This window comes from Streptomyces sp. PTL18 (genome assembly GCF_059510295.1).
Window position 1 is genome coordinate 1 of record NZ_JCAJZO010000010.1, and the last position, 106,519, is coordinate 106,519.

Sequence of the window (106,519 nt, forward strand, 5' to 3'; positions counted from 1 at the left end):
CGACCGGTGGGCGGGACTCGTCGCGCAGTGCGCGGGCGGCCGCGCGCAACAGGTCCCGCGGCGGCCCTTCCGGTACTCCTCCGGCCGCGCGCTCGTAGAGGTCGGCCCCCTCCTCCAGGACCAGGTTGACGTCGATGCGGGCCGGCACCTTGATCCGGGCATGCCGGCGCCAGGTGGTGACCGGATCGCTCCACGCCTCCACGGCGTAGGTCCAGCGGCCGACCGACGGCGGGGTCACTTCGGCGCCCCAGCGGTCCGTGCCGGGCTCCAGTTCACGCATCGGCGTCCACGGCCCGGGACGGCCGTCGGGATCGCGGAGGACGACATCGGCGCCGATCGCCCCCGGCCCCTCACCGAAGACCGTGGCGGTGACCTGGAAGGTCTCCCCCTCCACCGCCTTGGCCGGGCGTCGGCCGCCGTCGACGACCGGACGGACGTCCACGATCGGTATGCGTCCGATCAAAGCCCTCGCGCCCCCGGCGACACGGCTCGCCCCGTCCCGGTGCGCGGTCTGCGGTTCCATCGGTCCTCGCCTCCTCCGCCGTCGTCGAGCTCGGTGGGCGCCGGCTCTGCCGTCATGGGTCCAGGGCTGCGTGCGGCGTGCGGCTACCCGTCCGCCGACGAGGCCGGGAATGTGCGGGCGGTTTGCTCACGGTGCGGGCGGACATACAGCTCGGCGGCGTCGGCGGCCTCGCGCGCACAGCGCTTTCCCATGAGCGAGCACAGAGTGTGTCCGGTGCTCTCGAAGGTGCCGCGCACCTCCCGGTCGTCAGGGGACGCGAGCATCAGGCGCTCCCACTCCCGATACCGCTCGAGGTGTCTGGCGACCTCGGCTCTGGCGGGCAGCGGCATGGCACCGGTCACCTCCGCTCTCAGCGCTGAGTGTTCCACCCATGGTGCACGGCCCATCACTCAGCGTCCTGTTCGGGATTCAACCAGCCGGGGCCGGCGGCTCTCGTGTTGCACGAATGGAGTAGCGCTCGCACTCTGGGAGTGACTCGAGAGCGACGACTGCTCACGCTTCGTGATCGGGGCCCGGCCCAAAGGGGCGGGGAGAAGCGAGAGCTTCGCCGGTGAGGAGCCAAGGACGATGAAGACCGCAACCCCCTGCTACTACCACCTCGACGTGGAGGTCAGCCCCGAGCGGATCGGGCAGGTCGGGCGGATCCTGGCCGCCCACCTCCGTTACTGGGATCTGGAGATCCTCGCCGACCCCGTCTGCCAGTGCGCCGAAGCGCTGCTGCGGACGATCGACGCCCACGCCGCGGACAAGAACACCACCATCGAGATGTGGTGGAACGGTCAGCACCTGATCACCGCTGTCCAGGACAGCGAACGCGACATCCGACCGCACTACGCGCCGAGCGGCTGCCTGGCCCGGATCGCGGCGCTGAGCAACGGCTGGGGCTGCTGCGCCACCGGCACCGGCGGAAAGATCATCTGGTTCTCGCAACGGGCCCGGGCCGGCGACCCCGCTCCGCTCGTGCCGGTGGCCCCCGCGCCGAGTCTGCGCGAGACGCGCCCCCTCCCGCGTGCACTGCCGCTCACGGCGGCCGCCACGGGGCGGGAGCGGCAGACCGCGCGGGACGGAGAACGCGAGCCGGTCGCGGCACCCGCCTGAGCGGAGCACCGCGGCAGGCCGAACCCTGCCGGGCGGCGGGGGCGGGCGGCGGGGTCGTCGGCCGACCCCGCCGCACTCCGTGGGCACCTCACGTGGACAGGGCACCCCCGCGTGATCGACACTCGGCGAATGGCGAAGTACTTCGACGTTCATCCCGACAACCCGCAGCCGCGCACCATCGGCCAGGTCGCCGACAGCATCCGTGACGGTGCGCTCGTGGTGTATCCGACGGACTCCTGCTTCGCGCTGGGGTGCCGGCTGGGCAGCCGGGACGGCATGGAACGCATCCGGGCGATCCGTCAGCTCGACGAGCGCCACCACTTCACCCTGGTCTGCCGGGACTTCGCGCAGCTGGGACAGTTCGTGCACGTGGACAAGGACGTGTTCCGAGCGATCAAGGCGTCGACGCCCGGCAGTTACACCTTCATCCTGCCCGCGACCCGCGAGGTGCCGCGCAAGCTGCTGCACCCGAAGAAGAAGACGGTCGGGGTCCGCATCCCCGACCACGTGGTCGCGCAGGCGCTGCTGGCAGAACTCGGCGAGCCGCTGTTGTCGAGCACCCTGCTCCTGCCGGGCGAGGAGGAGCCGCTGACCCAGGGCTGGGAGATCAAGGAGCGGCTCGACCATGTCGTGGACGCCGTCGTCGACTCCGGGGACTGCGGTACGGAACCGACGACGGTCATCGACTTCTCCGGGGACGAGCCCGAGATCGTACGCAAGGGAGCGGGCGACACCTCGCGCTTCGAGTGACGTGGCGCTCCCCGAGGCGCACCGGGGGGAGGGCGTTCGGCCAACCCGGGGACTACCGGCGAGTGGCGTTAACGCCCCGTCTGCCCCGGGGAATCGATGTCCGGGCGTTTCAGGGCTGTCAGACACAGCCTTGGACATCGGACAGCCGTCCGCCTCACAGATCAGCCACGTCACAGGGAGACCGCCATGGCACACGGTGGCGACGTCATCGCCGAGCTCACCGCCGACCACCGGGAGGTGGAGGGCCTCTTTCAGCGGATCGAGTCGCTGCCCAGCGGCCACCAGGACCGCCGCAAGCTGGCCGACGAGATGACGATCGAACTCGTACGGCATTCCGTCGCGGAGGAGCAGTACCTGTACCCGGCGGTGCGACAGCACGTCGAGGGTGGCGGCGCGATCGCCGACAAGGAGATCGCCGACCACGCGCGGGTGGAGCGGGCCCTCAAGCATCTGGAGGGGTGCTCCGTGGGCCACCCGGAGTTCGACCAGGTGTTCATGATCGTGAAGAGCGAGGTGACCACGCACATCGAGGACGAGGAGAACAACCTCTTCCCCCAACTGCGACAGGTCTGCGGCCAGGACGTCCTCGACCAGCTCGGCGACAAGATCCGCACCGCCAAGAAGATGGCACCCACGCGCCCGCACCCGGCCGCTCCGGACACCCCGCCGCTCAACAAGCTGCTGGCGCCGGGGACGGGTCTGGTCGACCGGGTCCGCGACTTCGTGACCGGCCGCGGCCGGTCCTCCTGAAACCTCGACGCGCTCCTGGTCCACGGTCAGGTACTGGTCGACCCGCTCCGGCCGGCGGGCGCCCGGGCGAAGGGTGTGCGCGCCCCGGATGTCGGTGGCCCGGTCCGTCCCCGTCATGGAAGCGGCGAGTTGTCCGGCGCCCCGCGGCAAACCCGCCTCAGCCGACGACGGGGTCCCCGAGATGACCGCCCTCGTCCACGGGATCGCCGTGCAGTCGTTCGACGAGGGAGTCGCGGTGCAGGTCGGCGAGCGGCGCCAGGAGGTCGGGGTGGCGCAGCAGGGGCGCGGCCCGGTGGTCCTGCTCACCGGGGTCGGTGAGCCTGCGGAAGTCGAACACCAGACCACGGGTGTGCTCGCTGCGGTCGAGTGCGGTGACGGCGTCGCGGGCGAGGTACGGCGTGGTCAGCAGGCAGGCCGCCCAGCTGGCGACCACCTCGTCCACCCAGGTCCGCCAGCCGGCGTCGGCCTCGTCCACAGCCTCCGCCTCCGCTCCGGCCAGCCAGTCCAGGCGGTCGGAGCCGCCGGGCCCGACGAACACGACGAGGGCCGCGTCGGCCTCGGTGGGGTAGCGCAGCCAGGCGGCGACCATGACGGCCTGGGACGCCTGGGCCTCGGCGAGGGCGGTGTCCAGGGCTCCCCCGGTGCCGGGGTAGGAGCGCAGCAGCCACTGGGTGGTGGCGGCTATGACGGGGGACAGATCGGCTGACATCGGCGTCACGCTACCGGTCGGCCGGAAACGGAGAAATGGCGCCCATCACAGAAGGAGTCCGTCAAACGGTGCGATCCCCCACAGGACGCCGCCACCGCCGCGGTACGCCGCTGTGGACCGGGCCCGCCGACAGGCGCAGGCTGGAAGAAGCCGAAGAAGTCCGAAGGCCGAAGAAGTCCGAAGAAGAGGGACGGGCACCTCGTGGTGCGGGGAGTGATCCCGATGGAAGCCAAGCAGTGGACCGTGGACATCTACATCACCGAGGACGGCGACGACACCCATGCCCGCGCCGTGCTGAGGACGCGTGACACGTCGAGCGTCGCCGGCAGAGGCGTGGCCCGGCGCAACCCCGTCGACCGGCCGATCCCCGAGATCGGCGACGAACTCGCCGCCAGCCGGGCGCTGGAGGACCTCGCCATCCGGCTCCACGACGTCGCTTCCGAGGACATCGTGCAGCTGGCGGGCCCTGTCGAACGGTGACGGGCGCCCGAGGCAGACCCGGCGCCCCGGCCGGTCATGCGTGCGGTACGACGGCCACCGGGCACGGCGCATGGTGGATCGCGGCGTGGGCGACGGGACCGGTGTGCGGTCCCGCGGTCCGCTCGGGCAGGTGATGGCGGCCCACGACGAGCAGACCCGCCGAGGATGCGGCCCGCGCCAGGGCACCGGAGGCCCTTTCCGGCACGACCGACTCCACGACCCGGACGCCGGGGTACTTGTCCCGCCAGGGCTGCAGCACCGCCGTGAGGAAGCCCAGCCACTCCTCCGCACGCTCGGGGTCGGCCACCAGTCCGATGTCGCCGTTGCCGAGGCCCAGGGCGGAAGGCCGCTGCCAGGCGTGTACGGCCCTGAGCCGGGCGCCCCGGACCCGGGCGGCCTCGAAGGCGAAGGCGATGACCTCGTCACACGGGTCCCGGACGTCGACGCCCAGCACCACGTCCCGGTGTCCGGTGTGCGTCGAGCCGCTTCCGTCGGCGGCCGGGAGATGTTCGTCCTCGGCCCGCTCACCCGCCCGCACCAGGACGACGGGCCGCGTCGCCCGGGCCGACACACCGAGGGCGACCGAGCCCACCAGGAACCCGGTGAAGCCGCTCAGTCCGCGGGAGCCCAGCACCAGCAGTTCGGCCCGCTCGGCGGCTTTCACCAGGGCCGGGGTGGCCGGGCCCTCGACCTGCTCCTCCGACAGCAGGAGAGCGGGGAACGCCTCCCGCAGGTGTTCCGCCGCGTGACGCAGCACCCGTCGCGCCAGGTGCCGCTGGACCGCGCTCACCGGCTCCCCCCGGCCCTGTCCGGGGTGCCAGTTCCAGACGTGCACCAGCCGCAGCGGACGGTGGCGTCGTACGGCCTCGCGCGCCGCCCACGCGGCGGCGGACAGGCTCTCGGCGGATCCGTCGACTCCGGCAACGACGGGTGGAAGCATCGCGCCACCTCCAGCGGTGAGGTCGTGTCGTACCGGACCAGCGTGGCCCGGGCCGCCATCGTGCGGGATGGGCTGTCAAGGCCTCGCACGGGGCCGTCCGGCCCTGTGCGCCGGTCGCGGAGCGGCAGCCGGCAGGTCTCCCCGGGCCGGACGCACACCGGACGTCCGGCAACCGGACGGGCGAGCGGTCGCCGGGCACGGCGCCGTGCGCGCCCGCTGGACGGCGTGCGCGGAACCAGCTCCGGCGCCGGGCCGGCCGTCCAGGGCATGGGGCCGATCGGCCCTGGTGGTCGCCGCCCGTGCGTGGTCTGCTGAAGACGACGGGAAGGACCCGCTCAAGACGCGGGGAAGCGGTCGAACGGCCGTGCACCGCGCAATCAGGATCCGAGAGAACCGGATGGGTCCTTCCCGCCCCTTCATGCGTCATCCCGCCCCTCCGGGCGTCATGTGGAGTCCCGGCGCCCAGGGCGCCCCTGGCGCCCCTGCCTTCGCGGCGGCAGGAACGAAAGGACAGTGAAGCCATGGCCTCTGTCACCACCGTGGGCGCGGCCCTTCCGGCCGAGCACCGCGAGCGGCTGATGCGGAACGCCCGCGAGGTCTCCTTCGACGAGGGAACCCGCCTGTTCGAGGAAGGCCGTCGGGCCGACCGCTTCTGGATCGTGCGGACGGGGACCGTGGCCCTCGACGTGCACGTGCCGGGCCGCCGGCCCGCCGTCATCGAGTCGCTGGGCCACGGCGAACTGGTCGGCTGGTCCTGGCACTTCGAACCCTATGTCTGGCAGCTGGGCGCCGAGGCCATGACGCCCGTACGGGCCTACGAGTTCGACGCGGTGACCGTGCGGACGATGTGCGCCGATGACCCCGAGTTCGGCCGTGCGGTCGCGGTCTGGGTGGGACGGGTCCTCGCCCACCGGCTGAACGCGGCGCGCACCCGGCTGCTCGACCTCTACGGCCCCTACGGCAGTGGCACCCCCTGAGGGCCGGTGCCCGGCCGGCCGACGACCGCGTCCGACCCCGGGGAGGGCGACACCGTGACCGCCGGCCCGCGCGTCGTCAGCGACGTGATGACGCACACCGTCGTCGCCGTCGGGCGTGACGCCCCGTTGGGGGACGTCGTCAAGCTCATGGAGCAGTGGAGGGTCAGTGCCCTGCCCGTGCTCGAGGGCGAGGGCCGGGTGGTCGGTGTGGTCTCCGAGGCCGACCTGCTGCGCAAGGGGGAGTTCCGGGACGGCGAGGCGGACCCGTACACCCGGCCGCGGCGCCCGTCCGACCCGGCCAAGGCCGGGGCGGTGACCGCGGGCGAGCTGATGACGGCGCCGGCGGTCACCGTGCACGCCGGCTCGACCCTCGCCCGGGCCGCCCGCATCATGGCCCTGCGCAAGGTGAAGCGGCTCCCTGTGGTCGACGACGAGGGCCTGCTCGAGGGCGTGGTCAGCCGTGCCGACCTGCTCAAGGTGTTCCTGCGGGAGGACAACGACATCGCCGACGAGATACGCCGGGACATCGTCGACGTCCTGTTCCCGGCCCCGGTGGAGCCGATCCACGTCATGGTCGCCGAGGGTGTGGTCACCCTCACGGGCAAGGTCGGGGACACGACCGTGATCCCCATGGCCGCCCGGCTGGCGCGGGCCGTGGAGGGTGTGGTCGACGTGGACTGCCACCTCTCCGGGGAGGACGGGGCGGACTGACCGCGGCCGGCGGCCGACCGTGCACGCCGTCCACCCAGCGGGTCCCCTCTTACCGCCAGCGTGGTCCGACGCACTCCCACTCCCGGGCCCATTCCTCCATGCGCTGCCGTTCCAGGCGCCCGCGCACCAGCCACCCGCAGGCCAGCACCCCACCTGCGGCACCGCACCCGACGAGCGTGCCGACGAGCGACGTCTGCAGCCGTGTCTCGGCGCCGGTGGGCGGTTTGGACACCAGGTCCCCGGCAGGGTTCGTCCACACGGTGACGGAGGCTCCGGCCTTCAGTCCGGGTTCCACCTTGGCCAGCGCCGTATGCGGGCCGCCGGGGGCGCTCCAGCGCACCTTCGCCCATACGCCGCCCTCGCCGTATGCGGGCACGTCCTTCGGGCTCATCGCCACGTCCTGGGTCAGCACGGCCCGCACGGGGTGGGAGTGTGCGGCCCGCACGGCCAGACCGTGTTCCACGGCGCCCGCCGCCGCCCGCCCCGCGACCACCCCGGCCAGCAGGACCAGCACCCAGGTGACGAGGACGATCCAGGCCTCCAGGCGGTCGCTGCGCCGCAGCAGCGGATTGCGCCGCCACCGCCACAGCCACACCCTGGTCCCCGCCGTACGGCAGATGGTAGCCATCGGTCGTCACCCTCTCGGGGCATCACGTGATGCTGCCGGCTCTCCAGGGCCAGCGCGACACCTCGTCCTCCGGGAAGTCGGCCTCCAGGTCCGGAACGCGGGGCGGCCCCATGAGCGCGCAGTCCACGTCCACGACGCCCTCGACGCCCCGCACCAGCCGTGCGGTGACGGGCACGAGACCGGTGTCGCGGACACGGCCGGTGAGCCGTACGACGCCGTCCCGCACCTCCACGCGGACCGGCTCCCACGGGGTGGGGAACAGACGGGCGACGATCTCGCGGCGGATCTCCTCCGCGATGTCCTCGTCGTCGCGCAGGTAGACCTTGAGCAGGTCGGCGCGGCTGACGATGCCGAGCAGCGTGCCCTCGTCGCCGACCACCGGAAGGCGTTTCACCCCGGCCCGGGCCATGGTCCGGGCGGCCTGGGCGAGAGTCGCCTCCACGTGGACGGTGACGGCCGGTGCGGTCATCAGCTCCTCGGCGGTCACGGCGTCGGCCTTGGCCACCGCGGGCGCCGGGTCGGCCGCCCGATCCCGCGACGCGTACCGGCCGGGCGCGGCGTCGCGGATTTCCTGCTTGCGCAGCAGATCGGCCTCGGAGACGACACCGACGACCCGGTTCCCCTCCGTCAGCACGGGCACGGCGCTGACCTTCCACTGTTCCATGGCCTTGACGATGTCCTTGAACGTCGCCGCGTGGCGGACGGCGACGACCCTGCGGGTCATGACGTCGCCGACGACGTGGGGGGTGCCGCGCATGGTGTCCTCCGATGGGGTGCGACGGCCTGCCGGGCGAGGGTCTGCGGGCCCGGTCACACGGTGATGCGCCGTCCGGTGATTCTGCGGGGATCGATACGGATCCACAGGTCGCGTTCCCCGCCTGCCCACGGTGTGCTGTACGCCTGTTCCTCCAGCCGCCGGACCGAGTCGGGGTCCGTCACGGTGCGGGCGTGTCCGCACACCAGCACGCTCCAGCCCTGGCTGAACGATCCGTCGATGCGGTCGACCTCGAAGGCCACCCGGGAGCCCGCGGCCATGGAGGGCACCGCCTCCGGGGCGGTCCTGAAGACGATCGAGTCGCCGACGACGCCGTAGTTGACCGGGACGATCACCGGCCCCGACTCCGTGGGCACCGCGAGCCGCCCCACGCCGTGCGTGCACAGCAGGTCCCGGCACTCCCGGATGCTGAGTTCGGTGAATCTGGGGTGCCCTCCGGCCTGTCCGAGGCCGGGCGGCAGGTCGACGTCCCCGCCGGTGAGTTCGAGCACCGTGGTCTCCAGTGCGCCGGCCAGCCTCAGCAGGGTGCTCACGCCGGGGGCTGCGGTCGGCTGCTCCTCCAGGTACTGCAGATAGCTGGAGGCCATGCCGGCGCGGCAGGCCGCCTCCTTGCAGGACAGTCCGAGCTCCTCGCGCCGCAGGGCGATCCGGCGTCCGAGATTGCCGGCGGGGTGGTGGCCCTGACGGCCCTCCACCGCGTGAGGGGATGCGTGTGCGGACATGGCCCGTCACTTCCTTGCGTCAGGTCGCCCGGACGGCGACGACTTCGTGCTGCTCCCCGCCCAGGGCCACCTTGAGCGCGCCGGTGTCGGCGCCCCGGCCGAAGACGTCGTACGCCTCCTCCGTCTGGTCCAGTGGGAAGGTGTGCGTGACCAGCGACGAGGTGGGCAGCCGGCCGACGGCCGCCATCCGCAGCAGCGTGGGCGTGGAGTAGGTGTCGACCAGGCCGGTGGTGATGGTGACGTTCCTGCTCCACAGGTCCTCCAGGTGCAGGGTCACGGGCCGGCCGTGCACCCCCACGTTGGCGATGTGCCCGCCGGGCCGCACCACGCGTGTGCACAGCTCGAAGCTCTCCGGCGCGCCGACCGCCTCGATGACCACGTCGGCGCCCAGTCCGTCGGTGAGGTCGGCTATCAGCTCCTGGGCGTCGAGGGGATCGGCCAGGGCGTCGGCGCCGAGTCGCTTGGCCGCGTCCAGCCGCATCGCGGCCGGGTCCACGGCGACGATCCGCTCGGGGGCGAACAGCCGGGCGGTGGCGATCGACGCGAGCCCGATGGGGCCGGCTCCGACGACGACCACGCTGTCCCCGGGGCGGACGTGCCCGTTGAGCACACCCACCTCGTAGGCGGTGGGGAAGATGTCCGCGAGCAGCACCGCGTCCTTGCTGTCGACCGCGCCGGGCAGGGGGTGCACGGACAGGTCGGCGTGGGGCACCCGGACGTACTCGGCCTGCGTTCCGTCGATCACATGCCCGAGGATCCAGCCTCCGCCGCCGCGGCACTGGCCGTACCTCCGCTCCCAGCAGTAGCCGCACCGGCCGCAGGCGGTGATGCAGGAGACCAGGACGCGCTCCCCCGGCTGCACGGCGTGCAGGTCCCGTCCGGCCTCCACGATCTCGCCGACCGCCTCGTGCCCCAGCACCGTGCCGGGGCGCACCTCGGGCACGTCGCCCTTGAGGATGTGCAGATCCGTTCCGCAGATGGTGGTGGTCTCGACACGCACGATCGCGTCGGTGGATTCCTTGATGCCGGGGTCCGGGACCTCCTCCCAGGCGGACTTTCCGGGGGCGTGGAAGACGAAGCCCTTCATGACGATCCTTCCTCCCTCTCCCCGGACCGGGGCCCGAGGACCGTCCGGAAGCCGGTACGGCGGTCCACCCGGCGCCGGTGCCGGGATCACGGACACACCCATCACATCCAGATTGTCCCACTTTGCCGGGATCTGCTCGGGCCGGTCCGCCCCGATCATCCGGTCGGGAGCGAGCGGGTCCCGAAGGAGACGGACCGGCCTCCCGGGTACCCCTCTGCGGGCGCCAGCCGGTGTCAGGAATGCGGGACGACGGCGACCGGGCAGGCCACATGGTGGAGTACGGCGTGAGCGACGGAGCCGATGTGCGGGCCGAACAGGCCGTCCCGTGTCCGGCGCCCCACGACGACGAGACAGGCGCGGCTGGAGGCGTGCACCAGCTGCGGGGCGGGACGGCCCGTGGAGACGGTCTCCGACACCGGGACCCCGGGGAACTTCTCCCGCCAGGGGCGCAGCGTGGCGGTCACGAGGCGTTGCTGTTCGGCCAGCACCTCCGGTCCGTCGGCCGCGTGGGCATGGACGTCGCCGACGGCGTGGACCACGTGCAGCGCGGTACCGCGGCGCCGGGCGCAGTCGAAGCCGAACTCGATCGGCTCCTCGAGCGGGTGTCGCGGGTCCAGCCCGAGCACGACGTCGCGGTACGGGGTCTCGGGGATCTCCTCGGGCGAGACGCCGTCCAGGGCCGGCAGGTGCTCGTCGGCGGAGGTCTCCCCGGCACGTACGAGCACGAGGGGGCACGACGCCCTGGCGACGACGCGCTGGGACACCCAGCCGACCACGAACCCGGCCAGACGGCCCAGACCCCGGGATCCGAGCACCAGCATCTCCGACTCCCCGGCCGCCGCGAGCAACGCGGTCACCGGGGACTCGTCCCGCAGGAACGCCTCCACCTCCAGCCCCGGGTGCGCGGCGCGAACACTGCGGACGGCCCGCTGGAGGATCTGCTCCCCCATCTGGCACCGGTCGTCCTCGCACCCGCCGGACGGCGCCGGAAGCGGCTGCCGCCTCCAGGCGTGGACGATGTGGAGCGGCGCACCCCGGCGCAGCGCCTCCCGGGCTGCCCAGTGGGCGGCCGCGAGGCTCTCGCCGGACGCGTCGACTCCCGCGGTGAGGGGCCGGACCATGGCGCGCACCTCCTGCACGACTGACTCTGCTGCTCCTGCGTCGAGCCTGACGCGCGAACGGCGCCGTGCGCAGGGGCCGCAGGGACCCGTCACAGGGCCCAACGGCCCAGGGCCCCGCGTCCGGCCCGGCGCACGACCCGGTCGCCGGGGTCTCCGACGCGGTACCACACGTCCCGGCCCGGGGGCCGGACGGCCCATGGCCCGGGGAGGGACGCCGGGTCACGATCGGAGCGTCGGGCCCACGCCGTCCCTGGAGGCCGTCATGAACGCTCCCCCGACGACCAGTATCCTGCGTGCGCTGCCCACGGCGCACCGCGAGCGGCTGATGCGCACCGCCCGTGAGGTGTCCTTCCCACAGGGAACACGCCTGTGCGAGGAGGGCGGACACGCCGACCGGTTCTGGATCATCCGCTCCGGCACGGTCGACCTCGATCTGCATGTTCCCGGCCGCCGCGCCGCCGTCATCGAGACCCTCGGGCACGACCAACTCCTCGGCTGGTCCTGGCTGTTCGGCCCACACGCCTGGCACCTGGGCGCCGAGACGACGACGCCGGTGAGGGCGTACGAGTTCGACGCCGCCGCGGTGCGCTCGATGTGCCAGGACGATCCGGCACTCGGCTTCGAGGTCGCCCGGTGGATGGGCGGCATCCTGTCCCACCGGCTCGACTCGGAGCGCACCCGGCTGCTGGACCTGTACGGCCCCTGCGGCAGCGGCAGCTTCGGCTGACGGGGCCGAGGACAACGCGCGCGGACAGGAGCTGTCCACGTCGTCCGGACCGGAAGGGGCGCACGGACGACGGCGGGAGGGCCGATCGGCCCCTGGTGCGTAGGGGCGGAGCTCGTGACGACCATGGACAGTGGACGGCCCGCGTCCGTCCTTCGCAGAGGTTCTCAGCGCAACGAGGAGTCGTCATGGCCGAGGCGCGCACCTTCAGCGAGCAGGTGCCGATCCGGGTGTTCCTGCTGGACGACCACGAGGTCGTGCGACGTGGCCTGGCCGACCTGCTGGACGCGGAACCCGACATCTCGGTGGTCGGGGACGCCGACACCGTCGAACAGGCGCTCGCCCGCGGTTCAGCGGTGCGGCCGCATGTGGCCGTCCTGGACGTGCGCCTGCCGGACGGTGACGGCATCACCGTCTGCCGTGAGCTGCGCAGCCGCATGCCCGAGCTGGCCTGTCTGATGCTGACCTCGTTCGACGACGAGGACGCCCTGCTCGACGCCATCATGGCGGGCGCCTCGGGGTACGTACTGAAGCAGATCAGGGGCTCCGACCTGGTGTCCGCGGTGCGCACCGTCGCCTCCGGCCAGTCCATGCTCGACCCGGCGACCACCGCGCGGCTGATGCGGTCGCTGCGCGCCGACCCCGCCGAGCAGCCGGCCCCGGCACCCGAACCGGACGGCCTCTCACCGCGCGAGCGGGACATCCTGGCGCTGATCGGGGACGGGCTGACGAACCGGGAGATCGGCAGGCGGCTCTATCTGTCCGAGAAGACGGTCAAGAACCACGTCTCCCGGCTGCTGGCCAAGCTGGGCGTGCAGCGCCGCGTACAGGCGGCGGTCCTCGCCTCCCGTCTGGAACCGTCCGGCTGCCGCACCACCCGCTGAGCCGGGCCGTACGGCACTGCGGGACGCACCGTCACGGGCCCGCCGGAGGCACCGTCACTCGCCGCCGGGGCCGCACCGGATCAGTCATCCGCCGGCCGCACCGGAACACGCCACACCAGTCGTGTCCCGCCACCCTGCGGGCGTTCCCCCACACTGAGCGTGCCGCCGAGGGCGACGGCCCGTTCCTCGAGGTTCCGCAGGCCGCTGCGGACGGCGCCGTCCGACACGCCGCAGCCGTCGTCTGCCACCGTGAGCGTCAGCTCGCCCCCGCCGAGCCGCAGGCGGACGTCCACCGAGCGTGCCCCGGAGTGCCGGGCGGCGTTGCTCAGAGCCTCCCCGAGCACGGCGGTCACATCGTCGGCGACGTCGCCCGGGACGTCGGTGTCCACCAGGCCCTCGATGCGCAGAGCGGGAAGGAAACCCAGTGTTCCGGCCGACGCCGCCACCGCCTCCGACACCTGCCGGCGCAACCCGGACCCCTCCCGCCTCCGGTCGCCGTGCGCGCGCAGCCCGAAGATGGTGGACCGGATGATCTTGATGGTCTCGTCCAGGTCGTCGACGGTCCGCGACAGCCGTTCGGCGGCCTCCGGGTGGTCGACGAAGCGCTGGGTGCTCTGCAGGGTCATGCCGGCCGCGAAGAGCCGCTGGATGGCGAGGTCGTGCAGATCGCGGGCGATCCGGTCGTGGTCCTTCAGCAGCGCGATCTGCTCGGCGTCCCGGCGCCGCTCGGCCAGCTCCAGCGCCAGGGCCGCCTGCCCCGCGAAGCCGAGCAGGGGGCCGGTGTCGGTGTCCGTGAAGGCGTCGCGCCCCGCGGTGCGCCCCAGCACCAGGACGCCGATGGACTTGCCGCTCGCCACCAGCGGTACGCCGACCACGGGCCCGAGTCCGCGCCACAGGGCCGAGTCCGGGTCGGCCCGGGGGTCGTGCCGGACGTCGGGGCTGACCACCGGTTCTGCGGTGCTCAGCGCGGCCTCCACGAAGCCGTCCTGCCGGGACATCACAAGACCGCGGCGCCGCTCTGCGTCGAGGCCGACCGCGAGCAACGGACGCAGCACGTCCTCCCCGGGCACCCGTTCCGCGATCATGCCGGCGTCGGCGGAGGCGATCCGGCGCGCCTGCTCCACGATCAGCTCCAGCACGTCCGCGCTCGGGGCACCCGACAGCAGGGCGCTCGTGACCTGGGAGCTGGCCCTCACCCAGCGCTCGCGCAGCCGCGTCTCCCCGTACAGCCGGGCGTTCTCGATGGCGACGCCGGCCGCCACCGCCAGGGTGGAGAGGACGGCCTCGTCGTCGGCGTCGAACTCCTCGGCGTCGCGTTTCTCCGTCAGGTAGAGGTTCCCGAACACCTGGTCGCGGACCCGGATGGGCACGCCGAGGAAGGAGTGCATCGGCGGGTGGCGGGCCGGGAATCCGTAGGAGGCCGGGTGGTCGGAGATCTCGGACAGCCGCAGCGGCTCCGGACGGCGGATCAGTTCGCCGAGGATGCCGTGCCCGCTGGGCAGCGCCCCGATCCGGGCCCGCGCGTCCTCGCTGATGCCGACGGTGAGGAACTGGGAGAGCGTGCGGTCGTCGCCGATGACGCCCAGCGCGCCGTACTCGGCGTCGACGAGCACCACGGCCGCCTCGACGATGCTGCGCAGCACCTGCGCAAGATCGAGTTCGCGTCCGACCGACAGGACGGCCTGCAGCAGGCGGTGCACCCGGTCCTGGGTGCCGCGTGCCGCGTCGATGCGGGCCTGCAGTTCGTCCAGCAGTTCGTCCATGCGCAGCTTGGGCAGGTGCTGCTCAGGCCGCCCGCGCGCTTCCCCGCTCATCGCTTCCTCCGACCGGATCACACGGATCACGCAGACAGGGTGCGGGTCGACGGCGACTCTCCCGCCCTCACGATACTGAGTTTCGACCCGGACGGCGGCTCGTGCCCGCTCGGAGTGCCCCTCGGCGGTGCGCGCGAGGCGCGGTCATGGCCGACGGCCACGGTGGGGTACGTGCTGTGGCGCGCGGTGTGCGGCTGGTGCCTACTGACTTCAGGAGGTGACCGGCAGTCGGCGCGCGGGAGGTGTGGTGGCGGACGCGGGCGGGACGGGGCGGGGGCGGCGCAGGGCGGGGGCGGCGCGGGACAGCCGGACGTCCCGGCCGGTGCGCCTCCCTCCGCGCGTCCGGGCCGCCGCGGGGACGTCCGCCGCCGAACGTGTCGTTCCCTGGTTGCGCGTCGCCGCCGCCTACGCCTGGCGCCTGGTCGTCGTCGGTCTCGTCGTCTACGAGGTCTTCACCGTCCTCGGCCGCTTCCAGCTCATCGCCGTCGCGCTGTTCCTCGGACTCGTGATCACGTCGGTGCTGCGGCCCCTCGCCGACGTGCTCGGCCGCTGGCTGCCACGTCCCCTGACCGTCGCGGTCTCCCTCGTGGGGAGCCTGCTGCTCCTTTTCTCCCTGTTCGCCTTCGTGGGTGAGGCGGTGGCGGGCCAGTGGGGAAAACTGACCGGGGAGTTCCGCGGCGGCATCCACAGGATCGAACAATGGCTCGAACGCCCGCCGTTCCGGCTCAGCCACAAGAGCCTCTCGCACCTGCAGGACCAGATCGCCTCGTACATCTCGTCCCACCGCGCGGCCCTGTTCAGCAGCGCCGTCAGCGGACTGACCCGGTTCGTGGAACTGGTCACCGGGCTCGCCCTCGCGCTGTTCTTCTCCGTCTTCTTCATCCACTCGGGAGAACGCCTGTGGTCCTGGCTGCGCGACCAGCTGCTGCCCCGGGGCGCCCGGCCGGCATGGGACCGGGCGGGGTACGCGGCCTGGCGGACGTTCGCGGGGTACACGCGGGGCATCATCATCGTGGCCGCGACCAACGCCGCACTCGTCGGCATCGTCCTGCTCGTCCTCCGGGTGCCGCTCGCGCTGCCGCTCACCCTGCTGGAGTTCTTCGCCACGTTCGTCCCGCTGGTCGGCTCGCCGGTCGCGCTCGCCGTGGCCACCGTGGTCGCCCTGGCCGGACGCGGTCCGGTCACGGCTGCGGCCGTGGTGCTGCTCATCGTCGTCATCGGGGAGATCGAGGGGCACGTCCTCCATCCCCTCGTGATGAGCTGGGCCGTCCGGCTGCACCCGCTGGTCGTCGCCGTCTCCGTCATCGCGGGGAGCATCGTCGCAGGGGTGATCGGTGCCGTGGTGGCCGTGCCGTTCGTGTCGGTCTCCTGGGCGGTGCTGCAGGCGCTGCGCCCGGCCCCTCCCTGAGGCGCGCGCCCCTGCCCGCTGTGCCACGCTGACTCGCACAGGCAGGGGGCACTCGAACGCACGGGAGGCGATGTGGGCCCCGACCAGCGAGAGGTGTCGCGGCACCGGCCGGAGCACATACCGGAGCTGCGGCGCAGGACCTTTCTGGGAGTGTGCGCGGGCGTCGGGCTCCTCCCGGCGGCGGCCGCCTGCGACCCGTCCCCTTCCGCGCACGACCATCCCCGGTCGGCCGCCTCGCACCGTCCCGAGGCGGAACGGGACCGAGCCGGGACACCCGATTGGCGTATCCGCTCCCAGGGTCCCGCCACGGCTGTCACCGGATACGCCGACCGGGTGAGCGTGACCCCGGGCGAGGAGTGCGGGCTGTACGTGTCGACGACCGCGGCGTCCTTCCGTGTCTCGGCCTTCCGCGTCGGCTGGTACGGCGGGGCCGAGGCCCGGCTCGTCTGGTCCTCCGAACGCGTGCCGGGCCGCGTCCAACCGGAGCCGCGCCTTCAGTCCGGTACCCGCACCATCCGGACCGACTGGAAGCGCACGCTCGCCTTCGGCACGGACGGGTGGCCCGAGGGCGCGTATCTGCTGCGGCTGGACGCGGAGGGCGGTCACCAGCGGTACGTCCCGCTGATCGTGCGCTCCACGCAGGGCGCGGGCCGTACGGTCCTGATGCACGCCCCGGCGACCTGGCAGGCGTACAACCGGTGGGGCGGTTACAGCCTCTACGAGGGGTCCTCCGGGGCGTACGCCGCCCGGTCCCTCGCCGTCAGCTTCGACCGGCCCTACGACTCCAACGGCGCGGAGAAGTTCCTGGTGTACGAGCGGGCGGCGGTGGTGCTGGCCGAACGGCTCGGCATCCCCCTCGCCTACACCACCGGTACGGACGTGCACCGTGACCCGGGCGTGCTGCACGGTGCGCGGGCCGCCCTCTGCCTCGGGCACGACGAGTACTGGACCCCCGAGCAGCGCCGGCACGTCACCGAGGCCCGCGACGCGGGCACCAACGTGGCGTTCCTCGGCGCCAACACCTGCTTCCGCAGGGTCCGTCTGGAACGGGGCGAGGCACAGCCGGACCGTACGGTGGTCTGCTACAAGTCCTCCTTCCGAGCCGACCCCTACTACACCACCCACCCCGCACTGGTGACGACGGACTTCCGTCAGCCCCCGGCGGCCGACCCGGAGTCGTCGATGACGGGCGTGCTGTACGAGGGTTATCCGACGGACGCGCCCTACGTCGTGCACGCGGCGGACCACTGGCTGTACGAGGGCACAGGCGTGCGCCCCGGCGACGGCTTCGGCCATCTGGTCGGTGTGGAGTACGACCGGGTCACCCCGGGCGCATCCGTCCCGGAGCCCCTGGAGATCACGGCTCACTCCCCGTTGGTCTGCAACCGCAGGCGCAGCAACAGCGACTCGGCGTACTACACGGTCCCGAGCGGGGCGGGGGTCTTCGCGACCGGCACCATGCGCTGGGTGGAGGCCCTGATGGCCGGTACCCCGGACGGGGGCCGCGACCACGGCATGGACGCCCGCACCCGCGCCTTCGTCACCCGGACGACGGAGAACCTGCTGCACGCCTTCGCGCTGGGCCCGGCCGCCCGCCATCGCCCGATGCCGCGCCCGAACGTGAAGGAGGTCTACAAGGACTCGGCGTGAAAGGCGATGCCGGTCGCCATTCAGGCGGGCCGGTCGGTCCACTCAACCGTGCGGCGAGCGCGGCGAGCTGGGCCGCCAGGTTGCCGGGCGCCTGGGCGTCGGCGGGAATCGGCGTGGCCTGGGGTGTGGTCATCGGGCCGGCTCCTCCTCGGCGGCCGGGGCGGCGGTGAGCTCCCGGTAGGCGCGCATCGGGGCGGCGGTCTTCAGCAGCATCTCGTCGTACTCGGCGGCAGGGTCGGAGTCCAGGACGACCGCGCCGCCGGCGCCGAGGTGCAGCAGGCCGTCGGCGATGACGGCGGTGCGGATGACGATGCTCAGGTCGGCGCCGCCGCCGCAGCCGAAGTAGCCGAGGGCGCCGGAGTAGACACCGCGTGCCTCGGTCTCCAGGCCGTCGATGATCTCCATGGTGCGCGGTTTGGGCGCGCCGGTCATGGAGCCGCCGGGGAAGCAGGAACGGACGCAGTCCACGGCGTCCGCCCCCTCGCGCAGCCGTCCCTCGACGGTGGAGACCAGCTGGTGCACGGTGGCGTAGGTCTCGGTGGCCATCAGCCGGGTGACCCGTATGGACCCGGTCTCGCAGACCCGGCCGAGGTCGTTGCGGAGCAGGTCGACGATCACGAGGTTCTCGGCGCGGGTCTTGTCGTCCACGGCCAGCGAGTGCCGCAGCCGTGCGTCCTGCGCGGGGTTCTCCCCGCGGGGGGCGGTGCCCTTGACGGGTCTGGCCTCCGCGACGCCGTCCCGGGTGATCCGCAGGAACCGCTCGGGTGAGGAGCCGGCCACGTCCAGGTCGCCGAACCTCAGGAACGCCGCGTAGGGGGCGGGGTCGACCCGGCGCAGCGCACGGTAGAAGGCGTACGGGTCACGCGGTGCCGGTAACCGCACGGCGTCGGTCAGGCAGACCTCGTAGCTGGTGCCCGCCCGCAACGCGTCCTTGCAGGCCTCGATGTCCGCGAGGTAGGTGGCGCGGTCCCGGACCAGCCACGGCTCGGCGGCGGCGGGGTCGGGCGCGGGCTCGTCGTCCGGCGGCTCGGTCGCGGTGTCCCGACCCGAGACGAAGGTGAGCTGGGCCGTCGCGACGTCCAGCCAATCGGTCGCCTCCCGCGTGGCCTGTGGGGTGTCCTCGGCGACACAGACCGCGTAGGTGGCGCCCTCCTCGTGGTCCACGACGACGAGGCGGTCGGCGAACAGCCAGCAGGCGTCGGGGGTCCGGGCGCGGTGGCGGTTCGCAGAGCCGCAGTCGGCCTTCGTCTCGTAGCCGAAGTAGCCGACATAGCCGCCGGTGAAGTCGAAGGGCAGCCCGGCGGCATCGACGTGGCGGGTGGCGAGCTGCCGCTTGAGGTAGTCGAAGATGCTCGCGCGGACCTTGCGCGGGGGCCGGCCGGCCCGTTCGACCTCGCACACGCCGGCGTCGACGTCGTAGCGCACGAACTCGGCCAGGGGGCCGGTGCCGTCACCGAAGAACGAGAAGCGGGCCGGCCCCGGCTCGACGCGCGCGCTGTCCAGCCAGAAGGCGCGCGGGGCGTCCCGGCACATCCGGGTGAAGGCGGCCTCGGCGTCGACGGCGCCTGCCAGGCGGCGGTAGTGCAGCCGGTGGGCGGGCGGCGCGGTGCGGCGGGAGCGGGGAACGGCCGCGGATCGAGGAATGGCCGTGTTCTTGGTGCGGGGTCTGCGGGCGCGCTCGGCGGTGAGGTTGCGGAAGTTCACGAGCATGCGGTGGCCGTAATCGGTGAGCACGGACTCCGGGTGGAACTGCACGCCCCACAGCGGCCGGGTGCGGTGCCTGAGCCCCATCACCACCCCGTCCTCGGCCCAGGCGGTGGCCTCCAGGGTCTCCGGCAGCGGCTCGGCGACGGCCAGCGAGTGGTAGCGCACGGCCGTGAAGTCCTGCGGCAGGCCGTGGAACAGGTCCCGGCCGTCGTGCCGGACGGTGGACAGATGCCCGTGACGGGGCTGCGGTGCCGGCGCTATGCGGCCCCGCTCCCGCGCCGCGATGCCCTGGTGGCCGAGGCAGACGCCGAGCACGGGGATGCGGGCGTCGGCGACGATCCGGGCGGCTATGCCGAAGTCGCGGGGTTCCGCGGGGTGTCCCGGGCCCGGCGATATCACCACGTTGTCGAACTCCCCCAGGTCCGGCACGGCGTCGGCGGGGGTGTCGTTGAGGATCACCGTCGGCTGCTCGCCGTTGACCTCGGCGAGCAACTGGAACAGGTTGTACGTGTACGAGTCGTGATTGTCGATGAGGAGGGTCTTCACCCGCTCACCTCCCTTGCGTCGTTCCCGGGCCTCGAGCAGCGCGCCGTTCATGCCGTCCACGCAGCGCCCGAAGCGGCGGTTGCGGCAACTTCGTGAAAGGCGCTGAGTGGGAAATCGGCCGCGCGGCCCGCCACCACCTGATGTGCGACGGAGACGGCGACCGGATTCCTGGTCACACCATCGAGTACGGAGGGACGACGGGTCACGTTCAAACGTTCAATCGAGGTCTTCCCCAGTGTCCGGAACGCGACGGGACGCCGCCGGGTCGCAGGACCCGGCGGCGTCCTCGTCCACCGGCGTTCGGGTCCCTTCGGGCCCTCCGGGTCAGCAGATCCTGGGCAGTTGCTCCCCGAGCGGCATGTCCACCACCCGTGTGCCCCCCAGGCCGGTACGCGCGACCACCATGCCGGGGTGGTCCCGGACCACCTCGCCGATGATCGCGGCCTCGGCACCGCGCGGATGCGCCCGCATGGCGTCCACCACGGCGTCGGCGTGCTGGCGCGGCACGAACGCCACCAGCTTGCCCTCGTTGGCCACGTACATGGGGTCCAGGCCCAGCACGGCGCACGCGTTGGCGACGGCGGGCGGGACGGGGACCTTGCGCTCCTCGATGACGACCCCGGCGCCCGCGGCGGCGGCGATCTCGTTGAGGGCGGCCGCCAGCCCGCCCCGGGTGGGGTCCCGCAGCATGTGCAGGTCCCGGGTGACGGCGAGCATGTCGTCCACCAGTCCGCCGAGCGGCGCGCAGTCGCTCACGATCTCCACGCCGAACTCCAGCCCCTCCCGCACACTCATGATCGCCACACCGTGCACCCCGATCGCACCGCTGACGATCACCACGTCCCCGGGAACGACCCGCTGCGGCCGCAGGTCGACACCCGCCGGGATGAGCCCGATCCCGGCCGTGTTGATGTAGACGCCGTCGCCGTGGCCGGCTTCCACCACCTTGGTGTCGCCCGTCACCACTTCGACCCCGGCCGCCCGCGCGGCCGCGCCCAGCGCGTCGGCGACCCGGGTGACCGTGTCCAGTTCGACGCCCTCCTCCAGGATGAAACCGCAGGAGAGGTAGGCCGCCCGGGCCCCGCTGACGGCGAGGTCGTTGACCGTGCCGTTGACGGCCAGGTCGCCGATGCTGCCGCCGGGGAAGAACAACGGCCGCACCACGAAGGAGTCGGTGGAGAAGGCCAGGCGCAGGCCGCCCAGCGACAGCGCGGCGGCGTCGCCGAGCCGGTGCAGCACCTCACCCCCGAACGCGGGCGCGAACACGTCCTTGACCAGTTCCGCGGACAGGGCCCCGCCCCCGCCGTGGCCCATCACGATGCGGGACTGGTCGCGCAGCGGGGCCGGGCAGGTCCAGACCGCCGGGTCCGGCAGGGGCGCGGTCAGGTCGATGGCATCAGACAACGGAGGTCGCCTCCCGGGCCGCAGGGGTGGTGTCCAGGCGCCGGTAGAGGTAGTACGCGGCGCAGGCGCCCTCGCTGGAGACCATGGTGGCGCCGAGCGGGGTGCGCGGGGTGCACACGGTGCCGAACGCCTCGCACTCGTGCGGCTTGAGCAGGCCCTGCAGGACCTCGCCGCTGCGGCACGCGGCCGGCTCCTCGGTCCGGATGCCCTCGACCGAGAAGCGGTACTCGGCGTCGTGGTCGCGGTACTTGGCGGACAGCCGCCAGCCGCTGTCCGGGATCACCCCGATGCCGCGCCAGGAGCGGTCGGTCACCTCGAAGACGTCCTCCAGCATGGCCTTGGCGGCCGTGTTCCCCTCGGGGCGGACCGCGCGGGCGTAGGCGTTGTCGACGGTGTGCTCACCGCGCTCCAGCTGGGCCACAGTCCGGCGCACCCCCTCCAGGATGTCGAGGGGTTCGAACCCGGTCACCACGATCGGGACCCGGTGGCGCTCGGCCAGCTCCGGGTACTCGCCGATCCCCATCACGCTGCACACGTGCCCCGCGGCCAGGAAGCCCTGCACCCGGCACCGCGGGGACCGCATGATCGCCTCGATGGCGGGCGGCACGCGTACATGGGAGACCAGCATGCTGAAGTTCGGGATGCCGAGCCTGCGCGCCTGATGCACCGTCATCGCGTTGGGGGGCGCGGTGGTCTCGAAGCCGATGCCGAAGAACACCACCTCCCGGCCGGGGTTCTGCCGGGCGATCCTCAGGGCGTCGAGCGGGGAGTAGACGACCCGTACGTCGCCGCCCTCCCCTCGTACCTGGAACAGGTCCCGTCCGGTGCCCGGCACGCGGAGCATGTCGCCGAAGGAGCAGAAGATCACCTCGGGCCGGGAGGCGATCTCCAGCGCCTTGTCGATGACCTCCAACGGGGTCACGCACACGGGGCAGCCGGGCCCGTGGATCAGTTCGACCCGGTCGGGCAGCAGTTGGTCGATGCCGTGGCGGATGATGCCGTGCGTCTGCCCGCCGCAGACCTCCATCAGCGCCCACGGCCTGGTCACCGTGGCGTGGATCTCGTCGAGGAGCCGGCGTGCCAGATCCGGGTCCTGGAACTCGTCGATGTACTTCACTTCCGCGCCTCCTCGCGCGCGGGCGGCAGCGCCCCGCCCGCCTCCGCGGCCGTTTCCCAGGGGTCGCCGAACTCCTCCTGCAGCATCCCGAGTTCGGCGAACAGCTCCAGCGTCTGCTTCGCGGACTCCTCGTCCAGGCGCTGCAGGGCGAAGCCGACGTGGACGATGGCGTACTCGCCGACCTGGAGGTCGGGCAGGTACTCCAGGCACACCTCCTTGACCACACCGCCGAAGTCGACGGTGGCCATCCGGGTGCCGTCGCGTTCCTCGATGTCCAGCACTCTGCCGGGTACCGCCAGGCACATGGGTCTCTCCTCGCTGTGGATGGTGCGTCGCCCGGCGCTGCCGGGGCGGTCGGTCAGTCGGGGGCCGCCCCGGTGCGTGCGGCGACGACGAGCTGGCCGAGGGCCAGGCCGCCGTCACCGGGCGGGACCACGTGGTGGCGCAGCACCGTGAAGCGGTCCGCGCCCAGGGCCCCGGCGCAGGCCGAGGAGAGCGGGGAGTTGAGGAACACGCCGCCGGTCAGGGCGACGGTGTCCACTCCGAGCCGATCCCGCGCGAGCGCACAGACCCGGTGCACGAGATGGGCGACGGCCCGGTGGAAACGGGCCGCGATCAGCCCCGTTTTCGTGCCCGCGCGCAGATCCTCGACGATCGCGGCGAGGACGGGCGCCGGATCGGCCCGGAACGGGGCGCCGTCCGTCTCCGGCTCCCGTACGGCGAACGCGTAGGCGGAGGTGTCCCCGGGGGGTGCCCCGAGCGCGGCGGCCTCCAGCGCGACGGCGGCCTGGGCCTCGTGGTCCGCCCGGTGGCAGACGCCGGTGAGGGACGACACCGCGTCGAACAGCCGGCCCATGCTGGAGGTGGGCACGCAGTTCAGGTGGCGCTCCAACTGCCGTGCCAGCACGCGGCGTTCGGCGGGCGGGCAGGCGGCCACACAGGGCAGTTCCCCGGACCAGTCCAGGTCGGCGGCGCGCAGATGCGCGAGCGCCATGCGGTACGGCCGGTGCACCGCGGCGTCGCCGCCGGGCAGCGGCACATAGGCGAGGTGCCCGACGCGGGTGAATCCGTCGTAGTCCGCGAGCAGGAACTCCCCGCCCCATACGGCTCCGTCGTCGCCGTAGCCGGTGCCGTCGAAGGCCACGCCGAGCACCGGCCGGCTGCCGTCGAGTCCGTGTTCGGCCATGGCGGCGGCGATGTGGGCGTGGTGGTGCTGGACGCGGACGACAGGGCGGCCCGACGCGTTGCGGGCGGCCCACCGGGCGGAGCGGTATGCGGGATGCCGGTCGGCGGCCAGCACCCGGGGCCGCACCGGGGTGATCGCCTCCAGTTGGGCGGCGGCCCGTTCGAAGGCGTGCTGGGTGGCGAGGTCGTCCATGTCGCCGACGTGTGCGGACAGCCAGGCCCGGCGGCCCTCGCCGAGACAGCACACGTTCTTCAGGTCGCCGCCGACGGCGAGGGCCGGGCGCACGGACACCGGAAGGGTCAGCGGCAGGGGGGCGTAACCGCGGGCGCGGCGCACGATCAGCGGTCTGCCGTCGCACACGCGCACCACCGAGTCGTCGCACGGCACCTGGATGGGACGGTCGTGGGTGAGCCAGGCGTCGGCCAGGTGCGCCAGCCGTTCGAGCGCCTCCTCGTCGTCGGTGACGATCGGCTCACCGGAGACGTTGCCGCTCGTCATGACGAGCAGTCGCGACCCGTCGGGGTCGCCGGGCAGGCCGAGCAGCAGATGGTGCACGGGGGTGTACGGCAGCATGACGCCGAGGTCGGGGCTGCCGGGTGCGACGGCGTCGGCGGGCCGGGGCGCTCCACGCGCGGACGTCAGGCGGCGCAGCAGCACGACGGGGCGGACGGCGCCGGTGAGCAGGCTCCGCTCCTCGTCGGTGAGCCGCACCAGGTGCGTGATGTCGCCCGGGTCCCGGGCCATCAGGGCGAAGGGTTTGTCCCCGCGGGCCTTGCGCCGCCGCAACCGGGCCACGGCGGCGGGGTCGGTGGCGTCGCAGGCCAGGTGGTAGCCGCCCAGGCCCTTGACGGCGAGGATCGCGCCGGACGCCAGCAGCCGGCGCGCTCCGGTGACCGGGTCGGTGTCCGTGACCGGTCGCGGCGGGCCGTCGCCGTCCGGGGGGCGGACGAGCAGCCGCAGGCGGGGCCCGCAGGCGGGGCAGGCGACGGGCTGCGCGTGGAAGCGGCGGTCGCCGGGATCGGCGTACTCGCGGGCGCAGTCGGGGCACATCGGGAAGCGGGCCATGGTGGTCGCCGCCCGGTCGTAGGGCAGGCCGGTGACGATCGTGAACCGCGGGCCGCAGTGCGTGCAGGTGATGAAGGGGTGGCGGTGGCGCCGGTCGGCCGGGTCCGCGAGTTCGCGCAGGCAGGCGGCGCAGGTGGCGGTGTCGGGCGGGATCAGGGTGCCCGCGGGGCCGTCGGTGCGGGAGGCGAGGATGGTGAAGGCGGTGTCGCCGGTGGCGGGCATGTCCTCGTGGTCGACGTGCTCGACGCGGGCCAGCGGTGGCGCGTCCCGGGCGATGCGGTCGCAGAACCGGCCGACGGCCGCGGGTGCCCCCTCGACCTCCACGACGACGCCCTGCGGGGTGTTCGTCACATGCCCCGACAGGCCGAGGGAGGTGGCGAGGCCGTGGACGTACGGCCGGAAGCCGACGCCCTGCACCACGCCCCGTACGGTGACCCTGCGGCGCAGCGGCGCATGGACGGCGACGGCCGTCGGGGGCGGAGCGCTCACGAGCGGGACTGCGCCAGGGCGCCGGTGCGGTCCGTGTGGTCATGGGTGTGACCGTGGGCCGGCCGGGCCATGACGGGTGCGTGCAGGGGGGCGCCGTCCCCGGCGGCCAGCGCCCGGTCGAGCAGGGCGCCGAGCCCGAGGTCCCGGCGGGCCGAGGTGAGCAGCACCTCCACGCCGGGGTTGACCTGTTCGACGTTCGCGCGGAACGCCGCCAGGTCGAAGGCGACGGCCTCGGCGATGTCGGTCTTGGTGACCACCACCAGGTGGGCGAGGCCGAAGGCGGTGGGGTACTTCAGCGGCTTGTCCTCGCCCTCGGTCACGGAGGCGAGGACGACGCGCAACGTCTCCCCGAGGTCGTAGGAGGCCGGGCAGACGAGGTTGCCGACGTTCTCCACGAACAGCAGCCGGGTCCCCTCCGGCAGCCATCCCCGAAGGTGGCGGGCGAGCATGTCGGCCTCGAGATGGCACAGCCCGTCGGTGAGGACCTGTTTCACCGGGACACCCGAACGCGCCAGCCGTGTCGCGTCGTTCTCGGTGGCGAGGTCGGCGGTGAGCGCCGCGACCGGCACGGACCGCTCCCGAGCCAGCACGAGTTCGCGTTCCAGGAGGGCCGTCTTTCCGCTGCCCGCGCTGGAGAGCAGGTTGACGACGGTGGTGCCGCGGGCCGCGAGGTCCGCCCGCAGGGTGTGCGCGGCCTGGTCGTTCTTGGCGAGTACGGCCTGCTGCAGGTCGACCACTCGGCACATGGTTCAGCGCTCCTCGGGGATGGTTTCGCGGGTGGGTGCGTGCGCCCGGGTGTCCACCCAGTGCACGCTGACGATCTGCAGTTCGCGGCCCGACAGCAGGTCGATGGCGGCGCCGTCGCACCGCGGGCAGCTGAGCAGGGGCGGCATGCCGACGTCCCATTCGTGCGCGCACGGCGCGCAGCGGGCCCGTGCCGGCACCTCCTCGGTGACGAGTTCGGCGCCTTCCAGCCGGGTCCCGGTGCAGGCCAGTTCGAAGCAGAAGGACAGGGCGTCGGGTACGACACCGGCGAGTTCGCCCACCTGGAGCCGTACCGAACGCACCGCCGTGACGTCACCGGCCCGTTCGGCCGCCTCTTCCACCTGGCCGATCACCGCCAGCGCGATGGACATCTCGTGCATGGGTCTCCGTCCCGGCGAAGGCCGGGCCCCCGCCCTGTGCGGACGGGGACCGCGGGCGCGGCTCACCGCGAACCATTAGAGGTGAGGCACCCCGGGCCCGTGGACCGGCACGCCGTCACCGCCCGGCGGCGTCCGCCGTTCGCCGCACAGCAGCTCCTCGATCAGCCGGACGGCCTCGGGGACCGCGGCGGACACGGGCGGGCTGAGGCCGACGCGTTCCTCCACCGACGCCGGTTCGCAGCCGACCACGAGCGTCCGGCGTGGCGGTTCGCCTCCGGTTCCGGCACACAGGGTGCTCAGCAGGGCGAGTACGGCGTCGGGCGTCATCCGGTGGCCGTCGATCGCGGCCCCTTCGTGGTCGTCCGCGGCCGTGTCGTCGTGCTCGATGACGTACAGGGTGCCGGGGGCCTCGCCGCGCGCGGTGGCGTCCACCAGGATCAGGGTGTCGTAGCCGTCGAGGAGCTGGTAGGCGAGGTGCACTCCGCGCACTCCGATGTCCAGGACCTCGACGTGCGCGGGCAGCCGGCACCGGGTGAGCGCGCGGACGGTCTCCACGCCGAAGCCGTCGTCCCCGAGGAAGACGTTCCCGATGCCGGCGACGAGGACGGTCCCGCTCATGCGTGCCTCTCCAGCAGGGTGACCTCGTCGGGGCGGAAGTAGTGGAAGGTTCCCCGCTCGCGGCGGACGTCGGCGCCCGGGTCGTCGTCCACGGTCACCGCCAGGTGGACCGAACCGTCCACGTCGTGGCGCACGGCCTCGACGGTCGCGGGACGGCCGCGCAGGAACACGTCCTGGGCGTCGGCGCGCCGCAGCCCCGGGTTGAGCCGCACCCGGCTGCCGGGGCCCACCGGCCGCCCGTCCACCACGACCCGCTCGCCCTGCGGTTCGCCGCCGGGTTCGCCCGCCGGGTCCCACCACGGAGTGTCCGGGCGGGACATGTCCTCGGCGTCGGTCCTCGGGTGGTCCTCCAGGACGACCGGTGAGGACAGCATCACGTCCGCGTGGCCCGGTTCGCCGGCGAGGACGGGCCAGGTGTGCAGATTGCGGCAGGACGCGATCGCGGCCCGGGCCCACTCGGGAGGCCGGCTCATCGACAGGAAGGAGCCGGCGCTCAGCCCCATCAGCAGATGGGTGGAGACCAGGGAGTGCGGCAGCGCGGCTCCCCGGTCGGCGGCCTGCCCGGCCTCGGGCGCCCAGACGCCGGTGTTCTCGACCACGGCGGTCAGTCGCAGGAGCGGGCAGGGCCCCTCGAGCCGGTGTGCCGACAGACGCAGCAGGCCGCGGATCTCCTCACTCCGACGGATCGTACGGCCGACGACCCGGCCGCCGTCGTCGAGGATCTGCTCGCACTCCTCCCCCGCGGGGCGGCCGAAGGCGACGACGGCCCCGTCGCCGTCGGTGAGCTCGTCCACCGCGACCACCGCCTCGACGCGCTCCTCGGTGCCCTCGTCACGGGGCACGAGCACGCTCTCCCCCGTGCGCAGTGCGGGCACTGTCTCGAACTCGCCGTCGGGGCACCTCCGTTGGACCGTGCGCCGCCGGGCGCGCAGGAAGCGCAGTTCCACCGCCAGGGTGGCGCCCGGCCCGGGCTCCATCAGGCATTCGGTGTGCTGGAAGTCGTACTCCTCGCTGCCCGCGCCCCAGGCGGGCGGTACGAGTACGCCGCAGTGCCTGCGCAGCCGGGTGCGGGAGGCGGGGACGCGGTACGGGTGGAGCGGGCAGCCCTCGAAGAGGACGGCGTCCGCCACCTTCCGGGCGAGGGCGAAGCGTGCCTCGGTCTGCGCGGCGAACGCGGTCACACTCATGGGTGGTCCTTCCGGTGGTGCCGGCTTACGGGGTGTGCTCCTCGGCCGGGTCCGCGGCCCGGACGGGATCCACCGCCGTGCGGGGGCCGGTGGCGAGGAGGAGATGCGGGGGCGTGCACGACGGCTTCTCCTTGCGGACGAAGGCGCGTCTCAGGGCGTGGTAGGGGGCGTTCGGGTCGTGGAAGACGCGGTGCATCGCGGCCAGCTCCCGTTCCCGGAAGGCGGACAGGGGCTCGGTGCTCTCCTGGCGCTCCAGTGCCTCCTTCTTCGCCGCGATCCGTGCCCGCGTCCCCGGCAGCGACGCCAGCCGCGCCGCCAGCCCGGCGGTCTCCGTGGCGAAGTCCTGCGGCGCGCACTCGATCACCTGGTCGACGAGCCCGAGGCAGCGGGCGCTCGTGGCGCTCATCGGCAGCGCCTCGCGCACGATCCGGTCGGCCGCGGCGGCGCCCACCCGGCGGGGCAGCGTGTACGTCCAGTACTCCGAGCCGGTCAGGCCCATCAGCCGGTAGTGCGGGTTCAGCACGCAGCCGGAGCGGCACCACACCTCGTCCGCGGCCAGCGCGAGCATCACGCCGCCCGCCGCCGCGTTGCCCGCGAGCGCGGCGACCACCAACCGGTCCGTGGTCGTCAGGACCGCCTCGACCAGGTCGTCGATGGCGTTGATGTTGGCCCAGGACTCGGCCGCGGGGTCGTCGGCGGCCTCGATGACTGCGAGGTGGATCCCGTTGGAGAAGAAGTCCCGCTGTCCGCCGAGGACGAGCACCGAGGTGGGGCGCGCGCAGGCCTCCCGGTAGGCCGCCAGCAGGCGTCGGCACTGCGCGGTGCTCATCGCGCCGCCGGGGAAGGAGAACGAGAGGAGGCCGACACCGCCTTCCTCGCGGTAGCGGATGTCCGTCCAGGTGGGCCACCGCGCGCCCGGGGGCACGGGCAACTCGGGCAGCGGGGGCAGCCGGTCACCGAGGGCCCGCACGGCGGGCAGCTTGACCGGGCGCGGCTGCCCGGGGCGGCGCCGACGTCGCAGCTCGGGGATCCACACGGCGCCGTCGCTCGTCGCCCGGCAGATCGCCCCGGCCCGGGTGGCGAGCAGGTCGCCGGGGACGCCGCACAGGCCGTTCTCGGAGTGCCCGCCGTGCAGGTACCACTCCTCGCCGAGCAGCACGTCGAGCACGCCGGGCTGCGAGTCCGCGGCGCGCAGTTTGCGCAGGACGGTGTCGGTCGTGTCGGTGTCCCAGTCGATGCGCCGCACGCTCTGGTCGAGATACGGCCGGGTCCGCGCGACGTCCTGCCGCACGGGCGTGTGGGTCCCGGAGGCGAACCGCTCGACGGCGAGGAGGACGGCGGCGAGAGCGGCGTCGGCGATCTCGCCCCGGTACAGGTCGCTCTTGGCGAGCGGCGGAAGCGGGCAGGCCACGGACGCCCACACGTCACCGGCGTCCATCTCCTCCGTGGCCTGGAGAACCGTGACGCCCCAGCTCTCGGCGCCCTCCTGGACGGCCCAGTCGAGCGAGGACGGCCCCCGGTCGCCTACGGGACCCGGGTGGACGACGAAGCACGGGCAGGCCGCCCACACCTCCCGGGGGATCGCCGTCTTCAGCATCGGCGCGAGGACGAGTCGCGGGGCGTGCCGCCGTACGGCCTCGGCCAGCGAGCCGTCGGGCAGGGCGAGTTCCACCGCGACGGTGTGGCCGCGATCGCGCAGTTCGGCATGGACGCGCTGGGTGAGGCTGTTGAACGCGCTGGCCACGAGCAGAATGTGCACGGCGTACTCCCGGCGGACGACGGTACGGACAGATGTGCCCGGCCGTCTGCGATGGTCGGCCACGCCCGTGGGCCGCTCCCGCAGACAAGCGGCAGATTCACCCGAAAGGCGGTATCGGGGCCGCCACTCGGCGGCGGGCGCGTCGGGCGGATCGTCCCGGGAACACCACCCTGTGTAACGCCTCTCGCATCCCGGGGCGCGGGAGTGTAGACATGGCACATGGTCCGGCTTCCGGCTCGACCCGGTACCCGTTCGCCCCGTCGGCCAAGCGGTGTGCGTGCACCAGCGCACGACCGCGCTCCAGGAACGTCCGAGCAGGCTCCGGGGCGAGCGGCGCGCCGTGCGCTCGCCCGCCGCGAGCGGGAGGCGGGCCGGTCCCGGTCGCCGGGTCCGGACGCGGGGCTGCGCGCGGCGTTGCGCGGGCGCAGCGTCGCCGGGCAGGTCTTCGTCCTGCAGGTCGTCATCGTGCTGCTGCTGGTCCTCGCGGCGGTGGTGGCGCTGCTGCTGCAGGTGCGGCACGACAGCACGCAGGCGGCCCGAAACCGTTCCCTTGCCGTGGCCGAGGCGTTCGCCAACGCGCCGGGCACGGTCCAGGCGCTGAGCGCCCCCGACCCCACGGCCGTGCTCCAGCCGCGGGCCGAGGCCGCCCGCAAGGCGGCGAACGTGGACTTCGTCGTCGTCATGAACACCGACGGCATCCGCTACACGCACCCGAAACCGGACCGTATCGGCAAGAAGTTCGTGGGGAACATCCGGCCCGCGCTGGCCGGGGGCACCGAGATCGAGGAGATCAACGGGACCATCGGGCGGCTGGTGCAGGCGGTGGTGCCCGTCAAGGCGCCCGACGGCAAGGTCGTGGGCCTGGTGTCGGCCGGTGTCACGACGGAGCATGTGGGCGGCGCGGCGAACCGGCAGATGCCGCTCGTCCTGGCCGCCGCGGCCGTGGGCCTCGCCCTGGCCACGGCCGGCACGGCGCTGGTCAGCAGGCGGCTGCTGCGCCAGACCCACGGCCTGGGGCCGCGGGAGATGACGCGGATGTACGAGCACCACGACGCGGTGCTGCACTCGGTGAGGGAAGGCGTGCTGATCCTCGGCGGGAACGGCGACCTGCTGCTCGCCAACGACGAGGCGCACCGACTGCTCGGTCTGCCCCAGGACGCCGAGCGGCGGCACGTGTCCGAGCTCGGCCTTCCCCCGGAGACCGCCGCGCTCCTGGGGTCCGGGCGGGTCGCCACCGACGAGGTGCACCTGGTCGGAGACCGGCTGCTGGCGGTCAACCAGCGGCCCACCGACGTGGACGGCGGCCCGCCCGGCAGTGTGGCCACGCTCCGCGACTCGACGGAGCTGCGCGCCCTGTCCGGTCGGGCGGAGGTGGCGCGGGAACGCCTCAGCCTGCTCTACGACGCGGGTCTGGGCATCGGCACGAGCCTGGCCGTGAGGCGTACCGCCGAGGAGCTGACCGAGCTGGCCGTCCCCCGGTTCGCGGACTTCGCCAGCGTGGACCTGTTCGACGCGGTGCTGGACGGCGAGGAGCCCGAGGCGGGGAGCGGGCTGCGCCGTACGGCGTTCAGCGGCATCCGCAAGGACGCTCCCCTGGACCCGGTGGGCGAACGGATCCGGTGGGTGCGGTCGTCTCCGCAGGCCGAGGCCCTGCGTGCCGGCCGGGCCGTCCTGGAGCCCCGTCTCGGTGAGGCTCCGGACCGGCTGGCGCAGGACGCCGAGCGGGCCGCCGAGGTGGTGGAGTACGGGATCCACTCGCTGATCACGGTCCCGGTGCGGGCGGGGACGCTGGTCCTTGGCCTGGTCGACTTCTGGCGCCGGGAGAAGCCCGAGCCCTTCGACGCGGAGGACCTGGCGCTCGCCGAGGAACTGGTCGCCCGCGCCGCGGTCTCCATCGACAACGCGCGCCGTTTCACCCGCGAGCACAGCATGGCGGTGACGCTGCAGCGCAGTCTGCTGCCGCGGTCGCTGCCCGAGCAGGGCGCCCTGGACATCGCCTACCGGTACCTGCCGGCGCAGGCGGGGGTGGGCGGTGACTGGTTCGACGTACTGCCGTTGTCCGGTGCGCGGGTGGCGCTGGTGGTGGGCGACGTCGTGGGCCACGGGCTGCACGCCGCGGCCACGATGGGGCGGCTGCGCACCGCGGTCCACAACTTCTCCGCGCTCGACCCGCCGCCGGACGAACTCCTGGGGCTCCTCGACGAACTGGTCGGCCGCATCGACCAGGACGAGGCGGCCGATCCCGGCAGCTCCCCCGTCACGGGCGCGACCTGTCTGTACGCGATCTACGACCCGGTCTCCCGGCGCTGCACCGTCGCCCGGGCCGGCCATCCGCCGCCGGCCGTGGTCCGGCCCGACGGCAGCGTGGAGTTCCCCGACGTTCCGACCGGTCCCCCGCTCGGCGTCGGGGGGCTTCCCTTCGAGACGGCAGACCTGGAGCTGGCGGAGGGCAGCCGGCTGGTGCTGTACACGGACGGGCTGGTCGAGGACCGGGGCCGGGACATCGACGACGGCCTGGAACTGCTGCGCACCGCGCTGGCCGGAGCCGGGCCGTCCCCGGAGGACACCTGCCGGGCCGTGCTGGAGTCGGAGTTGCCGGACCGGCCGAGCGACGACATCGCCCTGATCGTGGCGCGCACCCGGGCCCTAACCGCCGACCGGGTGGCCGAGTGGCCGGTGCCGATGAAGGCGGCGGCGGTGGGCGAGGTGCGCGCGTCGGTGACCCGGCAGCTGGCGCGGTGGGGCCTGGACGAGCTGACGTTCACCACGGAGCTGATCCTCAGCGAGCTGGTCACCAACGCGATCCGGTACGGCAGCGCGCCCGTGCGGGTCCGGATGCTGTACGACCGCAGTCTGATCTGCGAGGTCTTCGACGGCAGCACCACCTCGCCCCATCTGCGGTACGCGGCCATGACCGACGAGGGCGGGCGCGGCCTGTTCCTGGTCGCCCAGCTCGCCGAACGCTGGGGCACCCGTTACACGCTGGGGGGCAAGGTCATCTGGGCGGAGCAGCCGCTGCCCTGAGGGGCATCTCCCCTTCCGGCTCCCGCTCTTTACCAGGACCTTGCCCGCCGCACCGGTGACCCCGCACCGCCCACCCTGATAGGAAACCTTCCTAACAGAGCACGGCCTAGTTCCCACCCCCCACCCTTCACCTGGAGTCCTTGTGGTGCATCACAACCACGACGCGGCAGACCCCGACGCAGCAGACCCCGCCGGCACCTCGCGCCGCGTCGTCCTCGCGCTCATGGGCGCCTCATTGGCGACCGTCCCGCTCCTCCGCGCCCCGCGCGCCGCGGCGGCCCCCCGGGCGGCGAAGGCCGTCGGCCTCGACGACCCCGCGAAGAAGGAGATCGCCATGGAGCTGGTCTCGAGCGCGGAGAACTCCTCGCTCGACTGGAAGGCCCAGTACAGGTACATCGAGGACATCGGTGACGGCCGCGGCTACACCGCCGGCATCATCGGGTTCTGCTCCGGCACCGGCGACATGCTGGAGCTCGTCCAGCTCTACACCGACCGCAGGCCCGGCAACGTCCTCGCCAAGTACCTGCCGGCACTGCGCCGGGTCAACGGCAGCGACTCCCACGACGGACTGGACCCGAACTTCCCCAAGGACTGGCGCAAGGCGGCACGGGACCCGGCCTTCCAGCAGGCGCAGAACGACGAACGCGACCGGGTGTACTTCAATCCGGCCCTCCGGCAGGGCAAGGCGGACGGGCTCGGGGTGCTCGGGCAGTTCACGTACTACGACGCGCTCGTGATGCACGGCGACGGGGACGACCCCACGAGCTTCCGCAACATCCGCAAGCGGGCCCTGCGCAGGGCGAAGCCGCCGGCGCAGGGCGGCGGCGAGGTCGCCTATCTGAACGCCTTCCTGGACGCCCGGGTGTGGGCCATGAAGCAGGAGGCGGCCCACAGTGACACCAGCAGGGTCGACACCGAACAGCGGGTCTTCCTGCGCAAGGGCAATCTGAACCTCGACCCGCCGCTGGACTGGAAGGTGTACGGGGACAGCTACCACATCGGCTGACGGGCCGTCACTCACGCAAGGAGCCGGACACCCAACGGCCGGAACCCGACCCGGGACCGCGCACCGTCGTGGGCCCACGTCACCTCGACCCCGTCGTCGCCGGCCGCCACGTCGGCGACCGCCTCCGCCAGGGGCACCGGGTCGGGTTCCGCGGTGAGACTCGCCAGGCACACGTGCACGGTGGTGCCGCCGGCCCGTCCGGTGAGCCGGGGGACGCGGGCCCAGCGGGCGTAGGCGGTGCCGCCGGGCGCGGAAACCGGCTCGGGGCCCTCCTCCCGGCCGTACAGCCCGCGCAGCGCCGACACGACGGGCTCCTCGGGGCCGGTGGCCCAGCCGGTGTGGGTGACCCGGGCGCCGTCCGGGGCGCCGGTCACACGGTGGACCGCAGTTCGTACCGTCCGCGGACCACCGTGACGCTCTCCACCTTCAGGCCCGGCACCATCGGCGGCCCGGCGGTGAACACGGGGCGGTGCCAGGAGGCGGCCCAGCCCCAGCCGCCGCCGCGCCCCGCCCCGAGGGGGTGGACGCGCCGCCGTACGCTTCGCCGTCCCTCGACCTCGACGGACAGGTGGTTGTCCGCGATGTTGCCCGAGGCCGTGGGCCCGGTGCGGGTGGAGTACGCCTGGCGTCCGTGGTGCGGATCGTCCTCGGCGGCGAGCTCGCCCTCGTGGGGCCGCACGTGGTCGCTGCCGTGGTTGTGCAGCCGTACGATCCCGTCGGCCCGCGTGGCCTGCGCGGCTGCCGGTGTCCGTGCGGACACGACCTGTTCGCGACAGGGGAATCCTCATGGCCGCACCCTGTGCGTTTGAGCGTTGCGGGGCCCAGCATACGAGCGCATGCGACGACGGGACCGGTCCGCACGCGCCCGGAACGGCCCGTGCGTCCTGGCGTCCTCGGAGCCTACGCCCCCACCCGCTCCAGCAGCTGAGGGCCGTTGTTCCGGACGTCGTTGACGGCAGTGGAGACGGGGCGGGCGTCCAGCCGACCGTCCGCGGGAGGGGTCAGCAAGGCGCGCAGCCGGGCGGGGTCCTGGTGCGCCGGGTCCAGCCAGGCGTCCTGATGGCCGGGGGCGACGGCCAGCGGCATCCGGGGGTGGATACGGCCCGCGGCGTCGGTGGCCTCCGTGGTGAGGACGGTGCAGGTCGTCCACCAGGCGGACTCGTCGTCCTCGGCCGCCGCCGGGTCGCGCCAGAACTCGTACAGCCCCGCCAGGGCCATCACCTGGCCGTCCTGCGGGCTGATGAAATACGGCTGTCTGCGCGGCTCGGCCTTGCCGGCGGCCGGGATCTGCTGCCACTCGTAGAAGCCGTCGGCGGGCAGCAGACAGCGCCGTCTGAGGAAGGCCGGACGGAAGGCGGGTTTCTCGTGCACCGTCTCCATCCGCGCGTTGATCATCCTCGCGCCGATCTTGGGGTCCTTCGCCCAGGACGGCACCAGCCCCCACCGCAGCGGGCGCAGCTGCCGCCGGACGGCTCCCGAGCCATGAGGGGCGCGTTCGAGAACCGCCCACACCTCGTCCGTCGGCGCGACGTTCCAGCTGGGCGGCAGGTCGTCCCGCTCGTCCCAGTCGGTGACCCTGAACAGCCGCACGAGGTCCTGGGGGCTGCGGGTGGAGACATATCGTCCGCACATCTCGAACCACCCTCCCACCTGGGGAAATGGTAGATCATGCCGCCTCGGTCAGCACCAGGTCGGCACGGTGCCGGGTCAGCGCCACATCCGTCAGGGTTCCCGCCGGCCCACCATCGCAGCGCGCACCGGCGCGGGTCCGGTCCAAAAACCTGCCGCACGCGCCGGGTGCCCGCCCCCGGAGGGTGACGGGCACCTGCGATCGGATCCGGCCAGGGCCGGCGACTGCCTCCGGATCAGCGCTGCCGGGTAGGCCGTGCCCTGCCTGCCGCGTACGTGACGCCTGCTCCTGCGAGGACGACAAGGGCCGCGCAGCCGGCGATCATCCCGACCGGCGCGCTCGCGCCGGTCTCGGCCAGCGGCGGGGTGCCGGCGCCGGGTGACGGCTGCGGAGTGGCGGGCGGTGTCGACTTCAGCGGCGGTACTTTCGCAGTGGTGGGCGGGGTGGTGGACGGCTTGGGGGACGCAGACGGGGTCACGCTGCCGGACGGGGGCACTTCGCCCGCGGGTTGCGTAGGCGTCGCGGGCGTGGACGGCACGGGCTTCGAGGGTGTGGGGGACGGCGACTCCGGCCGGCCGGGGGTGCAGGGTTTGTCGCCGCCGTTCCACGCCGCTATGAGGTGGTATGGCGTGACGACACCCCCCGGCTCGTAGGGCGCCGGGCCGTGCCCGTCACCCGTCTCGCCGTCGTAGCTGACGTCGTCGCCGTACAGGTCGATCTGTCCGTAGCAGGTGGGCGGTTGGACGGCGAGTCTCTGCCAGGTGCGGTGGGCGTCGTCCTTACCGGCGACGTCCGCCGCGGTGAGGTGGACGGTTGCCTTGTCGACCAGTGTCTGGTGTCCGGAGGTGGACCAGTTCGGCCCCTCGGTGGTGTACTCGGCGAGCGAGACGGGGTAGGTGCAGCCGTCCCCGATGGCCTGACCGGGGGCAAGCCGGACCTCGACGGCACCGGGCACCGTGTCCCACGAATGGAACCCGCCCTGCGACGTCCAGTCGGCACCGACGACGTTCCCGTCGGCGCCGACGACGCGGTACTGGACCGTGGCCGACCGGCAGCCGGCGTCCGTCCCGGCGTGGGCCACGCCGGCTCCGAGCACGGGGACCGCGGCTGCGAGGAATGCGGTTGCTGCCAGGGGCGTCAGGGATCTGATTCGTGATGAACGCGGCAAGGGGAGGCCTCTTCGTTTCGATGTGAACGGTGGGGGCGTACGAGTGGGCCGACGCAGTCGAAACGACAAGACATGCACGAGCGCGCCACTCGGGTGTACTCGGCTCGCTACCAGCGCGGCGAAGTGAGCTGCATTCTTGTCACCTTCCCCAACTCCCGTCAATTCTCCGCGCGTTGTCGGTGAATCGGGTTCGAACCTCCCTCCGGCCCCGACGAGGCACCCGCGTGCACCCACTCGGCCGTCGCCGGCTGCCGGCCCTGGCCCGGTCACGGCTTCGTCAGTCGCGGCGCAGCCAGACCGTGGTGTCGGCGGGCAGCAGCCCGTCCTCGTCGAGCGGGCTCGATGCGAGGAGGAGGCCGCAGGCGTCGGGGAGCGGGACCGATCGGCCGGAAAGATTGACCGCGCACAGCAGCCCGTCGCCGCGTTCGAAGAGGAGCGTGCCCCGCGGGCTGTCCAGCCAGCGGAACTCCTCGCCGCTCAGGCCCGGGTGGGTGCGGCGCAGGCTCAGGGCGGACCGGTAGAGCTGGAGCATGGAGGCGGGATCGGTCCGGTTGGCCTCGGCGGTGTACGCCTTCCAGTCCTCGGGCTGGGGGAGCCAGGGCGTGGAACCGGGCGGGCCGAAGCCGAAGGGCGGGGTGTCGCCGCTCCAGGGCAGGGGGACACGGCAGCCGTCGCGGCCCCGGACGGTGTGGCCCGAGCGTTCCCAGGTGGGGTCCTGCAGGACCTCTTCGGGGAGGTCCTCGACTTCGTAGAGCCCCAGTTCCTCGCCCTGGTAGAGGTACGCTCCGCCGGGGAGAGCGAGCATGAGCAGGGCTGCCGCGCGAGCACGGCGGGTGCCGAGGGGGAGGTCGGTGGGCTGGTACCGGCTGTGCAGGGGGGCGGTCACACCGGTGTACGCGCGGCCGTAGCGGGTGACGTGCCGGGTCTCGTCATGGTTGGACAGCACCCAGGTGGCGGGGGCGCCGACGGTGGCGAGATGGTTGGTGCTGCGGTCGATGACCTCACGCAACGCGTTCGCTTCCAGAGGGCACTTGAGGAAGTCGAAGTTGAAGGCCGTGTGGAGTTCGTCGGGGCGGAGGTAGTCGGCAAGACGGCCGGGGCGGACATGAGCCTCCGCCACGAAGATCTTGCGGTCGGGGTAGCTCTCGGCGATGCCGCGCCAGTTGCGGAAGATGTCGTGGACGCCGTCGCGGTCCCAGTGCGGGTGGTCCTGGCCCTCCTCGGCCAGGACGCGGAACTCCGGCAGGCCGAGGTCGGGCAGCGCGGGGTCCTTGACCATGCCGTGGGCGACGTCGATGCGGAAGCCGTCGACACCGAGGTCGAACCAGAAGCGCAGGATCGATTCGAACTCGGCGTGGACCTCCGGGTTCTCCCAGTTGAGGTCGGGCTGTTCGGGGGCGAACAGGTGCAGGTACCACTGGCCGTCCGGGGTGCGCGTCCATGCGGGGCCGCCGAAGGCCGCGTGCCAGTCGTTGGGGGGCAGGGAGCCGTTCTCGCCCCGACCGTCGCGGAAGACGTAGCGTTCCCGCTCGGGCGAGCCCGGCGCCGCGGCCAGTGCCTGCTGGAACCAGACATGCCGGTCCGAGGTGTGGTTGGGCACGATGTCCAGGATGACGCACAGGCCGAGGTCGTGGGCTTCGGCGATCAGCTGTCCGGCATCGTCGAGCGTGCCGAAGGCGGGGTGGATGTCGCGGTAGTCGGCCACGTCGTAGCCGCCGTCGGCCAGCGGCGACGGGTACCAGGGGTTGATCCAGATCGCGTCGACACCCAGATCGGACAGGTAGGGCAGGCGGGAGCGGAGGCCGGTGATGTCACCGACTCCGTCGCCGTCACCGTCGGCGAAGCTGCGGATGTAGACCTGGTAGATCACGGCGGAGCGCCACGACCGGTCGCTCGGGTTGCTCACGTTGTCGGGTTCCTGACTGTGCGGTGTACGTCGGAGGGTGGAGGACCGGGTCGGCTTCGCGTGTGGCTCCCGGGGCCCCCTGCGGTGCGGGAGGCGCGGCTCGTCTCAGCCCTTGACGGCTCCGCTGGTGAGGCCGCGGACGAAGTACCGCTGCAGGGTCAGGAAGACCAGGATCGGGACGAGCATGGAGAACAGTCCGCCGGCCGTCACGAGTTCCCAGCCCGTGCCCTGCTGTCCCAGCAGGCCGTTGGTCGCGATCGTGATCGGCTGTTTGTCGCCCGGCCCCACGAAGATCAGGGCGACCAGCAGGTCGTTCCAGACCCAGAGGAACTGGAAGATCGCGAAGGACGCCAGTGCGGGGGCGGACATCGGCAGGATGAGCCGGTAGAAGGTCTGGAAGTGGCTCGCGCCGTCGATCTTGGCGGACTCGACGACGTCCTTGGGCAGGGTCGCCATGTAGTTGCGCAGGATGTAGACGGCCAGCGACATGCCGAAGCCGATGTGGGCGAGCCAGGCGGCCGGGAAGGTGCCGTTGAGGTGGACGGAGGCGTAGAGCCTGATGACGGGGACGAAGGCGACGTAGTTGGGGACGACGAGCAGACTCACGATGACGATGAGGAGGACGTCGCGCCCCTTGAAGGTCATGAAGGTGAAGGCGTAGGCGGCGAACGCGGCGATGAGGATCGGCAGGAACACCGCCGGGAGCGTGATGGCCAGGCTGTTGAAGAAGGCAGACCCGAGGTCGCCCTGCTCGATGGCCTTGGCGTAGTTGCCGGTGGTCAGGTCGGCCAGCCCGCCGGGGTGGGCGAACAGGGTCCACCAGCCGCTGGAGTTCGCGGCGTCGACGGTGCGGAAGGACGTGACGACCACCCCGAGGGTGGGCACGATCCACAGGGCGCACACGAACAGCACGCTCAGCCTGACCGGGAGTGGGCTGCGCCTGCCGCTCCCGGCGGGGGACGCCTGGGCGCCTCGCCGGGACGGGCGGCCGCCTCGCGGGGCCGCCGGGGTGATCGTCGGGGTCGTCCGGGTGGTCCGGGTGGTCATGCCGACTCCTCCGCCCTGAAGTGGCGAATCTGGTAGATCATGAGCGGCACGATGGCGATGAGCAGCATGACGACGATCGCCGATGCGTAGCCGTAGTTGTAGTTGGTGTAGAGCTGGTTGAAGAACTCCAGGCCGACGACGTCGGTGTTGAAGGCCCCGTTGGTCATCACGTAGATCACGTCGAAGATCTTCATGACGGTGATGAGGATGGTGACGAAGACCGTGATGACCGTCCCGCGGATCTGCGGGAGGATGACCCGCCAGAAGATGCGCACCTCACCCGCGCCGTCCAGGCGGGCCGCCTCCAGCGTCTCCGCGGGGACGCCCTTGATGGCCGCGGACAGCAGCACCATGGAGAAGCCGGTCTGACCCCACAGCAGCATGACCATGAGCAGCAGGCTGTTGGCGTGCAGGGTGCTCTGCTGCAGCCAGGGAACCGGATCGCGGCCGAAGGCGGTGACGATGCCGTTGAGCAGGCCGGTCTGCGGCTGGCCCGCGGGCTGGGCGGCGTACATGAAGCGCCACACCGTGGCCGAGCCGACGGCGCTGATGGCCATGGGCATGAAGATGACGGTCTTGGCCGCCTTCTCGGCCCTGGGTGTCAGCCGGTCGGCGAGTGTGGCGACGAGCAGACCCACCACGATGCAGGCGGCGGGGACGACGGCGATCCACAGCAGTGTGTTGAACAGGGTCTGCCGGAAGGCCGGCATCCCGAGCAGCCTGCCGAAGTTGTCCAGGCCGACGAAGCGGGACCCGTCGCTGTTCTTCAAGCTGTTGATGACGGTGATGACGGTCGGGTACACCAGGTACACCCCGATCGCCGCGACCGCCGGCGCGACGTAGAAATAGGGCTTGATCCGGTTCTCCCAGCGGCCCGGCAGGGCCTCGGCGAGCTTGTTGAGGGCCCAGTAGACGGCCAGGGCGGCGGCGATGCCCGCCAGCACCGTGAGGATCGTCGAGAGCACTTGGCTGACCACGGCGGTCCCTTTCCTCGAACGTGGGTCGTTGTCGGGTCGGTTCGGGGACGCCGGGGCGGGCGGAACTGCCACTCGCCCGCCCCGGCGGCCCTTCCGTGGGGTGGTCAGCCGGCGGGCCAGCTGGCGTCTATGTTCTTCAGGGCGGTGTCCAGCGACTCCTGGCCGGAGATCCAGGCCGTCATGTCCTTCCAGAACGTTCCCGAACCGACCGCGGACGGCATCGCGTCGGACCCGTCGAAGGCGAAGCCGGTGGAGTCGTAGGCGACCTTGGCGATCGACTGCGTCGTCTTCAGGGGGTAGTTGCCGAGCGGGAAGTCCTTGTGCGGCGAGATGAAGGAGGAGCCGTTCTTCGCCGCGGTGGTGCCGAGGTCGGTGGCCGCCAGCAGCTTCATGACCTTGCGGGCGGACGGGCTGTCCTTGTAGATGGAGGCGGTGTCGCCGCCGCCCTCGACGGGGTTGTCGCCGCCCGCCGTGGCCGGGGGCAGGCCGAAGACGCCGACCTGCGAGTCCAGGTTCTGCTGGACGGACTTGGGGAAGAAGCCCGTGATGAAGCTGCCCTGCTGGTACAGGTAGCAGCCGGGCTTGCTGTTGAACATCGGGTTGCCGGCGGTGCCGAAGGCGTTGCTGGCGATCGACTTCCGGCCGCCGAGCACGTTGCCGTCGGTGAAGGCGATCTTCTGGAACTGGGCGGCGGCCCGGCGGACCAGCGGAGAGTCGAACTTGATCTTGTGTGAGATCCAGTCGTTGTACTTGTCGGTGCCGCCGTACTTGAGGACCAGGTTCTCGAACCAGTCGGTGGCGGGCCAGCCCGTCGCCGTACCGGACTCGACGCCCAGACACCAGGGCGTCTTCCCGCCGGCCTTGATCTTCTCGGTCAGGGCGTCGAGCTCGCCGAGCGTCCTGGGGACGGTGTAACCCGCCGCCTCGAAGGCCTTCTTCGGGTAGAAGACCAGACCCTTGACGTTCATGCTGACCATCAGGCCGTAGGTCTTGCCGTTCACCTTGGCCACGTCCAACGTGCCCGCCGTCATGCTCTTCCTGAGCGACGGGAGGTCGAGGACGTCGTCCAGCGGAGTGATCTTGCCCTTGGCCGCGAGGTCCTTGATGATGCCCGGCTGCGGCATCAGGGCGATGTCGGGCGCGTCGTCGGCCTGCACCTTCTGCACGATGATCTGGTTGAGGTTGTCGACCTTGCGCCACTGGACGGTGATCCCCTCCGCCTTGGCGCGGGGGTCGAGCCGGGCCTTGAGACCGTCGATGACCGGCTGGTCCATGCTCGTCCAGATCGTGATGGTCCTGGTGCCGCTCGCACCGCCGCCGGCGCCGGATGAGCAACCGGTGGCGAGCAGGGCGAGCGCACTGAGCGCGCTGACGCCGAGAACAAGCTTCCGCCTGGACATGCGTTCCTCCTTGGCCGGTGACCGGACGGCAGGGCAGCCGCCATCGCGCACCTGAGGTGACCTCGCCTGCCGGGGCGGGTCTTGCACCTGGCCACCGCGGCGGGTTACTAATTCGGGTTAGTGGCCCGAAAGCTAGCCGCCCCCCGTTTCTGGCGTCAAGAACTCGTTACAAGGGAGTTATCGGTGGATGTCCGCACGTATCGGCGGGGCCGGCCCGGCTCAGGCCCCGGCGGGCCCCGCGGCCGGGGCCGCTGTGGAGTCCCGCATCACGAGCGGGCAGTGCACGAGGGTGCGCCCGTTCCCCACCGCGGGCTCACCGGCGGCCAGCTGCTCCGCGGCCAGCCGGCCCATCACGTCGTACGGCAGCCGTACGGTGCTCAGCGCCGGACGGACCTCCGCCGCGAGCTGGAACTGGTCGTCGTATCCCATCACCGAGACGTCCTCGGGCACCCGGATCCCCGCCTCCAGCAGGGCCAGGATCGCGCCGACGGCCATCCGGTCGTTGCCGCACATGATCGCGGTGGGCCGGGGACCGCGCCGCAGCAGTTCCCGCGCCAGGTCGTAGCCGGAGTCGGCCTGGTAGTTGCCGGCCATCACGATGTGGTTCCGCGGGTCGAGTCCCGCCCCGCGCAGCGCCTCGCGGAAGCCGCGCAGCCTCGCCTTGGTGGCCCAGGCGCTGACCGCGCCGGTGAGGTAGGCGACGTCCCGGTGCCCGAGGTCGAGCAGCGCCTGGGTGGCCTCCCGGCCGCCGCGTACCTCGTCGGGCAGGATCGACGGAACGGGGTCGTCCGGGACGAAGCAGTTCAGCAGAATCGTGGGGACCCGCCGCGCGTCGTCCGGGAGCACCACCGACTTGGTGCCGACCGCGGCGAAGATCAGAGCGTCGACCTGCCGGTCGAGCAGGTCGGCGACCAGTTGTGCCGCCTGCCGGTTCGACGCACCGGAGTTGACCAGGAGCAGCAGATTGCCGTGGCGGAGGGACGCCTCGTGCGCTCCCTTGATCGCGGAGGCGGCGAACACCCCGAAGTCGACGTCGTGACTGACGAAACCGATGGTCGCACTGCGCCCCTGGCGCAGTCCCTGCGCGGCCCGGTTGGGACGGTAGTCGAGTTCGGCGACCGCCTGCAGGACCCGCTGCCTGGTCTCGTCACTGATCGTCTGCCCGGCCGTCCGGTTGAGGACGAACGAGACGGTCGCGGGCGACACGCCGGCCAGCCGCGCGACATCGGCGCGGCGGGGCCTTCTCGCCCTCGGTCGGTGATCTTCATGGGTTGACACGCGGCAAGAGTACGAGACGTCTCCGGCCCTGAGCACCAGTTCCCGCACCCGTCAGCGCCTGCAGCTTCGGGTGCGTTTCACACGTGATGAGAGGAATCTCCGACATGCCCGCATGGCTCCACTACGCACCCGCGAAGGGCTGGATGAACGACCCCAACGGGCTGGTCCACCGACAGGGGCGGCACCACCTCTTCTACCAGTACAACCCGGAGGGCACCGAGTTCACCAACCAGCACTGGGGTCATGCCAGTTCCCCGGACCTGCTCACCTGGACCGAGCACGAGGTGGCTCTCTTCCCCGGCCCGGCAGGAACCGCCCCGTACGACGCGACCGCCTGCTTCTCGGGCTGCGCGGTGGAACACGACGGCGGTGTGTCGATCGTCTACACCGGCGTGCTCGGCGAGGCACAGCTCCCCTGCCTCGCGCGCGCATCCGACGACGGACTCACGGGCTTCGTCAAGGACCCGGCCAACCCCCTCCTGTCCGCTCCGCCCGCCGCCGACATCACCGAGTTCCGTGATCACAGCGTGTGGCGCGAGGACGGCCGATGGCGTCAGCTCGTCGCGGGCGCGCGCCGCGAGCACGGCGGCTCGCTGTTCCTGCTGTCCTCGGCCGACCTGCGGGTGTGGGACTACGACGGCGTCTTCACGGACCGGGCGGAGTCGAAGGTGCCGGGCGCAGTGTGGGAGTGCCCGGACTACTTCGCCGCGCAGGACACGGGGGTACTGCTGGTCTCGGTCATCCACGAGGACGGTGAGGAGGGGCCTGCGGTGTGGTGGATGACCGGGACTGCGTCACAGGCCGGTTTCGAGGTGCGCGAAACCGGCGTCGCGGATGTCGGCGACCGTTTCTACGCCCCTCAGTCGTACTGGACCGCGGACGGCCGGCGGATCCAGTTCGGCTGGCTCCGCACCCACCAGGACCCGGCCGGCCGCAGCGGCCACGCGGTGGGCTTCATGAGCCTGCCGCGCGAACTCTCGGTGCGGCAGGGGCGCCTGCACTGTGAGCCGGCGGCCGAACTGACCGGGCTGCGGCGGGCTTCGGTCCCCGTGCCGGCGGCCGGTGCGGTCGACTTCGACGGGGGCAGGACCGCCGGGGAGCTGGTGCTCGACGCAGCGGCGGCGGACAGCGTGCGGACAGTCGCCCTCCGGTCCCTGGCCGGGACCGAGATGACCGTCGACCTGGCGGCGTTCGCCGGACTCGACGGGCCGCTGCGGCTGTTCTGGGACGCGGGCATCATCGAGGTCTTCCGCGACGGCGTGGCGGGTACATGGTCCGACCTGCGGGTCTGCGATGTCGCGACACTGCGGCTGGACGGCGGCACCGCTGCGGCAGGCGGACGCATCGAGGTCTGGGACCTCGCCCGACCGGAACGCTTCGCCGGCCCGGCGGCCGGCCCCGGCGCCGGATGAATGGGCTGCTCCGGCGGCCGACGGGGGCCTCCCTCGCCCACCAGCGCGACCAGCTGGTGATCAACGCCGCTGCCGGCCCGGCGGCATCGCGCGCTCGCCGGTGTCCCACCGACGTGTCCCGCGGCTCAGCCGGGCCGGCGTGCCGGGGTGCACATCCGTCGCGCCGTGCCGACCCGTCGACTCCGCGGCACCCACGGCGACGGCTCCGCCGCGCGTGGTGAACGGTGCCGCGGGCCCGTGGCAGGAGGTGGTCACGGGTGTGGGCAGCCGCTGCCCGACGCGGGCGGCCGGGCGGCGCCGGGCGGGGCCACCGAGGCGAAGGCCATGCGGAACAGGTCCCAGGCGGTCGCGTCACCGACCGGTGCGCCGCCGCCCTGTGCGCCTCGTGCGCGCCGGTGCGCCGGCTCCGTGAACGCGGTACCGGAGCGAGCCGGTTCGGAGCCGGCCGGGATCGTCTCCACGGGCCCCCCTCCCTTCCGTACGCGCCGTCCAGAGACCGAGGGCCCACACGGCGCGTGAGCGCGGTACCGCCCGGCAGGGCCGGGGCCGGGCCCCGGCCCGACCTCGCAGCCTGCCACCCCGGCATCCCGCACCCGCCCGCGCCCCGCGCCGACTCCCCCGCGACCACCCGAACGGCCCAACACCCCGCACGCCCGCGCCGTCCGGGATCGCCCCGGGTCCACCCCCGACACCCCGCACGCCCGAGCCGTCCGAGGTACCCCGGGTCCGCGCCCGCACGGTGCGCCGCCCCGCAGGGCGGTCGAGCCACCGGCCCGGCCCCGACCCGCTCGGTTCGCCCGGCCCCGACCCTGCTCAGTCGGCTCCCTTGTCCCCCTCACCCCTTCGAGCCCCTGCCGGAACGGCTTCCCGCGCACGGTCCAGTGCCTCCGCCGACGCCTGGCCGGCGGCGCGTACCCGGTTGCGGGCCGCGACGCCCAGCAGGGCACCACTCGTGGCGTAGGCGCAGGTCAGTACGGCCGACGCACGGGCGCCCGGCAGTACCGGCTCCAGGGCCCGCAGGGCCGTCTCGTGGGCCGACCACAGGGCCAGCAGTCCGCACACCCCGGCGGCGCCCAGCAGCGCGCCACCCGCTCCGATCCGGCGCAACGCCGCCCTGACCTCGCTCTGCACGGCGAGTATCTCGTGGCGGGCGAGCTGTGCGGTGTCCTGGGCCAGCCGGGCCGCCGCGTCGCCCACCCGGCTCCTGCTCTCCGCCGGGTCGTCGCCTTGCATCCGCATCGCTGCCGCCTCCGTCTCTTCCGCATCGGGTTCCCGCCGAGGCCGACGGCCGTCAGTCACCTCCCCGCAGTACCCGCTCAGGCCGCGCCGACACGACGGCTCCCCGCCCCCGTCGACGCGCCACTCACCCGTCCGCGCTCAATGCGCGCCCATCGCGACAAAAGGTGTGATTGTTGTAAACCACTGCAAGTACACACGGTCGGTCAGTGAGGAGTTACGGTGAGCGACCCCTTGGGTGAAACCGTGAGCGCGCATTCCGCGGTGGAAGAGGCGTGCGCCGTGGCCGACGCCGTCCTCTACGAGGGATACCTGCTCTACCCGTACCGGCGTTCGTCGGCCAAGAACCGGGTGCGCTGGCAGTTCGGCATCCTCGCTCCCCGCACCTGGGCCGAGGCCCACGGCCCGGTGACGCCGGGCGTCTCGGGCTCCGTGGAGTCCTGGCAGCAGCAGACCGAGTGCCTGCTGCGCGCACGGCCCGGCGCGGTGGTCCGCGTGCGCGTGCGCTATCTGCAGACGCAGCACAGAGGCGTCGAGCGGCGGGACGAGGACGGCCACTACACGCCCGTGGACTCCCTGGAAACCCCTGACACGGTCCATCTGTCCTTCGACGAGGCGGTGCCGCGCGAAACCGACCTCACCGTGCCGTTGGCCGAACTCCACCGCGGGGACGCGGAGTTCACCTTCGGCGCGCCCGGCGGCGAGGAGACCGAGCCGCTGCCCGCAGGCGTGGGGCGCCTGGTGCGCCGCCGCTCCCCCGTCGAGGCGCGCACCACGCTGCACCTCCAGCCCGTCCCCGGCGCCGGCTCCCTGCACCGCCTGCGCGTCCGCACCGAGAACACCGGCCGCGGGACGCCGCCCGACGCTCCCCGCGACGAGGCCCTGCGGCACTCGCTCATCGCGGCACACACCTTCGTCGGCGGCGAGGGGCTCGCCTTCTACTCCTCGATCGACCCTCCCGAGGAGGTCGCGCCCTACGTCAGGGAGTGCCGGAACCTGTACACCTTCCCGGTGCTCGCGGGCCCGGAGGGGTCCGACTCGCTCGTCCTGTCGTCGCCGATCATCCTGCCCGACCACCCTCAGGTGGCCCCGGAGAGCCCCGGCGACCTGCACGACGCCGCGGAGATCGACGAGATCCTGACCCTGCGGACGCTGCTGCTCACGGACGACGAGAAGCGCGAGGCACGCGCCACCGACCCGCGGGCCGCGCGGATCCTCGACCGGGTGGAGACCATGCCGCCGGAGGTGCTCGCCCGGCTGCACGGCGCCATCCGCTCCCTCGCCCCCTCTCCGGCCCCCTCCTCCGCCTCCTAGCCGACGGATCCGCCCACACCTGTTCCGCCGCCACCGTCCCCGACCAGGAAGGCCGTTATGGACGCCCTCGAGTTGCTGATGCACGACCACCGGATGGTGGAGCAGCTGTTCCGCGACTACCACGCCGCCGCCTCCGCCGCACAGCGCCGGGCCGTGGTGGAAACGCTGGTCCGCGAGCTGTCCAAGCACGCGGCACTGGAGGAGCTGATGGTCTACCCACTGGCCAAGAAGGTCCTGCCGGACGGGGAGCAGCGTGTCCGTGAACACCTGAGCGAGCACAAGGCGGTCAAGGAGACCCTCCTGGCCCTGGACAGGCAGTCCGGGGACGGCGAGCGCACGAACGAGCTCATGGACGAACTGCGCCGGGAGGTCGATGAGCACATCCGCGAGGAGGAGGGCGGGTTGCTGCCGTCGCTGCGCGACGCCGTCGACGAGGACGAGCTGGACCGGCTCGGCAAGGCCCTCGCCCGGGCCAAGCAGACCGCCCCGACCCGACCGCACCCCAACGCGCCCGACGAGCCTCCCGCCCTGGCGTTCGCCGGACCGGTGGCCGCGGCCTACGACCGACTCCGGGACCGACTGCAAGGGAGGCCGAGGACATGACCGTCGAAAGCGGAGCCACGGAGGTCAGCCAGGAGCCCTCGAGGGCTGAACAGAGGAACGGCTTCGACGAGATCCATATCCTGTGGATCTCCGAGGGCATGAGCTGCGACGGGGACACCGTCTCGATGACGGCGTCCGGCCAGCCGGCGATCGAGGACATCGTCGCCGGGCTGGTGCCGGGCCTGCCGAAGGTCAACCTGTACAACAAGGTGCTCTCCCCGAGCCTGGGCGGTGAGGACTTCCTCGCCCCCTTCCGCGCGGCTGCCCGCGGTGACCTCGCGCCGTTCATCCTGGTCATCGAGGGTTCTATCCCCAACCAGAACATCATCGAGGGCGACGGTTACTGGACGTCGTTCGGCAACGACCAGGACACCGGCGAACCGCTCACCCTCAACTGGTGGATCGACCAGCTCGCGCCCAAGGCCTGGGCGGTCGTCGCCGCCGGCACCTGTGCGACGTACGGCGGGATCCACGCGATGGCGGGCAACCCCACGGGCTGCATGGGCCTCGCCGACTACCTGGGCTGGGACTTCAAGTCGCAGGGCGCGCTTCCGGTCGTCAACGTGCCGGGCTGCCCCATCCAGCCGGAGAACTTCATGGAGACCCTGACCTGGGTGCTCTACCACGCGGCCGGGTCGGCGCCCCCGCCCCCGCTGGACCACATGCTGCGCCCGCAGTGGCTGTTCGGGAAGACCGTGCACGAGGGCTGCGACCGGGCCGCCTACTACGAGCAGGCCGACTTCGCCAAGGACTACAACTCGCCCAAGTGCCAGGTGAAGGTGGGCTGTTGGGGTCCGGTCGTCAACTGCAACGTGCCCAAGCGCGGCTGGATGGCCGGCATCGGCGGCTGCCCGAACGTCGGGGGCATCTGCATCGGCTGCACGATGCCCGGATTCCCGGACGCCTTCATGCCGTTCATGGACGAGCCGACGGGCGGCACGCTGTCGTCCGCCGTGATCAGGCCCTACGGGGCCGTCATCCGCAGGCTGCGCGGCATCACCAACATGGCCGTCAACCGTGAGCCCAAGTGGCGCCACAACAGGGACAGGCTGACGAGCGGCTACGACCCGTACTGGCGCCCCGACGGGCGCCGGCGACAGCGAGAGAGAGCGAGGTAGGCACGGACATGACGGCAACCGAGGCGCGGGCCGCGGCGCGAAAGCCCGCGCAGATCGTGGACATGTCCTGGGACCCGATCACCCGGATCATCGGCAATCTCGGCATCTACACGAAGATCGACTTCGCGAACCGTGAGGTGGTGGAGTGCCACAGCACGTCCTCGCTCTTCAGGGGCTACTCCGTCTTCATGAAGGGCAAGGACCCCCGTGACGCGGGCTTCATCACCTCGCGCATCTGCGGGATCTGCGGCGACAACCACACGACGTGTTCCAACTACGCCCAGCAGATGGCCTACGGCGTCAAGCCGCCGCGACTGGCGGAGACCATCGTCAACCTGGGCGAAGCGGCCGAGTACATGTTCGACCACACCATCTTTCAGGACAACCTGGTGTTCGTCGACTTCTGCGAGGCCATGGTCAAGGCCACCAATCCGAGTCTGCTGGCCCGGGCCGAGCGCACGGAGGCCCGCAACGGATACATCCACGGCTACCGGACCATCGCCGACATCATGCGCGCCTTCAACCCGTTCGAGGGCGAACTGTACAAGGAGGCGCTCAAGGTCAGCCGCATCACCCGGGAGATGTTCTGCCTGATGGAGGGGCGCCATGTGCACCCGTCCACGCTGTATCCGGGCGGGGTCGGCACCATGCCGGAGCCGACCACGTTCACCGACTACCTCTCACGGCTGCTGCGCGTCCTGGACTTCATCAAGCAGGCCGTGTCGATGAACGACGACGTCTTCGACTTCTTCTACGAGGCGCTGCCCGGTTACGAGGAGGTGGGCCGCCGCCGCATCCTGCTCGGCTGCTGGGGCGCCTGGCAGAACCCGGACGTGTGCGACTACCGCTACGAGACGATGAGCGACTGGGGCAAGGCGATGTTCGTCACCCCGGGCATCGTCGTGGACGGCAGTCTCGTCACCAACGACCTGGTCGACATCAACCTGGGCATGCGGATCCTGCTGGGCAGTTCCTACTACGAGGACTGGGTGAACGAGGACCCGTTCGTCACCAACGATCCGCTCGGCAACGCCGTCGACATGCGCCACCCGTGGAACCAGACCACGGTGCCGGTGCCGCAGAAGCGGAACTTCGAGGGCAACTACAGCTGGGTGATGAGTCCGCGCTGGTACGACAAGAACAGCGCCCAGCACCTGGCGCTGGACACCGGCGGCGGTCCGCTCGCCCGGCTGTGGTCGACGGCGCTCAACGGGCTGGTCGACACGCCGTACGTGAAGGCCACCGGTCACAGCGTGCGCATCTCGCTGCCCAAGAGCGAGAAGCTGCCGGAGATGACGTTCGAGTGGAAGATCCCCCAGTGGAGCAACACGATCGAACGCGACCGGGCCCGGCCGTACTTCGTCGCCTACTCCGCCGCCATGGCCTTCTTCTTCCTGGAGCGGGCGATGGACCAGGTCCGCAGCGGTGACACCAAGATCTTCGAGAACTACGAGGTGCCGGACGAGGCGATCGGCTGCGGGTTCCACGAGGCGGTGCGCGGTGTCCTCTCCCACCACCTGGTGATCAAGGACAAGAAGATCGCGAACTACCACCCGTACCCGCCGACCCCGTGGAACGCGAGCCCTCGGGACCACTACGGCACCCCCGGACCGTACGAGGACGCCGTGCAGGGCCAGCCGATCTTCGAGGAGAACGGTCCGGAGGACTTCAAGGGCGTCGACATCATGCGCACCGTCCGCAGCTTCGACCCCTGTCTGCCCTGCGGTGTCCATATGTACCTCGGCAAGGGCAACACGCTGACCAAGCTGCACTCACCCATGTTCGGAGCGGCTCATGGATGACTCCGCGCGGCTCGACGAGGCGGCGGTCGCGCAGCGGCTCGCGCGCCTCGACGGGCTGCTCGAACAGCTGGAAGGCGCTCCCGGTCCGATGACCGGGACGGCGATCGAGGCGGTGCGGACCCTCACCGAGCTCTACGGCGAAGCGCTGGCCCGTGTCCTGGACACCGCCGACCCGGCCCTGGCCGGCCGTATGGCCGCTGACGACCTCCTCGGCCACCTCCTGGTGCTGCACGACATCCACCCCGAGCCGCCCGAGGTCCGGGCCGCCCGCGCCGTCGAGGGACTGCGCCCGGCGGTGCGGGAGCGGGGTGGGGACGTGGAGCTGACGGGCGTGGAGGAGGGGGTCGCCCGGGTGCGGCTGGCCGCCAAGGGATGCGGGTCCTCCTCGGCCTCGCTGGAGGAGGCGGTCCGTGAGGCCGTGCTCGCCCTGGCTCCCGAGCTCTCCGGCGTCGAGCGGGCGCCCAGCGGCGACGCGAGACCCGCGGCCTTCGTGCCGGTCGACTCGCTCACCGTGCGCCCGGTGTCCGCCGGGGAGCGGTCGTGACCACCGGTGCGCTGGCCCGCGTCATCCGCTCGGCCGCAGGCCGACGTGCGGACGCGGAGCGGTGCGACCTGTGCGGCGCCGACGTCGAGCCCGGCCACCGGCATCTGTACGACACTGGGCAGGAGGAGGTGCTGTGCGCGTGCCGGCCCTGCTCCCTGCTCTTCGTGGACGAGGAGGCGAGCGAGGGACGGTACCGGCTGGTGCCCCGGCGCCGGGTGCGACTCCCCGAGGTGAGCACCCGCGCCCTCGGTGTTCCGGTGGGGCTGGCGTTCTTCGTCGGGCACACGGACGGCACCGTCAGCGCCCACTACCCGAGCCCCGCGGGCGCCACCCGCTGGGAGGCGGACGCGGAGGCCTGGAGTGACGTGGTCGCCCGGTGTCCCCCGCTGGCCGGTCTCGCACCGGAGGTGGAGGCGCTGCTGGTGAACACCGGACGCTCCTCGAAGCACTACTGGATCGTGCCCGTGGACGACTGCTTCCGCATGGTCGCGCTCGTCCGGCGGGAGTGGCGGGGCCTGTCCGGCGGCAGCCGGGTGTGGCCCGCCATCGAGCAGTTCTTCGCGGAGCTGACCGAACAACCTCGATGACCCGGAAAGGAGCTGACGATGGGCAGGATCCGAGTAGGCAGGCCGCAGGTCAGAACCTATACGCCCCGGCACGTCACCGGGCTGCACCAGGGGAACAAGGGCCCCTACCACCGGCAGCCCGGACACCACAGGGACGGCACCGCCGACGCGCGGCGCTCGACCGGGATCCACTGGAAGAAGCACGACGCGATCATGAAGATGATGCCGAGCCTCTCCCCCGGGTGAGGCCTTCAGGCCGCGCCCGCCCGGGCGCGGCCCGACACACGACGAGCGAGGAGTACGGATGATGACGGCCAGACAAGTGCTGATGGCGGAGGCGCTGATCGTGGGCGGAGTGGCGCTGACCCTGCTGGTGAGGGAGATGCCCGGAATCATGCGCGAGGTCAGGATCTGGCGGATGGTGGCCCTCCGGCACGGCTCCAGGCACCCCCGCTGAACCGTGGGCGTGCGGTGTGCCACCTGACGGCCGGAGTGCGGTCCGCTCCCCGGTGGTGGATCTGCCGGACGAGCAGCCCGCCGCGCACGCCGCAGCTGAGGTACGGCGTCGAGACGTGGGGCTGGGACGCGCGGGTGCCCCCGCAACGGGGCGGAGGGGCCCGGGTACGGGTCCCGGTCATCTCCGGGCGGAAGCGGAAGGTGGGGTGGGCGCCGGTCACGACGAGGACGAGCAGGCTGCAGAGGGCGATCTCGCCCGGCCGGGAACGACCGGTGGTCGGGAAGGCCTTGCGCGGGCCGGGGGCGGCGGCTGCATGCGCCGGTCCGGCACGGACGCCAGGCGCTCCCCGCAATGCCCCGCCTCACCGGACCGCTCTTCCTCTGACGCCGGCAGGCGCTCGTCCTCCCGGGCAGCCGTCCGCTTCGATCGGCACAGCGGTGCCCTGTCGTCGCGCCGGCGAAACGCCCGCTGCGCCGTCCGGGTGCCCGTGTCCGGTGTCCCCCGGTGGCCGGGCGCTCCTGGGGGGACCTGCGCCAATGGGTGGAACAGCGGTCCGGCGGGCCCATTCGCCCCGGTGGCGGTCATGGGGGCGGCGGGCAGGTCTCGTCACAGCACATGTGCGGGAGGACTCATGGCCCTGGTTTCGGAAATCGTACGGGAGCGCCTGCGCGCCTGGGGCGTCGTCCGGGTCTACGGCTATCCGGGGCAGGGGGCCGACCCGTTGCTCGAGGCCTTCCGCCGGGCGGGCCGGGAGCCGGAGTTCGTCCAGGCACGGCACGGCGAGACCGCCTCGTTCATGGCCTGCGGGCACGCGCGGTTCACGGAGACGGTCGGCTGCTGCCTCGCCCCGTCCGGGCCGGGGGCCGTACAGGTGCTCAACGGCCTGTACGACGCCCAGCTGGACCGGCAGCCCGTGGTGGCCCTGCTCGGCGACGAGCCGCGGACCGGCGCGCGGGCCCGCCGGCCGCAGGCGGTGCACCTGGACCGGCTGTGCGCTGACGTGTCGGAGTTCTGCGAGGTCGTCACCTCCCCGGACCAGGCCGGGGACACCCTGGACCGGGCCTTCGGGACGGCGTCGGCCCGGCGCGGCGTGGCCGTGGTGATCCTGCCGGCCGACGTCCTGGAACAGCAGGCCCCGTCAGCGGCCCGGACGGCGGCTCCCACGGACGTCCTCGCACTCGGGCGGAGCCGGCCGCACCTGATGCCGGACGAGGGGGAGCTGCGCCGTGCGGCCGGCATCCTCGACGAGGGCCGGAAGGTGGCCGTGGTCATCGGGCGGGGTGCGGCGCACGCGGGGGCGGAGATCGAGCGGGCGGCCGAGCTGCTCGGTGCCGGGGTGGCGAAGGCGCTGCTGGCACTGGACGTCCTCCCCGACGGCCTGGGGTTCGTGACCGGTCCGGCGGGCCGGGTCGCCAGCCCCGCCAGCGAGAGGCTGGTGCGTGCCTGCGACACCCTGCTGCTGGTCGGGGCGGGGCCCCGTGAGGCCTGGCTGCCGCCCGGTCGGTGGCAGGTGCGGAGCGTCGAGATCAACCCGGAGGCGGGCGTGACCGCTCCGTGCCGCCCCGGGGACGTGCGTCTGGTCGGCGATCCGAAGGCCACGCTCGAGGCGCTGGTGCCCCTGCTGCGCCACAAGGAGAGCCGCGCCTGGCGCCGCAGCGTCGAGAAGAGCGTGCGCAGCTGGCGCAAGGAGCGGCGTGCCGAGGCGCGGCAGCACTTCGGACACCTCATCAACCCGGCCGCCGTCGCCGCCGAGCTCTCCGACCGGCTCCCCGACCGGGCGCTGCTCACGGCGGACGCGGGCGCCGGCACCGTGTGGTGGGCGCGCCATCTCCACCTGCGCGCCGGGATGCGCGCCGCGCTCTCGGGGCACCACGCGGCCATGGGCACCGCCGTCCCGTACGCCCTGGCGGCCCGCTTCGCGCACCCGGACCGGCCGGTCATCGCCTTCTTGGGCGACGGCGCCTTCCAGATGAGCGGGATGGCCGAGATGATCACCGTCAAGGACCATCTGGACCGCCTGTCCGGCCCTCCGCTGGTGTTCTGCGTGTTCAACAACCGCGACCTCAACCTGGCCACCTGGGACCGGCGTGCGGCCACCGGGAATCCCCGGCTGAGCGGCACCTCCTCGATCCCTGACGTGCCCTATGCCGCCTACGCCCGGTTGCTCGGCCTGGAGGGCGTCCACTGCTACCGCCCGAGGGACATCGGCAGCGCCTGGGACGCCGCTCTCGCCGCGCGGCGGCCCGTGGTGCTGGAGTTCGTGGTGGACGCGGAGACCGAGCCGCCGCGGCCCACCGGCCCGGCGGAGGAGGACGCACACCGACGGATCCGTGGGCTCCTGCGGGGACGGCGGTCATGAGCGGGCGGCCCCGGGGTCACAGTGCCGTGGCCCTTGTGACGCCGGGTCCCCGGCTGCGTCCCGTCCGGTGCGCTCGTCTGTGTCACGAGGACTGTTTCGGCGGCCGGACCCAGCCCAGGGACCGCTCGACGGCCCGCTGCCAGTTCTCGTACTCCCACTCCCGCCGCTCGGGGTCCATGTCGGGCAGCCACTGGGCGGCCCGGTGCCAGTTGCGGCGCAGCACCTCCAGATCGGGCCAGTAACCGGAGGCCAGTCCCGCGGCGTAGGCAGCGCCGAGGGAGACCGTTTCGGCGACCATGGGCCGCACCACGGGCACGTCGAGCACATCGGCCAGGAACTGCATGAGCAGGTTGTCCGAGGTCATGCCGCCGTCCACCTTGAGCTGCTTGAGGGCGAGCCCGGAGTCCGCGTTCATCGCGTCCACCACCTCCCGCGTCTGCCAGCCGGTGGCCTCCAGGACGGCCCGGGCCAGGTGGCCCTTGGTGATGTAGGAGGTGAGGCCGACGATGACGCCGCGTGCGTCGCTGCGCCAGTGCGGCGCGAACAGGCCGGAGAACGCGGGGACGATGTAGCAGCCGCCGTTGTCCTCGACGCTGCGGGCCAGGGTCTCGATCTCGGGTGCGCTGTTGATCAGGCCGAGCCGGTCGCGGAACCACTGGACCAGGGAGCCGGTGACGGCGATCGGGCCCTCCAGGGCGTAGACCGTGGGATGGGGCGCGATCCGGTACGCGACGGTGGTGAGCAGCCCGTTCCGGGACCGCACGAGCTCGGTGCCGGTGTTCATCAGCAGGAAGCTGCCGGTGCCGTACGTGCACTTCGCCTCACCGGGTGAGAAGCAGGTCTGCCCGAACAGGGCCGCCTGCTGGTCGCCGAGGGCGGCCGTGATGCGCACGCCCGGCAGCACCGAGCGGGCCTCGGCGTAGATCTCGGCGGAGGAGCGGATCTCCGGCAGCATCGGGCGGGGCACCCCGAAGAACTCCATCAGTTCCCGGTCCCAGGTCAGCGTACGGATGTTGATCAGCATGGTGCGGCTGGCGTTGGTGACGTCGGTGATGTGCAGACCGCCGTGGGTACCGCCGGTGAGGTTCCAGATCAGCCAGCTCTCGATGGTGCCGAACAGCACCTCGCCGGCCTCGGCGCGCTGGTCCAGGCCCTCGACGTTGTCGAAGAGCCAGCGGATCCGGGGTGCGGAGAAGTAGGTCGAGGGAGGAAGGCCGCAGCGGTCGAGGAAGAACTCGTCCCCGGGCCGCTCCATGAGGTCGTCGACCATCGGGCCGGTACGGGTGTCCTGCCAGACGATCGCCCGGCCCAGCGGGGCCCCGGTGCCCGGATCCCACAGCACGGTGGTCTCGCGCTGGTTGGCGATACCGATGGCGGCGACCTGTCCGGGGTCGACGCCCGCGTTGGACAGCGCCTCGGGCACCACGCGCTGCAGGTTGCGCCAGATCTCCACGGCGTCGTGCTCCACCCAGCCGGGCCGGGGGAAGTACTGCTGGTGCTCCCGCTGGGCGACCGACACCAGCCGCCCGCGGTGGTCGAACAGGATGCACCGCGTGGAGGTGGTGCCCTGATCGATGGACACCACATACCGTTCAACCATGATCGGGCCTGCCTTCCCATGCGTCGCCGGGGTGCCCGTACCTACCAGCGGGCCGCGCCCAGATCTCTGGAGATCGCCCGCGCGGCCTCCCGGAGCAAGGTGATCAGTGCCGGCAGCGGCCGGCCTTTGGTGTCGCAGATGCGCTCGACGGGGCCGGACAGGCCGATCGCGCCCACCACCAGCCCCCCGTGCCCCCGGATCGGCGCGGCGATCCCGCCCTCGCCCACGCTCATCTCCTGCACCTCGGCGCCCCAGCCGAGCTCCCGGATGTCGCCGAGCGCCCGGGTGAGGTCCTCCGGGAGGACCAGGGTGTGCCGCGTGTACGCCTCCAGTTCGGCCTCCAGCAGGGGCTCGACGGATGCGGCGCCGAAGGCCAGCAGGACCTTGCCGAGCGAGGAGGCGTGCAGCGGCAGCAGCGCGCCCACGTCCAGGGTCTGGAGGGTGTCGTCCGGGCGGAAGACGTGGTGGACCACGAGCACCTTGCCCTCCAGGGGGGTGCCCAGGCGGACCGCCTCCCCGCTTCTGGCGGCCAGGGCGTCGGCCCAGTTGATGGCGCGCGAGCGCAGCTCGTTCACATCGAGGTAGCTGGTGCCGAGGTGCAGCAGGGCCGCCCCGAGCTGGTACTTTCCCGTCGCCGCGTCCTGCTCCACGAAGTCGACGTGCTGCAGGGTCCGCAGGATGCCGTGGGCGGTGCCCTTGGCCAGGCCCAGCGAGGACGCCACCTCGCCGAGTCCGAGCCGACGGGGGCCGGCGGCGAGCAGGCGCAAGATCGCCGCCGCCCTCTCTATGGACTGGACCGGGCCTGCCATGAATCGATCATAGTCCGATTCGTCCCGATTAAGGACTCGTGTTCGGTAATACCGACCACAGTTCATTGACCCGCAACATTTCCGTCCTTAGCGTTCCATCACGCCCCGCTCCAGCCGGTGGCGCTGCCAGAGGAGGAGCCATGATCACAGCGCAGCTCGGCGCCGCGCCGCGCGTGGACGTGGAACACGTCTTTCCACTGCCGCGCGCGCCCAGGGCCGTCTCATCGGTGCGCCGACGCGTCCAGGCGCTCCTCACCCGCTGGAACCTGTCCGCGGACGCCGCTGACGACGTACTTCTGGTGACCTCGGAGCTGCTCACCAACGCGCTGGTGCACGCCCTGCCCCCGGCCACCCTCAGAGTGTCGCGGATCCTGGTGGACGGACGCGGCGCCGTACGGGTGGACGTGACCGACACGGGGCCCGCGGGTCCGCCCTGCGAGGCCGACCCGGACGAGCACGGCCGGGGTATCGACATCGTCACCACGCTGTCGGCGCGGTGCGGGGTGCGGACGCACCCCGGCGGTACCAGCCGCTGGGCGGACGTGCTCGTCGGGTGAGAGCGCGCGGTCACAGCCGGGGAAAGGTCCTCAGGGCCCGGGCCAGGCCCGCGGCGTCGGTACCGATCCTGCGGTAGGCGCAGGAGGGCGACTGCCTCACGCCCTGCTCGGTCAGGTGCAGCTCCCCGGCCACGACCGGAGCCGGGTGGCCCAGGGCGGTCAGTCGGTCCGGCGGGGGCGCGTTCCTGAGCGGTGGGGGTGCCGGACTGCGCGGAGCGCAGGGGTGGCGAGGGCGCCCGCTGCACCGACCGGCGATTCCTCGTTCTCCGGATTCGCCGTTCTCCGGATTCGCCGCCGGCTTAACCCGGCGGCCGGGCGCCGTTCCGGGTCCGGGCGAGAGACCATGAGAAGTGACCCGACATGCCCCGCCGCCGGGCGCCGGGTGACATCGCTCAGGTGGGAGGAGGCGGTGGGTGGTGATCACACGAGTGCGGATGCCGCACCGGCATCTCACACCACCGGCCAAGTCCGGTCCGCCCCGGGACGCGCCGAGGCCGCCCGGGAACCAGCGGCCCACGCCGGGGGGCCGGCAGTGGTGGATCGTTCCGCTGCTGTGGGTGGCCTTCCTGGTCGTCATCATGCTGGTGCGCGCCCCGTCGGGGACCGCGCCGGCCCATCTGACCTACAGCGACTTCACCTCCAAGGTCGGTGCGGGGCAGGTCAAGACGGTCGACATCGACGACAAGGGAGCGGTCAGCGGCAGCCTGAAGAACGGCACCAGGTTCACCACCCAGCTGCCCACCGCGCTGGGGACCGGGTCGCTGCAACAGCAGCTCCAGGCGAAGCACGTGCAGATCACCGCCTCGCAGAGCAGGAGCGGCGGCAACCCGTTCCTGTCGTTCCTCGTCGCCTTCCTCCCGCTGCTGCTCCTGGTCGGCGCCTTCTGGTGGTTCGGGCGCCGTGCCGCGCGCTCGGTCACCGGTGGGCTCAGCGCCATCGGCCGTTCCCGGGCGAAGATCATCGAGGCGGAGCGGCCCACCACCCGGTTCGACGACGTGGCCGGCTACGACGGCGTGAAGCAGGAGATCAGCGAGGTCGTCGACTTCCTGCGCAACCCCATGCGCTATGCGGCGGCCGGCGCCAAGGGCCCCCGTGGAGTGATCATGGTCGGGCCGCCCGGCACCGGCAAGACGCTCTTCGCGCGTGCCGTGGCCGGTGAGGCCGACGTGCCGTTCCTGTCGGTGACCGGTTCCGCGTTCGTGGAGATGTTCGTCGGTGTGGGCGCCTCCCGGGTGCGGGACCTGTTCGACGAGGCCCGCAAGCGCGCGCCGTCGATCATCTTCATCGACGAGCTGGACGCCGTGGGCGCCCGGCGGTCGGGCAGCGGGCACATCGGCGGCAACGACGAACGGGAGCAGACCCTCAACCAGCTGCTGGCCGAGATGGACGGTTTCGACCAGTCCACCGGCATCGTGGTGCTCGCCGCCACCAACCGGCCGGAGGCCCTGGACACCGCCCTGCTGCGCCCGGGCCGCTTCGACCGGCAGGTCACGGTGCCGCTGCCCAACCAGGCCGAGCGCGCCGCGATCCTGACCGTCCACGCCCGGGGCAAGATCCTTTCCGCCGACGTCGACCTCGACACGGTCGCCCGCGCCACCCCCGGATTCTCCGGCGCCGACCTGGCGAACCTGGTCAACGAGGCCGCCATCAACGCCGTACGGGCCGACCGCGTGCTGATCGAGGCGCACGATCTGGACGCGGCCCGCGACCGGGTCCTGCTGGGCCGTCGCGAGGCGTCCAACGCCCTGCTGCCCGAGGAGCGACACTCGGTGGCCGTCCACGAGTCGGGGCACGCCCTGGTCGCCGCGCTGTGCGAGCACGCCGACCCCGTCGCGAAGGTGACCGTCCTGCCGTCGGGCATGACGCTCGGGGTGACCGAGCAGCTCCCCGAGGCCGAACGCCATCTGTACAGCGAGGCCTATCTGACGGATCTGCTCACGGTGCGGCTCGGCGGCCGGGCGGCCGAACTGGTGGTCTTCGGCGCGGGCTCCAGCGGTGCCGCGAACGACCTGGCCGGGGCGACCCAGATCGCCATGCGCATGGTGCGGGACTTCGGTCTGTCCCCGGTGCTGGGCCCGGTCGGATACGCCTCCGCCAGCCCGCACTACCTGGGCGAGACCATGGAGGACTCGGTCCGGCAGCCGTACTCGGAACAGACCCAGCGGATCATCGACCAGGAGGCCGGTCGTCTGCTGCGCGAGGCCGAGGAACGGGCGACGGGACTGCTGCGGGAGCACCGCCGGGCCCTCGACCGGCTCGCCGACCTGCTCGTCATCCGGGAGACCATCGACGGCTCGGCCGTCCTGGACGTCCTGCGGCAGGAGCGGCAGGAACGGCAGGAGGCCGACGGCAACCTGCCGGAGCACGGGGTCGAGGATCTGCGGGCCGCGACGCCTCCGGTCCGCGTTGCCGGGGAAGTTGCGGGAGAAGGGGTGGTCCCGCCTGTTCCAGGGGCAGTTGCGGGACAGGGCGACCAGGACGACCAGGGCACCGGCACCGGCACCGAAGCAGGCTCCCAGCGGCTCACGGGTGGAGGTCCGGCACGGTGATGAGCGGGGCAGCGGTGGGCGGCGTCTCGGCGCGCACCAGGAGGCGGAGGCACCCGGCGAAGAGCGTCGGCCGCCCGGGCGCCAGAGCCCACCGCTCGACGGGAGCCCACCGCTCGAAGGGGTCGGGGTCGTCACCGGCCACGATCGCGCGCGATCCTCCCGTCGGGCCACCGCCGTCTCCGCGTCGTCTCCGCGGTCACACCCGGCCCCGTGCGCGCCCGGGCGCCCGGGCGCGCACGGACCTGTCGCTCAGGCCGCGAGGGCGTGTTCGGGGTGCAGGACCACCTTGGTGTAGCCCTCGATCCGCTTGTCGAACTTCTCGTACGCCTGCGGTGCCTGGTCCAGCGGCAGTTCATGGGAGACCACGAAGCTGGGCTTGGCGCGCCCGGCGATGATCAGATCGCGCAGCTGGCGGTTGTACCGCTTGACGTTGCACTGGCCGGTGCCCATCTGCTGACCCTTCTCGAACATCCGGCCGATGGAGACCAGCAACTGGCCGTGCTTGGCGTGCTCGTCGGGTCCGCCGGGGTCGGCGGGCACGTACAGGCCCGGCACACCGAGCATGCCGGTGGGGCGCACGGTCTCCACCAGTTCGTTGAGGACGATGGCGGGTTCCTCATGGCTGGCGTCGTGCGCCTGGGCCTGATACCCGACGGCGTCAACGCCCTTGTCGGTGCCCTCTCCGTTCGTCTGTTCCTTGATCTGCTCCGCCGGGTCGCCCTTGGTGAAGTCGATGGGGATGGCCCCGATCTCCTCCGCCTTGGCGAGCCGCTCGGGCACCCGGTCGACCGAGAACACCTTGGACGCCCCGCGCAGCAGCGCGGAGTAGGCGGCCATCAGACCCACCGGGCCGGCACCGTAGACGGCCACGCTCTCACCGGGGGACACCAGGGCGAGTTCGCATCCGTGGTAACCCGTCGGGAAGATGTCGGCGAGCAGGACGAAATCGGTCTCGAACTCCTCACCGGGCGGCAGTTTCAGGCAGTTGAAATCGGCATAGGGCACCTTCAACCGCTCCGCCTGACCACCGGTGAACGGGCCCATCGCCACATATCCGTAGGCGCCGCCGGCGAACCCGGGATTGACCGTGAGGCAGAACCCGGTCTTTCCGACGAGACAGTTCTTGCAGAATCCGCAGGCGACGTTGAAGGGCATCACGACACGATCGCCCTCGGACAGGGAGGTCACGCCCTTGCCGACCTCCTCGATGATGCCGAGGTTCTCGTGCCCGAAGACGATGCCCGACTCGGCCGCCGTGCGGCCCTCGTACATGTGCAGGTCCGAACCGCAGATCGCGGTCGACGTGACCCGTACGAGCACATCGTTGGGGTGCTCGATCCGGGGATCCTGGACATCCCTCACAGCCACGCTGAAGGGCTTCTCGTAGACGACGGCTTTCACCTGCGTCACCTCCGCGTCGAACGCCGACTGGCGGCGGGACGGAGCCGTTACCGGGGGACGCACAGGAGGCGAGGGCCCTCGGGCTGTGCCGTGGCCCCGTTCGCGCTCGTTCACCGCCGGACACTTCCAGAAAACGCCTGTACGGCAGGGGCCGCAACCCACGTCGGCGGGATCCGCCGCCGGGCCCTTGCTGTTCCCGCTTGCATTCCGACCTCGGCGAGGTGTCGGCACCTCTTCCGGAACGTCTCACGATGCGAACCCGCTTTTACCGCCTGCCGCGGCATCTCGTTCAATGGCCTTTTTCGGCCGACTTCCGTCAGCGAGAGGAGACGCACCATGGGCGAACATGTTCACGTGCGCATCGGGAACGGTCTGAGCGTCAGCGAGAACGGGGAACTGATCGAGTCGTCCCGCTGCCGCTGTGGCGCCACCTGGACCAGGACCTACCGCGCGGACGAGGACGTGCCCGAGGAGTGACGGGAGGAGCGCCGGCTTTCCGCTCACGCGACGGCAGGGCCCGTCCCGGCCACGAGCAGGCCGAGTCGGGACAGGGCAGCGCCCAGCCGGGCCGCCAGGGCAGCGGCCGTCGGCACGGGCGCGGCCTCCCCGGAGGGCTCCGTCCCCCTGTCCTCGGCCCCGGTGGGCAGCCATCCCGCGCCGGCCAGGCGCTGCGCGAGCGGCTTCAGCGTCCCGTGGAGGAGCGTGGCGGTCGCGATGGCCGCCGCCGTGGTGCCCCAGCCGACGGGGCCGAGCGGGGTGGAGCCGAAGAACCGGCTGATGCCCGGGGTCTGGACGATGCCGACGAGCACGGCGGCCGAACCGAGCGTGGCGGCGAGCACCTGGCGGTCCGCGCCGCCGCTGGTCAGGGTCTGGGCGAGCTGGGTGCCGACCACAGCGACCAGCGCCACCGTGGCGGCGCGCCGGCGGGTGCCGGTGAACCGGGCGAGCGTCCAGGCCAGTCCGGCACCGAGCGCGGTGGTGAGCCCGCGCTGCACCATCTCCTGGGTGAGCGAGATGCCCAGCGACTCGTGCGGACCTTCCCGGAGCAACTGCTCGCCGGTGCTCTCGGCCGGTGTGCGGACGGCGATCGACAGCGCGGGCGCGAGGTCGGTGAGAAGGTTCACCAGCATGATCTGACGGGCACTGAGCGGTGAACGGCCCGCCACGGCGGAGGCGAGCACGCTGAAGGTGACCTCGCCGAGGTTGCCGCCGATCAGGATGGCCAGCGCCGTCCTGACCGAGGTCCACATCGCCCGGCCCTCGGTGAGCGCGGTGACGATCGTCTCCAGACGGTCGTCGCCGATGACGAGGTCGGCGGCGGCCGTCGCCGCGGGCGTGCCCCGCCGCCCCAGGGCGATGCCGACGTCGGCGAGCCGGATGGCCGGGGCGTCGTTGGCGCCGTCGCCGGTCATCGCCACGACCCGGCCGAGCCGCTGGAACGCCTCGACGATGCGCACCTTGTGGTGCGGGGTGCACCGGGCGATCACGTCCACCGTGGGCAGCAGCGCGTCGAGCCGGGCGTCGTCGAGCGCGTCCAGCTCCGGCCCGGTGCAGACCTTCTGGTGCGGCTCGCCGGTGACGGAGGCGGCGATGGCCTCGGCGGTGGCGGCGTGGTCCCCGGTGAGCAGAACGGTCTGCACGCCGGCCGCGCGCAGCCGGGCGGTGGCCGGTGCGGCTGAGGGGCGGAGCGGGTCGGCGAGGACGACGAAGCCGACGAAGACCAGGTCCCGCACCGCGTCGTCGGTCAGCTCCTCGCCCTGTCCCAGGATGCGTTCGGCCACGGCCAGGACGCGGCGGCCGGCACCGGCGAGCTCCTCCGTGGCCCGGGCGAGCGCTCTGCGACCGGAGTCGTCGAGCGCGCTCTGGGACCCGTTGCGGCGTCTGTGCCCGCAGCGGGCCAGTACGGTCTCCGGGGCGCCCTTGACACTCAGCAGAGTGGAGCCGGCGGTGCGGCCCACCGTTGCGTGGTAGGCACGGGACGGGTCGAAGGGAAGGGTGCCGGTTCGCCGCCAGCCGGGCGCGCCGCGGCCGACCGACACCCGCGCCCGCCGGGCCCCGGCGTCCACCGCCCGGTCGGTCCGGTGCGCCATCGGCTCGGACTGCCGGGCGGCCGGAGTGGCCCGGAGCGCAGCGGACAGGACCGCCTTGTGCCGCGGGCCGAGCCGGTCGACGGGCACGTTCCGTTCCCCGTCGCCGACCGCGACGAGCTGGAGGTCGCCCTCGGTGAGAGTGCCGGTCTTGTCGAAGCAGAGCACGTCGGCCCGGCCGAGTGCCTCGATGGTGCGCGGGTTGCGGACGAGGGCGCCGTGCTCGGCCAGGCGGCGCGCGGAGGCCAGTTGGGCGGCGTTGACGAGGAACGGCAGCCCTTCGGGGACCGAGGCGACGGCGAGGTTCACCGCGGAGGCGAGGCTCTGGGTGAGCGGGCGCCCGTGCAGCAGCCCGGCGCCCGCCACCGCCACCGCGGAGACCGTCGCCACCGGCAGGCTTGCCTTGGTCAGCGACGACAGCCGCGCCTCGACACCGGTGACCGGTGCGGCCTCCCGAGCGGTGGCCATGGTGCGCCCGACCTCGGTGGCCGCGCCGGTCGCCACCACGACGGCGACCGCCTCACCGGCGGAGACCGTGCTGCCCTCGTAGAGCATCGAGGAACGCTCGGAGAGTTGCGAGGCGGCCACGGGGGTGGGCGACTTGGCGACGGGCAGGGACTCACCGGTCAGCGACGACTCGTCGACCTCCAGCCCCGCGGCGTGCAGCAGCCGGCAGTCGGCGGGCACCACGTCCTCGGGCCGCAGCAGCACGACATCCCCCGGCACCAGTTCCTCCGCGGCGACCAGCCGCTCCACGCCTGCGCGCCGCACCCGTGCCCCGACCGCGGAGCGCGCGGTCAGCTCGGCGAGGGCCCGCTCGGTGCGGACCCGCTGCACACCGCCGACCAGCGCCGAGGTGGCGGTGACCGCCGCGACCAGCGCGGCGTCGGCCCTGGACCCGACGGCGGCGGCAAGAGCGGCCCCGCCGGCGAGCACCGGTGTCAGGGGATTGGCCAGCTCCTCGACGCACGCGGACAGCAGGGTGGTGTGCGGTGCGGCGCCCGCCCCCGAGGGCCCCTTGGCCCGGGCGGCGGCCTCTTCGGGGGACAGCCCGTCGGCGGACGTCCGCAACCGCTGCAGGACCCGCGCGGGCGGCATCAGGTGCCAGGGCACGGTTGCCACGGAGGGGGTGACGGGACGGGAGCAGAGTTGCCGGGCGCGCCAGACGCCCAGGCAGAAGGCGACCGCCCCCGCCGTGTTGCACGCCGCCTGCCCGCGCGAGCACGCCTGGGCGGCCGGGGCCCGCATCGCCGCCACGGCGCCGATGCCGCTCCCGCCGGCGGACAGCACGGCGCTGTCCCGGTCGACCCGGCGGGCCACTCCCACGCCCGACAGGATCAGCGCGACCGACTCGAGATCCGTGCCGACCAGCAGGTCGGCACCCCAGGCCGGCGGCTCCCCGTCCCGGTGGACGCCGATGCCGCAGTCCGACGCCGCGAGCGCACGGCGGTTGCCCGACACCAGCAGCACCACCGCGCCGTCCGCCTGCAGGGCGCGTACCGACGCCACCAGGTGACGCCCCGAGGGCACCGTCGCGTCGGCGAAGCCGAAATGCGGGGCGGTCCGGTCGCCGGCGAGGACCACCCGGATCTCCGACCGCCGGGCGGCCGCTGCCAGGGCCTGCGCGCCCGGAAGAGTCTGCGGCGCCACGCCCGCGACGGCCATCAGTCGCCCGCGGAGGGCGAGTCCCAGCACCCGTTCGCCGCCCCGGGAGGGCAGCCGCTCGGCGGCGAGGCGCCCGGTGCGGCCGGTCGACTCCAGGTCCTCGAGCGGGCCGAGCGCCCAGCCGTCGCCGTCGCGCCGGACCCGCGCCGACGCGGCCGGGTCGAACAGGGCGAAGAGCCGGTCGGAGCACAGTTCGGTGTCGGCTCCGTCGAGCGGCACCAGGTCGGTCAGCTCGTACCGCCCGCCGCGCAGCACGTCCACATCCAGCACCACGGTGTCCACCTGGCCCAGGCGGCGCAGCGCACCGCGGTCCATGGCCACGACGCCGCGCAGCGCCAGGAACCGGCCGAGGCTGGTGGCGAAGCCCTCCCGCCCGGCCTCGGGAGCCTTGGGCATGCCGGTCAGCGCCACCGCGAGCGCGCGCCGCGGTCCCGCGTACGGCGTGCTCAGGGCGCCGACGGCGGCGCCCGCCCCCAGGGCCCGTTCGGCGTAACGTACCGTCACGTCGCGGTGCGCCCGCGGCCGTTCCACGACGACCGGCTCGGCCTCTGCGTGCTCCGGTCCCCGCACCAGCCGCGGTTCAGCGTCCGCCCAGGCCTCGAGGGCGGCGTTCGCCTCCCGCCACTGCGCGATGCGCTGCGCGGCGTCGAGCATCAGTCCTCCGCCGCGGGTGGCCAGGCCCTGGACGAGCGCGTTGAGGGCCGGAACCACCGATTCGGGGTGCTGATGTTCCCTGAGGCCCGACGTGACCAGCCGGCGCAGCCAGGGGTGGCACTGCACCGCGGTGGCCAGCGCCCCCGCCTCGGCCGGCAGCGGCGTCCACGGCGACAGCCGGGTGGCGACCGTGAGGAGCAGGCCCGCGATGTCCGCGGCGAGGACCGGGAGCGCGGGCCGGCTGAGCGGCGCCTCGCAGGGGTGGTGCCGTCCGGGGCACCAGTCGTCGTGCTCGCCGGTCTCCGTGGTGGCGGCCCCGTGGGTCTCGGCGTGGGCGACGATCCGGACCAGCTCCCGCAACGGCGGTGGCGGGGAGGCCAGTTCCACGACGACCCGTTCGGCGGGCGCGTTCACCCGAGCCCAGAGCACCCCGGCATGCTCCTCCAGGGCGTGCTCGACGGTGCGGCCCACCTCTGTGCCGCGGGGACCGTGCACGCCGCGGACCTGGATGTGGCAGCGGCCCGGGCGGGACCACACGTCCCGCCGGTCGAGGCCGAGCAGCGAGGCGGCCGTCTCCACGGCGCCCCGGGCACCGGCGGCCAAGCCGTCGGCCAGGGGCCCCGGCAGGGGCAGGCGCGTCCCTGACAGCAGCGACATCCGTGCCACCTCCCGAGCGGTCAGGTCCTCATCCGGATCCGATCATTGCGCGCACCCGGCACGCCCGCCCGGCGGGCTGGTCCGAACGGCTTCCCGGCTCGCAGGCCCCTGTCCCCGCCGGTACCGTCTGCCTCGGTGGGGGGCGACGTCCCGGACCCACGAACGGATGTGAACCGTGACCACGCCGAATCCCGCGCGAAGGACCGCGCAGAAGCGCCCGGTGAAGACCACTCAGAAACGCACGGCGGCGAGCAGTACGAAGGCGGCGCCGCCCGCCTCGGAGGCGGGCGGCAGGCAGCGCCCCGACGCCCCGTCGGCCGTGCGCCGGCCGGCCGCCGGACAGCCGGCGGCGACACGCTCGGCGACGAGACGGACCGCCGCGAGACAGTCGGCCACGAGACGGGCGCCCGCAGCGCCGTCGACCGCGAAACAGGTGGCCGCAGCACCGGCGACCGCGGTGCAGCCGGCCGCGCGGCAGTCGTCCGTGACGCGGCCCGTCGCCCGGCGGTCGGCCGCGAAACGGCCGACCACCGGAGACACGACCGCGAGACAGGCGACCGCGAGGCAGTCGGCAGCGCGCCAGGTGGTGACGGGGCAGGCGACCGCGAGGCAGACCGTCGCGCCGCGGCCGGTTGTCACCCGGCAGTCGGCCTCGAGGCGGCCGGCGAGGAAACCGCCCGCCTCCTCCGGGGGGCGCACGATCACGTTGACCGTCCCCTCGCTCGGCGAGGCCGCCGCCCGGGCGGTCGACACCGTCGCGGTCCCGCTGGCCACCGCGCGCCGGGTCCTGCCCGCCGCGCACGGACTGCCCCTGTACGTGGGGCTCGGCGCACTGGCCGTCGCGGGTGCCCTCGAGGCGCCGATGGCCCTGGGGCTCGCGATCGGCTACGCCGTGCTCCGGCACAAGGGCTTTCTCGCCCGGTTCACCGCCTCGAAGTGACGCCGAACGTCGCGGCGCCCGACGGCGGGTCCGGTGGTCGCCCGCCCGTCGACGGCCCTTCGCCTCCCGGCCACCGTGCCACCGCACCGGGCGGGAACGGCCCGCGGCGTCCCCGTGACCCGGGCCACCGCCCGTGGCCCGGTGGAATCCCGTCACATCACGGCGGGCCTGCCCACGGCCTCCCACGTTTGTCCCCCCGTCCCCCGATCACCCGTCATGCATCGGCGGGGCACCCAGGGAGCGGGAGGATGATCGCGGAGCGGGCCGTGAAGCTGATCCGGCAGGCCGTGCACCACGTGTGGGACCGGCTGAAGACGTACGACCTGGTCCGGCGCGGCCGTGAACTGGAGCTGATGCACCGCGCCCTCGGCTTCGCCACGCTGGCCCTGGTGACGCTGGCGCCCCTGCTGATCGTGGTGGCGGCCGCCGATCCCCTGGGGCGCGGGGGCTTCACGTCGTGGCTGGTCGACGGCATGGGACTGTCCGGTCGTTCCGCACACGTGGTCACCGACATCACCACCGCGCCGCGCAAGGTGATCAGCGCGACCAGCCTGTGGGGCGGGATTCTGCTCGCCGTGTTCGGGGTGTCCTTCGGCGGCAGCGTGCAGAACGGGTACGAGCGGATCTGGAACCTGCCTCCCGGCTCCTGGCACCGCATCTGGCGCCAGGCCACCTGGCTGATCGTGCTCACCGCCTACCTCTACCAGGAGGTGCAGACGCGTCTCGCCCTGGAAGGCTGGTTGCGGGTCACGGTGTCCCTCGCGACCGGCGTGCTGTTCTTCTGGTGGGGCCAGCGCTTCCTGCTGGGCGGTCAGGTCCGCTGGCGTGACCTGCTGCCGGGCGCGCTCGCCACCATGGTGGGGCTGGTCGGTCTGCGGGGCTTCTCCTATCTGGTCTTCACCCCGCTCATCGTCAGCAACGCGGTCAGTTACGGCCCACTCGGCGTCGTCCTCGTGCTGGAGTCGTGGCTGACCGGAGTGGGGTTCGTGGTCTACGGCGGTGCGCTCTTCGGCCGCTGGTTCCGCGAACACCACTGGCGGCCGCACGTCCAGCACTGACCGGCCGGGGCGTAGGGGCCACGGGGCGGAACGGTGCCCGCGTCACCCCGCGGCATCCCCGTTGGGACGAGCGGCGTGCCGCGGTGCGGCGTGCAGGCGCCGTGCCGCAGCGCGCCGTGCAGGCGTCGTGTCACAGCGCGCCGTGCAGGCGTCGTGTCACAGCGCGCCGTGCAGGCGTCGTGTCACAGCGCGCCGTGCAGGCGTCGTGTCGCAGCGCGGCGCGGACCCGACGCATCGACGTCAGTCCGCTTCCCCGGGAGGGTCGTCGGAGGGCGGGCGTGGTGGCGGACCGAAGCGGACCCTGATCTTCTCGAAGCCTTTGAACGCCTCGGTGGCCGCGTACGACCGATAGGCCCGGCGGTCGGCCGGTGTGAGCTCCACCCGGTCGGTGAACGGGGTCAGCAGGCTGCGCGGCCACAGCCGCATGATCCGGACCGCGCTGACCTCTGCCGTCATGAGGAAGACCAGCGCGCCGAGGTACAGCCAGGCCAGCAGTCCGAGGACGATGCCGAACAGACCGTAGGTGGCCGTGGCACCGCGCAGCACATGACTGACGTAGTACGAGCCGCCCCACTCCAGCAGCTGCCAGGCGAGGGCACCGCCGAGGACGGCGCCGCCCAGTCGGCGCAGCGGCAGCCGGCGCCGGATCAGCGTCCGGTAGATGAGCAGCAGCAGGGCCGCGTTGAGGACGATGGCCAGGACCGCGGCGGCGACCCTGACGCCGGTCTCCAGCCGGGCCCCGAACACACTCGCCCGCGACTCCGCCACGGACAGCCCCGTGGTCAGGAGCAGCCCGAGCGCGAGGATCGACAGGAACAGCAGGCCCCTCAACCGGGACCGGAACGGATCGGGGCGCGCGTGCCGCGGCACCGCCCAGATCTTGTTCAGCGCGTGCTGCGCCGCCTGGGCCACGCCCAGGGCACCGTACAGGCTGCCCGCCACGCCCACCGCGAGGGCGATGCCGCTGCCGTGGAAGGAGTGGATGTTCTCGCCGAGCTGGTCGCCGATGACGGGGAACTCGTGGAGCGCGGAGTTCAGCAGGCGCTGCCGCAGTTCGGGATCGCCGTTGAGCAGGGTACCGAGGACGGAGACGAGGATCAGCAGCAACGGGAAGAGCGACAGGAACGCGTAGTAGGTGAGGACCGCGGCGAGGTAGGTCGCCTGGTCGTCGTAGAACTTGTAGAGCACAGCGAGGGGCAGCCCCGCCCAGCGGTGGCGCCGCTGGTACGCGTCCACGCGGGCCACGACTCCCATGCTCAGCCTCGTGCGCTCCGCCGGTCACCTGCCGGCACTTCACGGCTTCCTGGTGGTGAGGATATGCCGGATGGCATGCACCCGCCACCGGGCGTCGCCGCCGACCGCCTCATGGGCGGCGGGCGCACCATGCCCTCGTCCGACACGAGGAGCCATTCAGCCGCATGCGCGTGCGCATCAAGCACTGTTACGGGATCTTTGACCGCAGAATTCCCATTCGCGGCTTTTCCCGGTATCTGGAGTTGTTTCGATGACCACACAGACGGAGCCGGTCACGCTCGTACCGGTCGAAGGGCGTCGCCACCTGGGGCGCGTGGTCGTGGCGTGGCTGACGACGACGGACCACAAGAGGATCGGGCATCTGTATCTGATCACGTCGTTCGCCTTCTTCCTGATCGGCGGGATGATGGCGCTGCTGATCAGGGCGGAGCTGGCACGTCCGGGCCTGCAGATCGTGTCCAAGGAGCAGTACAACCAGCTGTTCACGATGCACGGCACGATCATGCTGCTGCTGTTCGCCACTCCCACCTTCGCCGGCTTCGCCAATGCCGTCATGCCGCTGCAGATCGGCTCGCCCGACGTGGCCTTCCCGCGGCTGAACATGCTGTCGTACTGGCTCTTCCTGTTCGGCGCGCTGATCGTGATGAGCGGCTTCCTCACCTCCAACGGCGCGGCGGACTTCGGCTGGACGGCCTACAGCCCGCTCAGCGGCCCCAAAGGCACCGTCCAGCTCGGTGCCGACCTGTGGATCATGGGGCTGGCACTGAGCGGGTTCGGGACCATCCTCGGTGCGGTCAACTTCCTGACCACGATCGTGTGCATGCGCGCTCCCGGCATGACGATCTTCCGGATGCCGATCTTCACCTGGAACGTGCTGCTGACCTCGGTCCTGGTCCTGTTCGCCTTCCCCGTGCTGGCCGCCGCCCTCTTCGCGCTGGAGGCCGACCGCCGCTTCGGCGCGCATGTCTTCGATCCGGCCAACGGCGGGGCGGTCCTGTGGCAGCACCTGTTCTGGTTCTTCGGGCATCCGGAGGTCTACATCCTCGCCCTGCCGTTCTTCGGCGTCATCACCGAGATCATCCCCGTCTTCTCCCGCAAGCCGATCTTCGGCTACATGGGCCTGGTCGGTGCGACGATCTCGATCGCCGGCCTCTCGATCACCGTGTGGGCCCACCACATGTTTGCCACTCAGGCCGTGTTGCTGCCGTTCTTCTCCTTGCTGACCTATCTGATCGCGGTACCGACCGGGGTGAAGTTCTTCAACTGGATCGGCACCATGTGGAACGGCTCGCTGTCCTTCGAGCCGCCGATGCTGTGGGTGGCCGGCTTCCTCGTCACCTTCCTCTTCGGCGGGCTGACCGGCGTGATTCTGGGCTCGCCCCCACTCGACTGGGAGGTCACCGACAGCTACTTCGTGGTCGCGCACTTCCACTACGTACTGTTCGGCACGATCGTGTTCGCGATGTTCGGTGGATTCAGTTTCTGGTGGCCGAAGATGACCGGCACCATGCTCGACCACCGCCTGGAGTACATCCACTTCTGGACGCTGTTCGTCGGCTTCCACACCACCTTCCTCGTCCAGCACTGGCTCGGCGCCGAGGGCATGCCCCGCCGCTACGCCGACTATCTGGCCGCCGACGGCTTCACCTGGCTGAACACCGTCTCGAGTATCGGCGCCTTCCTGTTGGGCCTGTCCACGCTGCCCTTCCTGTACAACGTGTGGAAGACGGCGCAGTACGGCGAACGCGTCCGGGTCGACGACCCCTGGGGCTACGGCCGCTCGCTGGAGTGGGCGACCTCCTGCCCACCGCCGCGCCACAACTTCACGACCCTGCCCCGGATCCGCTCCGAGTCCCCCGCCTTCGACCTGCACCACCCCGACCTGGCCGAGGTCGACTACGCGACCTACACCGGCAGGCGCGACGTCATCGAGGCACCGGGACACCAGGAGCCCCCGCGGTGAGCGCCGCAGGGGACGACAGAGCACCGCACGCCGAGGGCCACGCGCTCGCCGCCGAGGTCGAGGGCTACCTGCTCGCCCACGCGGAGTACGACAGGGCGCACCGCGAGGCGGAGGCCCTGTGCGCGCGGCTCCCCTGGCTGACGACCGCTCAGGCCGAGGACCTGGTGCGCCACTACGTGAGCCGGCGTCTGGACGTCACCCGCCAGACGCTGGCCACCATCGCCCGGCGCGCCCGGGAGCTGCGGGACGAGTACGAGGCCCGGTACACCGCGCTGCGGCGCACGCTGATCAAGGGCCACGTCGCGTGCGCCTGCGCCCTGCTCGCCGTCGCGGGCCTGGTCACGGCCGTGTGCACCCCGAGGCGCTGAGCGCACCCCCCTCTTGCTCCTCCGATCCTTCTGTGACGCACGGCACACCATGATGGAGAAGACGGGCACGGTCAATTTCGACCAGGCCAACTTCCAGCAGACGACCCCGCCCAAGCTCCCCAAGGACCAGCTCACCCCGCCGGCGCCCCAGCCCGGAGAGCCGGTGGTCGTCCTCACCCCGCGTCCCGACCTGAACATCAACACGGCCGCCGCCACGCCCGGCCCCTCGGCCAACTGACGTCCGCCTGCGCGAGGGTGACGGGCGGATCGGACCGTCGGGCGAGAGGATCCGGCCGCGATGGGCCGGTCGACCGTGCGCAGGGCGGTGGAGGGGGCCACCTGCAGCAGGCCGGCAAGGACAACCAGCTTGGTGGCCCCCGGCGGACATCACGAGCATCCGGAACCGCGGGAGGGCCACCGGCTCCGCGACCCGCGCCAGGGAACGGGCGGCGATCCCCGTCGGCAGCCGGACGCGGTCGTGACGGCGCGGTCACCGCATCGACGTCGTCCACGGCTCGCGCGGGGCGCTCACGCTGCGGCACACGTCCCCTCCGCCGCGCGGCACCCGCCGCTCACCCCCTGCGACGCCACCGGTACCGGAGTGCTCCGAGGGGTTTCCGGCGCGCGTGTCCGGGGGACTCGTGCCAGGCTCGAAACGCGGGTGAGGGCCGACCGCGAGGGGTGCCGTCGACGCCCGGGCGAGGAGGTTGGGGCATGACGCGTGGCAGCGCTGCGGAGGCCGGCGGGGCAGGCAGGGCAGGCGAGGAGGCCGTGCGCGACGACCTGCTGTTCGGTCCGCAACCGGACGTGGCGAAGGCGGCCGGGTACACCGACCCCCCGCCGCGCATGGGTTTCTTCACGGACACCTCCGTGTGCATCGGCTGCAAGGCGTGCGAGGTGGCGTGCAAGGAGTGGAACGGCGTACCGGAGGACGGCCTGGAACTGACCGGCATGTCCTACGACAACACGCAGGGGCTCGGCGCGGACACCTGGCGGCACGTGGCGTTCATCGAGCAGCGCAAACCGCTGGGCGGTCAGGAACCCGGTGTCGGCCATCGGGACGTCGACGTGTTCGACGCCGCCCGAAACCTCGGCACCTCCGCCTCCTCCCCGGGCCCGGGAGCGACGACCCCCGCACACGGTACGGCCCCCGCACCCGCGCCCGCCGGCGCACCGGCCGGGGAGATCTCGCCCGTGTCCCCGGACGGACGCACCGAACTGCGGTGGCTGATGGCCTCGGACGTCTGCAAGCACTGCACCCACGCGGCCTGTCTCGACGTGTGCCCGACCGGGTCGCTGTTCCGGACGGAGTTCGGCACGGTGGTGGTCCAGGAGGACGTCTGCAACGGCTGCGGATACTGCGTGCCCGCCTGCCCGTACGGCGTCATCGACCAGCGTCCCCGCGACGGGCGGGTGTGGAAGTGCACCCTGTGCTACGACCGGCTCGGCGTCGGGATGGAACCGGCGTGCGCCAAGTCCTGCCCCACCGACTCCATCCAGTTCGGCCCGCTCGACGAGCTGCGCGAGCGCGCCGCCGCCCGAGTCGCCCAGCTCCACGCCGCCGGCGTCACCGACGCCCGCCTGTACGGAGAGAGCCCCGAGGACGGTGTCGGCGGCGACGGAGCGTTCTTCCTGCTGCTGGACGAGCCGGAGGTCTACGGTCTGCCGCCCGACCCGGTCGTCACCACCCGGGACCTGCCCTCGATGTGGCGGCACGCGGCGGCGGCCGCCGCCTCGCTCGCGGCGCTGGCCGCCGTCAGCTTCGCCAGGAGGCCACGATGACCGGATCGGACGTCACCCGCCACGGCGTGGAAGGGGCCCGCCCCGGCCGCGAGGCTCTCACCGGCGCGTACACCGGACGCCGTCGGCGGCGCCGCGGGCGCGGCGAGCGGTCCGTGGTGCCCGAGGCGCGGTTCTCCTCGTACTACGGCAAACCGATCCTGAACAAGCCGGTGTGGAAACCCCTCGACATCGCGGGCTACCTCTACCTCGGTGGCCTCGCGGGCGCGTCGTCGCTGCTCGCCGCCGGGGGTCAGGCCACCGGGCGGCCGGGGCTGGCCCGTACCGGCAAGCTGGGCGCCGCGGGCGCGATCTCCCTGTCGCTGGCCGCACTCGTGCACGACCTGGGCCGCCCGGCCCGTTTCATCAACATGCTCCGCGTCTTCAAGCCGACCTCGCCGATGAACCTGGGGTCCTGGCTGCTCGTCGGCTACGCACCGCTGACGGTGGCCGCCGCGGCCGCCGACGTCGCGGGCCGCTGCCGCGCGGCCGGGGCCGCCGCCACGGCGGGCGCGGCCGTCCTGGGCCCGGCGGTCGCCACCTACACCGCCGTCCTGGTCTCCGACACGGCGGTGCCCTCCTGGCACGAGGGCTACCGTGAGATGCCGTTCGTCTTCGCGGGGTCCGCCGCGAGCGCGGCGGCCGGGCTGGGCCTGGTGGGCGCCCCGGCGGCGCAGGCGGGGCCCGCGCGCCGTATGGCGGTACTGGGTGCCGCCCTGGAGCTGGGCGCCTTCCGCCTGATGCAGGGGCGCACGGGCCTCGCGGCGGAACCGTACGAGCAGGGCAGGCCCCGTACGCTGCTGCGCTGCGCGGAGGCGCTCACGGCGGGTGGAGCCGTACTGGCGGCCGTCGCGGGCCGGCGTCCCGGCCGCCGTCTGCCGACGGCGGCCGGCGCGGCACTGCTGGCCGGCTCGGCGGCCCTGCGGTTCGCCGTGTTCCACGCCGGGGTGGCGTCCGCCGAGGATCCCAAGTACACGGTCGTACCGCAGCGGGAACGGCTGGACGCACGCGGTCGGTGACGCTCCGGCCCCCACGGGACGGCCGTTTCTCCGGCCGCGCCGAGGGTACCCAGGACCAGCCGGGCCGAAAGGAGGCGAACGCCGCCATGCCCACCCGGAGCCAGGTGCCGGACCTGCTCTCGGACGGCCTCGACCACGAGGAGACCGTCCGTCGGCTCGGCATACCCGCGGGACAGGCCCTCCTGATCGCGACGGGGCCGCCCGCGGACGGCGGCGACACCCCCCTCACCACGGCGGAGCAGCACCGTCCGGGCATGTCCGAGGAGTCCGCCCGGCACCTGTCCAACCCGCCGGCGGAGAACCCCACCGGCAAGGACGAGGAACGCCAGTGGGTCAGGGGCCGGGCCGCCGCCGACCGCCGGATGCGGCGGGCCGCCGAGCAGCCGGGGCCCCCGCGCCGGGGAGAGCGTGTCCCCGGTGCCGTGCGCGCGGCCCGGCTGCGCCCGCATCTGGCGGTCGAGGATGCCGTGTTCGCCCGCCTGCGGGAGAATCTGCCGCAGGCGGACAAGCGGCGTCCGGAGTCCGGCGTCGTCCGCGCCCGAGCGACCGCAGGAACCGAGCGGGAGGAGTAGCGGACATGGGCGTACGCACATGGATCGACTCCTGGCCGGTCTACCGCCAGCTCAAGGGCACCGACCCGCTGGGCCGCGGGGCCGCCGCCAAGAGCGGCACCAGCGCGCGGCTCACTCCCCGGGTCGCCGGCGCCGACCGGGTGGTGAAGTCGGTCTGCCCGTACTGCGCCGTTGGCTGCGGCCAGAACGTCTACGTCGAGGGCGAGCGGGTCACGCACATCGAGGGCGACCCCGACTCCCCCGTCTCCCGCGGCCGTCTGTGCCCCAAGGGCGCGGCGAGCCTCCAGCTGACCACCGGCGGCGCCCGGGAGCACCACGTCCTGTACCGGCGCCCGTACGGCACCGAGTGGGAGCGTCTCGACCTCGGCACGGCGATGGACATGATCGCCGACCGGGTGATCGCGACGCGCCGGGCCGGCTGGCAGTGGGAGGTCGACGGGACGCGCACCCGGCGCACGCTCGGCATCGCGAGCCTCGGCGGGGCCACCCTCGACAACGAAGAGAACTACCTGATCAAGAAGCTGTTCACCGCCCTGGGAGCGATTCAGATAGAGAACCAGGCGCGTGTTTGACACTCCTCCACGGTTCCCGGTCTGGGAACCTCGTTCGGCCGCGGCGGCGCGACCACCTTCCAGCAGGACCTGCAGAACTCCGACTGCATCGTCATCCAGGGCTCGAACATGGCCGAGTGCCATCCGGTCGGGTTCCAGTGGGTGATGGAGGCCAAGGCCCGCGGAGCGAAGGTGATCCACGTCGACCCGCGGTTCACCCGCACCAGCGCGCTGGCCGACCTCCATGTGCCGCTGCGCGCGGGCTCGGACATCGCCTTCCTCGGCGGGATCATCAACCACGTCCTGCAGAGCGAGAAGTACTTCCGCGACTACATCGTGGCGTACACCAACGCGCCGGTGGTGCTGCGGGAGGACTTCGGGGACACCGAGGACCTCGACGGCGTCTTCTCGGGCCTCGACGCCGACAGCCGCAGCTACGACAACAACAGCTGGCAGTACGAGGGCACGGAGATCCAGGCGGCCTCCGGCAAGCGCGACCAGGAGTACGAGGAGCGCACGGGCGGCGGCAGCTCGGTCTCCGAGGCGGCGCGCGGTGAAGCGCACGGTTCGGGCGGTGCCGTGATCGGCGAGGGCGAGCCCGAACGCGACGAGACACTGACCCACCCGCGCTGTGTCTTCCAGGTGCTCAAGCGCCACTACGCCCGCTACACACCGGAGATGGTGGAGCGGATCTGCGGGGTGCCGCAGGACCTGTTCCGCCAGGTGTGCGAACTGGTGACGGAGAACTCCGGACGCGAGCGGACCACCGCCTTCGCCTACGCGGTCGGCTGGACGCAGCACACCGTAGGGGTGCAGTACATCCGCGCGGCCGCCGTGCTGCAGAGCCTGCTCGGCAACATCGGCCGGCCGGGTGGAGGCATCCTCGCCCTGCGCGGGCACGCCTCCATCCAGGGTTCGACGGACATCCCGACCCTTTTCAACCTGCTGCCCGGGTACATCCCGATGCCGCACGCGCACAAGAACGAGGACCTGGACGCCTTCGTCGAGGCCGAGGCGGCCCACAAGGGCTACTGGGGCAACATGCGCTCCTACGTGGTGAGCCTGCTCAAGGCGTACTGGGGCGACGCCGCCACCCCCGGCAACGACTTCTGTTTCGACTACCTGCCGCGTCTGACGGGCTCCCACTCCACCTACGAGACGGTGATGGCCCAGCTGGAGGGCGTCTGCAAGGGCTACTTCCTGATGGGCGAGAACCCGGCGGTCGGCTCCGCCAACGCCAAGATGCAGCGCCTCGGCATGGCGCACCTCGACTGGCTCGTCGTACGCGACTTCTCCCTGATCGAGTCGGCCACCTGGTGGAAGGACGGCCCGGAGATCGAGACGGGTGAGCTGCGCACGGAGGACATCCGCACCGAGGTGTTCTTCCTGCCGGCCGCCGCGCACACCGAGAAGGACGGCACCTTCACCAACACCCAGCGTCTGCTGCAGTGGCACCACCAGGCCGTCGAACCGCCCGGCGAGGCGCGCAGCGACCTGTGGTTCACGTACCACCTCGGCCGCATCATCCGGGAGAAGCTCGCCGGGTCGGCCGACGAGATGGACCGACCGCTGCTCGACCTCACCTGGGACTACCCCACCAAGGGCGAGCACGCGGAACCCGAGGCGGAGGCGGTTCTCGCGGAGATCAACGGCTACGACGCCGAGGGCAACCCGCTGGCCTCCTACGAGCAGCTGGGCGACGACGGCTCCACGACCTGCGGCTGCTGGATCTACTGCGGGGTCTACGCCGACGGCGTGAACCAGGCGGCGCGCCGCAAGCCGGGCACGCAGCAGAACTGGGTGGCCAACGAGTGGGGCTGGGCCTGGCCGGCCAACCGCCGCATCCTGTACAACCGCGCCTCCGCCGACCCGGACGGCAGGCCGTGGAGCGAGCGCAAGGCACTGGTGTGGTGGGACGAGGACGAGGCGCAGTGGGTGGGCCACGACATCCCCGACTTCGCAAGCGACAAGTCGCCCTCCCACCAGCCCCCGCCGGACGCCACGGGCGCCGAGGCGCTGTCGGGCACCGACGCGTTCATCATGCAGGCCGACGGCAAGGCCTGGCTGTTCGTGCCGTCCGGACTGACCGACGGGCCGCTTCCCACTCACTACGAGCCGCAGGACTCGCCCTTCACCAACCTGCTCCACCCCCAGCAGCGCAACCCCGTACGGCAGTTGCTGCCGGCGCTTCCGGACAACCGCTACCAGCCGAGCGGCGACGAGCCGGGCACGGAGGTGTTCCCCTACGTCGCCACCACCTACCGGCTCACCGAGCACCACACCGCGGGCGGCATGTCGCGCTGGCAGCCCTACCTGGCCGAGTTGCAGCCGGAGTTCTTCTGCGAGGTGTCACCCGAACTCGCCGCCGAGCGCGGCCTGGAGCACACCGGCTGGGCGACGATCGTCAGCGCCCGCAACGTCATCGAGGCGCGGGTGCTGGTGACCGACCGGGTGCCGCCGCTGACCGTGCACGACCGCACCCTGCACCAGGTCGGCCTGCCCTACCACTGGGGGCCGAACGGCTACAGCACGGGCGACGCGGCCAACGAGCTGCTGCACATGTCCCTCGACCCCAACACCCATATCCAGGAGACGAAGGCGTTCGCCGTCGACATCCGGCCCGGGCGCCGACCCCGGGGTCCGGCGGCCGTCGAGCTGGTGCGGGCCTACCGGGCCCGGGCGGGCATCGACGACCAGACCGGGACGGAGGTCTGACCACCGCCGTGGAAGCTCACTTCAGCACCACCGAGTGGGAGCCGCGCGGCACGAGTTCCCCGATCACCGGCGCGCCGGGCACCTCCCCGGCGACGAGCAGCCCGCCGGAGGTCTGCGCGTCGGCCAGCAGCAGGCGGGTGTCGGCGTCCGTGTCCCCGAAGTCGGTGTGGGGCGCCACCCATTCGAGGTTGCGTTCGGTGCCGCCGCTGACGTATCCGTCCCGTACGGCCTCGCGGGCTCCGTCCAGGTAGGGCACGGCGGCGGTGTCGACCACGGCGGTCACACCCGAGGCCCGCGCCAGCTTGTGCAGGTGGCCGAGGAGGCCGAAGCCGGTGACGTCGGTGGCGCAGGTTGCTCCGGCGGCGAGAGCGGCCCGGGAGGCGTCCCGGTTCAGGGCGGCCATCGTGGCGACGGCCTGCTCGAACCGTTCGCCGGTGGCCTTGTGCCGGTTGTTGAGCACACCGGTGCCCAGGGGCTTGGTCAGCGACAGCGGCAGTCCGGGCCGGCCGGCGTCGTTGCGCAGCAGCCGCTCGGGGTCGGCGACACCGGTGACGGCCATGCCGTACTTCGGTTCCGGGTCGTCCACGCTGTGGCCGCCGCCGACGTGGCAGCCGGCCTCGGTGGCGACGTCCAGTCCGCCGCGCAGCACCTCGCGCGCCAGGTCGAACGGGAGCCGGTCGCGCGGCCAGGCCAGGAGGTTCACGGCGAGCACGGGCCGGCCGCCCATCGCGTACACGTCGGACAGGGCGTTGGCCGCGGCGATGCGCCCCCAGTCGTAGGCGTCGTCCACGACCGGCGTGAAGAAGTCCGCCGTGCAGACGATCGCCGTTCCCCGGTGGGTGACCACGGCCGCGTCGTCGCCGGTGGCCAGGCCGACCAGCAGCGGGGTGTCGCCGCCGGCGACCGGTGCCCCGGTCAGCCCCGCGACCACCTCCTCCAGCTCTCCGGGCGGGATCTTGCAGGCGCAGCCGCCACCGTGGGCGAACTGCGTGAGGCGGACGGTTGCTTGGCGGGTCGGTGTCATCCCTGTCTCCTGGGGCACTAGCCTGGCGGGCGGTGGAGGCGTGTGGGTGCCTGGTGGCCCTCCCGGTCTTCAAAACCGAGGTGCCCGAGGATCTCGGGCAGGCGGGTTCGATTCCCGTCCGCCTCCGTCTTCTACCTGCGGCTTAAGAAATCCGGGCCAAACGCGGGCCTAACACGTACGCCTCTCTTCCCCTACTCTCCCCCTCATGGCGAGCATCAGACGACGTCCACGCAAGGACGGCACCGCGATCTACCAGGTCCGCTGGCTCCAAGGAGGCCGCGGCGGTGACTGGGAGACCGAGAAGTTCGGCGACGAGACCACGGCCGAAGAGTTCAAGAAGCTGGTCGACGCGCACGGCCAGCAGTGGCCCCCCGGCTGGGTCAAAGGCAAGGGCTTCGTCGAGGAACAGGCCGTCGACGGAGACATGCCTCTCGTGGACTGGGCGCACCGCTACATCGACCGCCTCACCGGAATCGACGAACGCACCCGCCGCGACTACAAACGCGACGTCGACAACCACTTCGCGATCATCCGGCACACGCAGCGCTCCGGAGCCGTCGTGGACGCCACGATCGCGAACATCACCGCCGACGACATCCAGGACTGGGTACGCGCTCAGGAGGCCGGCGAGCGCGACCCGGACAAGCCGACCGCGTGGCTGCGACGCGAAGCCAGCCCGAAGAGCATCGCCAACCGGCACGGCCTGCTGTCCGCGATCGTCCAGGCCGCGGTCGAAGCCGACCCGCCACTGCGGTCCAAGAACTGCTGCCTCGGCACACGCCTGCCGCGCACGGACGACGGCATCGACGATGAGATGTGCTTCCTGGAGCACGACGAGTACGCCCGCATCGCCGCGGAGATCGAGGACCCGCACGCCCGCGACCTGGCCGACTGGCTGGTGGGCACGGGCATGCGCTGGGGCGAGGCGACCGCCCTGCAGGTCAGGGACGTCAACCTGACCCACAACAGGGTCAGCGTGCAGCGGTCGTGGAAGCGCTCCGCGCCCGGCGAGGGCGGCCCGGCCTACTTCCTCGGGCCGCCGAAGACGAAGAAGGCGCGCCGGGTGATCGCGCTGACCGATGCGCAGATGGAGATGGTGCGCCGCCGCATGGCGGGCAAACGCCCGGAGGACCTGCTTTTCGAAACACGGCTCGGAAAGTCGTGGCGGCATGACAACTTCTGGCGGCGCAGGTGGGTGCCGGCCGTGGAGGCGGCGATCGCGAGGGGGCTGCCGAAGAGACCGCGGATCCACGATCTGCGGCATACGCATGTGGCGTGGTTGATCGCTGAGAGGATTCCGCTGCCGGCGATCCAGGCGCGGCTGGGTCATGAGTCGATTACGACGACGGTGGACCGGTATGGGCATCTGGTGCAGGCCCTCGACGGCGAGATTCGTGCCGCCGTCGAGGCTGCCATGCTGGCTCCTGCTGCGACGCCGGGGTTGACCCGGGTGGTGTGACGCTAGTCGGCCTGTGGGGGCTGCCAGTTCTGCTGCCACAGGCCGGAGCGCACGATGTGCTTCAGGCTGGCGATCATCTCGTCGCGGGCTTGGGGAGAGACGTGGCCTTTGACGGCCAGCCAGACGAATTTTCCTTTCCGCTCGACGGGGATGATGGCTTTGCCGCCGGGCAGTGAGTCGACGAACTCCATGTCTATCTCGAACGCCTGGATGTCGTCGCAGCCGTCGCCGCTTGGTGCGTCGTTGTCTGCCATAGGTGTGGGACTCCCTCGTTGGCATGCTCGCACATTCGTTCACACGTTCGAACGCTTGAGCGGACCGATCCTCTTTGCGCCCCCAGGCGGATCACCGACAATGCCACACCGATCACCCTGTGACCAGAGTGAGACTAAGGGTAGTTAAGAGTTGTGCGGGTTTTTGACTCCGCTGGTCACAGGGGGGTGAAGTGAACTACCCACCCATGGCCACCAGTTGCTGCTAGTGAGTCGAAAAACCGGCTGGTAACAATCTTTTCGGATCACCTACGATTGAGCTGGCTCCACGACTGCACGATGGCCCGCACCCGCGCCTGATCCTCAGGGCTCAGATCACGGAAGTCATGCACCAGAGCGCGCACATCATCGTCATCGGACCAGACGGTGTCGATCCCGAAGAACTGCGCGCCGGCCGCTTCCTGGACGCGGCCGAGTGGGAGGCGCAGGGCGTCAGCGAGGGCGCGCAGCTGGGGCAGGGTGGGTGGTTTGATCTTCGCCCCGTTGACCAGGTTTTGCAGCGTGCCGCGCGTCCATTGCGGCCCCTCTTCTGGGCAGTCGGGATCGATGCTGGCCTCGGCCAGGGAGCGCACGCTCTCGCCGAGGTCGTCCAGCCTGTTGCGCACGAGCTGAGAAAGATCGGCTCGGGCGGTCATCTCCTCACCAGTCTCCATCGTCGCCTCTCCTACAGGTGGCCGCATGAGGTGCCCATGTGGTTAGTGATACGCGCGGTCTGATGATCCTGCTCAGCGCACTCTAGATCACCTCTCGTTGGGCATAGTGTCCAGGTTCCTAGGCACGGTCCGCCAGTCCACATCCCGGCTCTGACCAAAATCAGCACAACCAGCCTGACCAAAAATCTGGACACAGTGCCCAACTACGTGCCATGCTGAAGCCGTGACCAAATTTCTGGCCATCCCGCCCAAGAGGTACGCACATGGCTCGTGAACCCCGATACAAGCTGGTCAAGCCGCAAACCCTCCGCATGCTCATGGAACGCACCGGAACCGGCGCCAGCATCAGCGGACGCGAACTCGCCGCCGCCGTCGACGTCCCCCACGGCACCATCGACGCCCTGCTGAGCGAAAAAACCAAGACCCAACCCTCCAGCGTCGCCCACCGCATCTGTCGCGTTATAGGCGTCGACCTCCTCTGCCTGTGGGCCCCCACCGGACGCGCCGTCCCCGCCCACGACCCCCAGCCCCTCCCCGAACGGGTCGCGGTGCCGACATGACCGACCGGCACACCTACCCCGAGGCAGCACGCATCCTCCGCGTTGAGGAGGCGTGGCTGCGCCGGAACATCAAGAAGCTGCCGCACTCGAAGAAGGGCCGGGTCGTGACGTTCTCGGACGCCGACCTCGACCGCATCGACGCCCTGTTCCACTGCGAGCCGAAGACCGGCCCGCTGGCATCCGCGCCGGCTTCGTCTGCGGACTCGCATCCGCTGAGTCACCTGGTGCCGCTGCCGTCTCGCCGCTCGGCGCGGGCCTGAACCACCCCTGACGCGCCGCAGGGCCGCCCGACTTTCCGGCCTGGCGACCCCACGACAACACGGCGCCCCTACGAACCAGAAGAAGGAGAGGCCACCGATGGCCACATCATCTCAGACCCCGGTCGTGCAACACCTGTCGTGGCTCGACAAGCAAGCCGCGCGTGAGGGGAACGAGTTCTCGTACCGGTCGACCTGCGAGTACCACGGGCTGCCGCAGGCGCACGTGGCAGCGCAGGCGACGGAGTCCAGCGTGCTGGTGACGGCGACGGACATGGACGTGCTGGCCGAGTGGCTGTTCGTCATGGGCGGTCGGGTGAGCACGGTGAAGCTGCCGTCGGGTCAGACGGCGTACACGCTGGCCACCACGACCTGGACGGACTCACCGAAGTTCCCGCCGGTGCCGGTGTTCGTGACCGTGGTCCAGGCGTCGGACGAGTCGGTCATCTGGGAGATCGACGAGGCGACCCGCACCGAGCGCGCGGCGGTGTCCTCGTGAACACCCAGGCTGTGAACGCTGCGGCGGGTGTGATCTCCGCCGCGATGGAGCAGGGGAAGCGGACGCCGGCGGGGTTGGCGTTCGCGTTGGAGTCGGCGCAGTTGTTGATGTCGCCGGAGACGGCGGCGGAGTTCGCCGAGCTGAAGCGCGAGCGGGACCAAGTTGTCGCTGAGGTCGCCCGCTTCGGGATCTACGGCGCGGCGGTGCCTGCGGCGCAGGCGCTGGTGGAGCGGGCCGATGAGCTGGTGACCGAGAACGCCGAGCTGCGGGCTCAGGTCGCCGAGCTGCAGAGTGCCGCAGCCGAGGCCGGACGTGAGGCAGCGCGAGCCCGTCGTGAGCGCGACCTGATGCGAGAGCGCGTGTCGGAGCCGTACGGCTGCCAGCACTGCGGGGAGGCAAAGGGATCGCACGGTCGCCAATGGATTGGCGGTGTGGGCCTGCACGCGTGGGAGCGGCCGACCGATGAGCAGGTGAAGGCGCGGATGCTGGCGCGGCGCGCCGCGCGGCTGCCGCTGGCGGATGGGATTGCGCGGCGGATCGCGCCGACACAAGCCCTCCGCGTAGACGACCCCGGGCTGCTCGCGGAACAGTCCCACCAGCTCGACCCCGCCGACGCCGCGTTCGCCGCTCTCGCCTGCGCCTGCCCCGAGGCGTGCTCCTGCGACGCCGACTATCCGGGGTGGACCGCGCGCCTGGCCGCCGCCAACGACGCGGGGGCCACGCGATGACGACGCACACCCCCGCCGACTGGGCCGCTTCCGGGTTCCTCGGCCTGGACGCGATCGGCCTGATCGCTTTCGCGGTCGCGTTCGCGGACGCCGACCTCGCCGACTTCGACCCGCGGCCGGCCGTACGCCGCGCGGCGGGTGCCGTGCACCAGGGCGCCGTACACGCGGGCCACGACCTGAACCGCGCCATCGCCACGAGCCAGCGCCTGGCAGGCCACGCCCTGCGTGATGCCGCGCTGACCGTGGCCGCGCTCCTCGCTCTGCTTCTTCCCGCCACCGGAGGAACCCGATGACCGGACCCGAGCACTACCGCGAGGCCGAGCGCCTCGCCGGAATGGCCCACCGCTTCACCTACGGGGACGGCGCGGACCCGGCCGTCGGCGCCGCGCTGGCCGCCGAGGCGCAGGTACACGCGACGCTCGCCCTCACCGCCGCCACCGCCATGCAGGCCGCCGTCGACGGCTCCGAGCCCGGCATGGGCTCCGCCGAGTTCCACGAGTGGTACCAGGCCGCCGGCGTGAAGCCGAAGCCGAAGGGCGGTGCCCTATGAGCCGCCACCTGCGCCCCGTCCTGTACGTGCTCGCCACCACCAGCACCGCCCTCGGCGCCGCACTCACCACCGCCTGGCTCATCAGCCCGGCCCTGGCCGACCTCGTGTTCATCGACGTCGGCCTCGCCGCGGCCGCCCTCGCCGGGGCCCTCACCCCGAGCCGCGCCCGCATCACCACCACCCGAGAGGACAGCGCCCGATGAGCGCCCACACCACCCCGCACCCGCTCGCCGGGCACACCGTCACCGTCAAAGCCGACCTCCATGGCGAAGGGCCTGGCGAGCACGACTTCACCGTCGAGGACTGGAACGACCGCGTCTTCGGCCAGTCATGGATGTACATGGAAGGCCACCCCGCCTCCCTCGCCTACGCCATCCGCTCCGCGATGGCCGGACTGCCCACGGACAACGAGGTCGTCTACGGCAAGGCCGGCCCGTTCGGTCACCTGGTGCACGTCAGCGAGATCCAGGACGGTTCCGAATGACGACGACCGCGCAGGCCGGGGCCACTGCTGCCCCGGCCGCCGGCCCGATCGTCCTCGGCTCGTTCGAGCCCGGCTCCGACGAGTGGCACGCCACCCGCGCCCAGGGCATCGGGGGCAGCGAGATCGCCGCCGTCCTCGGCATCTCCCCGTACGAGTCCCGCTTCTCTCTCTGGCACCGCAAGAAGGGGATGATCGGGCCCGTCGAGGAGAGCCCGCAGATGTACTGGGGCAAGAAGCACGAGCCCACCATCTGCGCCGAGTTCGCCGACCGGCACCCCGAGATCGACGTCGTCCAGTCGCCCACCTTCGCCGCGCCAGGGCGGCCGTGGCAGATCGCTAATCCGGACCGGCTCCTTGTCGGCCAGGAGCCGATCGCCCACACCCGGCCGGCCGCTCTGCTGGAAGCCAAAACCGCTTACGACGATGAGGGCTGGGGCGAGGAGGGCACCGACCAGATCCCGGTCTGGTACCGGGCGCAGTGCCTCTGGTACCTCGACGTCCTCGGCGTCCAGCGCTGCTACGTCGCGGTCCTTGTCGGTCTGTCGGACTACCGCGAGTACATCGTCGACTACGACCCGGCCGACGCTCTGCGTATGCGGGAGGCAGCGGCTGAGTTCGTGCGGTCGCTCGCGGCCGACGAGCGTCCCGACATCGACGGTCACTCCGCGACCTACCAGGCGATCCGCGAGATCCCCGAGGGCCTGGACCCGGTCGACGTAGAGATCCCTACCGCGCTCCGGGACCGCTTCTACGCGGCTCAGGACGTCTTCTGGGCGGCCGAGGACGAGCTGACCGCATGCAAGGGCCTGCTGCTCGACCACATCGGAACCGGCCAGCGCGCGGTGTGCGAGCGCCAGCGCATCGCCACCCGAACCGTCCGCGACGGCCGCACCTACTCCCTCATGCCTGCACGCACCCGAAGGAACGCCCGATGACCGATAACACCGTCTCCCAGGCGATCGCCGTCCGCGACAGCGGCCCGGCCGCCATGGTCGAGCAGTACCGCGAGGAATACGCCGCGCTCGTTCCCTCCCACATCAACGCCGACCAGTGGATCCGGCTCGCCGTCGGCGCGATCCGCGGCAACCGGATGCTGGAACAGGCCGCAAAGACCGACGTCGGCGTGTTCCTGCGGGAACTGAAGACCGCCGCCCGGCTCGGCCTGGAGCCCGGAACCGAGCAGTTCTACCTCACACCCCGGAAGTCCAAGGACCACAACTGGAACTTCATCATCAAGGGGATCGTCGGCTACCAAGGCATCGTCGAGCTCATCTACCGGGCCGGCGCCGTGTCCTCCGTGGTCGTGGAGACAGTCCGCGCGAACGACACCTTCCGGTACGTCATCGGCCGCGACGAACGCCCCGTGCACGACGTGGACTGGTTCGGCGGAGACCGCGGCGAACTGGTCGGTGTGTACGCGTACGCGGTCATGAAGGACGGCGCCACGTCCAAGGTGGTCATCCTCAATCGCGACCAGGTCATGGCGGCAAAGGCCAAGTCCGACAGTGCGTCCGGGAAGGGCGCCGAGTACTCGCCGTGGAACACCAACGAGGAAGCAATGTGGCTGAAGACGGCCGCGCGTCGCCTCTCCAAGTGGGTGCCAACCTCCGCCGAGTACATGCGCGAGCAGCTGCGGGCACAGGCTGAAGTCGCCAGTGAGGCACCCAACGGCTTCGCACCGCCGCTGCCGCAACCGCAGACGCAGGCAGAAATCCCCGATGACGGGGCCGACGAGTACGAGGCCCCGATCGAAGCCGAGTTCGTCGACGACGAGCAGAGCTCCACGGAGTGGCCGTCTGCCCGCCAGCCGGGATCGGGGGCCCGGTCATGAAGGCGCCATTCGTCTCCCGCCGACGTCACGAGAGCGAGTTGGCCGACGTCAAAGCGGACCGCGAGCGGATCCGCAACGAACGCACTCAGTTCGCCGAAGACCGCGATGCCTTCAAGGCCGCTGCCGATGCCGCGGCCCGCCAGTTCGCCGAAGCGGACACCGCGAACCGGCGCCTGGCCGACCGGAACCTCGAGCTCGGCCGTCGACTGTCCGCGCTCGCCGAGGCCGACCCCGAGTACGCGGCGAGTCTTGAGCGGCGCGTGGAGCGGTTGAAGCGGGTCGGTAAGCGGATCCTCACCGCGTACGCGCTCGAGCAGCACCGCGCCGAGAAGCGGCAGGCCGCCAGTGATGAGGCCGACCGCAAGGCCATCGAGGAATGGGAGAAGCGTCTCAAGGCCCACCACGCGTGGACGACGCCCGCCGACCTGGAGAAGCGGCCTGTCGACGGGGGCAGTTGGCGGCCGACTCATCCGGCGATCGTGCTGCGCCGCGCTGTGGACCGCTGCCGGGCGCTGGAAGGCCGCCTGGCCCGCGCGGAGGGTCGTACGAGAGCGGAGGGCGGATCGTGAGCGCCTACCTGACTGCCCTGACCGGCGCCGGGACTGCTGTGGGAGTGGGCGTGGTCGCCATCGCCCGCGCCTGGCCTGCCCCGCGTGGCCGGCATCGCGCTACGGCGCGCGTGGTGCCGTTGGAGGAGCTGCTCGGGCCGCCGTCGGTGTACACGACGCCGGACTTCGCGGATGTGCCGGAGTGCGCGGTGATGGCGCAGTGCTTCGACCACTGCCCGATGTGCGAGCAGACGACCGCGGGTGTGCTGCATAAGGACGGCTGGACGTGTGGGCAGTGCCTGACGTCGGTCGTGGCGGGAGGCGTCTCGTGAACGTCCCCGTGATCGTCCTCGTGTTCGTTGGGCTGATCGCGGCGGGGCTGATCGTCGCGATCTGCCGGAGCGGCCGGTCGCTGGACTACGTGCCGTACGACGGACCGGACTTGCTGCGGCTGCTGGCAGATCTCGACGCCCATCTGAACGCGTACGTCGCCGCCGATCCGGAGCTGGACGAGGTCTTCGGCCCCGGTGCGGCCGACCACACCACAACCACCGAGGGGGACTGACCATGGGATACGCATCCCATTGGACCGGTGAGGTCCGTATCGAGCCGCCGCTGAGCTGGGCCGAGATCCGTGCTGTCCGATCGCCTGGCTTGCAGGACGTGAAGCTGCGGCTGCACGAGCACGTCGAGGACACGCCGACCGGGCAGATTCGCACGGTCACGGCGGTCGCCGTTCAGCCCCTGACCAGCGAGCTGTTCAACGGCTACAGCGTCCACGAGGAGCTGCAGGCCCTGGTGGACGTGCACAAGGCGCACGAGTTCACCGGCGCGATCGAAGCCCGCCCGATCGACCCGGGCGGCACTCCCTGGCGGTACGTCATCCGCGACCGGCGAGTAATACGGCAGGTCCCGCGGATCGTCTGGACGGACGAGGACGGTGGCCAGTGAGCACCGTTCCCGCCACCGAGGTCCCGGCCGCCCCCGCGGCGGCCGGGCCCCGGCCCCGCAGCAACTACGCCCGCGGACGCGACCTCGAGCACCGCGTCCGCACCCACCTCCGCGACGAGGGATACGAGGTCCTCCGCACCGCCGGCTCCAAGTCGAAGGTGGACCTGGTCGCCATCAAGCCCGGCCAGATCCTCTTCGTCCAGTGCAAGCGGTCCGGCGCGCTGCCACCCGCCGAGTGGAACGCCCTGTGGGACCTCGCCCACATGGCCGGGGCCATCCCGGTGCTCGCCGAACAGCTGCCCCGCGGCCGGAAGTACTGGCGGCTGACCGCCCGCAAGGACCAGCCCGGCCGCCGCCAGCCATACACCGAGTTCACCCTCGACGAGCTCGCGGCCGACCGCGAGGCGGTGACTGCCCGATGATCACCATGACCGATCTGTTCTGCGGTGCCGGCGGCTCCACCTGCGGCGCCCTGAAGGTCCCCGGCGTCCGCGTCGTGATCGCAGCCAACCACTCCCGGCACGCCATCGACACCCACCAGCACAACCACCCCGACACCGACCACGACTGCGCCGACATCTCCCAGGTCGTCCCATCGAAGTACCCGCGCACGGACATCCTGTGGGCGTCCCCGGAGTGCACCAATCACACCCGCGCCAAGGGCAAAAAGCGGGGCCACGGCGAGTTCACCAACGGACTGTTCGCCACAGACGGCACCGACGAAGCAGCGATCCGATCACGCGCCACCATGCACGACGTCGCCCGCTTCGCCGAACACCACCGCTACCGGATCATCATCGTCGAGAACGTCCCGGACGCCCGATGGTGGGGCCCGGAGGAAGCGCCCGGCTTCGCCTTCGACAACTGGCTGCGCGGCGTGGCCCTGTGGGGCCCGTACGAGCACCGGATCATCTACCTGGACTCTGCGCACGCCCAGGCGGCCGGGCCTGGCTCGCGCTCCCGTCGGCCGCGAATGTACGTCGTGTTTTGGCGCAAGGGCGACCGGGCGCCGGACTTCGACAAGTGGCTGCGCCCGTACGGCACGTGCCCGCGGCACGGCCGCGTCCAGCTCATGCAGTTCTTCAAGACGACCAAAACGTGCAGCCCGGAGCGGCCCTGGGGCGTGTACGGCATCAAGAGCGGCCAGTACTTCTACCGTTGCCCGCGCGTCGAGTGCCGCCACGCGATCGTCGAGCCCCAGGTGCGGGGCGCGGCGGAGGCGATCGACTTCACGCTGCCCGCCCGCACGATCGGCGAGCGCCGTACCCCGCTGGCGGCTAACACCATGCGGAAGATTCGCGACGGCTGGACCAAGTATCAGCGCGCCCATGGCGACGGCGCTCTGCTCGCGCCGTACATGGTCGAGCTGCACGGCGGAGGCTCCACCCACCGGCCGGCCGACCAGCCGATGTCCACGCTGACCGCGGGCGGCCTCAACCACGGCATCGTCTACGCCGACCCCGCCGCGCACGAACTGCTGCCGTACTACGGCAGCAGCACCACTCAGCCGGTCACCGCTCCGATGCCGACGCTGACCACGCGCGACCGGCACGGGCTGATCGGCTATGCGGCCAGCCTCGAAGAGTGCCGCTACCGCATGATCCGGGCGCGGGAAGCGGCCCGGGCCATGGAGTTCCCCGACGAGTTCGTCTTCCTCGGGGACCGCGATCAGACGATCGAGATGATCGGCAACGCCGTCACGTCGAACGTCGGCCGGGACCTGGTCGGCATGTCCGTCGAGGCATTGACCGGCGAGGAGCTCGCTTGCGGGGAATGGGCGGTGACCGCATGACCGTCCGCCCTGACGTCGCCGAGCTGCTACTCGCCGGGTACGGCGACCGCACCATCGCCCGCCGCGCCGGCGTCTCCATCGGCACCGTCACCCGCGCCCGCACTGCCCTCAACATGCCCGCAGGACGGCCCGGCCCCAAGGCCGCACGCACACCCGAAGACATCTTCTGGCGGCGCGCTCAGCCCACCCCCGACGGCCATTTGATCTGGCCCGCCTACAGCCGCCACTACGGCGCCCACATCAACCACGGCGGCCGACGCCACTCCGTGCACCGCATCGCCTTCCGCCTCGGACACGGCCGTGAACCGGTCGGACGAGCGAAGACCGGGTGCGGCGTGGAGGGCTGCGTCCACCCGAAGTGCGTCGAGGACCAAGCGATGCGCGACCAGTACAAGCAGATCTTCGGAGTCACCCTGTGAGCCACTACACCGGGGCAGTCCCCGACACCGAGCGCGCCGCCGACTGGCGGGACGAAGCGGTCTGCCGCGCCGAGCCGGACGCGATGCACCCAGACAACAACGAGGCCGGCATCAGATACGCCAAGTCGCTCTGCGCGGCCTGCCCCGTCACCCTCCAATGCCTGAAGGACGCCATCCGAACCCGCGACGACCAGTGGGGCATCCGCGGGGGCCTCAAGCCTGAGGAGCGCCGCGCCGTCGCCAAACGCCTCACTGCCGGGCAGCTCGACGACCCAGAGACCATCACGGCAGCCGTCAACCACGTCCTGCACCCCGTCAGCGCCACCCGCACCCTCCAAGACATCTGGGAGGAGCGCACCTACGACCTGCCGGGCGGTCACATCGGCTGGCGCGGCAGCCACGACGCGTTCAGCGTCCAGGGCAAGGTCTACACCCCGAAGCAGGCCTCGTTCATCCTGCACCGCGGGCACCTGCCGACCGGGATCATCCGCCGCACACCGGACTGCCCGGTCGTGGAGTGCGTCCACCCGCTGCACATCGCGGACAACAAGGAGCGGCACGAGCGGCAACAGGCCGCCGCACAGGCCGAGGCCGAGACAGCAGAGGCGCAGCAGGCCGCGAACACCGCAGCCTGCGCCGAGTTCACCCGCACCGGTTCCACGAAGGCCGCGGTATGAGCAGCCGCGAACCGCAGCAGTGTGACGTGCCTACCGACGAGCATGCCGGTCGTATCCGCCCGTACGCCAACGGGCCGAAATGCGACATGCACAGCCCGTGGGCGGAGAAGGGCTTGCCGGAGCCGCAGCCAGGCCCGGGCCTTCCGGCTGGGGCGTGGTCGACGCCTTCGCCGCAGTCGGCGTCCGCGGTCTTCGACAACAAGGCCATCGCCTCCGGCAAGCGCCGGTCGAGTCCCGAGACGTACCGGGCGGCGCGGGCCGCCGTCGGCCGCGCCCCGGAGCCGGCGCCCGGTATCCGTCTCGACCCGGGCAAGCCGGACGGCCGCGGCGGCTGGATCCGCATCCCGACCGCCGACTACCTCTGCCCCGCCTGCGGCGAAACCGAGTCCGCGTCCGGGGACCAGGTCGCCCACTTCGCCCGCCACACCGAAGACGAGCACCAGGGACGGTGCACGGCCAACACCAAGGAGAAGCAGTGAACGCCTTCCAAACCCCGGCGCCTGCACCGTTCGATATCGCCGCCACCCAGGCGTCCATCAGCAACGCTCTGATGGGCTTCGTTCGCCTCAGAATCGATGCCGCATCGATCAAAGACGACCCCGAGGCGGGACGGCAGTTCTTCGACGCCATCAAGGACTCCATCATCGCCGGGATGGCCGCCTGCGCCGAGGTGAAGCGGCTCACGGAGGCCCTCACCAGCCTGCGGGACAAACACCAGCCTCGCCCGCACCTCGACCCCACCACACCGGGCGCTCTGTGCGCCGCCTGCTCCCTGCACGGGGCGCTCATCGCATGGCCGTGCGAGACCTGGACGGCCGCCGACAAAACCCTCACCCACACCCAGCCCTGACGACCCGAGAGCGCCCCGGCCGCGGGACTCGGCCGGGCACCCACGACCCTCAACAGGAGAATTCCGTGAACCTCTTCCGCAAGACCACCGCCACCGTGCCAGCGCCGACCGGCCAGGGCCCGGCGGTCAGCCTCGACAAGGTCCCCACCGGTCTCGTCTCCCTGGCTAAGACCGCCGCCGTGTCGCTGGAGAAGAAGGGCCTGACCGGGCAGCGCGCTGCCGTCTACCTCGTCCTCGACCACTCCGGCAGCATGACGCCGTTCTACCAGGACGGCAGCGTGCAGCGCCTCGCCGAGCAGGCGTTGGGCCTGTCCGTGAACCTCGACGACGACGGCCAGGTGCCCCTGGTGTACTTCGAGTCGTTGGTCGCCCACCAGGGAAACGTCCACCTCGACAGCTACCAGGGCGTGATCAACAGGACGCACCCGCTGGTCCGCTGGGGGTCGACGGACTACGCGCGGGCCATCGACTACGTCACCGACCTGCACCACGGCAACCCGCTGCCCGGCCTCGTGATCTTCCAGACGGACGGCGAACCGGACTCCCGCCGAGACGCCGAGGCCGCACTGCGCGAGGCCTCCCGGGAGCCGCTGTTCTTCTCGTTCGTCGGCTTCGGCGACCGCGTGAAGTTCCTGGAGAAGCTCGACGACCTCCGCGGCCGCAAGGTGGACAACGCCTCGTTCTTCCACGCCCGCAACCCGCACGCCGTGTCCGACGCGCAGCTGTACGACGGCATCACCCACGAGTACGGCGCCTGGCTCACCGCCGCCCGCACGGCCGGGATCGTCCGGTGACCCGGCTCCTGGCCGGGCTCGTCCTCGGCGCTGTCACCGGCGGTCTCACCTACCTGATGGACCGTGCGGAGCCGTGGTGGCTCCTCGTCGGCGCCTGCACCGCCGTCCTCGTATGGACCGGCCGCGGAGCACTCGAAGTGATCGCCGACCTCATCGACGACCTGACCCTCTGATCAAGGACCCTCCGATGACCAACCTCATCGCCCTCAACTCGGCGACGAAGTACCCGAGCATCCCCACCTACCACGCCCTCGACCCTAAGAACGGCAGCCTCCTCGAGGAGCCCACCGCCTTCGACGGCGACGTCATCCTCACCGAAAAGGTCGACGGCTGCCTGACGGCCGACACTCGCATCTCGATGGCTGACGGCACTCGGAAGCCGATCAACAAGATCAGCGTCGGGGAGGAAGTCCTCGGCGTTGACGAGCACGGACGCGTCACGGCGACTCCCGTGCTCGACACCTTCAACAACGGCCGTGCCGAGGAGTGGATGCGGATCAAGGGGCCGCGCATGAAGGCTGGCCGTGGCAGTTCCTTCTTTGCCGTCAAGTGCACGCCGAATCACAGGTTCTGGCTCCCAGAGCACGGAACCTATCGCGCCGCCGAGGAGCTGGTCGCGGGCGACAGGGTCCTGAGCATCCGCAGCGAATTGGAGTTGGCGCCGTGCCAGTCCTCCGTGCTGCTCGGCAAGCTCCTGGGCGACGGATACCTCGCCCGGTCGGCAGCAGGAAGCACCTCCGTCGTCTGGGGTCACCGCATGGCCGACGAGGAGTACATCGACTGGACTCTCCGAGCTCTCGGAGACATCGCCAGTCCCTCCACGCGCATGCTGACCAGTGGCTACGGAACCGCGATGAAGTCGGCCCGTTCCGTCTTCCACCCGGCCATCGCCGAGCGATTCGGGAGCATGGTCGCCGACGGCAAGAAGACGATTCCGGAGTGGGTGGCGGATGCTCTCGACCCCATCGCCTTGGCGTTCTGGTACATGGACGACGGGTCGTTGGCGACGATCGAGGGGCAGGAGGACCGGGCCTCCTTCGCCACTAACAGCTTCACCGAGGAGAATTGCAAGGTCCTCCTCCGAGGGCTCGCACGCCTCGGCATCGACGGCACCATCATGGCGGACGGGCGCGGCTACCTGACCATCCGCCTCGGCGTCGCTGCGGCAGAGCGGCTGTTCCTTTTGGCGGCCCCGTACGTCCCGCCGGCGATGCAGCGGAAGCTGCCCGAGCGGTACCGCGGGCACGAAGGATGGCTTCCTCCCGCGCAGGCGTCTTTCCGTGAGCTGCTCGTCGAGCAGACCGTCGAGACGATCGAGCGGAACATCAAGGGCGTGTCGTCCGCCCGCTACGACATCGAGACGGGCACGCACAACTTCTTCGCCAACGGCGTCCTCGTCCACAACTCCAACGGGCGCATCGTCCTCTTCCCCGACGGCGACTACTTCATCGGCTCCCGCGAGGAACTCCTGTACGCCCGCGGCGACCGCATCCAGAACCCGACCCTCAGCATCGTCGAGGCCCTGGAGCCCCTGGCGGACCGCCTCAAGCCACGCGACGAGCACCGGCAGATCCTCGTGTTCTTCCTGGAGGTGTACGGCCGGAAGATCGGCGGCGCCGCCAAGCAGTACACCGGCGGCACGAGCCTCGGCTTCCGCCTGTTCGACATCGCGTGCATCCTCCCGGACGTCCTCGACTGGGATCGCGAACAGATCTCGTCCTGGCGGGACAACGGCGGCCAGCGGTTCTGCACCGAGGCCACTCTCCAACGCGCCGCCGCAGCCGAGGGCATCGAGCTGACGCCGCGCCTGGACACCGTCCCGGCCTCGGACCTGCCGACCGACGTTGAGGGCATGGCCGGCTTCCTCGCGGGCCGACTCCCCAAGACGCGGGTCTCGCTCGACGACGGCGCCGACGGACGGCCGGAAGGGATCGTGCTGCGGTCCTCGGACCGGTCGCTGATCGCGAAGGCCCGCTTCCAGGACTACGCCCGCACCCTCAAGCGGCGCGCGGGAGCGCGCCGGTGAACTCCTTCCATCACGCGCAGAGCAGCGCCCGCAAGTGGGGCGGCGACCCGGAGATCTACCTGCCGGTCCACGAGTTCATCGACAGCTCAAAGCGGATCATCGGCGACGTCCGGCACCGCTCGCTGTACCACCACACCGAAGGCGTGTGGCTGTGCCAGCGCATCTTCGGCGTCACCCTCGACGTCCCCAAGCAGCGCTCCACCGTCCAGGTCCCGGTCCGGCTCATCGCCGAGCAGCACGTCCTCGAGGACCTCGGCTGGCTCCCATCGCCCAAGGACTACATCGACGGCATGCCCATCGCGCCGTGGATGTCCGGCTCCCAGCGCAAGACCGTCCCGCTCTCTCATCTGCTCCTCAACACGCCCACCGGAGACCCCAAGTGACCGACCAGAAGCGGAACTTCCTCGGTATCCCCGTCAACGGGGACATCACCCACGGCAGTGACCGCAAGAACCAGCGCCCGATCGAGGAGCTCCAGCCGATCCTCCAGGCCGTCCTCGACGACTCGACGATCGTCGAGTTCGGCTGGCGGCAGTACACGCCGTACTTCAACGACGGCGAGCCCTGCACCTTCGGCGTCCACGGCACGTGGGTCCGCACCACCGCCGACAAGGACGCCGACGAGGACGAGCTGGAGATGTGGGGCCACCGCAGCCTCGGCAAGATCCCCGGCTCCTTCAACGAGCAGACCCGCAAGTGGGAGTCGGGCGACTACGAGGGCCCGGACGAGGCCCGCTACCAGCGGTGCAAGGCCCTGGAGAAGGCCATCGAGGGCGGCGAGTTCGAGAACGTCCTCCTCGACTCGTTCGGCGACCACGCCCGCGTGACCGTCCGCCGCGACGGCATCGAGATCGAGTTCTACGAGCACGACTGACCACCCCGCCCGGTCGCGCGCCCCAACGCGCGGCCACCCCGGCCGCCGGGGCCCGGCTTCCCCCATCGCTGGCCCCGGCGGCCCCCTCGACCTGGAGACCACATGAGCACCAGCAGGAACCCGCCCCTCACCGGGCAGGACCGGACGGTCGTCGCCGAAGACCTCGCACGCCTCTACCGGTCCGGCTCCAGCATCCGCGTCATCGCCATCCGCACCGGCCGCTCGTACGGCAACGTCCGCCGCCTGTTGCTCGACGCCGGCGTGGTCCTCCGCCCCCGCAACGGCACCCGCCACTGAACTCCCGCCCGCCACCCGCGCAGGAAGGCCCTCCGATGCCGAACCCGCCCGCCAAGTACCTCAAGGGCGCCGAGCGCCGCCAACTCGCCGCACGCGCCCGCAGCCTCTACGAACAGGGCTGCACCATCCAGTCCGTCGCCCGCCAGCTCGGCCGCTCCTACGGCGCCACCCGCCAGCTCCTCGTCGAAGCCGGCACCGAGCTCCGCCGACAGGGCACCCACGGCTGGAAGGCAGGCGCGTGATGGGCCTCTACCACACCGTCTACCGCGCGTACGGCTTCGAGATCCCGGCCACCACCGACTTCGAGCACCTCAACGCGGTCCTCGCCGACCAGCCGGACGACGAACTCCTCGGCCGCGTGCGGCACACCTACCTCGGCGACTTCGAGCACCTCTTCCTCGTCACCACCCTCGAGGAAGTCGAGGCGAACTCCTCCGCCACGGTCACGGCCGAGGACTACCGCCGGCCCGAGCTCGCCGGGTGGATCGCCGCCCTCCACGACATGGCCGTACGGCTAGGCCACCCGCAGCACCCGCTACCGGCCTGGCTCGTCCTCCACGACCACAGCTGACCGTCCAAGCCCGCCCGGAGCCCACCGTGAACGACGACCGCCTCGCCGAACTCGTCCAGACCGCCTTCCACTTCGCCTACGAAGCCGACGCCGACCGTGTTGCCACCTGCCTCGACGAGATCGGCAACAGCGGCGACCCCTTCGACATGTACAAGGCCTGCTGCGGCTTCGCCGAGATCGGCCGCGCCGCCCTCACCAAGATCTACGGCAACCGCGCACCCGACCGCGAACGCGGCGACATGTTCTACATCGAGGAACTCCAGCCCGGCGCCCTCTCCAACGACCCTCCGAAGGCCTTCGCCGCCCGGTTCCTCATCGCCTACTGCAACGACGACAAGGACACCGCGCCCGCCCTGTTCCGGGCCGCGCTGGAAGCCGGCGGCGAGCAGTACGTCGACTCCGTGTGCCACCTGGTCGCCGACGTCGCAGGGATCGCCCGCCTCGCCCTGGAGAAGGGGCAGGCCCGATGAGGTACTTCCACGGCGGCATCCCCGGCCTCAAGCCCGGCGACCTCATCACCCCGCACCCGCCGCGCGTCGTCGACGGCTGCCCGATCTGCGTCGCCCGCGCCGCCGGCCAGACCGCAGTCATCGACGGCATTCCCGTCGACCCGGCCACCGCCCGCCCAGACCGCGTGTACATCACCTCGGACCGCGAGTACGGCCGCTTCTACGCCTCCCGCTGGTACCGCGGCGACCTGTACGTCGTCGAACCCATCGGCGACCTGGAGCCGTCCACTGAGGACCGGTTCCCGTCGTGGACGTGCGAGGCCGCACGCGTGCGGTCGGTCTACCAGCGGTGCGTGCTGCTCACCCCGAAGCAGCGACGCGCCCTCCTGAAGCGGTGGACGGCCGCCGACCTCGCCGCCGAAGGGAGGCAGCTCCCGTGACCTGCGAGATCCCCCGCTCGAAACACGCCCTGTACGACACGTGGCGCGCGATGATCCGCCGCTGCCACACCCCGAGCGCGGACGCCTACCCCCGGTACGGCGGGCGCGGCATCACCGTCTGCCAGGCCTGGCGCGACAGCTTCGACGCGTTCCTCGCCGACCTCCCGGCCCGGCCCACGCCCGAGCACTCCCTCGAGCGCATCAACAACGACCACGGCTATGAGCCCGGCAACGTCCGCTGGGCCACCGCCGCCGAGCAGGCACGCAACCGGCGCGACAACCACTACCTCACCGCACGCGGCCAGACGCGGCTCCTCGAGGAGTGGGCCGAAATCACCGGCATCCCCAAGTCCACCCTGCACAACCGCATCAAGGCCGGCTGGACCGACGAGCAGGCCGTCAACACGCCTGTACGACCGAAGGCTCCGGATAACAGCGTCACCCCGGCCGGCCTCCGCAGCCTCATCCCCGACCGCCAGCTCAAGCCCGAAACCGTCATCTCCCGGATTCGCCGCGGCTGGGACTACGACCGGGCCATCACCCAGCCGCCCGCACGCCGGACCACACCCCCGTGACCGCCCGGATCTTGCCGAAACGGTTCCACAACATCACAAAACCCCGCACACGGTGCGGGGCTCGGAGGGCGAGAGGAGGGGTGGTGTCAGGACTCGGTGGGCGGCTCAGCCTGTCGCTGGGCCTCCAGGGCCTCGGCGTCCGGCACGGGCACGATCGCGGCCACGCGCCGGCCGTAGCTGGTGACGTACACGACGCGGCCCCGTACGGCGACGTCGCTGATGACGTCGCCGAGGTTCGCGCGCAGCTCGCGGATCCCGAACTCGTTCTTCGTGTTCTCCGGCACGCACAAAGAGTAGCCGAGGTACCGCACGGTACCGATGTGTACACAAATCCTGTAGGGTCTGAGACGTCAGCGCACAACGACAAGCCGCCCTGAAACCGGGCTTCTTCGCCATGCCCTGACCCGTACGACCGAAAGAAGCACCGATGCCCTGGGCCCGACTCGACGACCGGTTTCCCTCGAACCGCAAGGTCCGACTGATCACCGACGGAGCCTTCCGTCTCTACGTCTCCGCGATCTGCTGGTCGGCGGAAAACCTCACCGACGGCGTCGTGAAGACGGCAGAACTGCGACTCGTAGCGGACGTGAGGGCGGCACGAACGCGCGCCAAAGAGCTCGTCGAAGCTGGCCTGTTCGAGGAGCTGGAAGGTGTCGGTTGGAAGATCCACGACTACCACGACTACAACCCGACCGCCGAGCAGGTCCGTGAGGAGCGCAAGGCGAAAACCGCACGTCAGCAGCGGTGGCGGGAGAAGAAGAAGGGTGGCACCCCCGACCCTCAGCCGCCGAGGAACGGCCGGGATGTAGACGCGTCTACAGACGCGTCTCAAGACGCGTCGCGAGACGGCACCGGAGACGCTGCCCCACGCGCGCGCATCCCCGACCCGACCCGAACCCCTTATAGGGCTGATGTAGGTGGGGAAGGTGCGGGTAGTGAGGCGCCCGATCACGATGACCTCGCTCCGGCGCCGATCGACGTCGACGGCTTCCACCTGAACGACGCCATGCGCCGCTGGTACCTCCAGACCTTCGGCCCCGTCATCGACGTCGACCACTCCACCGCCCAGTTCGTCTCCCACTACCGCTCCACGGGCGCCCGCCGAAAGAACTGGCCCGAGGCCTGGCGGAAGTGGATCCGCGACGACGTCCGGCGCGCCGCCGAACGTGGCCGCCCAACCCAAGGCGCCTTCCTCGTCCCCCTCGAAGGCGGTGGACAGGCCACCCCGCCTCGCCGGCCCACCACAGACCAACGTGTCGCCGACGCCTTCGCCCTCGCCGACCGCCTCGACGCCGAAGAGAGGACCTCGTCATGAACGCCGCCGAAGCCGCCCGGCTCCTCGGCCACGCCGCCGCCTTCGACAACCGCACCGTCGGCGAAGCGGCCGCCCGAGCCTGGGCCACCGCACTCCGCGACATCCCCCTCGACCAGGACACCCTCGACGCCGTCGCCGCGTTCTACGGCACCAACACCCTCGACGCCTCCACCCGCTTCGACCCCACCAAGCGCCGGTGGATCGAACCCCACCACGTCCGCTACCACCGCCAGCAGATCCGTAACGCCCGCCTCGCCGAAGCCAACATCATGTACGCCGGCAACCCCAACGAGACCCCCCTCGAGTCGATCCAAAACCGCCGCGCCCTGATCTCCGCCGCCGCAAGCGGACAGCTCCCCGCACAGACGGCCACCAAGGCCCTCACGACCGGCGAGCCCATCGACGCCGACGGACGAGGCCGCGCCATGCTCCGCGCCATCGGCCGCGAATCCCTCAGCCGCCGCCCCGAGTTCGCCGCCCCGTGCCCCCACTGCCTCGCACCCGCCGGACAGCCCTGCACGAACGGCCGCGGCCAGCGCCGCCGTGACGCCCACCCGACCCGCATCGACGCCTCCCGCGCCATCAACTCCGGCGAGACCGCCACCGACCACACCGCCGCGACCGAGGAGATCGACCGCCGTCGCGCCGCCGCCGCGGCCCACTTCGCGCGGATGACGGACGAGGAGCGGGCCCAGCTGGACAAGTTCCAGGAGGAACTGCGCACAGACCCGGCGACCGACGACGAGCCGGAGGCCTCCGAGTCATGACCGAGCCCATCAGTTCACGCGTCATCGCCGAACTCCGCGCCCTCCGCCAGCGCCAGAAAGTCTCAGCCCGCGTCCTCGCGGACCGCATGACCGCCGCGGGCTACCCGATCGACCGAGCCGTGATCGCGAACGCCGAGACCGGACGCCGCACCGAGATCTCCGTAGGCCACCTCGTTGCCGCCGCCCAGGCGCTCGGCGCCGACGCCGCCGCGCTCCTTCGGCGCTGCGCGCCGTGCCCGACCTGTCAGGGCGCCCGCCCCGCCGGCTTCACCTGCAACACCTGCGGAGGCACCTCATGACCGACCTCCCCGAGTGGGCCATCAGCTGCCCCTGGTGCCACGCCCCACCCCGTCGCCGCTGCACCAGCCCCCGCGGCCGACGCATCCCCGTCGCCAGCCACGACGCACGCATTCAGGCCTGGCAGCACGCCCAGGCCCAGCAGACCGGAGACCCGAAGTGACCACCAAGACATGCCGCCCGCTCCTCCTGATCGACGTGGACGGCCCGCTCAACCCGTACGCCGCGCCTCCGCACCGCCGTCCGGAGGGTTACCAGACACACCGCATGCGGCCCACCGGCTGGGAGTACCCGCGGCAGAAGCCGCTCCGCGTCTGGCTCAACCCCACCCACGGGCCGGCACTCCAGCAGCTGCCGTACGACCTGGTCTGGTGCACCACCTGGGCGCACGAGGCCAACGAGTGGATCGGCCCGCACCTGGGCCTGCCCTCGCTGCCCGTCATCGAATGGCCCGACAACGCGCAGGGACCGCGCTCGGACTGCGCGGCTGGCACGTTCTGGAAGACCCGCCACGTCATGGAATGGGCCGCCGGACGCCCGTTCGCATGGATCGACGACGACATCACCGACGCCGACCGCACGTATGTCGCCGTCCACCGCACCGGCCCCGCGCTCCTGCACTGGGTCGACCCGCGCAAGGGCCTGCTCGACGCGGACTTCGAGGCGCTCGCCGCCTGGGCTGCCAGTCTCGACGGCCACTCGGAGGCTGGCCGATGACCACGACCTGGCGCGCCCGCTGCTCCCGCGGCCACTACCTCGCGTCCAAGGACGTCCACCCCACGCTCGGCCCCGAAGACTGGGACGACACCTGCAGCTGCAAGCCCACCCCGAAGCCACAGACCGCCACCAACGAGGACTTCGGGCACCGCCCCATCGTCAGCTTCGTCGACGGCCGCGCCCTCAACCGCGTCTGCGCCCGCTGCACCACCAACACCCCCACCGGCGTCTGGGGCGTCCGCTGGCCCTGCACCAGCGCCATCGTCCTCGGCCTCGTCCCACGCCAGGAGGCCGCCCGGTGACGCCGTACGAGCGGCTCATGGCCGAGACCATCCCCACCCGGCCCGAACCCGCACCCGACCGCACCCACCTCCCCCACTGGTGGACCGCAGCCGAGCAGGACGCCCACTGGGCCGAACTCTGCGAAGCCGTCGGCACACCCGACGCACCCAGACCCCACCTCCGACTCATCACCGACGAACCCGACACCGACCACGAAAGGCGCAGCGCATGACCAGCAGCCGCCACCTCGCCCTCATGGCCCTCATGAACGAGATCGAGGAACCGACAAAGACCTACCAGCGCAGCGTCCGCGCAGCCGCGCAGCTCCCCAGCGAGAGCGCCGAATGGGACGCAGCCGTGGCACGCGGCACCCGGGCCCTCGACCTCGTCGAGCGTGCCGTCCGCCTGTGGGTCGACAGCAACCGGCCGCAGCCCATCCCTGGCCGATGCGGAGTCCCGTCCCCCGACGGCAAGTTCGTCTGCGGCCTCAAGCCGCACGGCAACGAGGAGATGCACGCCGACCGCCCCCTCGAGGACGCCATGCCCAACGGCCGCCGCATGGTCTGGCAGACGCCCACCGAACTGCCCGACGGCTTCGAGCGGAAGACCTGCGTCACCGTCGCCTGCGCCGTCTGCCGCTACCAGTACGACGAAGCCGAGTTCACCATGCACTTCCCGTCCGCCGTGGAGGCCGTAGACCACGTGGTCGGCGACGGCTGGGACGAACTCACCGACGGCCGAATCCTCTGCATGCGCGACGACGAGAAGCACAACGAACTCCGCGACTCCATCGGCGTGATCGACCCAGACGCCTGACCTACGCCGCCTGTTGACGATCTTGTCAGCAACCCCACCGACCGAACCCTCAGGAGCAGCACCCCATGGCAACCGCCCCAGACGCCCCTCAGAGCGCCGAACAGACCCCAACGCGACCCGAGACCCGCAACGACCCCCAGCAGCCGTCTGGCGGGTCACCGGAAACCCACCACGAGGCCGCCACGGTGCCCGCGCCCGTCGCCGAACTCCGAGCCGCCGCCGCGAAGCTGCGCGCGCTCGTCACCGCAGACGGCATCGAACCCGGCCCGTGGCGCACCGAGTGGCACGAGCAGCAGTACGAACTCCGCAGCGCCGAACCCACCACCTACCCGATCACCGAGTGGACGTACGCCATCGCCACCTGGGAGCCCGAGGCCAGCGAGCAGCGAGCCGAATGCGACACCGCGAACGCCGACTACATCGCCGCCATGCACCCCGGCGTCGGCACGGTCCTGGTGAAGCTGCTCGACCTGGAGGCCGACGTCATCGAGGCCCGGATCGTCGAGGACGGCACCGCCGAGTACGCCGTCGACCTCGGCGGCGACCACGCGCTGACCCTCGCGCGGCTGATCAACCACGGCCCCGAGGCGGTGACCGCGTGAGCGCCCGCGACTTGCTGTACGAGCGTCTCGTCGGCGCCTGCATCGACCCCGAGCGCGTCAGTGCCGAACTCGACGCCCACCGCGAGGAGTCCATCGGCGCCGCGATCGCCCGGCTCCGGGCCATCCCCGTCACAGCCACCGCCCTCACCGGCCCGGTCTGGTACGGCAGCGGCTGGAACGACGCGATCACCGCGCTGGAAGAGATCGCCGAGTACCGGCTCCCGGACGACGAGGCGTACCCCGGCGAGCTGCAGCGGCTCCGCGCCCTGGCCCTCGCGGTCAGGGTGGGCATCCGGAAGGACAGCCTGGGTGAGGTGCAGCGGGTCATGGACGCACACGTCACCTGGGAGAAGGAAGCGACCGCCGGCACGGCGCCGGACTTCTTCCAGCCCGGCCACAGCTACCTGTACGCGCAGATGCAGTGGAAGTTCCGCTGCGATGCCGTCACCAGCCATCCGCACACCGGTAAGCGCGTCGCGCTCGGCTACTCCGGCTTTGGCCCCAGCGACTGGCAGACCAGCGACTTGAGCGAAGGCGTCTGGGCCGACGGCGACTGGACCGACATCACAGAGGCCAGGCAGGCCCCCGAGTCGCAGCACTACGACAAGGTGCCGGACCCGGCGGACGGATGCCACTGGTGCGCATGCGGCAACCGCTGGCCCTGCAAGGACGCCGAGGCGGTGCCCTCGTGACGGCCGACGAGTTCAACGCCCGATTCCCGGTCGGCACCCGCGTCGCCGCCTTCCCCGTCACGCGCGACGAGCAGCCGCTGATCACGACCACCCGCAGCGTGGCCTGGGAGCTGGGCCACGGCGCGGCCGTCGTCGCGGTCGAGGGCTACGCGGGCGGGATCGCCCTCACCCACATCGACGTGATCACCGAAGGAGCCACGGCATGACCGAGCAGTCCGGCCACACGGCCATGGCGGAGATCCGCCGCCTCCGTCTCGAAGTCGAGGCGTACACGGCCGACGCCCCGGAGGAGGACGACTTCTGGGCCGAGGAGCGGGCCCGCGCGGTCGCCGAGCGCGGCCGACAGGCCGACCCGTCCGCATGCGGCACCTGCCGCGGCCACGTCGCGGCCGGCGGGCAGGTCGAGCACGACGAGTGCGCGCAGCGCGCCACCCTGCTCCCCGCACCGGACGCACCCGGCTACGAGCTGATCACCGGCATGTCGGAGGAGGAAGTCCGGGCGCTCCCGGCCCGCTTCCACATCCCGGTGTTCATGGAGTCCAGCACGCCCCGCATGTGGGTCTGCGCCGTGTGCTGGGGCGACGGCTGGTCCACACAGTGGCCATGCAAGACCGCCGTCGAGCAAGGCCTACGCGTGTTCACCGCCGACGACTACGCCGATGCCGCAGCCAAGCGGCAGACGGCCGAACTGGCCGCGTACCGAGCCCTAGAACTCGGCGACCCTGACGGCCGCGTGTCCGCCGCGTGCGGGAACCCCGACCACCCGACCTGGCTCCGGGCACCCGACGACCAGCGCGGCTGCCCCTGGTGCCGCGTCGCCGAGCTGGAGACCGAACTCGCGAAGTACGTCGGCCAGGAGCCGACCGTCGCCGAGGAGATGGCCTACCTCAGCAGCTGCCTCGACGCAGTACACGACCTGTGCGACGAAGCCAAGCGGGACGGGTGCCTCGGCATCACCCCGGAAGCCGTCGAGCAGGCCGCGTCCGGCGAGCGGGCCGCGGCCGCCGTACGGCCGGCCATCGGGTGGGCGTTCATCCTCGACCCCGCCGACCGGCACCAGCTCCTCTCCGAGCTGTCCACCGCGCTCCTCGGCTACTGGCACCGGGACCCGGACACCGACGTCCTCGCCCGCGTCGAATCAGTCCTCCGCGAGCAGCGCGCCAACGCCGAAGGCCGCGAACTCGACCCCGCCACGCTCCCCGACCTGCTCGCCCTCCGGCAGGCGCTCCGCGTCCGCAACGCCCAACTCGCCCGGCTCCGCACCGAGATGACCGGAGGCACCCGCCGTGCAGCCGGAGCGGCCGGGACGTGACCGACCAGCCCGGCGAGGAGGAGCCCGTGCGCTGCTCGTGCGGGCGCCTCCTCCACGACCCCGAATCCCGCGCCCGAGGCCAGGGACCGGTCTGCTACCGCCGGCTCCACCCGCCACCGGCACGACCGGGCCGCGCCACAACGACCGCCGCGCGGCCCGGCCCCGGCCAAGACGAACTGCCCCTCACCGACCAACTCGGACTCTGGAGCCTCTGATGTCCTACCCGAACCTGTCCACCCCGGAGGAGAAGCTCGCCGACGCCAAGGAGCGGCTGGCGATCCCACGGATCGTCGTGATCTGCGGATCCATGCGCTTCGAAGCCGACATGCGCACGGAAGCTCTCGCCGCGTCAGTTGCCGGGAAGATCGTGGTGATGCCGCACGTCAACACCAAGCTGTGGCACGCCGACACCGTGGCGAAGGTGAAGTCCGCGCTGGATGACCTGCACCGGGCGAAGATCCGCCTCGCGGACGAGGTCCTCGTTGTCGGCGATTACGTGGGTGACAGCACCCGCGCGGAGATCGCCTACGCCCGGTCGCTCGGCAAGCCCGTCCGGTTCACGCATCCCGAAGTCGACCCGGGAGAGCCCGACGGTGACCCGGCCGCCGACGAGACGCACGTGGTCGCCGACGACAGCAGCGACCCCGAGCACGTCGACGACTACCCCGGCTGCCAATGACGATCTCCGCCCTCCGCGCCCTCCTCGACGAGATCGACACCCAAGGCGGCCCCGAAGCAGCCCGCCACAACCGCCTCCAACTCCCAGACGACGAAGGAACCGAACCCATGAGCACCGCACCCGCTACCCCGCAGCCGCCGGCCGCCGACGTCCGCCTCCGCTCCGTCAGCCAGCAGCCCGCCGAGCAGATCTCCGTCGGCAAGCTCCTCGCGTGGGGCGACGAGCACGCGGACCCCGAGGTCCAGGACCAGGCCGCCCGCGCCCGTATCGCGCTCCATGGCCTGCGCGCCCGCCGAACACGCCGCCCGGTACGCCGAGAACGGCATCAACACCCCCGGCTGCGACTGCGGCCACGACGGCATGGGCGCAGGCTGGCACGGCACCGCATGCCGCTGGCGGGCCGGACGTGCAGCGACCGAAGCGACCCACGCCCCGGACAAG

General features: G+C 72.0%; 121 protein-coding genes, 1 tRNA gene and 4 pseudogenes (1 of these 126 cut by a window edge). 82 read left to right on the forward strand and 44 right to left on the reverse strand.

The window, feature by feature from the left end:
• The coding region (locus AC5WS8_RS20050) for a maltotransferase domain-containing protein (RefSeq protein WP_496105070.1) at positions 1 to 463 on the reverse strand (463 nt) is incomplete at its 3' end.
• Positions 464 to 606: 143 nt separating this feature from the next.
• Positions 607 to 852, reverse strand: coding sequence for a DUF5133 domain-containing protein (locus AC5WS8_RS20055; protein ID WP_496104796.1), 246 nt, complete (start codon positions 850 to 852; stop codon positions 607 to 609).
• Between the two features lie 238 nt (positions 853 to 1,090).
• Between AC5WS8_RS20055 and AC5WS8_RS20060 the strand changes: the two genes are divergently transcribed.
• The 3 genes from AC5WS8_RS20060 (at position 1,091) to AC5WS8_RS20070 (ending at position 3,121) form a co-directional block, all read left to right on the forward strand.
• Positions 1,091 to 1,621, forward strand: a complete 531-nt coding sequence (locus tag AC5WS8_RS20060; protein WP_496104797.1) for a pep a2 — start codon at positions 1,091 to 1,093, stop codon at positions 1,619 to 1,621.
• A gap of 129 nt (positions 1,622 to 1,750) precedes the next feature.
• Positions 1,751 to 2,371 carry an L-threonylcarbamoyladenylate synthase gene (locus AC5WS8_RS20065; protein WP_496104798.1) on the forward strand — a complete coding sequence of 207 codons (621 nt, stop codon included), beginning with the start codon at positions 1,751 to 1,753 and terminating at the stop codon, positions 2,369 to 2,371.
• Positions 2,372 to 2,557: 186 nt separating this feature from the next.
• The gene (locus AC5WS8_RS20070) at positions 2,558 to 3,121 is read left to right on the forward strand and encodes a hemerythrin domain-containing protein (protein WP_496104799.1); all 564 of its coding nucleotides are present in this window, start codon (positions 2,558 to 2,560) and stop codon (positions 3,119 to 3,121) included.
• A gap of 157 nt (positions 3,122 to 3,278) precedes the next feature.
• On the opposite strand, the gene AC5WS8_RS20075 is transcribed toward AC5WS8_RS20070, so the two are convergent.
• Positions 3,279 to 3,830, reverse strand: a complete 552-nt coding sequence (locus AC5WS8_RS20075) for a hypothetical protein (protein WP_496104800.1) — start codon at positions 3,828 to 3,830, stop codon at positions 3,279 to 3,281.
• Positions 3,831 to 4,052: 222 nt separating this feature from the next.
• Between AC5WS8_RS20075 and AC5WS8_RS20080 the strand changes: the two genes are divergently transcribed.
• Positions 4,053 to 4,310 (forward strand): DUF1876 domain-containing protein, encoded by a 258-nt coding sequence (locus AC5WS8_RS20080; RefSeq protein WP_496104801.1) that lies wholly within the window; start codon positions 4,053 to 4,055, stop codon positions 4,308 to 4,310.
• Between the two features lie 34 nt (positions 4,311 to 4,344).
• Here the strand turns inward: AC5WS8_RS20080 and AC5WS8_RS20085 are convergent, their stop codons facing one another.
• Entirely contained in the window at positions 4,345 to 5,250 is a 906-nt protein-coding gene (locus AC5WS8_RS20085) for a universal stress protein (protein ID WP_496104802.1), read from the reverse strand.
• A 521-nt stretch (positions 5,251 to 5,771) separates the two neighbouring features.
• Between AC5WS8_RS20085 and AC5WS8_RS20090 the strand changes: the two genes are divergently transcribed.
• Positions 5,772 to 6,227 (forward strand): Crp/Fnr family transcriptional regulator, encoded by a 456-nt coding sequence (locus AC5WS8_RS20090; protein ID WP_496104803.1) that lies wholly within the window; start codon positions 5,772 to 5,774, stop codon positions 6,225 to 6,227.
• Positions 6,228 to 6,281: 54 nt separating this feature from the next.
• Positions 6,282 to 6,938 (forward strand): CBS domain-containing protein, encoded by a 657-nt coding sequence (locus tag AC5WS8_RS20095; RefSeq protein WP_496104804.1) that lies wholly within the window; start codon positions 6,282 to 6,284, stop codon positions 6,936 to 6,938.
• A gap of 49 nt (positions 6,939 to 6,987) precedes the next feature.
• Here AC5WS8_RS20095 and AC5WS8_RS20100 read toward each other — a convergent pair whose 3' ends face one another.
• The 5 genes from AC5WS8_RS20100 to AC5WS8_RS20120 form a co-directional block, all read right to left on the reverse strand.
• Positions 6,988 to 7,566, reverse strand: coding sequence for an Rv1733c family protein (locus AC5WS8_RS20100; protein WP_496104805.1), 579 nt, complete (start codon positions 7,564 to 7,566; stop codon positions 6,988 to 6,990).
• Positions 7,567 to 7,588: 22 nt separating this feature from the next.
• Positions 7,589 to 8,323: a CBS domain-containing protein gene (locus tag AC5WS8_RS20105; protein WP_496104806.1), complete on the reverse strand. Its 735-nt coding sequence runs from the start codon at positions 8,321 to 8,323 to the stop codon at positions 7,589 to 7,591.
• Between the two features lie 53 nt (positions 8,324 to 8,376).
• Positions 8,377 to 9,063 carry a helix-turn-helix domain-containing protein gene (locus AC5WS8_RS20110; RefSeq protein WP_496104807.1) on the reverse strand — a complete coding sequence of 229 codons (687 nt, stop codon included), beginning with the start codon at positions 9,061 to 9,063 and terminating at the stop codon, positions 8,377 to 8,379.
• Between the two features lie 19 nt (positions 9,064 to 9,082).
• Complete coding sequence (locus AC5WS8_RS20115; RefSeq protein WP_496104808.1) at positions 9,083 to 10,150, reverse strand: zinc-dependent alcohol dehydrogenase family protein; 1,068 nt, start codon at positions 10,148 to 10,150, stop codon at positions 9,083 to 9,085.
• 233 nt (positions 10,151 to 10,383) lie between these two features.
• Positions 10,384 to 11,271, reverse strand: coding sequence for a universal stress protein (locus AC5WS8_RS20120; protein ID WP_496104809.1), 888 nt, complete (start codon positions 11,269 to 11,271; stop codon positions 10,384 to 10,386).
• Positions 11,272 to 11,533: 262 nt separating this feature from the next.
• On the opposite strand from AC5WS8_RS20120, the gene AC5WS8_RS20125 reads away from it, so the two are divergent.
• Positions 11,534 to 11,998 carry a cyclic nucleotide-binding domain-containing protein gene (locus AC5WS8_RS20125; protein WP_496104810.1) on the forward strand — a complete coding sequence of 155 codons (465 nt, stop codon included), beginning with the start codon at positions 11,534 to 11,536 and terminating at the stop codon, positions 11,996 to 11,998.
• A 185-nt stretch (positions 11,999 to 12,183) separates the two neighbouring features.
• Positions 12,184 to 12,879, forward strand: a complete 696-nt coding sequence (locus AC5WS8_RS20130) for a response regulator (protein WP_496104811.1) — start codon at positions 12,184 to 12,186, stop codon at positions 12,877 to 12,879.
• A gap of 80 nt (positions 12,880 to 12,959) precedes the next feature.
• Here AC5WS8_RS20130 and AC5WS8_RS20135 read toward each other — a convergent pair whose 3' ends face one another.
• A complete protein-coding gene (locus AC5WS8_RS20135; RefSeq protein WP_496105071.1) occupies positions 12,960 to 14,693 on the reverse strand; it encodes a GAF domain-containing sensor histidine kinase in 1,734 nt (577 codons plus the stop codon).
• Positions 14,694 to 14,910: 217 nt separating this feature from the next.
• Here AC5WS8_RS20135 and AC5WS8_RS20140 point away from each other — a divergent pair, with 217 nt between their 5' ends.
• A complete protein-coding gene (locus tag AC5WS8_RS20140) occupies positions 14,911 to 16,101 on the forward strand; it encodes an AI-2E family transporter (RefSeq protein WP_496104812.1) in 1,191 nt (396 codons plus the stop codon).
• Positions 16,102 to 16,434: 333 nt separating this feature from the next.
• Entirely contained in the window at positions 16,435 to 17,751 is a 1,317-nt protein-coding gene (locus tag AC5WS8_RS20145) for a N,N-dimethylformamidase beta subunit family domain-containing protein (protein WP_496104813.1), read from the forward strand.
• Between the two features lie 129 nt (positions 17,752 to 17,880).
• Here the strand turns inward: AC5WS8_RS20145 and pabB are convergent, their stop codons facing one another.
• From pabB to AC5WS8_RS20195, 10 genes are all read right to left on the reverse strand, one after another.
• The gene (pabB, locus tag AC5WS8_RS20150) at positions 17,881 to 20,055 is read right to left on the reverse strand and encodes an aminodeoxychorismate synthase component I (protein WP_496104814.1); all 2,175 of its coding nucleotides are present in this window, start codon (positions 20,053 to 20,055) and stop codon (positions 17,881 to 17,883) included.
• A gap of 273 nt (positions 20,056 to 20,328) precedes the next feature.
• Positions 20,329 to 21,408, reverse strand: coding sequence for a hydrogenase expression/formation protein HypE (hypE, locus tag AC5WS8_RS20155; protein WP_496104815.1), 1,080 nt, complete (start codon positions 21,406 to 21,408; stop codon positions 20,329 to 20,331).
• Positions 21,401 to 22,525 carry a hydrogenase formation protein HypD gene (gene hypD, locus AC5WS8_RS20160; protein ID WP_496104816.1) on the reverse strand — a complete coding sequence of 375 codons (1,125 nt, stop codon included), beginning with the start codon at positions 22,523 to 22,525 and terminating at the stop codon, positions 21,401 to 21,403. The genes hypE and hypD overlap by 8 nt, the downstream gene beginning before the upstream one ends.
• A complete protein-coding gene (locus tag AC5WS8_RS20165) occupies positions 22,522 to 22,830 on the reverse strand; it encodes a HypC/HybG/HupF family hydrogenase formation chaperone (protein WP_496104817.1) in 309 nt (102 codons plus the stop codon). Before AC5WS8_RS20165 ends, hypD begins: the two co-directional genes overlap by 4 nt.
• Positions 22,831 to 22,883: 53 nt before the next feature.
• The gene (gene hypF / locus AC5WS8_RS20170) at positions 22,884 to 25,265 is read right to left on the reverse strand and encodes a carbamoyltransferase HypF (RefSeq protein ID WP_496104818.1); all 2,382 of its coding nucleotides are present in this window, start codon (positions 25,263 to 25,265) and stop codon (positions 22,884 to 22,886) included.
• Positions 25,262 to 26,011, reverse strand: a complete 750-nt coding sequence (hypB, locus tag AC5WS8_RS20175; protein ID WP_496104819.1) for a hydrogenase nickel incorporation protein HypB — start codon at positions 26,009 to 26,011, stop codon at positions 25,262 to 25,264. Before hypB ends, hypF begins: the two co-directional genes overlap by 4 nt.
• 3 nt (positions 26,012 to 26,014) lie before the next feature.
• Entirely contained in the window at positions 26,015 to 26,410 is a 396-nt protein-coding gene (gene hypA / locus AC5WS8_RS20180; RefSeq protein ID WP_496104820.1) for a hydrogenase maturation nickel metallochaperone HypA, read from the reverse strand.
• A 75-nt stretch (positions 26,411 to 26,485) separates the two neighbouring features.
• Complete coding sequence (locus tag AC5WS8_RS20185; RefSeq protein WP_496104821.1) at positions 26,486 to 27,028, reverse strand: hydrogenase maturation protease; 543 nt, start codon at positions 27,026 to 27,028, stop codon at positions 26,486 to 26,488.
• On the reverse strand, positions 27,025 to 28,215 hold the full coding sequence (locus AC5WS8_RS20190; protein WP_496104822.1) for a hypothetical protein: 1,191 nt from the start codon (positions 28,213 to 28,215) through the stop codon (positions 27,025 to 27,027). The genes AC5WS8_RS20185 and AC5WS8_RS20190 overlap by 4 nt, the downstream gene beginning before the upstream one ends.
• A gap of 25 nt (positions 28,216 to 28,240) precedes the next feature.
• Positions 28,241 to 29,974: an enoyl-CoA hydratase-related protein gene (locus AC5WS8_RS20195; protein WP_496104823.1), complete on the reverse strand. Its 1,734-nt coding sequence runs from the start codon at positions 29,972 to 29,974 to the stop codon at positions 28,241 to 28,243.
• Between the two features lie 219 nt (positions 29,975 to 30,193).
• On the opposite strand from AC5WS8_RS20195, the gene AC5WS8_RS20200 reads away from it, so the two are divergent.
• Both AC5WS8_RS20200 and AC5WS8_RS20205 read left to right on the forward strand, forming a co-directional pair.
• A complete protein-coding gene (locus AC5WS8_RS20200) occupies positions 30,194 to 32,998 on the forward strand; it encodes a SpoIIE family protein phosphatase (RefSeq protein WP_496104824.1) in 2,805 nt (934 codons plus the stop codon).
• A gap of 223 nt (positions 32,999 to 33,221) precedes the next feature.
• Positions 33,222 to 34,004 carry a chitosanase gene (locus tag AC5WS8_RS20205; protein ID WP_496105072.1) on the forward strand — a complete coding sequence of 261 codons (783 nt, stop codon included), beginning with the start codon at positions 33,222 to 33,224 and terminating at the stop codon, positions 34,002 to 34,004.
• Between the two features lie 11 nt (positions 34,005 to 34,015).
• Here AC5WS8_RS20205 and AC5WS8_RS20210 read toward each other — a convergent pair.
• The 8 genes and pseudogenes from AC5WS8_RS20210 to AC5WS8_RS20245 form a co-directional block, all read right to left on the reverse strand.
• Positions 34,016 to 34,737: pseudogene (locus AC5WS8_RS20210) on the reverse strand (DUF2264 domain-containing protein); the annotation flags it as partial.
• A 167-nt stretch (positions 34,738 to 34,904) separates the two neighbouring features.
• Complete coding sequence (locus AC5WS8_RS20215; protein ID WP_496104825.1) at positions 34,905 to 35,636, reverse strand: SOS response-associated peptidase; 732 nt, start codon at positions 35,634 to 35,636, stop codon at positions 34,905 to 34,907.
• A 233-nt stretch (positions 35,637 to 35,869) separates the two neighbouring features.
• Positions 35,870 to 36,715: a hypothetical protein gene (locus tag AC5WS8_RS20220; protein WP_496104826.1), complete on the reverse strand. Its 846-nt coding sequence runs from the start codon at positions 36,713 to 36,715 to the stop codon at positions 35,870 to 35,872.
• A 364-nt stretch (positions 36,716 to 37,079) separates the two neighbouring features.
• Positions 37,080 to 38,708, reverse strand: a complete 1,629-nt coding sequence (locus AC5WS8_RS20225) for a glycoside hydrolase family 13 protein (RefSeq protein WP_496104827.1) — start codon at positions 38,706 to 38,708, stop codon at positions 37,080 to 37,082.
• 105 nt (positions 38,709 to 38,813) lie between these two features.
• Positions 38,814 to 39,755 carry a carbohydrate ABC transporter permease gene (locus AC5WS8_RS20230; RefSeq protein ID WP_496104828.1) on the reverse strand — a complete coding sequence of 314 codons (942 nt, stop codon included), beginning with the start codon at positions 39,753 to 39,755 and terminating at the stop codon, positions 38,814 to 38,816.
• The gene (locus AC5WS8_RS20235) at positions 39,752 to 40,732 is read right to left on the reverse strand and encodes a carbohydrate ABC transporter permease (protein WP_496104829.1); all 981 of its coding nucleotides are present in this window, start codon (positions 40,730 to 40,732) and stop codon (positions 39,752 to 39,754) included. The genes AC5WS8_RS20230 and AC5WS8_RS20235 overlap by 4 nt, the downstream gene beginning before the upstream one ends.
• 104 nt (positions 40,733 to 40,836) lie before the next feature.
• On the reverse strand, positions 40,837 to 42,132 hold the full coding sequence (locus AC5WS8_RS20240) for an ABC transporter substrate-binding protein (protein WP_496104830.1): 1,296 nt from the start codon (positions 42,130 to 42,132) through the stop codon (positions 40,837 to 40,839).
• 219 nt (positions 42,133 to 42,351) lie between these two features.
• Positions 42,352 to 43,410, reverse strand: a complete 1,059-nt coding sequence (locus AC5WS8_RS20245; RefSeq protein WP_496104831.1) for a LacI family DNA-binding transcriptional regulator — start codon at positions 43,408 to 43,410, stop codon at positions 42,352 to 42,354.
• A gap of 104 nt (positions 43,411 to 43,514) precedes the next feature.
• Here AC5WS8_RS20245 and AC5WS8_RS20250 point away from each other — a divergent pair, with 104 nt between their 5' ends.
• Positions 43,515 to 44,822: a glycoside hydrolase family 32 protein gene (locus AC5WS8_RS20250; protein ID WP_496104832.1), complete on the forward strand. Its 1,308-nt coding sequence runs from the start codon at positions 43,515 to 43,517 to the stop codon at positions 44,820 to 44,822.
• A 251-nt stretch (positions 44,823 to 45,073) separates the two neighbouring features.
• Here the strand turns inward: AC5WS8_RS20250 and AC5WS8_RS20255 are convergent, their stop codons facing one another.
• The gene (locus AC5WS8_RS20255) at positions 45,074 to 45,283 is read right to left on the reverse strand and encodes a hypothetical protein (protein ID WP_496104833.1); all 210 of its coding nucleotides are present in this window, start codon (positions 45,281 to 45,283) and stop codon (positions 45,074 to 45,076) included.
• A gap of 352 nt (positions 45,284 to 45,635) precedes the next feature.
• A complete protein-coding gene (locus AC5WS8_RS20260) occupies positions 45,636 to 46,061 on the reverse strand; it encodes a phage holin family protein (RefSeq protein ID WP_496104834.1) in 426 nt (141 codons plus the stop codon).
• Positions 46,062 to 46,304: 243 nt separating this feature from the next.
• On the opposite strand from AC5WS8_RS20260, the gene AC5WS8_RS20265 reads away from it, so the two are divergent.
• From AC5WS8_RS20265 to AC5WS8_RS20305, 9 genes are all read left to right on the forward strand, one after another.
• Positions 46,305 to 47,372 carry a hypothetical protein gene (locus tag AC5WS8_RS20265; protein WP_496104835.1) on the forward strand — a complete coding sequence of 356 codons (1,068 nt, stop codon included), beginning with the start codon at positions 46,305 to 46,307 and terminating at the stop codon, positions 47,370 to 47,372.
• 57 nt (positions 47,373 to 47,429) lie between these two features.
• Positions 47,430 to 47,975, forward strand: a complete 546-nt coding sequence (locus tag AC5WS8_RS20270; RefSeq protein WP_496104836.1) for a hemerythrin domain-containing protein — start codon at positions 47,430 to 47,432, stop codon at positions 47,973 to 47,975.
• Positions 47,972 to 49,093, forward strand: a complete 1,122-nt coding sequence (locus tag AC5WS8_RS20275; RefSeq protein WP_496104837.1) for an NADH-quinone oxidoreductase subunit B family protein — start codon at positions 47,972 to 47,974, stop codon at positions 49,091 to 49,093. Before AC5WS8_RS20270 ends, AC5WS8_RS20275 begins: the two co-directional genes overlap by 4 nt.
• 8 nt (positions 49,094 to 49,101) lie before the next feature.
• The gene (locus AC5WS8_RS20280) at positions 49,102 to 50,895 is read left to right on the forward strand and encodes a nickel-dependent hydrogenase large subunit (protein ID WP_496104838.1); all 1,794 of its coding nucleotides are present in this window, start codon (positions 49,102 to 49,104) and stop codon (positions 50,893 to 50,895) included.
• Entirely contained in the window at positions 50,888 to 51,439 is a 552-nt protein-coding gene (locus AC5WS8_RS20285; RefSeq protein WP_496104839.1) for a NifU family protein, read from the forward strand. The genes AC5WS8_RS20280 and AC5WS8_RS20285 overlap by 8 nt, the downstream gene beginning before the upstream one ends.
• Positions 51,436 to 52,026 carry a DUF5947 family protein gene (locus tag AC5WS8_RS20290; RefSeq protein WP_496104840.1) on the forward strand — a complete coding sequence of 197 codons (591 nt, stop codon included), beginning with the start codon at positions 51,436 to 51,438 and terminating at the stop codon, positions 52,024 to 52,026. The genes AC5WS8_RS20285 and AC5WS8_RS20290 overlap by 4 nt, the downstream gene beginning before the upstream one ends.
• A gap of 18 nt (positions 52,027 to 52,044) precedes the next feature.
• Positions 52,045 to 52,251, forward strand: a complete 207-nt coding sequence (locus tag AC5WS8_RS20295) for a hypothetical protein (RefSeq protein WP_496104841.1) — start codon at positions 52,045 to 52,047, stop codon at positions 52,249 to 52,251.
• A gap of 61 nt (positions 52,252 to 52,312) precedes the next feature.
• Positions 52,313 to 52,462, forward strand: a complete 150-nt coding sequence (locus tag AC5WS8_RS20300) for a hypothetical protein (protein ID WP_496104842.1) — start codon at positions 52,313 to 52,315, stop codon at positions 52,460 to 52,462.
• A gap of 631 nt (positions 52,463 to 53,093) precedes the next feature.
• Complete coding sequence (locus tag AC5WS8_RS20305) at positions 53,094 to 54,821, forward strand: thiamine pyrophosphate-dependent enzyme (RefSeq protein WP_496104843.1); 1,728 nt, start codon at positions 53,094 to 53,096, stop codon at positions 54,819 to 54,821.
• An 82-nt stretch (positions 54,822 to 54,903) separates the two neighbouring features.
• On the opposite strand, the gene glpK is transcribed toward AC5WS8_RS20305, so the two are convergent.
• Together glpK and AC5WS8_RS20315 are read right to left on the reverse strand one after the other, a co-directional pair.
• A complete protein-coding gene (gene glpK, locus AC5WS8_RS20310; protein WP_496104844.1) occupies positions 54,904 to 56,421 on the reverse strand; it encodes a glycerol kinase GlpK in 1,518 nt (505 codons plus the stop codon).
• A gap of 41 nt (positions 56,422 to 56,462) precedes the next feature.
• Entirely contained in the window at positions 56,463 to 57,230 is a 768-nt protein-coding gene (locus tag AC5WS8_RS20315) for an IclR family transcriptional regulator (RefSeq protein ID WP_496104845.1), read from the reverse strand.
• Between the two features lie 140 nt (positions 57,231 to 57,370).
• Between AC5WS8_RS20315 and AC5WS8_RS20320 the strand changes: the two genes are divergently transcribed.
• Positions 57,371 to 57,787: an ATP-binding protein gene (locus AC5WS8_RS20320; RefSeq protein WP_496104846.1), complete on the forward strand. Its 417-nt coding sequence runs from the start codon at positions 57,371 to 57,373 to the stop codon at positions 57,785 to 57,787.
• 10 nt (positions 57,788 to 57,797) lie between these two features.
• Here the strand turns inward: AC5WS8_RS20320 and AC5WS8_RS20325 are convergent, their stop codons facing one another.
• A complete protein-coding gene (locus tag AC5WS8_RS20325) occupies positions 57,798 to 57,920 on the reverse strand; it encodes a hypothetical protein (protein WP_496104847.1) in 123 nt (40 codons plus the stop codon).
• Positions 57,921 to 58,200: 280 nt separating this feature from the next.
• On the opposite strand from AC5WS8_RS20325, the gene ftsH reads away from it, so the two are divergent.
• Positions 58,201 to 60,336, forward strand: coding sequence for an ATP-dependent zinc metalloprotease FtsH (gene ftsH, locus AC5WS8_RS20330; RefSeq protein ID WP_496104848.1), 2,136 nt, complete (start codon positions 58,201 to 58,203; stop codon positions 60,334 to 60,336).
• Here ftsH and AC5WS8_RS20335 read toward each other — a convergent pair.
• Both AC5WS8_RS20335 and AC5WS8_RS20340 read right to left on the reverse strand, forming a co-directional pair.
• The gene (locus tag AC5WS8_RS20335; protein WP_496104849.1) at positions 60,311 to 60,478 is read right to left on the reverse strand and encodes a hypothetical protein; all 168 of its coding nucleotides are present in this window, start codon (positions 60,476 to 60,478) and stop codon (positions 60,311 to 60,313) included. The genes ftsH and AC5WS8_RS20335 overlap by 26 nt on opposite strands.
• 107 nt (positions 60,479 to 60,585) lie before the next feature.
• Positions 60,586 to 61,737 (reverse strand): glutathione-independent formaldehyde dehydrogenase, encoded by a 1,152-nt coding sequence (locus AC5WS8_RS20340; protein ID WP_496105073.1) that lies wholly within the window; start codon positions 61,735 to 61,737, stop codon positions 60,586 to 60,588.
• Between the two features lie 336 nt (positions 61,738 to 62,073).
• Here AC5WS8_RS20340 and AC5WS8_RS20345 point away from each other — a divergent pair, with 336 nt between their 5' ends.
• Positions 62,074 to 62,214 carry a hypothetical protein gene (locus tag AC5WS8_RS20345; protein ID WP_496104850.1) on the forward strand — a complete coding sequence of 47 codons (141 nt, stop codon included), beginning with the start codon at positions 62,074 to 62,076 and terminating at the stop codon, positions 62,212 to 62,214.
• Positions 62,215 to 62,237: 23 nt separating this feature from the next.
• Here the strand turns inward: AC5WS8_RS20345 and AC5WS8_RS20350 are convergent, their stop codons facing one another.
• Positions 62,238 to 66,800 carry an HAD-IC family P-type ATPase gene (locus AC5WS8_RS20350; RefSeq protein WP_496104851.1) on the reverse strand — a complete coding sequence of 1,521 codons (4,563 nt, stop codon included), beginning with the start codon at positions 66,798 to 66,800 and terminating at the stop codon, positions 62,238 to 62,240.
• A gap of 231 nt (positions 66,801 to 67,031) precedes the next feature.
• Positions 67,032 to 67,505, reverse strand: coding sequence for a hypothetical protein (locus AC5WS8_RS20355; protein ID WP_496104852.1), 474 nt, complete (start codon positions 67,503 to 67,505; stop codon positions 67,032 to 67,034).
• Between the two features lies 1 nt (position 67,506).
• Here AC5WS8_RS20355 and AC5WS8_RS20360 point away from each other — a divergent pair, with 1 nt between their 5' ends.
• Complete coding sequence (locus AC5WS8_RS20360; protein WP_496104853.1) at positions 67,507 to 67,740, forward strand: hypothetical protein; 234 nt, start codon at positions 67,507 to 67,509, stop codon at positions 67,738 to 67,740.
• A 248-nt stretch (positions 67,741 to 67,988) separates the two neighbouring features.
• Positions 67,989 to 68,798 (forward strand): ribonuclease BN, encoded by an 810-nt coding sequence (locus AC5WS8_RS20365; RefSeq protein WP_496104854.1) that lies wholly within the window; start codon positions 67,989 to 67,991, stop codon positions 68,796 to 68,798.
• 240 nt (positions 68,799 to 69,038) lie between these two features.
• On the opposite strand, the gene AC5WS8_RS20370 is transcribed toward AC5WS8_RS20365, so the two are convergent.
• Positions 69,039 to 70,052 (reverse strand): YihY/virulence factor BrkB family protein, encoded by a 1,014-nt coding sequence (locus AC5WS8_RS20370; RefSeq protein WP_496104855.1) that lies wholly within the window; start codon positions 70,050 to 70,052, stop codon positions 69,039 to 69,041.
• Between the two features lie 250 nt (positions 70,053 to 70,302).
• On the opposite strand from AC5WS8_RS20370, the gene ctaD reads away from it, so the two are divergent.
• The 3 genes and pseudogenes from ctaD to AC5WS8_RS20385 form a co-directional block, all read left to right on the forward strand.
• Positions 70,303 to 72,015, forward strand: coding sequence for an aa3-type cytochrome oxidase subunit I (ctaD, locus tag AC5WS8_RS20375; RefSeq protein WP_496104856.1), 1,713 nt, complete (start codon positions 70,303 to 70,305; stop codon positions 72,013 to 72,015).
• Positions 72,012 to 72,383: a hypothetical protein gene (locus AC5WS8_RS20380; protein WP_496104857.1), complete on the forward strand. Its 372-nt coding sequence runs from the start codon at positions 72,012 to 72,014 to the stop codon at positions 72,381 to 72,383. The genes ctaD and AC5WS8_RS20380 overlap by 4 nt, the downstream gene beginning before the upstream one ends.
• 46 nt (positions 72,384 to 72,429) lie before the next feature.
• Positions 72,430 to 72,621 (forward strand): annotated as a pseudogene (locus tag AC5WS8_RS20385) (DUF4142 domain-containing protein); the annotation flags it as partial.
• A gap of 50 nt (positions 72,622 to 72,671) precedes the next feature.
• On the opposite strand, the pseudogene AC5WS8_RS20390 reads toward AC5WS8_RS20385, so the two are convergent.
• Positions 72,672 to 72,925: pseudogene (locus tag AC5WS8_RS20390) on the reverse strand (MarR family transcriptional regulator); the annotation flags it as partial.
• A 172-nt stretch (positions 72,926 to 73,097) separates the two neighbouring features.
• On the opposite strand from AC5WS8_RS20390, the gene AC5WS8_RS20395 reads away from it, so the two are divergent.
• The 4 genes from AC5WS8_RS20395 (at position 73,098) to fdh (ending at position 79,019) form a co-directional block, all read left to right on the forward strand.
• The gene (locus AC5WS8_RS20395; protein WP_496104858.1) at positions 73,098 to 74,165 is read left to right on the forward strand and encodes a 4Fe-4S dicluster domain-containing protein; all 1,068 of its coding nucleotides are present in this window, start codon (positions 73,098 to 73,100) and stop codon (positions 74,163 to 74,165) included.
• On the forward strand, positions 74,162 to 75,181 hold the full coding sequence (gene nrfD / locus AC5WS8_RS20400; RefSeq protein WP_496104859.1) for an NrfD/PsrC family molybdoenzyme membrane anchor subunit: 1,020 nt from the start codon (positions 74,162 to 74,164) through the stop codon (positions 75,179 to 75,181). Before AC5WS8_RS20395 ends, nrfD begins: the two co-directional genes overlap by 4 nt.
• A gap of 86 nt (positions 75,182 to 75,267) precedes the next feature.
• Entirely contained in the window at positions 75,268 to 75,753 is a 486-nt protein-coding gene (locus AC5WS8_RS20405) for a hypothetical protein (RefSeq protein WP_496104860.1), read from the forward strand.
• A 5-nt stretch (positions 75,754 to 75,758) separates the two neighbouring features.
• Positions 75,759 to 79,019 carry a formate dehydrogenase gene (gene fdh, locus AC5WS8_RS20410; RefSeq protein ID WP_496104861.1) on the forward strand — a complete coding sequence of 1,087 codons (3,261 nt, stop codon included), beginning with the start codon at positions 75,759 to 75,761 and terminating at the stop codon, positions 79,017 to 79,019.
• A 16-nt stretch (positions 79,020 to 79,035) separates the two neighbouring features.
• Here the strand turns inward: fdh and selD are convergent, their stop codons facing one another.
• On the reverse strand, positions 79,036 to 80,043 hold the full coding sequence (selD, locus tag AC5WS8_RS20415) for a selenide, water dikinase SelD (RefSeq protein ID WP_496104862.1): 1,008 nt from the start codon (positions 80,041 to 80,043) through the stop codon (positions 79,036 to 79,038).
• A 34-nt stretch (positions 80,044 to 80,077) separates the two neighbouring features.
• Here selD and AC5WS8_RS20420 point away from each other — a divergent pair.
• Together AC5WS8_RS20420 and AC5WS8_RS20425 are read left to right on the forward strand one after the other, a co-directional pair.
• Positions 80,078 to 80,170: transfer RNA gene (locus tag AC5WS8_RS20420), tRNA-Sec, on the forward strand.
• Between the two features lie 78 nt (positions 80,171 to 80,248).
• Entirely contained in the window at positions 80,249 to 81,502 is a 1,254-nt protein-coding gene (locus tag AC5WS8_RS20425; protein WP_496104863.1) for a tyrosine-type recombinase/integrase, read from the forward strand.
• A 2-nt stretch (positions 81,503 to 81,504) separates the two neighbouring features.
• Here AC5WS8_RS20425 and AC5WS8_RS20430 read toward each other — a convergent pair whose 3' ends face one another.
• Positions 81,505 to 81,756 (reverse strand): hypothetical protein, encoded by a 252-nt coding sequence (locus AC5WS8_RS20430; RefSeq protein WP_496104864.1) that lies wholly within the window; start codon positions 81,754 to 81,756, stop codon positions 81,505 to 81,507.
• A 263-nt stretch (positions 81,757 to 82,019) separates the two neighbouring features.
• Positions 82,020 to 82,427, reverse strand: coding sequence for a hypothetical protein (locus tag AC5WS8_RS20435; protein WP_496104865.1), 408 nt, complete (start codon positions 82,425 to 82,427; stop codon positions 82,020 to 82,022).
• A 263-nt stretch (positions 82,428 to 82,690) separates the two neighbouring features.
• Here AC5WS8_RS20435 and AC5WS8_RS20440 point away from each other — a divergent pair, with 263 nt between their 5' ends.
• From AC5WS8_RS20440 to AC5WS8_RS20590, 31 genes are all read left to right on the forward strand, one after another.
• Complete coding sequence (locus tag AC5WS8_RS20440) at positions 82,691 to 82,987, forward strand: helix-turn-helix domain-containing protein (protein WP_496104866.1); 297 nt, start codon at positions 82,691 to 82,693, stop codon at positions 82,985 to 82,987.
• The gene (locus tag AC5WS8_RS20445; protein WP_496104867.1) at positions 82,984 to 83,247 is read left to right on the forward strand and encodes a helix-turn-helix domain-containing protein; all 264 of its coding nucleotides are present in this window, start codon (positions 82,984 to 82,986) and stop codon (positions 83,245 to 83,247) included. The genes AC5WS8_RS20440 and AC5WS8_RS20445 overlap by 4 nt, the downstream gene beginning before the upstream one ends.
• Before the next feature lie 97 nt (positions 83,248 to 83,344).
• On the forward strand, positions 83,345 to 83,743 hold the full coding sequence (locus AC5WS8_RS20450) for a hypothetical protein (RefSeq protein ID WP_496104868.1): 399 nt from the start codon (positions 83,345 to 83,347) through the stop codon (positions 83,741 to 83,743).
• Complete coding sequence (locus tag AC5WS8_RS20455; RefSeq protein ID WP_496104869.1) at positions 83,740 to 84,471, forward strand: hypothetical protein; 732 nt, start codon at positions 83,740 to 83,742, stop codon at positions 84,469 to 84,471. Before AC5WS8_RS20450 ends, AC5WS8_RS20455 begins: the two co-directional genes overlap by 4 nt.
• Positions 84,468 to 84,764 carry a hypothetical protein gene (locus AC5WS8_RS20460; RefSeq protein ID WP_496104870.1) on the forward strand — a complete coding sequence of 99 codons (297 nt, stop codon included), beginning with the start codon at positions 84,468 to 84,470 and terminating at the stop codon, positions 84,762 to 84,764. Before AC5WS8_RS20455 ends, AC5WS8_RS20460 begins: the two co-directional genes overlap by 4 nt.
• Positions 84,761 to 85,021: a hypothetical protein gene (locus AC5WS8_RS20465; RefSeq protein ID WP_496104871.1), complete on the forward strand. Its 261-nt coding sequence runs from the start codon at positions 84,761 to 84,763 to the stop codon at positions 85,019 to 85,021. Before AC5WS8_RS20460 ends, AC5WS8_RS20465 begins: the two co-directional genes overlap by 4 nt.
• Positions 85,018 to 85,224, forward strand: coding sequence for a hypothetical protein (locus AC5WS8_RS20470; protein WP_496104872.1), 207 nt, complete (start codon positions 85,018 to 85,020; stop codon positions 85,222 to 85,224). Before AC5WS8_RS20465 ends, AC5WS8_RS20470 begins: the two co-directional genes overlap by 4 nt.
• The gene (locus AC5WS8_RS20475) at positions 85,221 to 85,505 is read left to right on the forward strand and encodes a hypothetical protein (protein ID WP_496104873.1); all 285 of its coding nucleotides are present in this window, start codon (positions 85,221 to 85,223) and stop codon (positions 85,503 to 85,505) included. The genes AC5WS8_RS20470 and AC5WS8_RS20475 overlap by 4 nt, the downstream gene beginning before the upstream one ends.
• The gene (locus tag AC5WS8_RS20480) at positions 85,502 to 86,440 is read left to right on the forward strand and encodes a YqaJ viral recombinase family nuclease (protein WP_496104874.1); all 939 of its coding nucleotides are present in this window, start codon (positions 85,502 to 85,504) and stop codon (positions 86,438 to 86,440) included. The genes AC5WS8_RS20475 and AC5WS8_RS20480 overlap by 4 nt, the downstream gene beginning before the upstream one ends.
• The gene (locus tag AC5WS8_RS20485; protein WP_496104875.1) at positions 86,437 to 87,336 is read left to right on the forward strand and encodes a recombinase RecT; all 900 of its coding nucleotides are present in this window, start codon (positions 86,437 to 86,439) and stop codon (positions 87,334 to 87,336) included. The genes AC5WS8_RS20480 and AC5WS8_RS20485 overlap by 4 nt, the downstream gene beginning before the upstream one ends.
• Positions 87,333 to 87,905 (forward strand): hypothetical protein, encoded by a 573-nt coding sequence (locus AC5WS8_RS20490; RefSeq protein WP_496104876.1) that lies wholly within the window; start codon positions 87,333 to 87,335, stop codon positions 87,903 to 87,905. The genes AC5WS8_RS20485 and AC5WS8_RS20490 overlap by 4 nt, the downstream gene beginning before the upstream one ends.
• Positions 87,902 to 88,216: a hypothetical protein gene (locus AC5WS8_RS20495; RefSeq protein WP_496104877.1), complete on the forward strand. Its 315-nt coding sequence runs from the start codon at positions 87,902 to 87,904 to the stop codon at positions 88,214 to 88,216. Before AC5WS8_RS20490 ends, AC5WS8_RS20495 begins: the two co-directional genes overlap by 4 nt.
• Positions 88,213 to 88,449: a hypothetical protein gene (locus tag AC5WS8_RS20500; RefSeq protein WP_496104878.1), complete on the forward strand. Its 237-nt coding sequence runs from the start codon at positions 88,213 to 88,215 to the stop codon at positions 88,447 to 88,449. The genes AC5WS8_RS20495 and AC5WS8_RS20500 overlap by 4 nt, the downstream gene beginning before the upstream one ends.
• A gap of 2 nt (positions 88,450 to 88,451) precedes the next feature.
• Positions 88,452 to 88,835, forward strand: coding sequence for a DUF6205 family protein (locus AC5WS8_RS20505; RefSeq protein ID WP_496104879.1), 384 nt, complete (start codon positions 88,452 to 88,454; stop codon positions 88,833 to 88,835).
• Positions 88,832 to 89,257, forward strand: coding sequence for a restriction endonuclease (locus AC5WS8_RS20510; RefSeq protein ID WP_496104880.1), 426 nt, complete (start codon positions 88,832 to 88,834; stop codon positions 89,255 to 89,257). Before AC5WS8_RS20505 ends, AC5WS8_RS20510 begins: the two co-directional genes overlap by 4 nt.
• Positions 89,254 to 90,627 (forward strand): DNA cytosine methyltransferase, encoded by a 1,374-nt coding sequence (locus AC5WS8_RS20515; protein ID WP_496104881.1) that lies wholly within the window; start codon positions 89,254 to 89,256, stop codon positions 90,625 to 90,627. The genes AC5WS8_RS20510 and AC5WS8_RS20515 overlap by 4 nt, the downstream gene beginning before the upstream one ends.
• Positions 90,624 to 91,046 (forward strand): hypothetical protein, encoded by a 423-nt coding sequence (locus AC5WS8_RS20520; protein WP_496104882.1) that lies wholly within the window; start codon positions 90,624 to 90,626, stop codon positions 91,044 to 91,046. The genes AC5WS8_RS20515 and AC5WS8_RS20520 overlap by 4 nt, the downstream gene beginning before the upstream one ends.
• Positions 91,043 to 91,723 carry a WhiB family transcriptional regulator gene (locus tag AC5WS8_RS20525; protein ID WP_496104883.1) on the forward strand — a complete coding sequence of 227 codons (681 nt, stop codon included), beginning with the start codon at positions 91,043 to 91,045 and terminating at the stop codon, positions 91,721 to 91,723. Before AC5WS8_RS20520 ends, AC5WS8_RS20525 begins: the two co-directional genes overlap by 4 nt.
• Positions 91,720 to 92,202, forward strand: a complete 483-nt coding sequence (locus AC5WS8_RS20530) for a hypothetical protein (RefSeq protein WP_496104884.1) — start codon at positions 91,720 to 91,722, stop codon at positions 92,200 to 92,202. The genes AC5WS8_RS20525 and AC5WS8_RS20530 overlap by 4 nt, the downstream gene beginning before the upstream one ends.
• Entirely contained in the window at positions 92,199 to 92,573 is a 375-nt protein-coding gene (locus AC5WS8_RS20535; RefSeq protein ID WP_496104885.1) for a hypothetical protein, read from the forward strand. Before AC5WS8_RS20530 ends, AC5WS8_RS20535 begins: the two co-directional genes overlap by 4 nt.
• 65 nt (positions 92,574 to 92,638) lie before the next feature.
• Positions 92,639 to 93,367 (forward strand): VWA domain-containing protein, encoded by a 729-nt coding sequence (locus tag AC5WS8_RS20540; protein ID WP_496104886.1) that lies wholly within the window; start codon positions 92,639 to 92,641, stop codon positions 93,365 to 93,367.
• Positions 93,364 to 93,540, forward strand: coding sequence for a hypothetical protein (locus tag AC5WS8_RS20545; protein WP_496104887.1), 177 nt, complete (start codon positions 93,364 to 93,366; stop codon positions 93,538 to 93,540). The genes AC5WS8_RS20540 and AC5WS8_RS20545 overlap by 4 nt, the downstream gene beginning before the upstream one ends.
• 14 nt (positions 93,541 to 93,554) lie before the next feature.
• Positions 93,555 to 95,393 carry an RNA ligase family protein gene (locus AC5WS8_RS20550; protein WP_496104888.1) on the forward strand — a complete coding sequence of 613 codons (1,839 nt, stop codon included), beginning with the start codon at positions 93,555 to 93,557 and terminating at the stop codon, positions 95,391 to 95,393.
• Positions 95,390 to 95,776: a DUF6915 family protein gene (locus tag AC5WS8_RS20555; protein ID WP_496104889.1), complete on the forward strand. Its 387-nt coding sequence runs from the start codon at positions 95,390 to 95,392 to the stop codon at positions 95,774 to 95,776. The genes AC5WS8_RS20550 and AC5WS8_RS20555 overlap by 4 nt, the downstream gene beginning before the upstream one ends.
• Positions 95,773 to 96,267 (forward strand): hypothetical protein, encoded by a 495-nt coding sequence (locus tag AC5WS8_RS20560; RefSeq protein ID WP_496104890.1) that lies wholly within the window; start codon positions 95,773 to 95,775, stop codon positions 96,265 to 96,267. The genes AC5WS8_RS20555 and AC5WS8_RS20560 overlap by 4 nt, the downstream gene beginning before the upstream one ends.
• Positions 96,268 to 96,369: 102 nt before the next feature.
• On the forward strand, positions 96,370 to 96,564 hold the full coding sequence (locus AC5WS8_RS20565; RefSeq protein ID WP_496104891.1) for a helix-turn-helix domain-containing protein: 195 nt from the start codon (positions 96,370 to 96,372) through the stop codon (positions 96,562 to 96,564).
• Positions 96,565 to 96,599: 35 nt separating this feature from the next.
• Complete coding sequence (locus tag AC5WS8_RS20570) at positions 96,600 to 96,806, forward strand: helix-turn-helix domain-containing protein (RefSeq protein WP_496104892.1); 207 nt, start codon at positions 96,600 to 96,602, stop codon at positions 96,804 to 96,806.
• On the forward strand, positions 96,806 to 97,135 hold the full coding sequence (locus AC5WS8_RS20575) for a hypothetical protein (protein WP_496104893.1): 330 nt from the start codon (positions 96,806 to 96,808) through the stop codon (positions 97,133 to 97,135). Before AC5WS8_RS20570 ends, AC5WS8_RS20575 begins: the two co-directional genes overlap by 1 nt.
• Before the next feature lie 26 nt (positions 97,136 to 97,161).
• Positions 97,162 to 97,605, forward strand: coding sequence for a hypothetical protein (locus tag AC5WS8_RS20580; protein ID WP_496104894.1), 444 nt, complete (start codon positions 97,162 to 97,164; stop codon positions 97,603 to 97,605).
• The gene (locus tag AC5WS8_RS20585) at positions 97,602 to 98,024 is read left to right on the forward strand and encodes a hypothetical protein (RefSeq protein ID WP_496104895.1); all 423 of its coding nucleotides are present in this window, start codon (positions 97,602 to 97,604) and stop codon (positions 98,022 to 98,024) included. Before AC5WS8_RS20580 ends, AC5WS8_RS20585 begins: the two co-directional genes overlap by 4 nt.
• On the forward strand, positions 98,021 to 98,599 hold the full coding sequence (locus AC5WS8_RS20590; RefSeq protein WP_496104896.1) for a hypothetical protein: 579 nt from the start codon (positions 98,021 to 98,023) through the stop codon (positions 98,597 to 98,599). The genes AC5WS8_RS20585 and AC5WS8_RS20590 overlap by 4 nt, the downstream gene beginning before the upstream one ends.
• A gap of 86 nt (positions 98,600 to 98,685) precedes the next feature.
• Here AC5WS8_RS20590 and AC5WS8_RS20595 read toward each other — a convergent pair whose 3' ends face one another.
• The gene (locus AC5WS8_RS20595) at positions 98,686 to 98,883 is read right to left on the reverse strand and encodes a type II toxin-antitoxin system prevent-host-death family antitoxin (protein WP_496104897.1); all 198 of its coding nucleotides are present in this window, start codon (positions 98,881 to 98,883) and stop codon (positions 98,686 to 98,688) included.
• Positions 98,884 to 99,026: 143 nt separating this feature from the next.
• Here AC5WS8_RS20595 and AC5WS8_RS20600 point away from each other — a divergent pair, with 143 nt between their 5' ends.
• From AC5WS8_RS20600 to AC5WS8_RS20665, 14 genes and pseudogenes are all read left to right on the forward strand, one after another.
• Complete coding sequence (locus tag AC5WS8_RS20600) at positions 99,027 to 99,914, forward strand: hypothetical protein (RefSeq protein WP_496104898.1); 888 nt, start codon at positions 99,027 to 99,029, stop codon at positions 99,912 to 99,914.
• Positions 99,911 to 100,681, forward strand: coding sequence for a zinc finger domain-containing protein (locus AC5WS8_RS20605; RefSeq protein ID WP_496104899.1), 771 nt, complete (start codon positions 99,911 to 99,913; stop codon positions 100,679 to 100,681). Before AC5WS8_RS20600 ends, AC5WS8_RS20605 begins: the two co-directional genes overlap by 4 nt.
• Positions 100,678 to 100,980 (forward strand): hypothetical protein, encoded by a 303-nt coding sequence (locus AC5WS8_RS20610; RefSeq protein WP_496104900.1) that lies wholly within the window; start codon positions 100,678 to 100,680, stop codon positions 100,978 to 100,980. Before AC5WS8_RS20605 ends, AC5WS8_RS20610 begins: the two co-directional genes overlap by 4 nt.
• The gene (locus AC5WS8_RS20615) at positions 100,977 to 101,141 is read left to right on the forward strand and encodes a zinc finger domain-containing protein (RefSeq protein WP_496104901.1); all 165 of its coding nucleotides are present in this window, start codon (positions 100,977 to 100,979) and stop codon (positions 101,139 to 101,141) included. Before AC5WS8_RS20610 ends, AC5WS8_RS20615 begins: the two co-directional genes overlap by 4 nt.
• Positions 101,138 to 101,695, forward strand: a complete 558-nt coding sequence (locus tag AC5WS8_RS20620; RefSeq protein ID WP_496104902.1) for an HAD domain-containing protein — start codon at positions 101,138 to 101,140, stop codon at positions 101,693 to 101,695. Before AC5WS8_RS20615 ends, AC5WS8_RS20620 begins: the two co-directional genes overlap by 4 nt.
• Entirely contained in the window at positions 101,692 to 101,997 is a 306-nt protein-coding gene (locus tag AC5WS8_RS20625) for a hypothetical protein (RefSeq protein ID WP_496104903.1), read from the forward strand. Before AC5WS8_RS20620 ends, AC5WS8_RS20625 begins: the two co-directional genes overlap by 4 nt.
• Positions 101,994 to 102,209 (forward strand): hypothetical protein, encoded by a 216-nt coding sequence (locus AC5WS8_RS20630; RefSeq protein ID WP_496104904.1) that lies wholly within the window; start codon positions 101,994 to 101,996, stop codon positions 102,207 to 102,209. The genes AC5WS8_RS20625 and AC5WS8_RS20630 overlap by 4 nt, the downstream gene beginning before the upstream one ends.
• Positions 102,206 to 102,793 (forward strand): hypothetical protein, encoded by a 588-nt coding sequence (locus AC5WS8_RS20635; RefSeq protein WP_496104905.1) that lies wholly within the window; start codon positions 102,206 to 102,208, stop codon positions 102,791 to 102,793. The genes AC5WS8_RS20630 and AC5WS8_RS20635 overlap by 4 nt, the downstream gene beginning before the upstream one ends.
• Positions 102,794 to 102,858: 65 nt before the next feature.
• Positions 102,859 to 103,395, forward strand: coding sequence for a hypothetical protein (locus AC5WS8_RS20640; RefSeq protein ID WP_496104906.1), 537 nt, complete (start codon positions 102,859 to 102,861; stop codon positions 103,393 to 103,395).
• Positions 103,392 to 104,087 carry a hypothetical protein gene (locus tag AC5WS8_RS20645; protein ID WP_496104907.1) on the forward strand — a complete coding sequence of 232 codons (696 nt, stop codon included), beginning with the start codon at positions 103,392 to 103,394 and terminating at the stop codon, positions 104,085 to 104,087. Before AC5WS8_RS20640 ends, AC5WS8_RS20645 begins: the two co-directional genes overlap by 4 nt.
• Positions 104,084 to 104,293 (forward strand): hypothetical protein, encoded by a 210-nt coding sequence (locus tag AC5WS8_RS20650; protein WP_496104908.1) that lies wholly within the window; start codon positions 104,084 to 104,086, stop codon positions 104,291 to 104,293. Before AC5WS8_RS20645 ends, AC5WS8_RS20650 begins: the two co-directional genes overlap by 4 nt.
• Positions 104,290 to 105,399 (forward strand): hypothetical protein, encoded by a 1,110-nt coding sequence (locus tag AC5WS8_RS20655; RefSeq protein WP_496104909.1) that lies wholly within the window; start codon positions 104,290 to 104,292, stop codon positions 105,397 to 105,399. The genes AC5WS8_RS20650 and AC5WS8_RS20655 overlap by 4 nt, the downstream gene beginning before the upstream one ends.
• A complete protein-coding gene (locus tag AC5WS8_RS20660; protein WP_496104910.1) occupies positions 105,396 to 105,614 on the forward strand; it encodes a DUF6011 domain-containing protein in 219 nt (72 codons plus the stop codon). Before AC5WS8_RS20655 ends, AC5WS8_RS20660 begins: the two co-directional genes overlap by 4 nt.
• A pseudogene (locus tag AC5WS8_RS20665) lies at positions 105,614 to 105,979 on the forward strand (hypothetical protein); the annotation flags it as partial. The gene AC5WS8_RS20660 and the pseudogene AC5WS8_RS20665, both read left to right, overlap by 1 nt.
• A gap of 80 nt (positions 105,980 to 106,059) precedes the next feature.
• Here the strand turns inward: AC5WS8_RS20665 and AC5WS8_RS20670 are convergent.
• The gene (locus tag AC5WS8_RS20670; RefSeq protein WP_496104911.1) at positions 106,060 to 106,356 is read right to left on the reverse strand and encodes a hypothetical protein; all 297 of its coding nucleotides are present in this window, start codon (positions 106,354 to 106,356) and stop codon (positions 106,060 to 106,062) included.
• Here AC5WS8_RS20670 and AC5WS8_RS20675 point away from each other — a divergent pair.
• On the forward strand, positions 106,355 to 106,519 hold the start of the coding sequence (locus AC5WS8_RS20675; protein WP_496104912.1) for a hypothetical protein. 786 nt of this gene lie beyond the right edge of the window; the window shows 165 of its 951 coding nt (coding positions 1-165); the start codon lies at positions 106,355 to 106,357; its stop codon lies off the right edge, out of view. The genes AC5WS8_RS20670 and AC5WS8_RS20675 overlap by 2 nt on opposite strands.

Bases quoted from the DNA above. Each gene is read 5' to 3' on its own strand.
- AC5WS8_RS20055 (WP_496104796.1), bottom strand. From the start codon at position 852: ATGCCGCTGCCCGCCAGAGCCGAGGTCGCCAGACACCTCGAGCGGTAT.
- AC5WS8_RS20060 (WP_496104797.1), top strand. From the start codon at position 1,091: ATGAAGACCGCAACCCCCTGCTACTACCACCTCGACGTGGAGGTCAGC.
- AC5WS8_RS20065 (WP_496104798.1), top strand. From the start codon at position 1,751: ATGGCGAAGTACTTCGACGTTCATCCCGACAACCCGCAGCCGCGCACC.
- AC5WS8_RS20070 (WP_496104799.1), top strand. From the start codon at position 2,558: ATGGCACACGGTGGCGACGTCATCGCCGAGCTCACCGCCGACCACCGG.
- AC5WS8_RS20075 (WP_496104800.1), bottom strand. From the start codon at position 3,830: ATGTCAGCCGATCTGTCCCCCGTCATAGCCGCCACCACCCAGTGGCTG.
- AC5WS8_RS20080 (WP_496104801.1), top strand. From the start codon at position 4,053: ATGGAAGCCAAGCAGTGGACCGTGGACATCTACATCACCGAGGACGGC.
- AC5WS8_RS20085 (WP_496104802.1), bottom strand. From the start codon at position 5,250: ATGCTTCCACCCGTCGTTGCCGGAGTCGACGGATCCGCCGAGAGCCTG.
- AC5WS8_RS20090 (WP_496104803.1), top strand. From the start codon at position 5,772: ATGGCCTCTGTCACCACCGTGGGCGCGGCCCTTCCGGCCGAGCACCGC.
- AC5WS8_RS20100 (WP_496104805.1), bottom strand. From the start codon at position 7,566: ATGGCTACCATCTGCCGTACGGCGGGGACCAGGGTGTGGCTGTGGCGG.
- AC5WS8_RS20105 (WP_496104806.1), bottom strand. From the start codon at position 8,323: ATGCGCGGCACCCCCCACGTCGTCGGCGACGTCATGACCCGCAGGGTC.
- AC5WS8_RS20110 (WP_496104807.1), bottom strand. From the start codon at position 9,063: ATGTCCGCACACGCATCCCCTCACGCGGTGGAGGGCCGTCAGGGCCAC.
- AC5WS8_RS20115 (WP_496104808.1), bottom strand. From the start codon at position 10,150: ATGAAGGGCTTCGTCTTCCACGCCCCCGGAAAGTCCGCCTGGGAGGAG.
- AC5WS8_RS20120 (WP_496104809.1), bottom strand. From the start codon at position 11,271: ATGGTCCGGCCCCTCACCGCGGGAGTCGACGCGTCCGGCGAGAGCCTC.
- AC5WS8_RS20125 (WP_496104810.1), top strand. From the start codon at position 11,534: ATGAACGCTCCCCCGACGACCAGTATCCTGCGTGCGCTGCCCACGGCG.
- AC5WS8_RS20130 (WP_496104811.1), top strand. From the start codon at position 12,184: ATGGCCGAGGCGCGCACCTTCAGCGAGCAGGTGCCGATCCGGGTGTTC.
- AC5WS8_RS20135 (WP_496105071.1), bottom strand. From the start codon at position 14,693: ATGAGCGGGGAAGCGCGCGGGCGGCCTGAGCAGCACCTGCCCAAGCTG.
- pabB (WP_496104814.1), bottom strand. From the start codon at position 20,055: ATGAACGGCGCGCTGCTCGAGGCCCGGGAACGACGCAAGGGAGGTGAG.
- AC5WS8_RS20165 (WP_496104817.1), bottom strand. From the start codon at position 22,830: ATGTGCCTGGCGGTACCCGGCAGAGTGCTGGACATCGAGGAACGCGAC.
- hypB (WP_496104819.1), bottom strand. From the start codon at position 26,011: ATGTGCCGAGTGGTCGACCTGCAGCAGGCCGTACTCGCCAAGAACGAC.
- hypA (WP_496104820.1), bottom strand. From the start codon at position 26,410: ATGCACGAGATGTCCATCGCGCTGGCGGTGATCGGCCAGGTGGAAGAG.
- AC5WS8_RS20185 (WP_496104821.1), bottom strand. From the start codon at position 27,028: ATGAGCGGGACCGTCCTCGTCGCCGGCATCGGGAACGTCTTCCTCGGG.
- AC5WS8_RS20190 (WP_496104822.1), bottom strand. From the start codon at position 28,215: ATGAGTGTGACCGCGTTCGCCGCGCAGACCGAGGCACGCTTCGCCCTC.
- AC5WS8_RS20200 (WP_496104824.1), top strand. From the start codon at position 30,194: ATGGTCCGGCTTCCGGCTCGACCCGGTACCCGTTCGCCCCGTCGGCCA.
- AC5WS8_RS20205 (WP_496105072.1), top strand. From the start codon at position 33,222: ATGGGCGCCTCATTGGCGACCGTCCCGCTCCTCCGCGCCCCGCGCGCC.
- AC5WS8_RS20215 (WP_496104825.1), bottom strand. From the start codon at position 35,636: ATGTGCGGACGATATGTCTCCACCCGCAGCCCCCAGGACCTCGTGCGG.
- AC5WS8_RS20230 (WP_496104828.1), bottom strand. From the start codon at position 39,755: ATGACCACCCGGACCACCCGGACGACCCCGACGATCACCCCGGCGGCC.
- AC5WS8_RS20240 (WP_496104830.1), bottom strand. From the start codon at position 42,132: ATGTCCAGGCGGAAGCTTGTTCTCGGCGTCAGCGCGCTCAGTGCGCTC.
- AC5WS8_RS20250 (WP_496104832.1), top strand. From the start codon at position 43,515: ATGCCCGCATGGCTCCACTACGCACCCGCGAAGGGCTGGATGAACGAC.
- AC5WS8_RS20260 (WP_496104834.1), bottom strand. From the start codon at position 46,061: ATGCGGATGCAAGGCGACGACCCGGCGGAGAGCAGGAGCCGGGTGGGC.
- AC5WS8_RS20270 (WP_496104836.1), top strand. From the start codon at position 47,430: ATGGACGCCCTCGAGTTGCTGATGCACGACCACCGGATGGTGGAGCAG.
- AC5WS8_RS20275 (WP_496104837.1), top strand. From the start codon at position 47,972: ATGACCGTCGAAAGCGGAGCCACGGAGGTCAGCCAGGAGCCCTCGAGG.
- AC5WS8_RS20280 (WP_496104838.1), top strand. From the start codon at position 49,102: ATGACGGCAACCGAGGCGCGGGCCGCGGCGCGAAAGCCCGCGCAGATC.
- AC5WS8_RS20285 (WP_496104839.1), top strand. From the start codon at position 50,888: ATGGATGACTCCGCGCGGCTCGACGAGGCGGCGGTCGCGCAGCGGCTC.
- AC5WS8_RS20295 (WP_496104841.1), top strand. From the start codon at position 52,045: ATGGGCAGGATCCGAGTAGGCAGGCCGCAGGTCAGAACCTATACGCCC.
- AC5WS8_RS20300 (WP_496104842.1), top strand. From the start codon at position 52,313: ATGACGGCCAGACAAGTGCTGATGGCGGAGGCGCTGATCGTGGGCGGA.
- AC5WS8_RS20305 (WP_496104843.1), top strand. From the start codon at position 53,094: ATGGCCCTGGTTTCGGAAATCGTACGGGAGCGCCTGCGCGCCTGGGGC.
- glpK (WP_496104844.1), bottom strand. From the start codon at position 56,421: ATGGTTGAACGGTATGTGGTGTCCATCGATCAGGGCACCACCTCCACG.
- AC5WS8_RS20315 (WP_496104845.1), bottom strand. From the start codon at position 57,230: ATGGCAGGCCCGGTCCAGTCCATAGAGAGGGCGGCGGCGATCTTGCGC.
- AC5WS8_RS20320 (WP_496104846.1), top strand. From the start codon at position 57,371: ATGATCACAGCGCAGCTCGGCGCCGCGCCGCGCGTGGACGTGGAACAC.
- AC5WS8_RS20345 (WP_496104850.1), top strand. From the start codon at position 62,074: ATGGGCGAACATGTTCACGTGCGCATCGGGAACGGTCTGAGCGTCAGC.
- AC5WS8_RS20350 (WP_496104851.1), bottom strand. From the start codon at position 66,800: ATGTCGCTGCTGTCAGGGACGCGCCTGCCCCTGCCGGGGCCCCTGGCC.
- AC5WS8_RS20365 (WP_496104854.1), top strand. From the start codon at position 67,989: ATGATCGCGGAGCGGGCCGTGAAGCTGATCCGGCAGGCCGTGCACCAC.
- AC5WS8_RS20370 (WP_496104855.1), bottom strand. From the start codon at position 70,052: ATGGGAGTCGTGGCCCGCGTGGACGCGTACCAGCGGCGCCACCGCTGG.
- ctaD (WP_496104856.1), top strand. From the start codon at position 70,303: ATGACCACACAGACGGAGCCGGTCACGCTCGTACCGGTCGAAGGGCGT.
- AC5WS8_RS20395 (WP_496104858.1), top strand. From the start codon at position 73,098: ATGACGCGTGGCAGCGCTGCGGAGGCCGGCGGGGCAGGCAGGGCAGGC.
- nrfD (WP_496104859.1), top strand. From the start codon at position 74,162: ATGACCGGATCGGACGTCACCCGCCACGGCGTGGAAGGGGCCCGCCCC.
- AC5WS8_RS20405 (WP_496104860.1), top strand. From the start codon at position 75,268: ATGCCCACCCGGAGCCAGGTGCCGGACCTGCTCTCGGACGGCCTCGAC.
- selD (WP_496104862.1), bottom strand. From the start codon at position 80,043: ATGACACCGACCCGCCAAGCAACCGTCCGCCTCACGCAGTTCGCCCAC.
- AC5WS8_RS20425 (WP_496104863.1), top strand. From the start codon at position 80,249: ATGGCGAGCATCAGACGACGTCCACGCAAGGACGGCACCGCGATCTAC.
- AC5WS8_RS20430 (WP_496104864.1), bottom strand. From the start codon at position 81,756: ATGGCAGACAACGACGCACCAAGCGGCGACGGCTGCGACGACATCCAG.
- AC5WS8_RS20435 (WP_496104865.1), bottom strand. From the start codon at position 82,427: ATGGAGACTGGTGAGGAGATGACCGCCCGAGCCGATCTTTCTCAGCTC.
- AC5WS8_RS20440 (WP_496104866.1), top strand. From the start codon at position 82,691: ATGGCTCGTGAACCCCGATACAAGCTGGTCAAGCCGCAAACCCTCCGC.
- AC5WS8_RS20445 (WP_496104867.1), top strand. From the start codon at position 82,984: ATGACCGACCGGCACACCTACCCCGAGGCAGCACGCATCCTCCGCGTT.
- AC5WS8_RS20450 (WP_496104868.1), top strand. From the start codon at position 83,345: ATGGCCACATCATCTCAGACCCCGGTCGTGCAACACCTGTCGTGGCTC.
- AC5WS8_RS20460 (WP_496104870.1), top strand. From the start codon at position 84,468: ATGACGACGCACACCCCCGCCGACTGGGCCGCTTCCGGGTTCCTCGGC.
- AC5WS8_RS20465 (WP_496104871.1), top strand. From the start codon at position 84,761: ATGACCGGACCCGAGCACTACCGCGAGGCCGAGCGCCTCGCCGGAATG.
- AC5WS8_RS20470 (WP_496104872.1), top strand. From the start codon at position 85,018: ATGAGCCGCCACCTGCGCCCCGTCCTGTACGTGCTCGCCACCACCAGC.
- AC5WS8_RS20475 (WP_496104873.1), top strand. From the start codon at position 85,221: ATGAGCGCCCACACCACCCCGCACCCGCTCGCCGGGCACACCGTCACC.
- AC5WS8_RS20480 (WP_496104874.1), top strand. From the start codon at position 85,502: ATGACGACGACCGCGCAGGCCGGGGCCACTGCTGCCCCGGCCGCCGGC.
- AC5WS8_RS20485 (WP_496104875.1), top strand. From the start codon at position 86,437: ATGACCGATAACACCGTCTCCCAGGCGATCGCCGTCCGCGACAGCGGC.
- AC5WS8_RS20490 (WP_496104876.1), top strand. From the start codon at position 87,333: ATGAAGGCGCCATTCGTCTCCCGCCGACGTCACGAGAGCGAGTTGGCC.
- AC5WS8_RS20505 (WP_496104879.1), top strand. From the start codon at position 88,452: ATGGGATACGCATCCCATTGGACCGGTGAGGTCCGTATCGAGCCGCCG.
- AC5WS8_RS20515 (WP_496104881.1), top strand. From the start codon at position 89,254: ATGATCACCATGACCGATCTGTTCTGCGGTGCCGGCGGCTCCACCTGC.
- AC5WS8_RS20520 (WP_496104882.1), top strand. From the start codon at position 90,624: ATGACCGTCCGCCCTGACGTCGCCGAGCTGCTACTCGCCGGGTACGGC.
- AC5WS8_RS20530 (WP_496104884.1), top strand. From the start codon at position 91,720: ATGAGCAGCCGCGAACCGCAGCAGTGTGACGTGCCTACCGACGAGCAT.
- AC5WS8_RS20550 (WP_496104888.1), top strand. From the start codon at position 93,555: ATGACCAACCTCATCGCCCTCAACTCGGCGACGAAGTACCCGAGCATC.
- AC5WS8_RS20565 (WP_496104891.1), top strand. From the start codon at position 96,370: ATGAGCACCAGCAGGAACCCGCCCCTCACCGGGCAGGACCGGACGGTC.
- AC5WS8_RS20570 (WP_496104892.1), top strand. From the start codon at position 96,600: ATGCCGAACCCGCCCGCCAAGTACCTCAAGGGCGCCGAGCGCCGCCAA.
- AC5WS8_RS20575 (WP_496104893.1), top strand. From the start codon at position 96,806: ATGGGCCTCTACCACACCGTCTACCGCGCGTACGGCTTCGAGATCCCG.
- AC5WS8_RS20585 (WP_496104895.1), top strand. From the start codon at position 97,602: ATGAGGTACTTCCACGGCGGCATCCCCGGCCTCAAGCCCGGCGACCTC.
- AC5WS8_RS20600 (WP_496104898.1), top strand. From the start codon at position 99,027: ATGCCCTGGGCCCGACTCGACGACCGGTTTCCCTCGAACCGCAAGGTC.
- AC5WS8_RS20605 (WP_496104899.1), top strand. From the start codon at position 99,911: ATGAACGCCGCCGAAGCCGCCCGGCTCCTCGGCCACGCCGCCGCCTTC.
- AC5WS8_RS20610 (WP_496104900.1), top strand. From the start codon at position 100,678: ATGACCGAGCCCATCAGTTCACGCGTCATCGCCGAACTCCGCGCCCTC.
- AC5WS8_RS20615 (WP_496104901.1), top strand. From the start codon at position 100,977: ATGACCGACCTCCCCGAGTGGGCCATCAGCTGCCCCTGGTGCCACGCC.
- AC5WS8_RS20625 (WP_496104903.1), top strand. From the start codon at position 101,692: ATGACCACGACCTGGCGCGCCCGCTGCTCCCGCGGCCACTACCTCGCG.
- AC5WS8_RS20635 (WP_496104905.1), top strand. From the start codon at position 102,206: ATGACCAGCAGCCGCCACCTCGCCCTCATGGCCCTCATGAACGAGATC.
- AC5WS8_RS20640 (WP_496104906.1), top strand. From the start codon at position 102,859: ATGGCAACCGCCCCAGACGCCCCTCAGAGCGCCGAACAGACCCCAACG.
- AC5WS8_RS20655 (WP_496104909.1), top strand. From the start codon at position 104,290: ATGACCGAGCAGTCCGGCCACACGGCCATGGCGGAGATCCGCCGCCTC.
- AC5WS8_RS20670 (WP_496104911.1), bottom strand. From the start codon at position 106,356: ATGGAGCGCGATACGGGCGCGGGCGGCCTGGTCCTGGACCTCGGGGTC.